97 protein-coding genes and 2 pseudogenes (2 of these 99 running past the window's edge) are annotated in these 115,343 nt (G+C 68.4%); 56 read left to right on the top strand and 43 right to left on the bottom strand.

Going from position 1 to position 115,343, the window contains the following annotated elements; all coding sequences use genetic code 11:
* Both leuS and BLT27_RS00265 read right to left on the bottom strand, forming a co-directional pair.
* On the bottom strand, nt 1–1,369 hold the 5' end (the start) of the coding sequence (gene leuS / locus BLT27_RS00260; protein ID WP_089731026.1) for a leucine--tRNA ligase. Its footprint begins 1,514 nt before the window's first position; only the first 1,369 of its 2,883 coding nucleotides appear in the window; the start codon lies at nt 1,367–1,369; its stop codon lies off the left edge, out of view.
* A gap of 83 nt (nt 1,370–1,452) precedes the next feature.
* On the bottom strand, nt 1,453–1,977 hold the full coding sequence (locus tag BLT27_RS00265; protein ID WP_089731027.1) for a DUF8108 domain-containing protein: 525 nt from the start codon (nt 1,975–1,977) through the stop codon (nt 1,453–1,455).
* A 243-nt stretch (nt 1,978–2,220) separates the two neighbouring features.
* On the opposite strand from BLT27_RS00265, the gene BLT27_RS00270 reads away from it, so the two are divergent.
* Nucleotides 2,221–2,601, top strand: a complete 381-nt coding sequence (locus BLT27_RS00270) for a hypothetical protein (RefSeq protein ID WP_139172220.1) — start codon at nt 2,221–2,223, stop codon at nt 2,599–2,601.
* A 25-nt stretch (nt 2,602–2,626) separates the two neighbouring features.
* Here the strand turns inward: BLT27_RS00270 and BLT27_RS00275 are convergent, their stop codons facing one another.
* The 8 genes from BLT27_RS00275 to pdhA all read right to left on the bottom strand — a co-directional run bounded on the left by BLT27_RS00275 (nt 2,627) and on the right by pdhA (nt 12,872).
* On the bottom strand, nt 2,627–3,031 hold the full coding sequence (locus tag BLT27_RS00275; protein WP_089731029.1) for an Hsp20/alpha crystallin family protein: 405 nt from the start codon (nt 3,029–3,031) through the stop codon (nt 2,627–2,629).
* 189 nt (nt 3,032–3,220) lie between these two features.
* Entirely contained in the window at nt 3,221–4,927 is a 1,707-nt protein-coding gene (locus BLT27_RS00280) for a Na+/H+ antiporter (protein ID WP_089731030.1), read from the bottom strand.
* Between the two features lie 133 nt (nt 4,928–5,060).
* Nucleotides 5,061–5,867, bottom strand: a complete 807-nt coding sequence (gene pheA / locus BLT27_RS00285) for a prephenate dehydratase (RefSeq protein WP_089731031.1) — start codon at nt 5,865–5,867, stop codon at nt 5,061–5,063.
* A gap of 402 nt (nt 5,868–6,269) precedes the next feature.
* Entirely contained in the window at nt 6,270–7,727 is a 1,458-nt protein-coding gene (gene lpdA, locus BLT27_RS00290) for a dihydrolipoyl dehydrogenase (RefSeq protein ID WP_089731032.1), read from the bottom strand.
* Between the two features lie 117 nt (nt 7,728–7,844).
* Nucleotides 7,845–8,612, bottom strand: coding sequence for a helix-turn-helix transcriptional regulator (locus tag BLT27_RS00295; RefSeq protein WP_089731033.1), 768 nt, complete (start codon nt 8,610–8,612; stop codon nt 7,845–7,847).
* Nucleotides 8,613–9,187: 575 nt separating this feature from the next.
* On the bottom strand, nt 9,188–10,753 hold the full coding sequence (locus tag BLT27_RS00300; protein WP_089731034.1) for a 2-oxo acid dehydrogenase subunit E2: 1,566 nt from the start codon (nt 10,751–10,753) through the stop codon (nt 9,188–9,190).
* A gap of 1 nt (nt 10,754) precedes the next feature.
* Complete coding sequence (locus BLT27_RS00305) at nt 10,755–11,762, bottom strand: alpha-ketoacid dehydrogenase subunit beta (RefSeq protein WP_089731035.1); 1,008 nt, start codon at nt 11,760–11,762, stop codon at nt 10,755–10,757.
* 3 nt (nt 11,763–11,765) lie between these two features.
* On the bottom strand, nt 11,766–12,872 hold the full coding sequence (pdhA, locus tag BLT27_RS00310; protein ID WP_089731036.1) for a pyruvate dehydrogenase (acetyl-transferring) E1 component subunit alpha: 1,107 nt from the start codon (nt 12,870–12,872) through the stop codon (nt 11,766–11,768).
* 391 nt (nt 12,873–13,263) lie between these two features.
* Here pdhA and BLT27_RS18970 point away from each other — a divergent pair, with 391 nt between their 5' ends.
* Nucleotides 13,264–15,129: a sensor histidine kinase gene (locus BLT27_RS18970; RefSeq protein WP_139172221.1), complete on the top strand. Its 1,866-nt coding sequence runs from the start codon at nt 13,264–13,266 to the stop codon at nt 15,127–15,129.
* A gap of 216 nt (nt 15,130–15,345) precedes the next feature.
* On the opposite strand, the gene lipA is transcribed toward BLT27_RS18970, so the two are convergent.
* Nucleotides 15,346–16,290, bottom strand: a complete 945-nt coding sequence (gene lipA, locus BLT27_RS00325) for a lipoyl synthase (protein WP_089731037.1) — start codon at nt 16,288–16,290, stop codon at nt 15,346–15,348.
* Between the two features lie 154 nt (nt 16,291–16,444).
* On the opposite strand from lipA, the gene BLT27_RS00330 reads away from it, so the two are divergent.
* Nucleotides 16,445–17,872, top strand: coding sequence for an MATE family efflux transporter (locus BLT27_RS00330; protein WP_089731038.1), 1,428 nt, complete (start codon nt 16,445–16,447; stop codon nt 17,870–17,872).
* A 583-nt stretch (nt 17,873–18,455) separates the two neighbouring features.
* Nucleotides 18,456–20,801: a DEAD/DEAH box helicase gene (locus BLT27_RS00335; protein WP_089731039.1), complete on the top strand. Its 2,346-nt coding sequence runs from the start codon at nt 18,456–18,458 to the stop codon at nt 20,799–20,801.
* A 328-nt stretch (nt 20,802–21,129) separates the two neighbouring features.
* Here the strand turns inward: BLT27_RS00335 and BLT27_RS00340 are convergent, their stop codons facing one another.
* Entirely contained in the window at nt 21,130–21,786 is a 657-nt protein-coding gene (locus BLT27_RS00340; RefSeq protein ID WP_089731040.1) for an HAD family hydrolase, read from the bottom strand.
* Nucleotides 21,787–21,933: 147 nt separating this feature from the next.
* On the opposite strand from BLT27_RS00340, the gene BLT27_RS00345 reads away from it, so the two are divergent.
* The 3 genes from BLT27_RS00345 to endA all read left to right on the top strand — a co-directional run bounded on the left by BLT27_RS00345 (nt 21,934) and on the right by endA (nt 24,287).
* Nucleotides 21,934–22,383, top strand: coding sequence for an RDD family protein (locus BLT27_RS00345; protein WP_089731041.1), 450 nt, complete (start codon nt 21,934–21,936; stop codon nt 22,381–22,383).
* Nucleotides 22,384–22,430: 47 nt separating this feature from the next.
* Entirely contained in the window at nt 22,431–23,186 is a 756-nt protein-coding gene (locus BLT27_RS00350; RefSeq protein WP_089731042.1) for a PDDEXK family nuclease, read from the top strand.
* 66 nt (nt 23,187–23,252) lie between these two features.
* Nucleotides 23,253–24,287 (top strand): tRNA-intron lyase, encoded by a 1,035-nt coding sequence (gene endA / locus BLT27_RS00355; RefSeq protein ID WP_089731043.1) that lies wholly within the window; start codon nt 23,253–23,255, stop codon nt 24,285–24,287.
* 318 nt (nt 24,288–24,605) lie between these two features.
* On the opposite strand, the gene BLT27_RS00360 is transcribed toward endA, so the two are convergent.
* The gene (locus BLT27_RS00360) at nt 24,606–25,823 is read right to left on the bottom strand and encodes a tryptophan--tRNA ligase (protein WP_089731044.1); all 1,218 of its coding nucleotides are present in this window, start codon (nt 25,821–25,823) and stop codon (nt 24,606–24,608) included.
* Nucleotides 25,824–26,068: 245 nt separating this feature from the next.
* Between BLT27_RS00360 and BLT27_RS00365 the strand changes: the two genes are divergently transcribed.
* Nucleotides 26,069–28,465, top strand: coding sequence for a DUF7282 domain-containing protein (locus BLT27_RS00365; RefSeq protein WP_089731045.1), 2,397 nt, complete (start codon nt 26,069–26,071; stop codon nt 28,463–28,465).
* Here the strand turns inward: BLT27_RS00365 and rio1 are convergent, their stop codons facing one another.
* Nucleotides 28,466–29,350, bottom strand: coding sequence for a serine/threonine-protein kinase Rio1 (gene rio1, locus BLT27_RS00370; RefSeq protein WP_089731046.1), 885 nt, complete (start codon nt 29,348–29,350; stop codon nt 28,466–28,468). It abuts the gene before it with no gap.
* 58 nt (nt 29,351–29,408) lie between these two features.
* On the bottom strand, nt 29,409–29,696 hold the full coding sequence (gene eif1A / locus BLT27_RS00375) for a translation initiation factor eIF-1A (protein WP_089731047.1): 288 nt from the start codon (nt 29,694–29,696) through the stop codon (nt 29,409–29,411).
* Between the two features lie 150 nt (nt 29,697–29,846).
* On the opposite strand from eif1A, the gene BLT27_RS00380 reads away from it, so the two are divergent.
* Complete coding sequence (locus BLT27_RS00380) at nt 29,847–30,596, top strand: hypothetical protein (RefSeq protein ID WP_089731048.1); 750 nt, start codon at nt 29,847–29,849, stop codon at nt 30,594–30,596.
* A gap of 67 nt (nt 30,597–30,663) precedes the next feature.
* The gene (locus BLT27_RS00385; RefSeq protein WP_245707564.1) at nt 30,664–30,903 is read left to right on the top strand and encodes a DUF7470 family protein; all 240 of its coding nucleotides are present in this window, start codon (nt 30,664–30,666) and stop codon (nt 30,901–30,903) included.
* Between the two features lie 300 nt (nt 30,904–31,203).
* On the opposite strand, the gene BLT27_RS00390 is transcribed toward BLT27_RS00385, so the two are convergent.
* Nucleotides 31,204–33,186: a DUF460 domain-containing protein gene (locus tag BLT27_RS00390; protein ID WP_089731049.1), complete on the bottom strand. Its 1,983-nt coding sequence runs from the start codon at nt 33,184–33,186 to the stop codon at nt 31,204–31,206.
* 227 nt (nt 33,187–33,413) lie between these two features.
* Between BLT27_RS00390 and BLT27_RS20330 the strand changes: the two genes are divergently transcribed.
* The gene (locus BLT27_RS20330; RefSeq protein WP_281241440.1) at nt 33,414–33,539 is read left to right on the top strand and encodes a hypothetical protein; all 126 of its coding nucleotides are present in this window, start codon (nt 33,414–33,416) and stop codon (nt 33,537–33,539) included.
* Nucleotides 33,536–33,682: pseudogene (locus tag BLT27_RS20085) on the top strand (helix-turn-helix transcriptional regulator); the annotation flags it as partial. The gene BLT27_RS20330 and the pseudogene BLT27_RS20085, both read left to right, overlap by 4 nt.
* Nucleotides 33,683–33,701: 19 nt before the next feature.
* Here BLT27_RS20085 and BLT27_RS00400 read toward each other — a convergent pair.
* Together BLT27_RS00400 and rnz are read right to left on the bottom strand one after the other, a co-directional pair.
* Nucleotides 33,702–34,586 (bottom strand): PhzF family phenazine biosynthesis protein, encoded by an 885-nt coding sequence (locus BLT27_RS00400; protein WP_089731050.1) that lies wholly within the window; start codon nt 34,584–34,586, stop codon nt 33,702–33,704.
* Nucleotides 34,587–34,656: 70 nt separating this feature from the next.
* Entirely contained in the window at nt 34,657–35,586 is a 930-nt protein-coding gene (gene rnz / locus BLT27_RS00405; RefSeq protein ID WP_089731051.1) for a ribonuclease Z, read from the bottom strand.
* A gap of 162 nt (nt 35,587–35,748) precedes the next feature.
* Here rnz and BLT27_RS00410 point away from each other — a divergent pair, with 162 nt between their 5' ends.
* The 5 genes from BLT27_RS00410 to BLT27_RS00430 all read left to right on the top strand — a co-directional run bounded on the left by BLT27_RS00410 (nt 35,749) and on the right by BLT27_RS00430 (nt 43,202).
* Nucleotides 35,749–36,984 carry a DUF4382 domain-containing protein gene (locus tag BLT27_RS00410; RefSeq protein ID WP_089731052.1) on the top strand — a complete coding sequence of 412 codons (1,236 nt, stop codon included), beginning with the start codon at nt 35,749–35,751 and terminating at the stop codon, nt 36,982–36,984.
* A gap of 390 nt (nt 36,985–37,374) precedes the next feature.
* Nucleotides 37,375–40,665 (top strand): S8 family serine peptidase, encoded by a 3,291-nt coding sequence (locus tag BLT27_RS00415; RefSeq protein WP_175526324.1) that lies wholly within the window; start codon nt 37,375–37,377, stop codon nt 40,663–40,665.
* Nucleotides 40,666–40,818: 153 nt separating this feature from the next.
* Entirely contained in the window at nt 40,819–41,520 is a 702-nt protein-coding gene (locus tag BLT27_RS00420; RefSeq protein WP_089731054.1) for a cohesin domain-containing protein, read from the top strand.
* 42 nt (nt 41,521–41,562) lie between these two features.
* Nucleotides 41,563–42,570: an AAA family ATPase gene (locus tag BLT27_RS00425; protein ID WP_089731055.1), complete on the top strand. Its 1,008-nt coding sequence runs from the start codon at nt 41,563–41,565 to the stop codon at nt 42,568–42,570.
* Nucleotides 42,571–42,755: 185 nt separating this feature from the next.
* A complete protein-coding gene (locus BLT27_RS00430; RefSeq protein ID WP_089731056.1) occupies nt 42,756–43,202 on the top strand; it encodes an acyl-CoA thioesterase in 447 nt (148 codons plus the stop codon).
* Here the strand turns inward: BLT27_RS00430 and BLT27_RS00435 are convergent.
* A complete protein-coding gene (locus BLT27_RS00435; protein ID WP_089731241.1) occupies nt 43,199–44,251 on the bottom strand; it encodes a methyltransferase domain-containing protein in 1,053 nt (350 codons plus the stop codon). The genes BLT27_RS00430 and BLT27_RS00435 overlap by 4 nt on opposite strands.
* Nucleotides 44,252–44,478: 227 nt before the next feature.
* On the opposite strand from BLT27_RS00435, the gene BLT27_RS00440 reads away from it, so the two are divergent.
* The 4 genes from BLT27_RS00440 to BLT27_RS00455 all read left to right on the top strand — a co-directional run bounded on the left by BLT27_RS00440 (nt 44,479) and on the right by BLT27_RS00455 (nt 47,806).
* A complete protein-coding gene (locus BLT27_RS00440; protein ID WP_089731057.1) occupies nt 44,479–45,039 on the top strand; it encodes a TATA-box-binding protein in 561 nt (186 codons plus the stop codon).
* A gap of 81 nt (nt 45,040–45,120) precedes the next feature.
* Complete coding sequence (locus BLT27_RS00445) at nt 45,121–46,977, top strand: hybrid sensor histidine kinase/response regulator (RefSeq protein ID WP_089731058.1); 1,857 nt, start codon at nt 45,121–45,123, stop codon at nt 46,975–46,977.
* 76 nt (nt 46,978–47,053) lie between these two features.
* Nucleotides 47,054–47,431, top strand: coding sequence for a DUF7473 family protein (locus BLT27_RS00450; protein ID WP_089731059.1), 378 nt, complete (start codon nt 47,054–47,056; stop codon nt 47,429–47,431).
* 60 nt (nt 47,432–47,491) lie between these two features.
* Nucleotides 47,492–47,806 carry a hypothetical protein gene (locus BLT27_RS00455; protein ID WP_089731060.1) on the top strand — a complete coding sequence of 105 codons (315 nt, stop codon included), beginning with the start codon at nt 47,492–47,494 and terminating at the stop codon, nt 47,804–47,806.
* A 17-nt stretch (nt 47,807–47,823) separates the two neighbouring features.
* Here the strand turns inward: BLT27_RS00455 and hisG are convergent, their stop codons facing one another.
* The 3 genes from hisG to BLT27_RS00465 form a co-directional block, all read right to left on the bottom strand.
* Nucleotides 47,824–48,669, bottom strand: a complete 846-nt coding sequence (hisG, locus tag BLT27_RS00460; protein WP_089731061.1) for an ATP phosphoribosyltransferase — start codon at nt 48,667–48,669, stop codon at nt 47,824–47,826.
* Nucleotides 48,670–49,599: 930 nt separating this feature from the next.
* Nucleotides 49,600–50,097 (bottom strand): hypothetical protein, encoded by a 498-nt coding sequence (locus BLT27_RS18975; protein ID WP_139172222.1) that lies wholly within the window; start codon nt 50,095–50,097, stop codon nt 49,600–49,602.
* Between the two features lie 152 nt (nt 50,098–50,249).
* Nucleotides 50,250–50,996 carry a stage II sporulation protein M gene (locus tag BLT27_RS00465; protein WP_175526325.1) on the bottom strand — a complete coding sequence of 249 codons (747 nt, stop codon included), beginning with the start codon at nt 50,994–50,996 and terminating at the stop codon, nt 50,250–50,252.
* Nucleotides 50,997–51,447: 451 nt separating this feature from the next.
* On the opposite strand from BLT27_RS00465, the gene BLT27_RS00470 reads away from it, so the two are divergent.
* Nucleotides 51,448–52,731 carry an amidohydrolase gene (locus BLT27_RS00470; RefSeq protein ID WP_089731063.1) on the top strand — a complete coding sequence of 428 codons (1,284 nt, stop codon included), beginning with the start codon at nt 51,448–51,450 and terminating at the stop codon, nt 52,729–52,731.
* A gap of 770 nt (nt 52,732–53,501) precedes the next feature.
* Here the strand turns inward: BLT27_RS00470 and BLT27_RS20335 are convergent.
* A pseudogene (locus BLT27_RS20335) lies at nt 53,502–53,744 on the bottom strand (type IV pilin); the annotation flags it as partial.
* Between the two features lie 216 nt (nt 53,745–53,960).
* On the opposite strand from BLT27_RS20335, the gene BLT27_RS00480 reads away from it, so the two are divergent.
* On the top strand, nt 53,961–54,569 hold the full coding sequence (locus tag BLT27_RS00480; RefSeq protein WP_089731065.1) for a hypothetical protein: 609 nt from the start codon (nt 53,961–53,963) through the stop codon (nt 54,567–54,569).
* Nucleotides 54,570–54,666: 97 nt separating this feature from the next.
* On the opposite strand, the gene BLT27_RS00485 is transcribed toward BLT27_RS00480, so the two are convergent.
* The 3 genes from BLT27_RS00485 to BLT27_RS00495 form a co-directional block, all read right to left on the bottom strand.
* Nucleotides 54,667–55,398, bottom strand: coding sequence for an aspartate/glutamate racemase family protein (locus BLT27_RS00485; protein ID WP_089731066.1), 732 nt, complete (start codon nt 55,396–55,398; stop codon nt 54,667–54,669).
* Nucleotides 55,399–55,460: 62 nt separating this feature from the next.
* On the bottom strand, nt 55,461–56,180 hold the full coding sequence (locus BLT27_RS00490) for a helix-turn-helix domain-containing protein (protein ID WP_089731067.1): 720 nt from the start codon (nt 56,178–56,180) through the stop codon (nt 55,461–55,463).
* 46 nt (nt 56,181–56,226) lie between these two features.
* Nucleotides 56,227–58,212 (bottom strand): ATP-binding protein, encoded by a 1,986-nt coding sequence (locus BLT27_RS00495; RefSeq protein WP_089731068.1) that lies wholly within the window; start codon nt 58,210–58,212, stop codon nt 56,227–56,229.
* A gap of 163 nt (nt 58,213–58,375) precedes the next feature.
* Between BLT27_RS00495 and BLT27_RS00500 the strand changes: the two genes are divergently transcribed.
* The 3 genes from BLT27_RS00500 (at nt 58,376) to hjc (ending at nt 62,880) form a co-directional block, all read left to right on the top strand.
* Nucleotides 58,376–59,659 (top strand): adenosylhomocysteinase, encoded by a 1,284-nt coding sequence (locus tag BLT27_RS00500; protein WP_089731069.1) that lies wholly within the window; start codon nt 58,376–58,378, stop codon nt 59,657–59,659.
* 119 nt (nt 59,660–59,778) lie between these two features.
* Nucleotides 59,779–62,394 carry a hypothetical protein gene (locus BLT27_RS19510; protein WP_089731070.1) on the top strand — a complete coding sequence of 872 codons (2,616 nt, stop codon included), beginning with the start codon at nt 59,779–59,781 and terminating at the stop codon, nt 62,392–62,394.
* 60 nt (nt 62,395–62,454) lie between these two features.
* On the top strand, nt 62,455–62,880 hold the full coding sequence (gene hjc / locus BLT27_RS00510; protein WP_089731071.1) for a Holliday junction resolvase Hjc: 426 nt from the start codon (nt 62,455–62,457) through the stop codon (nt 62,878–62,880).
* A 151-nt stretch (nt 62,881–63,031) separates the two neighbouring features.
* Here the strand turns inward: hjc and BLT27_RS00515 are convergent, their stop codons facing one another.
* Complete coding sequence (locus BLT27_RS00515) at nt 63,032–63,649, bottom strand: SWIM zinc finger family protein (RefSeq protein ID WP_245707565.1); 618 nt, start codon at nt 63,647–63,649, stop codon at nt 63,032–63,034.
* 195 nt (nt 63,650–63,844) lie between these two features.
* Between BLT27_RS00515 and BLT27_RS00520 the strand changes: the two genes are divergently transcribed.
* From BLT27_RS00520 to BLT27_RS00540, 5 genes are all read left to right on the top strand, one after another.
* Nucleotides 63,845–64,189, top strand: a complete 345-nt coding sequence (locus BLT27_RS00520) for a DUF7471 family protein (RefSeq protein ID WP_089731073.1) — start codon at nt 63,845–63,847, stop codon at nt 64,187–64,189.
* Nucleotides 64,186–64,698, top strand: a complete 513-nt coding sequence (locus BLT27_RS00525) for a winged helix-turn-helix transcriptional regulator (protein ID WP_089731074.1) — start codon at nt 64,186–64,188, stop codon at nt 64,696–64,698. The genes BLT27_RS00520 and BLT27_RS00525 overlap by 4 nt, the downstream gene beginning before the upstream one ends.
* 165 nt (nt 64,699–64,863) lie before the next feature.
* Nucleotides 64,864–66,162: a DUF7405 family protein gene (locus tag BLT27_RS00530; RefSeq protein WP_089731075.1), complete on the top strand. Its 1,299-nt coding sequence runs from the start codon at nt 64,864–64,866 to the stop codon at nt 66,160–66,162.
* A gap of 67 nt (nt 66,163–66,229) precedes the next feature.
* Nucleotides 66,230–67,285 carry a DUF7350 domain-containing protein gene (locus tag BLT27_RS00535; protein WP_089731076.1) on the top strand — a complete coding sequence of 352 codons (1,056 nt, stop codon included), beginning with the start codon at nt 66,230–66,232 and terminating at the stop codon, nt 67,283–67,285.
* Between the two features lie 43 nt (nt 67,286–67,328).
* Nucleotides 67,329–67,550 (top strand): DUF7472 family protein, encoded by a 222-nt coding sequence (locus BLT27_RS00540; protein ID WP_089731077.1) that lies wholly within the window; start codon nt 67,329–67,331, stop codon nt 67,548–67,550.
* Here the strand turns inward: BLT27_RS00540 and BLT27_RS00545 are convergent, their stop codons facing one another.
* Both BLT27_RS00545 and BLT27_RS00550 read right to left on the bottom strand, forming a co-directional pair.
* On the bottom strand, nt 67,551–68,579 hold the full coding sequence (locus BLT27_RS00545) for a DNA primase large subunit PriL (protein ID WP_089731078.1): 1,029 nt from the start codon (nt 68,577–68,579) through the stop codon (nt 67,551–67,553). It lies immediately after the preceding gene.
* 503 nt (nt 68,580–69,082) lie between these two features.
* Nucleotides 69,083–69,517 carry a MaoC family dehydratase gene (locus BLT27_RS00550; RefSeq protein ID WP_089731079.1) on the bottom strand — a complete coding sequence of 145 codons (435 nt, stop codon included), beginning with the start codon at nt 69,515–69,517 and terminating at the stop codon, nt 69,083–69,085.
* 88 nt (nt 69,518–69,605) lie between these two features.
* On the opposite strand from BLT27_RS00550, the gene BLT27_RS00555 reads away from it, so the two are divergent.
* From BLT27_RS00555 to BLT27_RS00600, 10 genes are all read left to right on the top strand, one after another.
* Nucleotides 69,606–70,451: an alpha/beta fold hydrolase gene (locus BLT27_RS00555; RefSeq protein WP_089731080.1), complete on the top strand. Its 846-nt coding sequence runs from the start codon at nt 69,606–69,608 to the stop codon at nt 70,449–70,451.
* Nucleotides 70,444–72,123, top strand: a complete 1,680-nt coding sequence (locus BLT27_RS00560; RefSeq protein WP_089731081.1) for an AMP-binding protein — start codon at nt 70,444–70,446, stop codon at nt 72,121–72,123. The genes BLT27_RS00555 and BLT27_RS00560 overlap by 8 nt, the downstream gene beginning before the upstream one ends.
* 243 nt (nt 72,124–72,366) lie before the next feature.
* A complete protein-coding gene (locus BLT27_RS00565; RefSeq protein ID WP_089731082.1) occupies nt 72,367–74,301 on the top strand; it encodes a PKD domain-containing protein in 1,935 nt (644 codons plus the stop codon).
* Nucleotides 74,302–74,405: 104 nt separating this feature from the next.
* The gene (locus tag BLT27_RS00570) at nt 74,406–75,110 is read left to right on the top strand and encodes a helix-turn-helix domain-containing protein (protein ID WP_089731083.1); all 705 of its coding nucleotides are present in this window, start codon (nt 74,406–74,408) and stop codon (nt 75,108–75,110) included.
* Between the two features lie 86 nt (nt 75,111–75,196).
* A complete protein-coding gene (locus tag BLT27_RS00575; RefSeq protein WP_245707567.1) occupies nt 75,197–76,603 on the top strand; it encodes an ABC transporter substrate-binding protein in 1,407 nt (468 codons plus the stop codon).
* Between the two features lie 3 nt (nt 76,604–76,606).
* Nucleotides 76,607–77,443 carry an ABC transporter ATP-binding protein gene (locus BLT27_RS00580; RefSeq protein WP_089731085.1) on the top strand — a complete coding sequence of 279 codons (837 nt, stop codon included), beginning with the start codon at nt 76,607–76,609 and terminating at the stop codon, nt 77,441–77,443.
* Complete coding sequence (locus BLT27_RS00585; protein ID WP_089731086.1) at nt 77,440–78,138, top strand: ABC transporter ATP-binding protein; 699 nt, start codon at nt 77,440–77,442, stop codon at nt 78,136–78,138. Before BLT27_RS00580 ends, BLT27_RS00585 begins: the two co-directional genes overlap by 4 nt.
* Nucleotides 78,135–79,142: a branched-chain amino acid ABC transporter permease gene (locus BLT27_RS00590; RefSeq protein WP_089731087.1), complete on the top strand. Its 1,008-nt coding sequence runs from the start codon at nt 78,135–78,137 to the stop codon at nt 79,140–79,142. The genes BLT27_RS00585 and BLT27_RS00590 overlap by 4 nt, the downstream gene beginning before the upstream one ends.
* Before the next feature lie 214 nt (nt 79,143–79,356).
* Nucleotides 79,357–80,535 carry a branched-chain amino acid ABC transporter permease gene (locus tag BLT27_RS00595; protein WP_089731242.1) on the top strand — a complete coding sequence of 393 codons (1,179 nt, stop codon included), beginning with the start codon at nt 79,357–79,359 and terminating at the stop codon, nt 80,533–80,535.
* Nucleotides 80,532–81,641 (top strand): 3-oxoacyl-ACP synthase, encoded by a 1,110-nt coding sequence (locus BLT27_RS00600; protein ID WP_089731088.1) that lies wholly within the window; start codon nt 80,532–80,534, stop codon nt 81,639–81,641. Before BLT27_RS00595 ends, BLT27_RS00600 begins: the two co-directional genes overlap by 4 nt.
* 67 nt (nt 81,642–81,708) lie before the next feature.
* Here BLT27_RS00600 and BLT27_RS00605 read toward each other — a convergent pair whose 3' ends face one another.
* Complete coding sequence (locus BLT27_RS00605) at nt 81,709–81,900, bottom strand: hypothetical protein (RefSeq protein WP_089731089.1); 192 nt, start codon at nt 81,898–81,900, stop codon at nt 81,709–81,711.
* 185 nt (nt 81,901–82,085) lie between these two features.
* Between BLT27_RS00605 and BLT27_RS00610 the strand changes: the two genes are divergently transcribed.
* The 4 genes from BLT27_RS00610 to BLT27_RS00625 all read left to right on the top strand — a co-directional run bounded on the left by BLT27_RS00610 (nt 82,086) and on the right by BLT27_RS00625 (nt 87,266).
* Nucleotides 82,086–83,171 (top strand): sulfite exporter TauE/SafE family protein, encoded by a 1,086-nt coding sequence (locus tag BLT27_RS00610; RefSeq protein WP_089731090.1) that lies wholly within the window; start codon nt 82,086–82,088, stop codon nt 83,169–83,171.
* Nucleotides 83,172–83,222: 51 nt separating this feature from the next.
* Nucleotides 83,223–83,660, top strand: coding sequence for a universal stress protein (locus BLT27_RS00615; protein ID WP_089731091.1), 438 nt, complete (start codon nt 83,223–83,225; stop codon nt 83,658–83,660).
* A gap of 78 nt (nt 83,661–83,738) precedes the next feature.
* Nucleotides 83,739–85,355, top strand: a complete 1,617-nt coding sequence (locus tag BLT27_RS00620) for a tryptophan--tRNA ligase (RefSeq protein ID WP_089731092.1) — start codon at nt 83,739–83,741, stop codon at nt 85,353–85,355.
* Nucleotides 85,356–85,424: 69 nt separating this feature from the next.
* Nucleotides 85,425–87,266, top strand: coding sequence for a hypothetical protein (locus BLT27_RS00625; protein WP_139172223.1), 1,842 nt, complete (start codon nt 85,425–85,427; stop codon nt 87,264–87,266).
* A 3-nt stretch (nt 87,267–87,269) separates the two neighbouring features.
* On the opposite strand, the gene BLT27_RS00630 is transcribed toward BLT27_RS00625, so the two are convergent.
* Nucleotides 87,270–87,917 (bottom strand): class I SAM-dependent methyltransferase, encoded by a 648-nt coding sequence (locus tag BLT27_RS00630; protein ID WP_089731094.1) that lies wholly within the window; start codon nt 87,915–87,917, stop codon nt 87,270–87,272.
* Nucleotides 87,918–88,046: 129 nt separating this feature from the next.
* On the opposite strand from BLT27_RS00630, the gene BLT27_RS00635 reads away from it, so the two are divergent.
* Nucleotides 88,047–88,799: a hypothetical protein gene (locus BLT27_RS00635; protein ID WP_089731095.1), complete on the top strand. Its 753-nt coding sequence runs from the start codon at nt 88,047–88,049 to the stop codon at nt 88,797–88,799.
* 7 nt (nt 88,800–88,806) lie between these two features.
* Here BLT27_RS00635 and BLT27_RS00640 read toward each other — a convergent pair whose 3' ends face one another.
* Nucleotides 88,807–91,161, bottom strand: coding sequence for an ATP-dependent DNA helicase (locus BLT27_RS00640; protein WP_089731096.1), 2,355 nt, complete (start codon nt 91,159–91,161; stop codon nt 88,807–88,809).
* 426 nt (nt 91,162–91,587) lie between these two features.
* Here BLT27_RS00640 and BLT27_RS00645 point away from each other — a divergent pair, with 426 nt between their 5' ends.
* Together BLT27_RS00645 and BLT27_RS00650 are read left to right on the top strand one after the other, a co-directional pair.
* Nucleotides 91,588–93,828, top strand: a complete 2,241-nt coding sequence (locus BLT27_RS00645; protein ID WP_089731097.1) for a LamG-like jellyroll fold domain-containing protein — start codon at nt 91,588–91,590, stop codon at nt 93,826–93,828.
* A gap of 68 nt (nt 93,829–93,896) precedes the next feature.
* The gene (locus tag BLT27_RS00650; RefSeq protein ID WP_089731098.1) at nt 93,897–94,502 is read left to right on the top strand and encodes a DUF1684 domain-containing protein; all 606 of its coding nucleotides are present in this window, start codon (nt 93,897–93,899) and stop codon (nt 94,500–94,502) included.
* Nucleotides 94,503–94,537: 35 nt separating this feature from the next.
* Here the strand turns inward: BLT27_RS00650 and BLT27_RS00655 are convergent, their stop codons facing one another.
* Complete coding sequence (locus BLT27_RS00655; protein WP_089731099.1) at nt 94,538–95,218, bottom strand: class I SAM-dependent methyltransferase; 681 nt, start codon at nt 95,216–95,218, stop codon at nt 94,538–94,540.
* 83 nt (nt 95,219–95,301) lie between these two features.
* Here BLT27_RS00655 and BLT27_RS00660 point away from each other — a divergent pair, with 83 nt between their 5' ends.
* From BLT27_RS00660 to BLT27_RS00670, 3 genes are all read left to right on the top strand, one after another.
* Nucleotides 95,302–95,745 carry a DUF2391 family protein gene (locus tag BLT27_RS00660; RefSeq protein WP_089731100.1) on the top strand — a complete coding sequence of 148 codons (444 nt, stop codon included), beginning with the start codon at nt 95,302–95,304 and terminating at the stop codon, nt 95,743–95,745.
* A 143-nt stretch (nt 95,746–95,888) separates the two neighbouring features.
* Nucleotides 95,889–96,467, top strand: a complete 579-nt coding sequence (locus tag BLT27_RS00665; protein ID WP_089731101.1) for a DUF7090 family protein — start codon at nt 95,889–95,891, stop codon at nt 96,465–96,467.
* Between the two features lie 21 nt (nt 96,468–96,488).
* Nucleotides 96,489–96,800, top strand: coding sequence for a nucleoside triphosphate pyrophosphohydrolase (locus BLT27_RS00670; RefSeq protein WP_089731102.1), 312 nt, complete (start codon nt 96,489–96,491; stop codon nt 96,798–96,800).
* 22 nt (nt 96,801–96,822) lie between these two features.
* Here BLT27_RS00670 and BLT27_RS00675 read toward each other — a convergent pair whose 3' ends face one another.
* The 4 genes from BLT27_RS00675 to BLT27_RS00690 all read right to left on the bottom strand — a co-directional run bounded on the left by BLT27_RS00675 (nt 96,823) and on the right by BLT27_RS00690 (nt 99,953).
* Nucleotides 96,823–97,608 (bottom strand): DUF7089 family protein, encoded by a 786-nt coding sequence (locus BLT27_RS00675; protein ID WP_089731103.1) that lies wholly within the window; start codon nt 97,606–97,608, stop codon nt 96,823–96,825.
* Between the two features lie 382 nt (nt 97,609–97,990).
* The gene (locus BLT27_RS00680) at nt 97,991–98,917 is read right to left on the bottom strand and encodes an OapC/ArvC family zinc-ribbon domain-containing protein (RefSeq protein WP_089731104.1); all 927 of its coding nucleotides are present in this window, start codon (nt 98,915–98,917) and stop codon (nt 97,991–97,993) included.
* A complete protein-coding gene (locus tag BLT27_RS00685; protein ID WP_089731105.1) occupies nt 98,917–99,303 on the bottom strand; it encodes a DUF2073 domain-containing protein in 387 nt (128 codons plus the stop codon). The genes BLT27_RS00680 and BLT27_RS00685 overlap by 1 nt, the downstream gene beginning before the upstream one ends.
* A 5-nt stretch (nt 99,304–99,308) precedes the next feature.
* Complete coding sequence (locus BLT27_RS00690) at nt 99,309–99,953, bottom strand: Era-like GTP-binding protein (RefSeq protein WP_089731106.1); 645 nt, start codon at nt 99,951–99,953, stop codon at nt 99,309–99,311.
* Between the two features lie 2,042 nt (nt 99,954–101,995).
* Here BLT27_RS00690 and BLT27_RS00695 point away from each other — a divergent pair.
* Nucleotides 101,996–103,516 (top strand): Cdc6/Cdc18 family protein, encoded by a 1,521-nt coding sequence (locus BLT27_RS00695; RefSeq protein ID WP_089731107.1) that lies wholly within the window; start codon nt 101,996–101,998, stop codon nt 103,514–103,516.
* Nucleotides 103,517–103,661: 145 nt separating this feature from the next.
* Here BLT27_RS00695 and BLT27_RS00700 read toward each other — a convergent pair whose 3' ends face one another.
* Nucleotides 103,662–104,900, bottom strand: coding sequence for a S26 family signal peptidase (locus tag BLT27_RS00700; RefSeq protein ID WP_217639068.1), 1,239 nt, complete (start codon nt 104,898–104,900; stop codon nt 103,662–103,664).
* A gap of 141 nt (nt 104,901–105,041) precedes the next feature.
* Between BLT27_RS00700 and BLT27_RS00705 the strand changes: the two genes are divergently transcribed.
* Nucleotides 105,042–106,817, top strand: coding sequence for a DNA-directed DNA polymerase II small subunit (locus BLT27_RS00705; RefSeq protein ID WP_245707571.1), 1,776 nt, complete (start codon nt 105,042–105,044; stop codon nt 106,815–106,817).
* 29 nt (nt 106,818–106,846) lie between these two features.
* On the opposite strand, the gene BLT27_RS00710 is transcribed toward BLT27_RS00705, so the two are convergent.
* A complete protein-coding gene (locus BLT27_RS00710) occupies nt 106,847–107,284 on the bottom strand; it encodes a hypothetical protein (protein ID WP_089731244.1) in 438 nt (145 codons plus the stop codon).
* A gap of 214 nt (nt 107,285–107,498) precedes the next feature.
* Here BLT27_RS00710 and BLT27_RS00715 point away from each other — a divergent pair, with 214 nt between their 5' ends.
* The 3 genes from BLT27_RS00715 to BLT27_RS00725 all read left to right on the top strand — a co-directional run bounded on the left by BLT27_RS00715 (nt 107,499) and on the right by BLT27_RS00725 (nt 110,503).
* On the top strand, nt 107,499–108,677 hold the full coding sequence (locus BLT27_RS00715) for an aspartate kinase (protein WP_089731109.1): 1,179 nt from the start codon (nt 107,499–107,501) through the stop codon (nt 108,675–108,677).
* Between the two features lie 67 nt (nt 108,678–108,744).
* Nucleotides 108,745–108,960 carry a hypothetical protein gene (locus tag BLT27_RS00720; RefSeq protein WP_089731110.1) on the top strand — a complete coding sequence of 72 codons (216 nt, stop codon included), beginning with the start codon at nt 108,745–108,747 and terminating at the stop codon, nt 108,958–108,960.
* A gap of 193 nt (nt 108,961–109,153) precedes the next feature.
* Nucleotides 109,154–110,503: a tryptophanase gene (locus tag BLT27_RS00725; RefSeq protein WP_089731111.1), complete on the top strand. Its 1,350-nt coding sequence runs from the start codon at nt 109,154–109,156 to the stop codon at nt 110,501–110,503.
* A gap of 606 nt (nt 110,504–111,109) precedes the next feature.
* Here BLT27_RS00725 and BLT27_RS00730 read toward each other — a convergent pair.
* The 4 genes from BLT27_RS00730 to BLT27_RS00745 all read right to left on the bottom strand — a co-directional run.
* On the bottom strand, nt 111,110–111,769 hold the full coding sequence (locus BLT27_RS00730) for a metallophosphoesterase family protein (protein ID WP_089731112.1): 660 nt from the start codon (nt 111,767–111,769) through the stop codon (nt 111,110–111,112).
* A gap of 49 nt (nt 111,770–111,818) precedes the next feature.
* Nucleotides 111,819–112,394: an IMP cyclohydrolase gene (locus BLT27_RS00735; RefSeq protein WP_089731113.1), complete on the bottom strand. Its 576-nt coding sequence runs from the start codon at nt 112,392–112,394 to the stop codon at nt 111,819–111,821.
* Between the two features lie 276 nt (nt 112,395–112,670).
* Nucleotides 112,671–113,558, bottom strand: coding sequence for an ArsR/SmtB family transcription factor (locus BLT27_RS00740; RefSeq protein WP_089731114.1), 888 nt, complete (start codon nt 113,556–113,558; stop codon nt 112,671–112,673).
* A gap of 77 nt (nt 113,559–113,635) precedes the next feature.
* Nucleotides 113,636–115,343, bottom strand: partial view of a heterodisulfide reductase-related iron-sulfur binding cluster gene (locus tag BLT27_RS00745; protein ID WP_089731115.1) — the 3' portion only. It continues 443 nt past the right edge of the window; the window shows 1,708 of its 2,151 coding nt (coding positions 444–2,151); its start codon lies beyond the right edge, outside the window; the stop codon is at nt 113,636–113,638.

Genomic DNA, 115,343 nt, shown 5'->3' on the forward strand with positions numbered 1-115,343 from the left:
ACGTGTCCTGCTTGGCGACCTCGACATCGCCGCCACAGCGACAGACGACCTCCTCGGAGAACTCCTGCATCGTGCCGAATGCAGTGCCCAGGTACGACTGCTTGAACTCGTCGCGCACGTCCTCGACGACGCCACCGGCGAACTCGCCGTACGCCTCGAGCAGCTCGCCGGAGTGGAACTCGGCGTTGTAGAGGTCCTGTGTCACCTGCTTCAGCTCGGGGTCCTCCGAGGAGTCGATGCCCGCCGACTCGACGGCGTCCTTCGCGGGGACGTCGCCGTAGCCCTCGATGGTGAGGATGGGGACCGGCTCGAGCCCACGGACCTCGTCGGGGTCGATGCCGTACTCGGCCATCTCGTCGGCCGCTTCCTTCGCCTCCTGCAGCGCGAGGTAGTCGTCGGGCGAGTGCGCCGGGACGGACATGACGACGCCAGTCGCGTTGTCCGCGTCGACGAACCCGGCGGGGAGGACGAGCACGTCGTCGCCGGTGACGGGGTTCGTCACCCGCTTGCCGACGAGGTCACGTCCCTCGTACTCGTAGCGAACGTCGACCTCGTGACCCTGGAGTCGGAGCTTCTCGGCCGCGCTCGCGGAGACGAACCAGAACTCGCCGTCGACCTCCGCGACCACGTAGTCCGCCGCGGGGTCGACGAAGGCGTTCGTCACCCCGCGAACCGTCTCCGGGCGCAGGGTCGCCATCGGCGCGGTCACGTCCGCGCCGTCGATCTCCGTCTCGAACTTGACGAGCGTGTACTCCTGGAACTCCGCCTCCTCGCCCTCCAGGATGTCGTGGGTCGTCACCGGCTGGTCCTCGTTCGTGCAGTACTTCACCGGGTGCAGCCCCTTCTCCAGCAGGCCGCGCTCCTTCAGCGTCTCGTACTGCCAGGTGATGAACTTCGAGTAGCGCTCGTCGTTCGTGGTGAACTCGCGACGCCAGTCGACGGAGATGCCCAGCCGCTTCATCCCCTTCTTGTAGTGCTCCTCGATGAAGTGCCGGGCGAAGCCCATCGGCGTCTCCATCTCCGAGAGCGTCTCCTCGGGGACGTTGTACGTGTTCTGCAGGACGTCCATCTGCTCGGGTTCGCGCTTCTTCAGGCGCTCGACCGCGCCGATGATGGGCGTCCCGGTGACGTGCCACGCGATGGGGAACAGGACGTTGTCACCCTGCTGGCGTCGGTACCTGGCGTACACGTCCGGCACGGTGTACGTCCGGGCGTGGCCGATGTGCATCCCGCCGCTGGGGTACGGGTAGGGAACCGTGACGAACGTGGGGTCCTCGTCCGCGCCGGCGTCGGGGTCCGCCTCGTAGCGACCCTCGCTCCGCCAGCGGTCCCGCCACTCCGACTCGAGTGTCTGCGGGTCGTAGGTCATGGGGAACCGTTCACTCGGAGTCGTTAAAAGGACTATCAATCCCGTCTGGCGGGACGTGACGGAGGCGTCCGCACGGGTCCCACCTACTCCAGCACGAACTCGGACGGGTCCACGTCGCGAGCCGCCTCGACCGCGTCGTCACCCGAGAGCTCCGCCGTCGCGCAGTCCAGACAGTAGTGGGTGAACCGCTCCGAGCGCGTGACCAGCGGCACGCCGAACAGTACGTACTCCTCGCGCCGGCGACGGACCAGTCCCGCCTCGACGCGGTCCCCGCAGGCCGTACAGCGCTCGGTGCACCGCTCCTCGGGGCGGACGACACGCTCGTCGACGGTTCTGGCGCGGCCGACGGTCGACGGGGCGTGGAGTCGGTCCAGCCGGCGCTTCGTCCACGGGTTGACGAGGATGCCCGTGCCGACGAGGACGAACGAGACGACCGCGGCGAACAGGGTCAGCAGCGACGCGCCGACGCTCGGGTACCGGAGCAGGTTGTCGAAGGCGGCCCAGATGAACAGCAGTCCGAGCACCATCAGCCCCGTCCCGAGGAAGGCGTAGATGACGTCGCCGATGAGGTCCGCGAGGACAGCGGAGTTCGGTCTGTCGTTCGACATCTATTCGGTCTGTTGTGTTCCACGAGGTATCAAAGTTGACCACTCCGGCCTCGGACCCGATGGCTGTACGTCACCGCGACACGCCAGCGCCAATTGTTGCCGCAACCAGACACACCGGAATGTCAGATGGATACGACTTGGAGGACGGTCCGTCTACCGTGAGCCAAGAGCCCCCACGATGTCGAGACAGACACGGGAACCAGCGTTCGAGCAGACACGAATCGAACCACGATGGCAGGACCGGTGGGACGGCGCCGACGTCTTCCGCGCCCCGGACGACGCGACCTGCTCGTGCTCGTCGAACTGGAGATGCGCCGTGCCGACCCGGCGAACAACACCGTGAAGCTGCTCCGTTCGCTGGAGACGGGCGGCCTCGACGAGGACGACACGGTCGTCGTCTGCCAGGCGTTCAGCGCGTACTACGACCTCGCCACCGGCGGGGTGAGCACGAAACGCGAGAACGCGGCGTTCGTCGGGCGACTCGCGGCCGACGCGTTCGACCGCGTGACGTTCCACGCCGTCGAGTTCCCGGTCGAACCGCCGAAACGCGGGGCGTCGTGGCCGGACGCCTGGCCCGACGCGCTCGCGACGACCGTCGACGCGGTCATCGAGGCGACGCCGTAGCGACGGGTACCGATTTGGGTCCCGGTCAGTCGATGTCGATCCGGTGGCCCTCCTCGACGTCGGCCTTCGGCGCGGTGACGGTGAGCGTCCCGTTCGTGTAGCTCGCGCTGATGGCGTCCTCGTCGACGGCCTCGGGGAGACGGATGCTGCGGCTGACCGACGTCTGGCGCTCGCGGTGGACGTAGTGGTCGTCGCCCTCTTCCTCGGTCTCCTCCTCGCGGCTCGCGTCGATGGTGATGGTCCCATCTGCGAAGGTGAGCTCGATGTCCCCGGTGTCGTAGCCCGGGACGTCCGCGACGATCTCGTACTCGTCGCCGTGGTCCTGCATGTCGACCGGCACCGATTCGACCGTCGGCATGCCGCGGTGCTCGAACTGCCGGCCCATACGGTCGAACATCTCCTCGAGTTCTTCGAACGGATTTCGTCGCATTGTATCCGACAGATACGGCGGGTGGACACTTAAACTCCTCGCGTAAGCGGGTCGCTCGGTGGGGGGCGAACAGGCGGACGGTCAGCCGGACGGCGCGTGTCCGCACACCCGCGAGACGCCGCCCGTCGGTACTCAGCGCACGGCGGGACTGGCCCCGGCTTCGGGTAAAAGAGGACGGGTGGGTCGCGGCTACTCGTCGGTCTCGTCCTCGTCGAGAGCGGCGGCGGCGATGCCGAACGCCGCCGCACGGGTCCGCCAGAACTCCTCGTACCCCTCCTCGTGCTCGCTGACGGTGGTCTCGCCGGAGTGGACGCGGTCGAGCTTGAGGTCGACCTCCTCCATCAGCCGGTTGCCGACGTCGTCCGAGATGACGCCCGACCGCGTGGCGTCCATGATGGCGCTCTTCTCCCGCTGGAGCACCTGCCGCTCGCCGGCGAGGACCTCCTGCTGCCGTATCTCGGGGTGTTCGTCCAACAGCTCTCGGATGGCGCTGTTGAGGTCCGCCTTCTCGCGCTCGTACTCCGTGGTGAAGCCCTCGTACGTCGCGGTCGAGACCTCGCCGGCCGCTTCGAGCTCCTCGGCCGCCTCGAGCGCGCTGTCGACCGCCCGTGCACGGCCGACCAGCAGTTCGTACAGTTCGGCGGCCGGGGAGCGCGTGACGATGCCGAGCCCGTTCAGCAGCCGCCCCATCGAGAGCCCCTGCGCGATGAGGCTGAACGCGGCGACGCCGAACACCATCGCCCGGAGCTCCTCGCGGAAGGGAAACGGCGCGCCTGACGGCAGCGTCGACGGCAGCCCGAGCACCAGCGCGATGGGGATTGAGCCGTGCAGCCCGCCCCAGACCATCACGTGCTGGTAGTCGAGACTCACCGGGTTCGACTGGAACTGGTTCACGAGCGCCGTGATGGGGTAGACGACGACGCCCCGGACGACCACCACGAGCACGATGGCGACGAGGATGAGCCGACCGTGTTCGAGCAGCTGGTGCACCGGCGTCGCCGTGCCGATGGCGACGAAGATGAACGTGTTGACGATGAACGCCGCTGTCTCCCACGTATTGAAGATGGAGATCTTCGTCTGCGGGCTCATCGCGTACTCCGCGCCCTTGTTGCCGATGAACAGCCCGGCCACGACGGTCGCGATGACACCGGAGACGCCGACGTAGTGCTCGGCCAGCAGGAAGCTCCCGTACGCGAGGATGGCCGTGAGCACGATCTCGGTCATGTGCTCGTCGAGGTTGACCATCACGCGGTAGACGAGGTAACCCGCCACCAGCCCGACGACGGTGCCGCCGACGCTGGAGACGACGATGCCGAGGCCCACGTCGACGACGAGGTCGGTCGTGAAGGCGATGTCCCCGCTCTGTCCCGCCTCGTTCACCAGCGCGAGCAGCGCGGAGAAGACGACGACGCCGACCCCGTCGTTCAGCAGGCTCTCGCCCTCGACGAGGGTCGCGAGGCGCTCCGGCGCACCGAGCTCCTCGAACAGCGCGAGCACCGAGACCGGGTCGGTCGGCAGTATCATCGACGCAAAGAGCAGCGCGATGAGCAGGGGGAAGCCGAAGGCTGCCTGTCCGACGACGCCCAGAATCAGCACCGAGATGACCAGTCCGGGGACCGCCAGCGCGAGGATCGAGGGAAGGTTCCGCCGGAACTGTTCGAGGTCCGTCGTCGCGGCACCCTCGAACAGCAGCGGCGGGAGCAGGACGAGCAGGATGATGTCGTGCGAGAGCTCGATGCCGAACTGCACCCCGAGGACGGACGCCGCCAGCCCGGCGAGCAGCAGCGCGATGGTGTAGGGGAAGTTCCCGACCTTGGCGACGACGATGCCGACGCCGGCAGCGAGGATGAAGACGCTGAGGAGGTTCAGCAGTTCCGTCTCGATACCGGTAGCCATGGTTGCGGTACCGAGGGGGTGGCAATTAAGTGTGGTGTGTCGGGTGTGGTCGGTGGTCGATCAGGTTTTGCTCACTTCGCAGACTGGCTCAACTGGATAGCGCCTTCCCGACCGATCTCCGAATCCCTCTGTATTAGTCCAGCACGTGCTCTACGTCGTACGACCCGAGCACGCGCACCCAGCCCGCACTCGCCAGTTCCTTCACATCTTCGACGGCGGCCTGCGTGCGCTCCTCGAACAGCCCGGCGTCCACGTCGACGTGGAAGGCGTAGTCCCCGAGACGCTCCCCCGAGGGCCGGGATTCGAGCCGGCTGAGGTTGATGTCGCGGTCGGCGAACGGTTCGAGCAGTTCGAGCAGGAGCCCGGGGTAGTTCGCGCCGGGGTAGACGACGAGCGTCGTCTTGCCGCCGGCGTCGGACCGGTCGGCGGGCGGCGCGACGACGAAGAACCGGGTCGCGTTCGACGTGCGGTCCTGGATGTCCTCCGCGAGCAGCGAGACGGTGTCGTCGGCGGTTCCGGGGTGGGCGATGGCCGCGACGGCCTCGTCTTCGCGGGCCTGCTCGACGCCTCGGGCCGTACTCGCGACGGCTTCGCGGTCGACCGCGGGGTAGTGGTCGTCGAGGAATCCCCGGCACTGCGCGAGCGCCTGCGGGTGGCTCGCGACGGTGTCGAACGCGTCACCCTGGGCGAGCAGCGCGTGCCGGATCGGCGTGACGACCTCACCCGTGACGGCCACGTCGAACTCGGCGAGGGCGTCAAGCGTCTCGGTGACGCTGCCCTCGATGCTGTTCTCGATGGGGACGACGCCGCGCGCTGCGTCACCGTCGGCGACGGCCTCGACGATGCTCGTCACGGACTCGCGGAACTCGACCCCGTCGGCGACGGCGCTGGCGGCGCGGTGCGAGTACGTCCCGGCGGGCCCGAGCGTGACGACTGTCATGGCTCCCCGTACATCGGTGGCGGGCAAAAGGGCGTCGGGGCGACAGTCGGCGTCGCTGGTCCGCCTCCGCGTCGACGCTGCCGTGAGACGTGCCGGTGGCTCGGCTGGCACTGGAGTGTCGTGGACCAGGGAGACACTGCACAGGATGGACGACGACCCAGCGCCCGGGACCCGCCGCGTGGAGCGGTGGCCGGCCGCCGGGTCGGTCCCCCATCGCGAGCAGTCGACCCGTCGGCTCCGAGCCGCCGCGGCCCGGACAGCCGCCGGGCGACCGCTACAGCATCCTGCTGTCGCTCTCCCCCGGCTACACCCGACACGCCGCTGGTACATTGTTAGAAGCCGCCTACCGGACCGACCGGACACCCGGCCACGGGAAGTGTCCGTCGGAGCCGTCTGTCGGTCCTACCGGTTCAGCGTGTGGATGGCGTGGCCGAGCGCGTTCTCGGCGGCCTCCATCGTCGACTCGGCGAGCGTCGGGTGCGTGTGGACCGTCGAGGCGATGTCCTCCAGGGTCGCACCCATCTCGATTGCCAGCCCGAGCTCGGCGACGAGTTCGCTGGCCTCCGGCCCGACGATCTGTGCGCCCAGCACGAAGCCGCTGGGTTCGTCGGCGACGATGCGGACGAAGCCGTCGGTCTCGTTGGCGGTCATCGCGCGACCGCTGGCGTTGAACGGGAACTTGCCGGTGACCGGCTCGAAGCCCTGTTCTGCGGCCTCGTCCTCGGTCAGGCCGACGGTGCCGATCTCGGGCGAGGTGAAGACGGCGGCGGGCATCGCCTGGTAGTCGACGGCCGACGGCTCGCCGGCGATGACCTCGGCGGCGACCTGTCCCTCCGTGCTGGCCTTGTGCGCGAGCATCGGCTCGCCGGCAACGTCGCCGACCGCGAAGATGTGGTCCTTCTCGGTGCGGGCGCGGTCGTCCGTCTGGATGAAGCCGTTCTCGTCGGTCTCGATGCCGGCCGCTTCGAGGCTCATCGTGTCGGTGACGGGCTGGCGGCCGACCGCGACGAGCACCTTGTCGGCCGGGAGCTCGAGGACCTCCTGCTCCTCGGCCTCGGCGGCCTCGCCACCGTCGGCGGCGGCGGGCGTGGCGGTGACGACGACGCCGTCGCCCGACTGCTCCCAGCCCTCGGCGGTGTAGCCGAAGTGGAACTCGACGCCGAGCTCCTCGACGTGTTTGCGGACGACCCGACTCACGTCGTCCTCGTACGGCGGCAGCACGTCGTCGAGCATCTCGATGACGGTCACGTCGGTGCCGAGACGGGCGTAGACGCCCGCGAGCTCCATGCCGATGTAGCCCGCACCGACGACCACGAGCTCGTCCGGGACGGTCTGGAGGTCCAGCGCCCCCTCGGCGGAGATGACGTGCTCGCCGTCGAACTCGAAGCCCGGCACCTGGATGGGCCGCGAGCCGGTGGCGATGATCGCGTGCTCGAAGTCGATTGACTCGCTGCCCTGCCCCTCGCCACCGTGGACGACGCGGACCGAGTTCTCGCCGGCGAACTCCGCGGTCCCCTCGACGAGGTTGACGCCGTTGGCCTTGCAGAGCTTCTCGACGCCGCCGGTCAGCCCGTCGACCACGTCGTCCTTCCAGTTCATCATCTGCGAGAGGTCCACGGCGGGGTTCGCGTGGATGCCGAGGTCCTCCGCGTTGCCCGCGTCGTGGGCGAGCTTCGAGCCCGTGATGAGCGCCTTCGACGGGATGCAGCCCCGGTTGAGGCAGGCCCCGCCGTAGGCGTCGCGCTCGACGAGCGTCACGTCGAGGTCGAGCTGTCCGGCGCGGATGGCGGCCACGTAGCCCCCCGGACCCGCGCCGATGACCAGTACGTCCGTGCCAGTAGTGACGTCTCCGACGACCATACTACACATCCCGACCAGCAGCCATAAAAAGCCGCAGGAATTGCCAGTGCGAGCAGAACCCGGGGACGCAGCGCCGATGGGGCCCGTCGCGTGTGGGCACGTGACAGGAAAAATCCGTCAGTCGAGCGGCTCGGCCCGCTCCCGGCAGGCATCGAACACACCCCGGGCCCACGCGAGCGCGTCCGGGTCCTCGGTCGTCGCCACCGCCGTGACCGCGCCGCTCTCGTCGTCGTAGCCGGGAATCACGAGCGTGTCGTCGTAGATGGCGATGTCGAGCGGCGGGTCCTCGACGAGGTAGGTCGCGGTCGTCTCCATCGCCATGAGCTCGTCGTGTCCATCGGGATGCTGGGTTCGGACGCCCTCGAACGCCGCCGGCGTGAGCACCCACTCGACGGGGACCCCGCGCTGGAGGACCTCGTAGGTCCGCTCCATCACCGTCGGCGACCCGAAGGAGGCCGTGACGCCGACCATCGCCTCGCTGGTATCCCCGACGATGGTCGCGAGCGCCTGGTCGATGCGGTACGGTGTCGACGGGTCGGCGGTGAGGACCGTCGCGTCGGTGAAGAGGTGGGTGTTCGCGACGAGTTCCGGGGCGTCGACGCGTGCAAGCACGGGGGCCAGCGTGCGTGTGCCGGTCAGCCCCTCGTCCAAGGACTCGACGTGTGCGAGAACGGCACGCCCGAGGCCGGTGAGCCGGTACCCCTCTGGTTCGCGTTCCAGGAGCCCACGCTCCGTCAGCGCGTTCGTCGCCCGGTATGCCGTCGCCCGGGAGACGCCGGCACGCTCCGCGAGGGTGGTCCGGTCGGTGGGGCCGTCCCGACAAGCCGCGAGGACGGGTGCACGCTGCAACAGGGCGACGGCGTCGTCGACAGCGTCCCGGTCCATGTGGCCGTATTCTGGGGAGGCGAGTTAACCGTTGGCAAACTGAGACGGTGTCTCACGGGTGAGACGGCGTCTCAGCGGTGCCTATAAGCTGTGTTCGTGCGTCCCGGTAATCGGGCAGACCGAATCACGTCGACGGCCCGGGGGGACCGTCGCGGCGCTGCCGAGTGTGCGACCGTCGGGGGGCGGTTGCCACGGGGGACCGGGGCGGCTCGCCCTGTCGGGGCTGCCGCCCCACTGCGACAGCGACGAGACATTTCTTACCGTGTCCGCGGCCACCACCGCACGCCGACAGAGCGAGCGGGAGGTCACCAGCACTCCGACAGAGCGTGTCGTTGACGACCACCGAGAGGACGGAGAGTGGGGACGCCCGCGCCGCCCCGTCCGCGACGACCTGCGGGGTCACGAACCGACCCGGGACCGGCTCGACAGGCTCGTCGGTGACTGGGGCGACATCGACTGTTACGGGCTTCGTCGGACCGGACGCTGTCGGGTCGTCGATACACGCCGACAGCGTGCCCTGTCCGTAGCGAGGCACGACTCCGGCGTCGCACGAAAGCAAAAAAGGCGCGGCCTGCCTACTCCAGCAGGAGCAGCTGCGGGTTCTCGAGGTACTTCATGACCTCGTTGGTGAACTGTGCGCCCTCCGCGCCGTCGATGATGCGGTGGTCGAACGAGAGCGACAGCGTCAGCACGTGGCGGATCTCGATGCTGTCCTCGCCGTTCTCGTCGGTGACGACGCGTGGCTTCTTCTTGATTTCGCCGAGCGCCAGGATGGCGGTCTCGGGGTAGTTGATGATCGGCGTGGCGTACTCGCCGCCGATGCCGCCGATGTTCGTGATGGTGAACGTGCCGCCGCGCATCTCCTCCAGCGCGATCGAGCGCTCCCGGGCCTTCGAGACCAGCTCGTTCATCTCGGAGGAGAGCTGGAGCAGGCCCTTCCGGTCGGCCTGCTTGACGACGGGGACCATCAGGCCCACGTCGGTCGCGGTCGCGACGCCGATGTTGTAGTAGTGCTTCTTGACGATCTCCTCGTTCTCCTCGTCGAGCGAGGAGTTGACGATGGGGTACTCCTTCAGCGCCGCCACACACGCCTTCATCACGAACGGCATGTAGGTCAGCTTGATGTCCTTCTCGGCGGCGTGGGGCTTGAGCTCCTTCCGGGCCTCGACGAGCGCGGTCACGTCGACCTCGTCGTGGTGGGTGACGTGCGGGGCGGTGTACTTCGACTCCGCCATCGCGTCGGCGATGGTCTGGCGGACGCCGCTGAACGGCTCCCGCTCCTCGCGCTGCTGCGGCTCACCCATCGGCTCGCCGGCGGCCATCGCCTTCGCGTCGGCCTCCTGAGCCTCCTGCTGGGCCTGCGCGTACTCGTGGACGGCCTCGGGCGTGACGAACGGCTCGCCGTCTTTCGTCTCGTCCGTCGGGACGGCGTTCAGGTCGACGCCCTCCTCCTCGGCGAGCTTGCGCGTCGCCGGCGCGGCCAGCGTCTGCTCGCGGTCCGCAGCCTCGACCTGCTGGGGTGCGGTCGTCGTCGTGCTCGCGGCCGCCTGGCCGCCAGCGGAGCCCGCGTCGGCGGACTCGGTCGCGGCCGCGGTGTCGTCGCCGCCTTCCGCGGTCGCGGGCTCGGGTTCGGCCTCGTCGCCGCCCTCGGCGTGGGCGCGCACGTCCTGGTCGGTGACGCGACCCGAGGGCCCGGTGCCCTCGACCTCGGCGATGTCGACGCCGAGCTCGCGGGCCAGCTTCCGGGCGCTCGGCGGGGCGAACACGCGACCCGAGGGTGTCTCGACCTCCTCGGTGTCGCCGGCGGGTTCGGTGTCCGCCGCTGCCTCGTCGGCGTCGGCCGCCGCGGGCTCCTCGCTCTCGGCTGCGCCCGACTGCGTCGTGTCCTCGAGGTCGTCCTCGCCCTCGACGTTGTACACCATGATGACGTCGCCGACGGGCACCATCTCGCCCTCCTCGGCGAGCAGTTCCTTCACCGTGCCGTTGTACGGCGAGGGCACGTCGACGGCGGCTTTGTCCGTCTCGACCTTCGCGACCGGCTGGTCCTCGGTGACGGTGTCGCCGGGCTCGACGAGCCACTCGAGCAGCTCGCCCTCGGCGACGCCCTCGCCGACGTCTGGAAGCTTGAATTCCTGGGGCATATCAGAAGCTCACCGCGTCGCGGATACCCTTCTTGATGCGTGCGGGCTCCGGCAGGTAGTAGTCCTCGAGCGCGTACAGCGGGAACGGCGTGTCGAAGCCGGTGATGCGCTCGACCGGTGCCTCCTGGTACAGCAGCGCCTCCTCCTGGATGATGGAGGCGATCTCGCCGCCGAGGCCGCCGGACTTCGGGGCCTCGTGGACGACCGCGGCGCGGCCGGTCTTCTTGAACGACTCGACGATGGTCTCCTCGTCGAGCGGCGAGATGGAGCGGATGTCGACGACCTCGACGTCGATGCCGTCCTCCTCCGCGAGTTCCTCGGCGGCCTCGATGGTCGGCCGGGACATCGCACCCCACGTGTACACCGAGATGTCGGTGCCCTCGCGGCGCACGGCGGCCTCACCGAGCGGGACCTCGTAGTCGTCCGTCGGGACCTCGTTGCGGAACGCGCGGTAGATGAGCTTCGGCTCGAGGAACACGACCGGGTCCGGGTCGCGGATGGCCGAGATGAGCATCCCCTTCGCGTCGTACGGGGTGCTCGGGATCTGTACCTTGAGGCCGGGCTGGTGGGCGAACATCGCCTCCGTCGACTCGGAGTGGTGCTCGGGCGCGCGGATGCCACCGCCGTACGGCGCGCGGATGACCATCGGACACGTGAACCGGCCGCGGGAGCGGGTGCGGATGCGCGCCGCGTGGCTCACGATCTGGTCGAACGCGGGGTAGATGAAGCCCATGAACTGTATCTCGGGGACGGGCTTCAGGCCGTAGGCGGCCATCCCGATGGCCGTGCCCACGATGCCGGACTCGGCCAGCGGCGTGTCGATGACGCGGTCCCCGCCGAACTCCTCGTAGAGTCCCTCGGTCGCACGGAACACGCCGCCGTTCTTCCCGACGTCCTCGCCCATGACGAGCACGTCTTCGTCGTTCTTCATCTCGGTGTACAGCCCGTCGCGGACGGACTGCACGAGCGTCAGGTTCTCCGTCTCGGATGCAGTGTCTTGCGTAGCCATGTGTTAGTCCTCCAGGAGTGCGTCGTCGCCGAACTCTTCGCGGACGCTGTTGAACCACTCCAACTGTTCGTCCAACTTCTTCGGCATGCCCGCATAAACGTGTTTGAATATCTCTTCGGGGTCGGGGCGCTCGACGGCCTCCGCGGCGGCGATGGCGTCGGCGACCTCGTCCTCGACCTCGGCCTCGATGGCGTCGACCCGCTCGTCGTCGAGCAGGCCGTGCTGGCGCAGGAACGTCTCCATGCGCGGGATGGGGTCCTTCTGCTTCCAGCGCTCGACCTCCTCGTCGTCCCGGTAGACGGAGGGGTCGTCGGCGGTGGTGTGTGCGCCGAAGCGGTACTGGACCGCCTCGATGAGCGTCGGTCGCAGGTCGTCGTCGGGGTCCTTCGCCTTCTCGACGGCGTCGCGCGTGACCTTGTACACCGCCAGCGGGTCCATCCCGTCGACCTGCACGCCCTCGAAGCCGTAGGCGGTGGCCTTCTGGGCGATGGTCTCGCTCGCGGTCTGCTTCTCGCGCGGAACCGAGATGGCCCACTGGTTGTTGTTGCAGAAGAACACGTTCGGCGTGTCGAAGACGCCGGCGAAGTTCAGCCCCTCGTGGAAGTCACCTTCCGAGGTCGCGCCGTCGCCGAAGTAGCAGAGGAACGCCCTGTTCTCGCCCTTGAGCTTCGACGCCCAGGCCGCGCCGGTCGCGTGGGGAATCTGGGTCGCGATGGGCACCGCTGTGGTGAACATGTTCACGTCGTCCGGGATGTCGTTGCCGGACTCGTGGCCCATCCAGGTCAGCAGCGTCTTCTCCAGCGAGACGCCTTGGACGAGCGCCGCGCCGTGCTCGCGGTAGGACGGGAACAGCCAGTCCTCCTCGTCCAGCGCGTGGGCGCTCCCGATCTGGGCGCCTTCCTGACCGGAGAGCGGCGGGTAGGTCCCCATACGCCCCTGGCGCTGGAGCGAGACGGCCCGCTGGTCGAAGTGGCGGGCCAGCCGCATCTGTTTGTACATTTCGACGAGTTCGTCGTCGTCGACATCCGGCACCTCCGCGTCGTCGAGCACCCGGCCCGCATCGTCGAGCACCTGTACGCGCTCGCGGGGGTCGTGCTGAATCGTGCTCACGGTAGAACCCACCTTGACATGTATCGAATGTCTCCCGCTCGCGTTATATGGTTTTCGTAAAAACGTTACTATCAACCTTATTCTTGCCATACAGTCGCACAGATTTGCGATTTTCGCCTCGAAGCTGCACGCATTTCCAGTTTCGTCCTGCAATAGCCGGGGGACCTGGGTTCCTCACGGTCTTCTATCGTCAATTCTGGACGAATGGGCGGGAGTTTATTTCGAAGGTTGCGTGCGAGTCTGTATCGATGGTGTTCCCTGGTACCGTGAGACAACCTGGCCTCGGCACCGCGGACACCGGCTCGTCGTTCCCGCAGCCGTGCTGTCGGCGGGGTCGCTCGGTAGGACTGCCAGAACGGTTAATCCACCCCGAGCCCTCCGAAGCAGTACAGTGCTCGCACTCCTGTACGGAGCCGTGCTCCTGCCCGTCGTCCTGGGACTGGGTTGGCTCGCCGTGCGACTCCGTCGCGACTACCCCGACCAGCCTGGTGCGACAGCGCTCGCCGTCGCACTCGTCGGCTGCGGCGGGTACGCGGCGATCGACGCAGCCGAGGCCCTCGCGACCACGACGACGTGGAAGTACGTCTTCGTCGTCGCACAGACGGTCCCGTACGAACTAATCGGGCCGGCGATACTGGTGTTCTCGCTCGAGTACACCGGCGTGAACCGGTACGTCAACCGGTACCTCGTCGCGGCACTCGCGGTGGTCCCGACGGTCACCATACTGACGCTCGTCGGGCACCCGCTCGCCGGCGTCGACCTCTACTTCAGCAACCTCACCGTCGAACCGTACGCCTACAGCCTGGAGACGCTCGACTACGACCCCGGACTGTGGTTCTTCGTGGACGGATTCAACACGGTCCTCCTCGCCACGCTCGGGGCCGGCCAGTTCCTGCTCCTCTCCATCCGGTCGACGGGGATGTACCGGCGCCAGGGCCGGCTCCTCTTCGTCGGCCTGCTCGTGCCTCTCGTCGCCGGGTTCGCGAACATCGTGCTGTTCCCGGACGCGCCCATGGACCTCGCACCGCCGACGTTCGCCGTCACCTGGCTCGCCATCGGGTTCGCCCTGTTCCGGTCGGAGCTCCTCGCGGTCGTCCCGGTCGACTGGCACTCGCTCATCGACCAGCTCGCCGAGGCCGTGTTCGTCGTCGACCCCCAGGGTCGAATCGTGCAGGCGAACGCGGCCGCCGCCACGCTCCTCGCCGGGAGCGGTCCCGGCACCGGAATCGCCAGCGCCGCCGGGACGCGCGTGGCGACCAGGAGCGGCGGCGCACTCGTCGGCGCGTCCGCGGCGACCACGCTGTCGGAGACGTTCGAGGTCGACCTGGCCACCGTGGACGATGGCGACGTCCTGGCCGTCGACGACCCTCACGTCGCCGACGACACCGGGACGTCCGACGGCCCCGTGAGCCGACGGTTCGAGACCCGAATCCGCACCGTCGAGGACGCACGCGGTCGCCAGCGCGGCCGGCTGTTCCTCCTATACGATGTCACCGAACGGGTCGCGCTCGAGCGCCGCATCCGGACCCAGTACGAGCAGCTCGACGTCCTCAACCGGCTGCTCCGCCACGACATCCGGAACGACGTCTCCGTGGCCATCGGCTGGGGCGAGCGGCTCCAGACCGACCTCGGCCGCGACGTTCCGGGCGACAGCGGGGGAACGGCCCCCGCCGACGGCGAGGCGGACGGCCTGACCGCCGCGGAGCGCCTCGACCACGTGGACGCGGTACTGACCGCGAACCGCCACATCGAGGAGCTCACGCTGGTCGCGCGTGACATCTCGCGGAGCGTCGCGAGCGACGACGACGTCGAACTGGAGCCGGTCGACGTCGGCGCCCGCCTCCGCGACGCGGTAGCCACCGCGACCACCTCCTACGAGGACGCCGTGTTCGACGAGCCGGCGACGTATCCGACCGTCCACGTCGAGGCGAACGAGACGCTCGGCTCCGTGTTCACGAACCTCCTCAACAACGCCGTCCAGCACAACGACAGCGACGTGCCACACGTCGCAGTGACCATCAGCGTCGACGAGGATACCGTCACGGTCGTCGTCGCCGACGACGGACCAGGCATCCCCGATTCGCGGCGGGAGGCCATCTTCGGCCGTGGCGAGAAGGGTGCGGAGAGCAGCGGGACGGGCGTCGGGCTCTACCTCGTCGACCAGCTCGTCGACGACTTCGGGGGGACCGTCCGCGTCGAGGACGCCGCCCTCGGTGGTGCCGCCTTCGTCGTCGAACTTCCGCTCGCCGACGACTGAGACGCGCTCCACGGCTCGCACCGCTCGCTGGTCAGAGGCGACACTCCGCGCCGCCTCCCTTGCCTCACGGGTCACTGCGTTCCCCGTTCGGCTAATCCGAGGCCACGCTTCGCGCGGCCCGCGCGGCTCGCGGGTCGCAGGCTCCCCGCTCGCTAATCGGAGGCGACACTCCGTGCCGCCTCCCTTGCCTCACGGGTCACTGCGTTCCCCGTTCGGCTAATCCGAGGCCACGCTTCGCGCGGCCTCGCGTGCCTCCTCCACGCTCTTGCCGTCCCGCAGCACGGCGTCGACGAACAGCTCGCCGGCCTTGTACGACGAGCGGACCATCGGCCCGGAGGCGCAGTAGAGGAACTCGAACTCCTCCTCGGCCACGTCGCGCCAGGTGTCGAACTCGTCGGGGTGGACGTACCGTTCGACGTCGAGGTGGGTGCGCGAGGGCTGGAGGTACTGGCCGAGGGTGACGATGTCGAGGTCGATCTCCGCGAGGTCCGAGAGCGTCTGCCAGATCTCGTGGTGGTACTCGCCGACGCCGAGCATCAGGCTGGTCTTCGTGTAGATGTCGGACTCGCGAGCGACCTGTTCGAGCACCGAGAGCGACTGCTCGTAGCCCGCGCGGCGGTCCCGGACCGGCCACTGGAGGCGCTCGACCGTCTCGACGTTGTGCGCGATGACGTCCGGTTCGGCGTCGATTATCTTCCGGACGAGGTCGGGCTCCCCCTGGAAGTCGGGGATGAGCACCTCCACCAGGATGCCGGGGTGACGCTGCTTGATCTCGCGGATGGTCTCGGCGAAGTGTCCCGCGCCCTGGTCGGGGAGGTCGTCGCGGTCGACCGACGTGAGGACGACGTAGTCGAGGCCGATCTCGGCGATGGCCTCGGCGACGTTCGCGGGCTCGTCGGGGTCCAGCGGCTCCATCCCGCCGGTCTCGACGTCACAGAAGTTACAGCCGCGCGAGCAGCGGTGGCCCATCAGCATGAACGTCGCCGTGCCGCCGTCTGTGCTCCCGTTGCGGCCGCTCCAGCACTCCCCGAGGTTCGGGCAGTTCGCCTCCTCGCAGACCGTGTTCAGGTCGTGGTCCCGCAGCGTCTGCTTGATGTCGGTGAACTCCCGGCCCGCCGGCGGTCGCATCTTCAGCCAGTCGGGCTTCCGCGAACGGCTCATACCGGGAACTCCGGTCCCGGGGCAGAAAAAGCGTCGGGGTTCCGGTGACGGCCGACACGTCTGACAGCTCGACCACATTATACGCCAACACTTGTCTATCGGTAATAGTCGACAGAGTTTTGTGCCCGTCGCGTTCCAGTGCACTAACGAGCAGATGTTCGATGTGTCACCGGACGACATACGAACGGGGTCCATACCGAAGGTGCTCGTCGCGCTCGCGGCACCGCTCGTGGTCCAGAACCTCGTGCAGGTCGTCCAGCAGGTGGTCGATGCCTTCTGGCTCGGTCGCATCGGCGAGGCCGAGCTCGGAGCCGTCGGTCTCGTGACGCCGCTGACCTCCGTCCTCGTCGCGCTCGCCATCGTCGGCCCGATGGTCGGCGCGCACGTCGTCGTCTCCCAGCGCGTCGGCGCGGACGAGGAGCGACCCGCTCGACGCGCCGCGTTCAACGGCGTCGTCCTCACGTTCCTGTTCGGCACCGCGGCCGCCCTCCTCGCGTTCTTCTTCGCCGACCCGCTCGTCCGCGCCATCGCGACGGTCGACCCCGACGCACGCGCGGTCGAACCCGCCATCACGTACTTCTCGGCCTACGCGCCCGTCTTCCTGTTCATGGGCCTCTCGGACTCGCTGGAGGCCGGCTTCCTCGGCTGGGGCGACACCCGGGCGACGCTGTACGTCAACGTCACCGCCGTCGCCGTCAACGTCCTCCTCGACCCCGTGCTCATCTTCGGCTACGGCGTCCCCGGCTTCGACGGGCTGGCGGTCACGGGCGCTGCACTCGCGACCGCCGCCGGCTACGCCGCCAGCTTCCTGCTGGTGCTCGCGCTCGCGCTCGGACTCCGGGACAGCTTCAGGCTCACCCGGGCCGACGCCCGGCTCTCGCTGTCCGACTGCCGGGAGCTCCTCGCGGTCGGCTGGCCCAACGCCGGCCAGCGCGTCGCCCAGGACGCCGTCCGCATCGTCGTCGTCGTCCTCGTGTTCGTCGCCGGCGGCACCGCCGGCCTCGCCGCCTACGTCATCGGTGCCCGGGTCGCCAGCGTCGCGTTCATCCCCGCCAGCGGCCTCCAGCAGGCCGCCCAGTCGATGATCGGCCAGAACCTCGGCGCGGGCCACACCGAGCGCGCCCGCTCGACCACCTGGACCGGCGTCGGTATCGCCGTCGTCGCACTCACCCTCGCCGGTGCCGTCCAGTGGGTCGTGCCCGAGGCCCTCGCGACCGTCTTCGTCCCCGACATCGCGCCGCAGGCGCTCGCGTACACCGTCGACTACCTCCAGATCCTCGCGCTCGGCTACTGGGCCATCGGCGCGGGCTACCTCCTCCGGGGCGGCTTCAACGCCGCCCGGCGGACCAAGACCAGCATGGTCGCCTCTCTCCTGCAGTACTGGGGCGTCCGCCTCCCCATCGCCGCCGCCAGTGTCTACGTGCTCGACGGCGGCGTCCAGTCCGTCTTCTGGGCGGTCACGCTGTCGAACGTCGCCGTCGCGCTCGGACTGGCGGCGTACTACTGGTACGAGACCAGCGACGGGATGCTGGAGCGCGCCGCCGCGAAGGCCTCCGACGCTGCTGCCGAATCGGCCGGGTGAAGGCCGTCGGTTCGTGTCAGTTCGCACCATCCGACCAATCAGCCGGCCGGCGCGAGCCAATCCGCACGAGGGACGAGGAGCGTGGTTCGAGAGAGCGGAGCTCTCTCGTCATTGCCGGACTACGTCCGGCAGGCAGCCAGAAATCATGGATTTCTGGCTACATCACGAAAATCTCCGATTTTCGAACGACAGCGCAGCGAGCACCGCAGGACTGGGGACGTCTGAGGTGCGGTGCGATTGCGGTCGGGTGTCCCCGTGAGCGAGCCTGCGAGCGAACGGGGGCTCGTCGGACCGCCGGTCCGACGGTGGGGCTGAAAGGGGCGAGCTTCTCGGCGAACCCCGGCGAAGCAAGGACCGGAACGGAGTGAGGACCGCAGCGAGTCGCGGGAGCCGAGAAGCTCGGGGCTTTCTGGCTGTTCGTGATACCAGCTATTCTCGTCGATGAAGGGGCTTTCTGGCCGTTCGTCACCGGACCAGAGAAACAGGAATCGAGCCGTCCACGACACGAGATAACACACACCAGTACCACTTCCGGTCCGCTACGGAAACGCCTTTGACCACCCGGCCCCCGGACACACACAGAATGGAGGTCGCCGAGGTCGTCCCCGATTTCGCAGACGCCTTCGCCTTCGACGAGTTCAACCGCATGCAGCGGGAGGCCCTGCCCGCGCTGCTGGACTCGGAGGCGAACGTCGTCGCCAGCGCGCCGACCGCGAGCGGGAAGACGGCGCTCGCCGAACTCGCCATCTGCAAGACGCTGGACGCCGGCGGCACCGCGCTGTTCATCGCGCCGCTACGGGCGCTGACCAACGAGAAGGAGGCAGACTGGGACCGCTTCGAGGAGCTGGGCTACTCGGTGTACGTCGTCACGGGCGAGCGGGACCTGAACCCCCGGCGCGCCCGCCACGCGGACATCCTCGTGATGACGCCCGAAAAGCTGGACTCGGCGACGCGCAAGCACGACACGGCCCGGTACGACTTCATCACGGACGTCGACGTCTGCATCATCGACGAGGTGCACCTGCTGGATTCGGACCGACGGGGGGCGACGCTGGAGGTGACGGTGTCGCGGCTCCGCCGGCTCTGTGACCCCCGTGTCGTCGCGCTGTCGGCGACGATGCCCAACGTCGACGACGTGGCGGCGTGGCTGGACGCCCCGCCGGAGGCGACGTTCGAGTTCGGCGACGAGTACCGGCCGGTCGACCTGAACGCGGGCGTGAAGACGTACACCCACGGCGAGAACTCCTTCGCGGACAAGTACCGCCGGCTGTACCGGGCGCTGGACCTCGCGGAGCCCCACCTGAACGAGGACGGGCAGGCGCTCGTGTTCGTCTCGTCCCGCCAGGACACGGTGCAGGCGGCGAAGAAGGCCCGCGACGAGGTCGCGGAACGCGACGTCGACATGGGCGCACGCGGCGACTACGACTTCCACACGGAGACCCAGCAGCTCGACAACGACACGCTGCGGAACTCCTGCATCGACGGCGTGGCGTTCCACCACGCCGGCCTCTCGAAGAACGACAAGGACCTCGTCGAGGAGTGGTTCAAGCAGGGCAAGCTCCAGTTGCTCTTCTCGACGTCGACGCTCGCCTGGGGCGTGAACATGCCCGCACGCTGTGTCGTCATCCGCGACACCAAGATACACGACCCACTCGAGGGCGAGGTGGATATGAGCCCGCTCGACGTGCTCCAGATGCTCGGGCGCGCGGGGCGGCCGGGATACGACGACGTGGGCTACGGCTGGGTGGTCTGTGACGGTTCGGACGCCGGGAAGTACCGTCGACTGCTGCGGGAGGGCAAGGAGATCGAGAGCAGACTGGCCGAGAACCTCGACGCGCATCTCAACGCCGAGATCGCGATGGGGACGGTGCAGGACCTGGACGACGTGATGAGCTGGCTGGAGACGACGTTCTACTTCCAGCGTGCCCGGTCGAACCCGGAGGCGTACGGCTTCGAGGACCGCCGGGAGCGCGTCCGGACGGTGCTCGAATCCCTCGTGGAGCGCGGCTTCGTCGAGACGGGCGACGACCTCGGTATCGAGGCGACGGGACTGGGCGTGCTCGCCTCGAAGTTCTACCTCAGACTCGACACCGCGGAGCGGTTCCACGGCCTCGCGACGAGCGAGGGCATCGACGAGAAGGCGGTGCTCGGCGCGGTCGCGACGGCGGCCGAGTTCGACAGCGTGAGCGCGCGCCAGTCCGAGAAGGACGCCGTCGACGACGTGCTCGCCGGTAACGACACCGGCGACATGGACGCCGGCGCGCGGAAGGTGCTCGCAATCCTCGTCGGCTCGATGAACGGGACGACGCCGAGCGACCTCCGCAGCGACGCCTGGGTCATCAAGCAGAACGCGCTGCGGCTGCTCGCGGCGTTGCAGGCGTTCCTCGACCGCTTCGCGGCCCCGCACGCAGCGAACTGCGCGCGTCGCGCCGAGGCCCGCGTCGAGAACGGCGTCGCCCCCGACGCGGTCGGCCTGACGGCCATCGATGGCGTCGGCTCCGGGCGCGCCTCGAAGCTGGCCAAGGAGGGGTTCAAGACGCCCGGCGACGTCGCCGACGCCGGCCCCGAGGCGCTCGAGGCTGCCGGGCTCTCGGCCGGCGTCGCCGAGCAGGTCCACGAGGGCGCGACGGGGCTGCCGAACGTCGTCGTCGCGTGGGGCGACTTCCCGGACACCGTCGCCCGCGGCGAGAACGAGATGTGCGAGGTGACCGTGCGCAACAGCGGGCGCGGCGCGAACGCCGGACTGCGCGTGACCGTCAACGGCGTCGAGATGACCGCGACGGAGACGTACCTCGACGGCGAGGCGACGGTGCCGGTGGGCGTCTTCGGCGCGACCGACGACCTGCTCTCCTACGAGGTGTCCGTCGCCTTCCCCGACCATCCGCTGGTACCGGTGACGGCGACGCGGACGGTCCAGGTCGAGGACTGACCGACGACCGCGGGCCCGGCTCGTCGGGCGCCATCCGAGCAACCGTTAGTATGCTCTCTCGGTGACAGCCGGGTGTGGACCCGGACGAGCCCGTCGACGTGCTGCGGTACCCGCCGGAGAGCGACTGCGACCCCGTACAGCCGGTTCCGGCCCGCGAGGGGCCGACGGTCGTCGGTGCTCGACCAATGTGAGGCCGACGAGTCGGCGGCTGCGGCAGGGTCGAGCGAGGACCGTTCGTCTCCAACGTGGACAGCGCGGGTGCTCGATCGCGAGGCGGAACGTGCCACCGAGACCCCGAACAGGGGTGAGGCCGGGCGGGGCGGTGTCGTCAGTCGACCCGCCCGAGCAGCTCGTCGACCGTCGCGAGCAGTTCCTCGGGGGAGTCGACGACGTGGTCGGCCGCGGAGTGGTCGAGGCTGTCGTCCGCGCCGGAGACGTAGCCGACGCAGGTGCAGCCGGCGGCGACGGCCGACGCGATGCCGTGCTCGGAGTCCTCGACGGCGACGCAGCGGTCGGGGGCGACATCGACGACGTCGGCGGCGTACTCGTAGATGTCGGGCGCTGGCTTGCCCGGGCCGTCGATGTCCTCGGCGCTCACGCGGGCGTCGAACGCGAGGTCGAAGCGCTCGCGGACCAGGTCTATCCAGTGGTGCGGCGACGAGGAGACGACGGCGACCGGCACGTCTCCGCGCGCAGCCGGCAGCCAGCCGTCGAAACCGGGGAGCAGGGCGGCGTGCTCGGCGTATATCTCTGCTGCCGTCTCGTCGAAGCGGGCGACCCACTCCGCCTTCGTCACGGCCACGTCGTAGTGTTCGACGAGGTAGTCGTGTATCTCGCGGTAGTTCATCCCGGTTATCTCGCTGGGTTCGACGGTCGCGTCCGGGACCGCCCACGGGAGGATGTCGCGCTCCTCGCACTCGACCCAGTAGTGTTCGGAGTCGACGAGTACACCGTCCATGTCGAAGAGGACCGCCTCGTGGTGCATGGGCACGCTCGGTCGGCGAGCCCCATCGGTCCGTCGGTCCCGCTCGGGAGCCCAACAGACACCAACGGCCAGCACCGTCCGCCCTTGTTTTGTTGCCAACAGCTTCGAGCCGATAATTTTTATAGTCGGTAGGCGGGACGACCGTGTATGGCAGCTCAACACAGGCAGACCCGCAGAGTCGGGAACACCGACACTCTGGGAGCGCGAATCGTCGCGTACTTCATCGACAGCTTCATCGCCAGCACCATCGGCGGCGTACTGGCTCTCTTCGGACTCTTCGTGGGCGGCCTCGTCGGGTCGGCGTCGGAGGGCCTCGGTGCGCTCGTCCTGTTCCTCTTCTTCGCCCTCGCGTTCGTCGGCGCGGTCGGCTACAAGGTCTACTTCGAGGCGAACGGGGGCCAGCCGTTCGGCAAGCAGATGATGGACATCAAGGTCGTCATGGACGACGGCCGCGAGTGCACGTGGGGTGCCTCCATCATCCGGAACCTGTTGCTCGGCTTCGAGGGTGGCCTCATCGCCGTCATCGTCATCGCCGTCACCGACGACAGCCAGCGCATCGGCGACCTCCTCGGCAGCACCGTCGTCGTCAAGGCGTAGGCGTCCCTGTCTCAGGGTTCAAGTACCGGAGCGCGGCCAGTGGGGGTATGTCCGATACCCTCCGCCTCTTCGTGGGCGACTGTACGGCGACGTTCGAGAACGGCGACCGCACCGAGCACCGCGGCCAAGTCGCCGTCGTCGTCAAACCCGACGACACCGTCCTCGTCCACGACGCCGACGGCTACCAGCCGGTCGCGTGGCTCACCCGCGCCGACGCGGTCGCGATCACGACCGACGACGGGCTCGACCTGACCGCCCACGACGGCGACCGGACGCTCCGAGTCCGGTCGCACCGTCTCCACCTCGTCGGCTCGTATCCCACCTCCGACGCCGGCGAGCCGGTCGGCCACTGTCCCGACTGCGACGGCGTCCTCGTCAGGACCACCCGTGCCGTCACCTGCGTCGACTGCGACCGCGAGCACGTCGTGCCCGCCGACGCGACCTGCCACGGTGGCCGCTGTGACTGCGGCCTCCCCCGCATCCGCGTCGAGCGGGGGACGCCCATCGACTGCTGTGTCGACTACACCTGCGAGTCGCTCTACGAGGCCGTCATCGACCGGTTCGACCGCGAGTGGGACTGCCCGCACTGCGGCGACGACCTCCGCGTGTTCCGCAAGGGCGGCCTGCTCGTGGGCTGCGACGACTACCCGGACTGCGACACGAGCTACAGCTTCCCGTCGGGCAGTGTCGTCGGCGACTGCGACTGCGGCCTGCCCGTCTTCGCGACGGGGGGCGGCCGACGCTGCCTCGACACCGCGTGTGGCCGGCACCACGAGCCGGTGAGCCAGGACGCCGTGTCATGAACTGGCGGGCCGTCCCCACCGGGACAGACCGTCACCGCTTTGCGGCGGGGAAGCACAGAATCCCCCATGAACGGACATATCGACGGCGACGTCGTCCGCGTGGGGGGCGACGCCCGTCAGCGGTTCCACGACTCGCGGGGGTACGGCTACCCGACCGACGGGAACGCCATCGCCCTCGCACCGGTCGAGGCCGCCCACCTGCTCTACCGGGGGGACCTCGACGAGGTGGACGGGATGGACTTCCGCGCGTTCGTCCGCGACGCCACCGGCGACGGCTTCGTCCCGCGGTTCCTCGTCTACGCGGACCTCCGGGAGCGCGGGTTCTACGTCTCGCCAGCCCGCGAGGACTGGCTCCAGCACGTCAGCGCCGGGAACGCCGACCTGATCGTCTACCCGCGGGGCAAGGGCCCGGGCGACGGCGAGGTCGCCTACCACGTCCGGGTCGTCGGCGAACGACAGTCCGTCCCGGCGGCCGCCCTCGGCGACTGCGTGCTCGCCGTCGTCGACGAGGAGAGCGAGATCACGTACTTCGAAACCGCCCGAACCGACCCCAGCGGGACGGCCGACATCGACCTGCCGTCCGGCGTGGACGCCGACCTCCTCGCCGACCGCGTGGTCTGCTGGGAACCGCCGGCGCGCCTCTACGAGTCGGGGTTCTACGGCACGCCGCTGGCTGGCCGGGACGCCGACCACGACGCGCTCCAGCTGTCGCTCGTCGAGGCGGCGTATCTGGCCGAGCGGGGGGCCATCGAACTCGCCGGGGCCACGATCCGCGACCGGGGCCGCACGGTCGAGGGCGACCGGTTCGGACGCCGGCTCCGCACGTACAGCGAGCTCCGCGAACGCGGGGTCGTCCCCAAGACCGGATTCAAGTTCGGCGCCGACTTCCGCACCTACGCGGAGTTCGAGGACATCGACGAGTTCGGCCACTCCGAACTGCTCGTGCGCGTGCTCCCGGCGGGCCACGTGTTCTCGCCGCGTGACCTCTCGCTGGACGTGCGACTCGCCAACGGCGTCCGCAAGCAGATGGTGTTCGCGGTGGCCGACGAGGACAGCGGCGAGCCGCCGACGTGGCTCCGGGTCGAGCGACTGACGCCCTGACCCAGGCCGAGAGCGTCCCGATGTCGCCGACCGGTGCGAGCCGCCGGAGCCGCCGTCGGTTGCCATCGCGGCCCCGTCGTCGTCGGCCGTGGACCTCTCAGGGGGGGACGAGTTCCTCGTCGTCGGCCGCCCAAGCGGCCGCCAGTCGTCGTCCACAGCTCGCGCAGGACGGCCATCCGTGTCTCGTTGCCCAGCGTGGCGAACGCCTCCCCGGGGGCCGGCCAGTTCGCATCGTCCCGTTCGTTCGTGTCGAACCTGACGTACCGGGAGGGCATCGCGGTATCGCTGCCGCCCGCCGTACCCGCGGGTTTCGGAGGGCTACCGGCGCAGCCCGACCGCCTGCCGGGCCCGCTCGCGCTCCGCGTCGGTCAGCCGGTATGGCGCGAGCGCCGATTCGAGGTCCCCCAGTGCCGCCCGCCGGCGCTGGTGGGCGGTCAGGAACTCGCCGATGCGGTCGGCCGCGAGCTCCTTCAGCTCGCCGCTGAGCAGTTCGCCCTCGCGGTAGGCGGTCTCGATGCGGGCCAGGTCGTCGTCGCCGCGCTCGAAGAAGAACCGGAGGTACTGGAACGGCACGTCGACAGACGGGTCGCCACCGTGCTCGCGGTGCTCGGCGACGCTCGCCCGACCGCCGGTGAACGCGTGCTTGCGGATGGTCTCGCGGACGTCGTCGGGGTCGTCGGTGAGTGCGATGGCCGGCACGTCGTCGCTGGCGGACATCTTCCCCGGCCCGTCGAGCGTCGGGAGGAACCGCCCGAGCAGCGCCCCCGGCTTCGACACCGGAAATCGCTCCTTCGCGGCCACGTCCCGGCAGACCCGGACGTGCGGGTCCTGGTCGACCGCGACGGGCACGAGCGTCGGGTGCTCGCCGTGGACGAGCTGGGGCAGGAGCAGGTGGGCCGCCTGCATCGCCGGGTAGAACGAGAGTCCGACGTTCTCCGGTTCGCCGTAGGTCGCGTCGACCGTCGACTGCGTGAGGTGCCGGGCGAAGGCGCTCGCGACCGGGTACATCACCTCAGCATCCTCGGTGTCGACGACGATGGTCGTCTTCTCCGGGTCGAAGCCGACCGCGAGCAGGTCACGCAGGTTCTCGTCGCGGTAGGTCGAGATCTCCTCGTAGGTGAGGTCCTTCGCGTAGTACTTCTCGTCGTCCGAGAGCGGGATGAGCACCTCGGCACCGGTCGCGTCCTGCAGCTCCTTCGCGAGGTAGAACACGAGCGCGTGGCCGAGGTGCATCGGTCCCGACGGGCCGACGCCGGTGACGATGGAGTGCGTCTCCCCCGCCTCGGCCGCGTCGAGGAAGCGGTCGACGCTGCGGCCGGCGTAGTAGATCCGTCGCCGAAGCATCGGGTGGTCGGGGAACCGGGCCACCTGCTCGTCGGTGAGCCGGTCCGCGCCGAAGCGTTCGAGCAATCGGTCGTAGTCGACCGTCCCCGACACGTCGTAGGGGGTGACCGTGAAGTCGTCGCCGGCGTCGTCGGCTACGTTCGTGTCGTCGGTCGTGTGCTGTGCCGCTGTCGTGGTATCGTCTGTCGTCATCTGTTGCTGGATAGCGCGCTGGCTGGCGAGCGATGCGCGAGAGAACGAGTGAGCACCGCACCGCCGGCGACCCGGTTACGCCGCGTCGACGACGAGCGCGATACTGTCCGCTCCCGAGAACTCGTGCCAGCGCCAGGCGGGAGCGGACTGCATACCAGTCCGTAGTCGGTCATCGGGTTTCATCGTTTCGGAGTTCTCGGAACGCTGCACGAGACTTATGCCGACCGGGCGAGCAGTCGTGTGATATGTCACGCCCTCCGCAGTTCGTGGCGGCCATCACCGTGCTGGTCGTCACCGCAGTCCTCCTCCCCGCCGTCAGCGTGGGTGCGCCGCCGGGCGGGTCCGGTGACTCGGTCGGCCCCACGACATCGACGGCGGCTGTCGACTCCAACGCCACACAGACGGTCGAGAACGAGACGGCGGTCAGCCTCTGGGCCGGGCCACCGGGGCTCGCAGAGCGGGTCGACGACGCCGACGAACTGCCGGACCACATCGGGGATCTCTCCCGTCAGTCGAACGTCGTTCCGCCCAACGGGTCGCTAGTCATCCGGGTCCAGCTCCCGGGACTCGATGCGCAGGTCCGGAACGCCACCGGCACGAACCGCACCGAACGGTTCCTCTCCGTCGCGGACGACCCCGCTCTGAACCTCAGGCTCTGGGTCCTTCAGGACGGGCCGATGGAGACACGGTTCGCCGCGCTGTCCCCGGCGAACGCGACGGTCGTCCGCGGCGACTCCCCGGACACGTACCACCTCGTCGTCGAGCCGCGCGACCTCCCCGCGGTCCCAGCCACCGGCGACACCGAGTTGCAGTACGTGGGCAATGACACCGGCGGGCCGCTCGCGTTCGCCCCCTCGCCCGCCGAACTGGACCACGAACCCTACGAATCCGGCTCCGGTCGGCTCTACTTCACGGCGGACTTCGCACACCACGACGGCCCGCCCGAGCACACCCGGCTCGCCCGGGCACCTCCCACGCTGACCGTCGCCCGGCCAGCGCCCGGCATCGCCCTCGTCGACCGCGAGGACGCGACCATTCACGGGACGACCTCGCTCCCGCCCGGCACCAGCGTCGACGTTCGCGTCGAGACTGCAGACGGCGACGTCGTCGCCGCGACGACCGCGACGGTCCACGCGAACAGCTCAGGACCCGACGTCTGGCCGGGGCGGCCGAACGGCTGGTCCACGGCCGTCGACGCCACCTCGCTCCCGGCTGACGCCGACCTCTCGGTCGTCGCGACCGTGGATTGGCGCGAGAACGCGGTCACCGAACGGGTCGACGCCGCGGTCGTGCCTGACGAGTCGCTCCTCGAACCGCGGCTCCGGATCCAGCGCGTCTCGAACGACACCGACCCGGCGAACCTCCCGGACTACGTCGGGCTCGACGGCCCGAGTACGCCGACGGTGCTGCTGGGCGACGACCTCGTCGTCACCGTCCAGTCGGCCGTCATCGCCGCCGAGGTCGAGGATGCACCGGGCGACAACCTGACCGAACGGTTCGCGGCGGCGTGGGACGGTGACACGCGGCTCCTGGTGGGCCACGACCACCGACCTGACCACGCGCCACCGCGGGTGTTCGACCTCGCAGATGCGGGGAACGTCACCGTCGTCGCGGGCGATGCACCGGCGACGTACCACGTGGTTCCGGACAGCTCGACGGCCGCCATCTTCCGAGGGGAACCCAGCCCCGACTCCAGGGAGCCACGGCTGGAGTACGTCTACGAGCGGTCGACGTTCCTCGTCGGGTTCAACCTGTTCGACGAGTTCGCCCCGCGCCCGTACGATCTCCCGCCGAACCAGACTGCCCAGGTCGAAACGCCCAGGGCCGCCATCGAGTACGACACCGATGGGGCCGTCCTGGGCCGGCCGTCGGGGAACGTCACCATCGACGGCGGGACATCCCTCCCGGCAGCCGCCGAGTTGACCATCGAGCTCCTCGACGCGAACTCGATGTCGGTGCTCGAACGCGTGCGGACGAATCCGGTCCCGGCCCGGGAGACAGGGACCGACTTCGACGGCCGGTTCTCCGCGACGTTCGAGCACGACACCCGGCAGGGAGTCGACTACGCCGTCCGGGCCACGTGGAACGGGCGGAACCTCACCGACCCGGTTCCACTCGAAGTCGTCCCCCGCGAGGCGAGCCTTGGGCTGGAGAACGAGACCGCCCGGTGGGGAATGTTCGTGAACGAGACCGTCCTCACCCACGGCGGCTTCGTCGTCCTCCGCGAGGGGAGCGTCGACGGGCCAGTCTTCGCCACAGAGTACGTCTACCCGGACGACACTCGCTCCGGCGTGCGGTTCGAAGAGGCCATCGAGGAGCCGACGACCGTGGTCGCGGTCGCCTACCGTGACGTGAACGACAACTACGAGTTCGACACGAGCGACGAACCCTACCGCGAGGACGGCGAGCCCGTGACTGCGACAGCAGTCATCCGACCGCCCGAGGAGACGGCGACGCCCACGGCGACCACGGCGCCGGGGTCCATCGTCGACACGCCGGCGACGACCGATCCCACGACGCCGACGCTCGGGATGTCCGACCCGAACGACACCGACGACGGCGGCTCGGTCCCCGGCTTCGGCGTCTCAGGAACTCTCGCGGCGCTCCTCGCACTCTGTGCACTGGTCGTCCGTCGCCGATAATCAGAACCGCTCGTCGTCCTCGACGACGAACTCGTAGAGCTCGTCCCCGGTCACGTCGATGCCCTGCCGCGAGAAGAACGCGGCGACGTTCCGGCAGTCGCGTTCGAGGAAGTCCCGTGCGTTGGGGTGGTGGACCGTCACCGCCTGCCCGAGGTCGATGACCACCAGCTCGCCGTCGTGGATGACCATGTTGTACTCGGAGAGGTCGCCGTGGACCAGCCCCGCAGTGTGGAGCCGCCGCATGTACTCCCGGACGACCTCGTAGGCGGTCTGGGGGTTCTCGACGTTCACCTCGGCGAGTCGCTTCGCGCGACCCTCCTCCGCGCCGATGTACTCCATGACGAGCACGTTCCGCTCGACCGCGAGCGGGTAGGGAACGCGGACGCCGGCGCGGCGGGCGCGCTGGAGGTTCGCGTACTCCTTGCGGACCCACGCGATGACGACCTGGGACTTCTTCGAGCCGATGCCCTCGAACCGGGGGTCGCCGACGAGGTAGTCGCGCATGTCCCGGAAGTCCGAGGCGTTGATGCGGTACACCTTGATGGCGACCTCGGGGGCGTCGGCACCGAGCACGTCGGCCGCGCCGTCGCCGCCGAGGGCGGTGTAGACGTTGGCCTCCTTCCCGGTCGAGATGGGGCCACCCAGCGCGTCGACCCACCCGTCCTGCACGAGCTTGTAGAGCGCGGCGTAGGTGGCGTCGTCGAACACCGACGCCTCGACCTTCAGCGACTCGTTGTCCTTGATGCGCTTTCTGAACTGGTCGAACTTGCGGTCGCGCTTGCGGGCGATGCGGTCGGCCTCGGTGTCGGTCACGTCGATGGCTTCCCACTCGTCGCCCGGCTCGTCGACGGCCTCCGGCTCCACCAGTCCGTACTCGTCGCTCATCTACGGCACGGTAACGTGACGAACGCGTAAAAGGCTGGGTATCGCGGAGCGAGACGGCTCAGATGTGTCCCTCCTCGCGGAGCTGGTCGGCGTCCTGCTTGTCGTAGCGCCAGGTGATGTCGGCCTTCTCGTCCTGCCAGTCCCACGGCTCGACGAGCACCACGTCGTCCTCCCGAATCCAGACCCGTTTCTGCATCTTGCCCGGAATCCGGGCTGTGCGCTCGACGCCGTCGGAACAGCGGACACGGACCCGGTTCGCACCGAGCATGTTCGTCACCGTCGCGAACACCTCGTCGTCCTCCGGCATGCGCAGGTTGCGTCGGCCACCGTCGTCGTTGTCACTCATGTGTCCCCGTATGGATGCCGCTACTTTTAATTCTTGTAGGATGGGCTGGAGCCCCAGTGTCGCAGCGTGGCGGGGGTCCCGGCTCGCCCGAGCGCCACCCGACGTGCGGAACGTACGCAGTGTTTTATATCCGACAGTCGAAGCGACCGTATGGAACGACGGGAAGCACTCCGGTCGCTCGCCGGCGCCGGCGTGCTCGCCGCCAGCGGTTGTCTCGGAATCGTCGGCCTCGGTTCGGAGCCCCCAGCCGCCGGTGACGTGTTCGAGGCTGACAGATACGAGGGTCGGGACCTGGTCGTCGAGCTGGCTGACGACGTGCCTGTCCAGGAGAGCACTCTCTACGACAGTGCGACGGGTACCGAGCACGAGACTGTCGACCGCCCCGGGAAGCGGGTCCGGTTCCCGGTCGTCTTCCCGGACCGGCTGGAGAGCTACGTCGACCGGGGACTGTCCGTGAAAGCGAAGGTGTCTGGCGGCTGGGTTCGTCGGTGGGTCTGGAGGCCGGTTCACGGGTCCGTCGAGAGCCTCGAGGTGCTGGCGGACGGCCGTGCGAAGCTCGACATCGAGAGCCAGGCCGAAGCACCGCTCCTCGTCAGATACGTCGGCTTCACGGGCGCCGTGGCGACCCCGACCGCCGATGCACGCGAGGGGTCGTTCGACGCCACACAGCTCGACGCTGGACCGGGCGTCGTCGGTGTCGACGAGGACCGGCCACCGTCACCGAGACGGTCCGACCTCGTCGTCCCCGGTGGGGAGACGAAGACGTTCGAGACGCTCTACGCACCGTTCGCTCCCGACGCGGCCAGGGGTGAGAGGACCAGCGGAGGTGGCGACCGGACGGTGTGGGTGTCCCTCGTCCACGGGTCGGGTGGGGTCACGTCGTACAGTTTCCCGCGCTGACACGCGTCGCTGCCGGTCCGGCGGCGAAACCACCACGTTCATTCGGCTCGGGGGTGGACTGCGTGACATGGCTGCCGACATGAGTCCGGGCGGAGGCTCGTCCGGTCCGATGAAGTACGCGAAGATGCTCGGGATCTCCGGCGCTCTCGGGTTCCTCTTCGTCCTCGCAGGTATCGGAATCATCGCAATCGAGGGGTCGCTCATCCTCGCCGCCGGCTTCGCGCTCGTCGTCGCGGGGCTCGGCCTGCTGCTCAAGGCGCTCGTGAGCAACGCGCTCGGGATGCTCGGGATGGGCGGGATGTTCTAGCGGTTTTCGAGCGGTTCTGCGACGACTACTGGACTGCCGACAACACCTCGAAAGCCCCCGCCGTCTCGGCTCCCGCGACTGGCGAGACTCCGCCGTGGTCTCGCTGCGCTCGCTCCGAACCACGCACCGCGCCCCTCCCGGCTGGTCCGGGAACGTCGCGACCGGTTCCTCGGCCGCGGTGTTTACACTGTATGTAAACTTTCGGTGCGAGGAGCGGGGCTATCGAGGTGGATTCGAGTCCCCGGCGGACACCGGAGCGGGGACAGCCACTGACAGCACGATTCCCGCCACCCAGACGGGTTAGAACGCGTTGCTGCCGGCCTCGTCGGCGCGGTGCTCGCTGATGAGGCGGTCGACCATCTCCGATTTCTGGTCCTTCTTGCGCTCCGCGGCGCGGTCCGCCCAGTCGTCGATGACGGCCTCGACGTCGTCTTCGCGGGCGACGGCGAGCTCGTCGACCTCCTGCATCGCCACGTCGTCGGCGGGGCCGACGGGAACCTCGTGCTCGAACAGCACCTCGTCGGCGACGTCCGAGAGCCCGCCCTCCTTGAGGACGACGCGGGGGTCGTGGTCGACGAGCTTCTCGGCGGTCGACCGACCCGCGCCGGAGGCGTCGCGCAGGTAGACCACGTCGTCGGGTGCGAGCCCGTAGTTGTCGTGGGCGTCGTCGATGGCGTCCCTGGTGAACTTGTCGACGGGTTTGACCGGGACGAGCCCGCGTTTCTTCTCCTCGACGTCGGCGAAGTTGGAGTGGTCGAGCTTCCAGAGCTCCTTCAGCCGGGCGAGCTTGCCCTCCAGCGCCTCGATTGTCTCCTCGCGGTCCGCGACGTCGCGTTCGAGCGCGTCGTTCCGGCGCTCCAGCCGGGTGACCGTGCGGCGTTCGCGGGCCTCGCGACGTTCCTCGCGGCGGGCATCGGAGAGCTCCGACTCCAGGTCGTCGATGCGCTCGTCCTTCTCGTCGACGGTGTCCTGCAGGTCGTCGACGTGGTCCTGCAGGCGCTCGACCTGCCGTTCGAGGTCGCGGATGCGCTTCTCCTCGGCGGTCAGCTCGCGCGGGTCGTGCTCGTGCTCCTCGGGGTCCTCCTCGTCCTCCTCCACGAGGTCGTCGACGACGGCCTCGACGCTCCCGTCACCGCCGAGCACGCGCTCGATGACGACGCCCCGGTCGAGCGTCGGCGGCGTCTTCCGGGCGATGCGCTCGAACTGGTCCGCGTGGTCGTCGAAGGCAAAGAGCGCGGCGGCGAGGGCGTCGCGCTCGTGGTCGTTGTCGTAGCCCTCCTCGCGGGTCCGGTGTTGCTTCTCGTCGACGGGGAGGTCGGAAGCGGGGACCCACGGCGCGGCGTCGAAGCTCCGGCGGACCTTCTCGACGGTCTCCGGCATCGGCTCCACGTCGGCCGCGACGATGACGGGCCGCCCGCGCTCGATTATCCACTCGATGACCGCGGCGGTGTCGGCGGTGCGCGTCGAGAGCACGTCGTGGACCTGTCCGTCGAGCGAGACGACCGCGACCGCCGTGGTGGTGCCGGGGTCCATCCCGACGATGACGTGGTCGCGGCGCTTGGCCAGCGGCTCGAACTCGATGCCGTCGCGGCGCTCCCGTTCGATCTCGACCCGCGTGTCGCCCGAGCGGCCGCGGGAGACGGGGATGTCGGCCGGGTGGGCGTCGACGGTGAAGACGGCGTTGGCGTAGCCGCCGTACTTCTCGGTCGGGTCCATCTCGTAGTCGAGCCCGGCGTCGTCGAGCGCCGAGGCGACCTCCCGGGCGCGGGCCCTGACGTTGCCGTGGATGCGCCGGGTGTAGCGGTCCTGGCTCCAGCCGCCGCTACCGGTCGAGCGGCCTCGGGACACCTTCACGGTCGTCGTGTCGGTGAAGGCGCTCACCTCGTAGCCGACGTTGGCGGCGGCGAGGCGGGCGGCGGCCTCGGCCTCCTGCATGGGGTCCTTGCCGTACGGGACGCCGTGGCGGGAGGCGACGCGGGAGAGGGGTTCGGGCTGTTCGTCGCCCGTGACCTGTACGAGCCGTGTCTCGTCCGGCAGGCTGCCGAGGAAGTGGACGAGGGCGTCCTTGTCCTCGGCGAGTTCGTACATGTTGTCCGTGGCGACGATGGTCGGCGCCTCGTCGTCGATGCGGCGGCGGAGCTTCCGGTAGGTGACGACGTCGCGCTCGAGGGATTCGCCGTCGAACACGACGAGCGCGTAGGAGGGGGCGTCCCCCCGGACGTCCCCGCTCTGGATGTCGACGCCGAACACCACCGCGTCGAGGGCCGTGGTACGGGCGCTCACAGGCAGTCGTTGGGGAGGTATCTGTATAAATTCCGCGGGGAACCGCAACGTTGCAGTCGGGATGTAACGGACGCGTTACGGTAAAGGGGAGTTTACAGGCCGATGCCAGAGACCGACACCGTCGGTCCCGCCGCCGAGACTGCGTTCCGACACCTGCACGCCGCCCTCTGGCTCTGCTCTGGGGTCGGGCTCGGGGTGTCATCGTCGCCGGCTACCCGCTGGTCGGCGTGGAGGCGTTCGCCGCCTGTGCCGTCGGCGCAGTCGTCGGCTACGGCCGGTACAGCGGCCCGCTGTTCGACGAACGCGACCAGCGGCTCCACGAGGCCGCGAGCGCCGTGAGGAACGAGGGCTGACACGGGGAGCCGCGGCGGCGCCCGACGTGACGCGACAGAGCAGCAACGCCATCGAGCGCGGCCGCTCCGACCCGAGCCTCGAACTCGCGCTCGAGCTCGCCGACGAGTTCGACTGTTCGGTCGAGGAGCTGTTCCGGCTGGAGGAGTGGCCCGACGGCGAGGTCAGTACAGGTCGCCGCGTGCGACCGGGACGACCCGACCGCCGACCTGTACCTCGATGTCGCCGTCTCCGCCGTCGCCGTCGTCCTGCTCCGCGGCCACGAGGTGGAGCAGCGACGGCCGCCCCATCTCGTAGCCCTGCTCGACGACCGCGTCGAGGGGCTCGCCCCGGTGCCGGACCAGGTAGCCGGCGAGACAGCCGTTCGAGGAACCCGTCGCCGGGTCCTCCGTCACGTCGTAATAGGGTGCGAACACGCGGTCGGCGTAGTCGTGGCCCGGGTCGCGGGGCTCCGGGCAGAACGCGAGGACGTTCTTGCCCTCGTGGTCGTCGGTCAGTTCCGCGTAGCCGGCGAGGTCGACCTCGGCGCGTTCGAGTGCGTCCCGGTGGCGGAGCGGGACGACGACGGTCGGGAGCCCGGTCGACACCCACCTGACCGGGAGGTCGTCGCGGATGTCGTCGACCGCGAGTCCGAGCGCGGCGGCAGCCGTCTCGCGGTCGAACGTCTCGCCGAACTCGGGCGGCTGCTGTGTCATCCAGTACAGCGGGTCGCCGCCGTCGCCCTCGACGCGGACCGGCACGTCGCCGACTTCGAGGTGGAGCGTGATCGGGTCCGGGTCACCCGGGGCGAGGTGCTCCCGGACGACCGCCGCCGTCCCGAGCGTCGGGTGGCCCGCGAACGGTATCTCGCTGTTGGGCGTGAAGATGCGCACGTCCCAGCCGTCGTCGTCGCGACCCGTGACGAACGTCGACTCGGAGTAGTTCATCTCGTTCGCGACCGCCTGCATCTCGTCGGTCGAGAGGTCGCCCGCGTCCGTCACCACCGCGAGCTGGTTCCCGGCGTACCGTTCCGTGGCGAACACGTCGCAGATGTGGAACTCGTGGGACACGACCGTCGATGCGACCGCGAGCGTGAAAAGCGAACCCCTCGCATGCGACCGCCCCGCACGGTCTCGGCGGTCACTCGCCGTCCGGATACGGGATCTCGACCGTGTCACCGTCGTCGGGAATCAGCACCTCGCCGTCGAACGCCTCCCGAGCCTCGGTCCGGTGCATCTTCACGTCGTTCGCGTACCGCGACGAGACGTGCGTGAGCGCCAGCCGCTTCGCCCCGGCACGCTGGGCGACTTCTCCGGCCTGCTTGGCCGTCGAGTGGCCGGTCTGACCGGCCCGGTCGCGGCGGTCCTCCGCGAACGTCGCGTCGTGGACCAGCAGGTCGGCCTGCTCGGCGGCCTCGACGGTCGCGTCGACGGGCCGGCTATCGCCGGTGAAGACGAACCGGCGACCCGGACGGGGGTCGCCGACGACCTGGTCGGGACTGATGACGGTGCCGTCGTCGAGTTCGACCGCGTTCCCCTCGTGGAGTTCGGAGAACTTCGGGCCGACTGGGACGCCCAGTTCCTCCGCGCGCTCGCGGTCGAACCGGCCCTTCCGGTCGTCCTCGACGAGCGCGTAGCCGACCGCGGTCGTCCGGTGCTCGACCTCGAACGCCCGAACCTCGTACTCCTCGCGGCGGAGCGCCACGTCGCCGGCACTGACCTCGTGGACCCGGACCGGGAACGACGGGCGCGCACCGGTCGCGTTGATGAGTCGCTCGACGAGGGGTTTCTCGCCCGGCGGACAGTGGATGGCCAGGGCGGCGTCGCGCTCGTTGAAGTCCATCGTCTGGACCAGGCCCGGGATGCCCAGCACGTGGTCGCCGTGGGTGTGCGTGACGAAGATGTGGTCCACCGAGAACCCCGTCCCGAAGCGCATCATCTGGCGCTGGGTCCCCTCGCCGCAGTCGAAGAGGAAGGCGTCACCCTCGCGCTGGCAGTAGAGAGAGGTTGGGTTGCGCTGGGTGGTCGGCACGGCCCCGCTGGTCCCGAGGAAGGTCACGCGCATCGACATGGTACACCGTCCAGCGGGGACCGGTAAACCGGTGTCGAATCGGTCGACCCACAGCTGGAACCGTTCACGACCGTTCAGAACCGCCGATTCGGTTGAATTCGGCCAAATCGTTCGTAACCGAGTTCCCGGTTTATACCCTCCGAACCCCCAGGGGTAGCTACGATGTCACGATCCACTGCACTGCTCGCAATCGCACTGGCCGCCCTCCTCGTGACCGCCGGCTGTCTCGGCGGCGTCGCCGGGACAGGGGACGGCGCGAACACCGGTGACGATGCGGACACCGGCTCCGACGACACCAGCGTGTCGTTCTACGTGAGCGACCGCCCGGGCGCTATCGACCAGTTCGAACACCTCAACGTCACCATCACGTCCGTCGGCTTCCACCAGGCCGACGAGAGCGGTGACGAGACGGACGAAGCTGACGAGGACGCCGACGAGAACGAGACCACCGCCGAACCGGAGGACGTGAACGAGACGGCCACCGAGGACGTGAACGAGACGATCAGCCAGACTGAGACGAACACGACCACGGACGCGCCGGAGACGGACTCCGAGGACTCGAGCGACGGCACCGACACCGAGAGCGACGACGAGTCCGACAGCGACGACGCCGAATCCGACGGCGACGGAGAGGCGACCGAGCCCGGCAGCGAATCCGAGGGCTGGGTCACCCACGAGGTGGACAACCGCACCGTCGACCTGACCGAGCTGCAGGGTGCGAACGCCTCCCGGCTCGCCGACTTCAACGTCAGCGCGGGCGAGTACGACAGAGTGTTCGTCCACGTCAGCGAGGTCCAGGGCACACTGGAGAACGGCGAGCAGGTCGACGTCAAGCTCCCGAGCGACAAGCTCCAGATCAACAAGCAGTTCACCGCCGAGTCCGGCTCGAACCTGAGCTTCGTGTTCGACATCATGGTCCACGAGGCCGGCAACTCCGGACAGTACATCCTTCGTCCGGTCGTGAGCGAGTCCGGCACCGGCGACCAGGTCGAGATCGACGACGTCGACGCGGACGAGCGTGAGGGCGAACGCGGCCCGCCCGAGAACGCAGGCCCCGGGAACGACGGGGAGAGCGACGATGGTGAATCGAGCGACGACGACAGCGACTCGGCCGGCACCGAGACCGAACTCGAACTCGCCGTCGACGGCCAGGTCAGAGCCGGTGAGACGGTGACGCTGACTGTCACCGGAAACGACGACGCCGCCGTCGCCAATGCGACCGTCTCCGTCGACGGCGAGACGGTCGGCACCACCGACGCCGACGGCACCATCGAACTCACTGTGCCGGACGACGCCGAGGAGCTCGAAGTGACAGCCACGAAGGACGACGCCGAGGCAGAACAGTCGTGGCCGGTCCGCGGTAACGGCGGACAGGGCCGCGTGGCAGTCACTGCGTGACCACCTGACCGCTCGGCCTCTATCTTCGTCCCGTAACGAGCCTCGTGAACCTGATTTTTCGAGCCCGTTAACGGGCTGATTAACACGGTCGAGAGCCGTTCATCCGTCGGTTCCCCCGTTTCTCAACTGATGGAAATCACTATTAGATAGTTCATGAGTGCGATTACCGGACGTTCCGTGTGACCACCACACGTGAAACCGAGGTCAGAATGGACAGAAACGGGCATCAATGAGTTAATATGATGTCCATCATCCGCGCCTTCAATTGATTACCAGTTATCTGGAAATTAACTTTGGACACGTAGAAATGAGGGAGAGGTACTGCGGGAGCGGTTCTCGCAGGGGGAAAGGATGAATCGGAAACTCCTAGCACTACTGCTCGCCAGTCTGATGGTATTCGGTTTCACGACTCCGTACGTTGCGGCCGGAGCTCCAACCGACCAGCAGGCAGGCACTTCGACAGAGATCGTACAGGCAGGCGTCAGCGGTGAGGACGTCGCATCAATCTCCGAGGACGCGTCCGCGCCCGAAACGGCGTGGGTCCAGCCTGCACTCGAACAGCAGTTCGAGCAGCAGGACGTCACACAGGTAGTCGTCCGGCTCGGAACGCCGGACCTACGGTCGTCGCTCGGCCGTGAGGCTACCATCCAGGGCCTCCAGTCCCACGCAGAGCGGACCCAGGAACCGATTCTCGACTGGGCCAGCGAGCGTGACGGCGTCGCAGTCGAGAACACGTTCTGGTTGGCCAACGCCGTCGTGCTCTCGGTCCGGTCCAGCGGCGACAGCAGCGTGACCCTCGACCGGCTCGCACAGCTCGACGGTGTCGAGGAGCTCCACGCCAACTTCGAGGTCTCGGCACCCGAGCCGGTGGACAGTCAGGAGGTACGCAGCTCCTCCGACCACCCCGCGACCTACGGGCTGAACCAGATCAACGCGACCGAGGTCTGGGACCAGTTCGGCACCATGGGTGAAGGCACGAAGGTCGCCATCCTCGACACCGGTGTCGACCCGAGCCACCCGGACATCGACCTCTACACCGAGAACGCTTCGGACCCGACCTACCCCGGCGGGTGGGCCGAGTTCGACGGTAGCGGTAACCAGGTCCCGGACAGCGAGCCCTACGACTCCGACGGCCACGGCACGCACACCTCCGGAACGGCGACCGGTGGCAACGCCAGCGGTGAGTACATCGGCGTCGCGCCGGAGTCCAACCTAATCCACGGTGGCGTCCTCACGCCCGAGGGCGGTACCTTCGCCGCCATCATCGGCGGCATGGAGTGGGCCGTCCAGGAGGACGCCGACGTCATGTCGATGAGTCTCGGCTGCACCAACGCACCGTGTTACGAAGAAGGGATGATCGAACCGACGCTGAACGCGGAGGCTGCGGGCACCGTCGTCGTCGCGTCCTCCGGGAACGACGGCGAGGGTGCGAGCAGCTCACCCGGTAACGTCTGGGACGCCGTCGCGGTCGGCGCGTCCAACGAGGGCGCCGACATCGCCGACTTCTCCAGCGGCATGGAAGTCGACACGGACAGTGCCTGGGGCGACGCCGCACCCTCGCACTGGCCCGACACCTACATCGTGCCCGACGTATCCGCGCCCGGGGTGGACGTGAAGAGCTCCGTCCCCGGCGGTGGCTACGCCGAGTACTCCGGCACGTCCATGTCCTCGCCGCACACGGCGGGCGCAGTCGCGCTGATGCGCTCCGCCTCCGGTGGCGATGCCAGCGTCTCGATGGTCAAGGACGCGCTCCGTGAGACCGCGTGGAAGCCGGACGGCGAACCGTCCGGCAACGACACGCGCTACGGTGCCGGTATCATCAACGCCCTCGAGGCGACCCAGATGGTCGCACTCGAACAGGGCGTCGAGGGAACCGTCACCGACGCTGACGGCAACGCCATCGAAGACGCTGAAGTCAACATCGCCGGCGGTGGTTCCGGAACGACCAACGCCTCTGGGTACTACAGCATCATCGCCCAGAACGGCACCTACGACGTGACCGCCAGCGCGTTCGGCTACGAGTCCGCCACGGAGACCGTCACCGTCGACGGTGACTACGTCACCCAGGACTTCTCGCTGAGCCCGACGCTGGATGTCCGGCTGCTGAGCGGACAGCCGTCCGCCATCGAGGCCGGTGAGAACGCCACCGCGGTCGCAGAGGCCGCGAACCTCGAAGCCTACACGGCCGAACTCGGCGACGGCTACAGCGAGGCGAACGCCACGCTGTACGTCAACGGCCAGGAGGTGCCGTGGGGCCAGACGGTCACCTTCGACGAGCCGACCGACGTCACCGCCACGGTGACCGTCGAGACGACCGCGGACACCAGTGGGACGGTCTCGGTCATCCACACCTTCGAGGGGCTCAACGATTCCATCGAGGTCACGACCGGTCCGACTGACGTGTTCGAGGAGTTCACCCAGGTCGGCGTCGTCGACGACGGCGGTGACTACGGGCAGGCTGTCAAGGGCACCCTCCAGGAGTACCTGCCCGCCAACTACCAGGTGTCGGTCATGACCTCCGACGAGGCCATGAACAACGTCGATACGTACGACAGCTTCGTCGTGCAGAACATCGACGATTCCAACGGCGAGGCGTTCGCCTCCGCCACGAGCGCGGTCACGACAGGCGTGGTCTGGCTCGACAACTGGGGCAGCAGCAGTAACGGTGTCCCGGTCCGCTCCTCGGCCATCGGCGACCCCGCCAACACCGACGATGCGTTCGGTGACGGTGTGGTCTCCTACGAGGTGACCAGCGACCACCCGATCTTCGAGGGTGTCGCCGAACCCGGTGAGAGCGTCCAGCTCCACACCGCCACCCTGTTCAACGACCACTCCTGGTTCACCGACACCAACGCGGCCGTCATCGGGAACCTCCACACCGCAGATGCCGGTGTGAAGGGCCCGGGCATCGCGGTCGATGCGGACCGCTGGGGCGTCATGGCGTCCACGCTCGGCCGTGAGACGTTCGTCGAGGACGGCGACTTCACCGAGGAGGCCGACCAGATCCTCGCGAACTCGGTGCTGTTCGCGTCCGACACGCCCGAACCCGTCGGGACGGTCGACGTCACGGAGACGACGGTCCAGCCCGGCGAGGACGCGACCGTCACCGTCTGGACCGGCGACATCGACAACGTCTCCGGCTACCAGGCCGAGCTGAACTTCGACCCGACCAAGCTCCAGGTCGCGGACATCAACGGCGTCGACTTCGCCGACCCCGTGACGAACATCGACAACGAGAACGGCACCATCTCCATGGCCCAGGCCGGTGCGGCCGGCGTGGACAACCCCGAGATGGCCGAGATCGAGTTCGACGTGCTCATGGACGACTTCAACCAGTCGGCTGAAGTCTCCTGGAACGTCGGCGGCTCGATGATCACCCACCCGAACGGTACCGCGCCGCTCGTTGACTGGACCGGTGGGATGGTCCAGACCGCCGACTGTACGGCTGGCGACGTCAACTCCGACGGTTCGATCACCGTCCAGGACGCGACGCTCACCCAGCAGTACATCGTCGGTGACGACCCGGCCAACTTCAACCCGAGCTGTGCCGACATGAACGGTGACGGCCAGATCACCTCCGCCGACGTGACCCTCATCCTCGAGGAGATCGTCGGGAGCAGCATCTCGGCACCGCAGCCGATGACGGCCTCCGAACTCGTCGGCCTGCAGGCCGAAGCCTGACCGGGGCAGCACATCCAGCCGTACCGTTCGCCGACCACCTCGCCTCCGTGCGGGGCTGTTTCGAAGACGACGCACGCGGCTTTGCGTACTGCCCGCTCGGCGGGCACCAGGGGCGGCCGGGGACACCCGGTCGCCGGTTTCACCACACGACCCATGACCACGAACCGCCTTCCCGACGGAACGACACTGCTGCTGGTAGCCCTCTGTCTCGCACTCGTGGCCGTCCCGATCGCGGCCACGCAGGACTCCGCGACCCTCTCGCTGTCCTCGGCCGAGGCAGAGTCGGCCAGCGACACGGTTACCGTCACGCTCGCGGCGGACGGCTCGGACGTCGCCGGCTACCAGGCCAACGTCACGTTCGACCCGTCGGTCGTCCAGGTGCAACGCGTCTCCGGAGCGGACTACTCCGACCCGGTGCAGAACGTCGACAACGAGGCGGGCTGGGTGTTCCTCACCCAGTCCCAGGCGAACGGCGTCGACGACCCGCAGCTCGCGACCATCACGTTCGAGGTCGTCGGGAGCGCGGGCGAGCGCTCGACGCTCTCGTTCGTCGAGTCCGACACCCGTGTCAACGACGCCGCCGGCGCCCACGTCGACGTGAGCCTCGACAGCGGCACCGTCAGCGTCGCCGACGGTGCCGGCGTGACGGCCCACGGCGATGGCTCGCAAGCAACGGCTGACGGCGGTGGCGAGGACCCTGCAGCCGGCACGGCGAACCAGCAGGTCGGCTCCGGCACCGCCACCCCGGGCGGTGCGGCGGGCGGGAACGGAACGGGTCTCTCGACGCCGATGCTCGTCGGCGGTGCGGCCGCACTGCTCGCCGGTGGCGTGTTGCTCGGTCGGCGCGCGTCCTGAGAACCGACCGATTCTTACCGGGCGCTCGCTTACCGGCGCGTGATGGACGCGCCGCTGTGGACCGACGCCCACGCCCCGTCGCTCGAGGAGCTACCACAGCCGGACGCACGGGAGTACCTGCAGAAGGCGGTCGACGAGCCGCTGAACCTCCTGCTGCACGGGCCGGCCGGCGTCGGCAAGACGGCTGGCGTCCGGGCGCTCGGCCGCGAGGCACACGACGACCCCGACAACGACCTCGTGGAGATCAACGTCGCCGACTTCTTCGGGCGGACGAAGACGGAGATCAAGAACGACCCCCGGTTCGCCTCGTTCCTCGACGGGAAGTCCCGGCTCTCGAAGCGGGACATGATAAACCACGTGCTGAAGGAGTCCGCGAGCTACGCGCCGGTGTCGGGGAGCTACAAGACGGTCCTGCTGGACAACGCCGAGGACGTGCGCGTGGACTTCCAGCAGGCGCTCCGCCGGGTGATGGAGCGCTACCACCGGACGACCCAGTTCGTCATCTGCACCCGCCAGCCGACGAAGCTCATCCCGCCGATCCGCTCGCGCTGTTTCCAGGTGCCGCTGCGGGCGGCGACGAACGACGAGCTGGTGACGGTGCTCCAACGCATCGTCGAGGCGGAGGACGTGGACTACGACGACGACGGGCTGGAGTACGTCGCCGGCTACGCCGACGGCGACGTCCGCGAGGCCATCCTCGCCGCACAGACCACGGTCTCGCGAGCGGACGAGCTGACGATGCAGACCGCCTACGAGACGCTCGGCGACGTCGGCACGCTCGACGAGGTCGGCGAGATGCTCGACGACGCCGAGGCTGGCGATTTCACCGACGCCCGCTCGACGCTCGACGACCTGCTCGTCGACGAGGGGTACAGCGGTGCCGAGGTACTGGCGGAGATACTCACGGTGGGGCGTAAGCGCTACGACGGCGACCGGCTGGCCCGGCTCCACCGGCTCGCGGGCGAAGTCGACCACGACATGAGCGAGGGCACGAGCGACCGTGTCCACCTCGGACACCTGCTGGCGGAGCTGGGTCGGTCGACGGCGTAGCGGCTGTCTGGCTCGGTGGGGGCCGCGAACAGGCGACGCGTGAGCTGCCGGTCCGGGGCGCGTCGCGCTCCCGCCTCGACCGCCGGACCGCGTGGGTCAGACCACGCCCCGGTTGCGGCGGCATCACTGAACAACCCTCGGCCGGTGGGGAACCCTCTTTCTCCGTGGCGTACGACTGTGCCGGTATGCAGACGCTCTCGGAGACGCGGATCACGAACCGCCAGCGGGTCCAGCCGAACCACGCGAACAACTACGAGGCGGTCCACGGCGGCAACCTGATGAAGTGGATGGACGAGGTCGGCGCGATGGCGGCGATGCGCTTCGCGGGCGAGACCTGCGTCACTGCCGCGGTCGACGAGTTCTCCTTCGAGCGGCCAATCCCGGTCGGCGAGACGGCGCTCATCGACGCGTACGTCTTCGACGCGGGCCGGACGAGCGTCCGGGTGTTCCTGCGGGCGTACCGCGAGGAGCCGCGGTCGGGCGACACCGAGCAGACGACTGCGGCGTGTTTCACCTTCGTCGCGGTCGGGGACGACGGGAAGCCGGTTCCGGTGCCGTCGGTCCGGATCGAGACCGACGCGGACGAGCGGTTGCAGGCGACGGCACGGGCTGCCGTCGACGGTGGCGACTAGTCGAGCACGAGCACGTAGCGGGTCAGCGACCGGTGCACGCGGCGCTCGAAGGCGTGCTCGACCGTCCAGCCCGCGCGTCTGGCGGCACCGGTCCAGTCGCGGTCCGCGACGACGACGGCGCGGCCGGCGACGCGGCGGGACTCCGTGAGGGCGCCGGCGACGAGGTCGTCGAGCGCGTGGGTCTCGATCTTCGACTGGCGGCCGTACGGGGCGTCGAAGACGACGGCGTCGACCGCGTCGTCGACGAGCGGGAGCCGGGTGGCGTCGCCGCGGCAGACGTGCCAGTCACCTGGGTCTGTAATCGGGTGGTTCCCCTCGCCGTCGAGGAAGTGACCGAGGTTCTCCGTCGCTCCACGGACCATCTTCGACTGGGCGTCGACGCCGACGACGTCCGCGCCGACGAGTCCCGCCTCCACGAGCACGCCGCCGGTGCCACACATCGGGTCGAGGACGCGACGGCCGGCGGCCGCACCGGCGACGTTGGCGACGGCGCGGGCGAGCAGGGGGTCCATGCTGCCGGGCTGGAAGAACGGCTTGTCCGTGGGCTTGCGGTCGCCGAAGTCGCGGGCCGACTCGGCGGTGAGCCAGCCGACGGCGCAGACCCCGGCCTCGCCGGCCGCACCGTCGCTCCCCACGTGGGGGTCGTCCTCGTCGTCGACGGTCGGGGCGAACAGCGCCCGCAGTTCGTGGTCGGGGTCGTCGAGGTCCACCGCGAACCCGCGGTCGACGAGCACCTGGCCGAGCGCGCGCTCGGCGTCACTCGTCGAGACCCCGGTGTCGCCGCGCACGTCCCGGGAACGGACGGCGACGGTTCCCTGGCGGTCGATTGGCGCGGCCTCCAGCAGGGCGACCGCGCTGTCGACGGTCGCGTCGGTCCGGCCGACGAGTTCGCTCGCGCGGTGGGTGTAGGCCAGTCCGCGGACGCGTTCGGGGAGGACGCTGTGTGCGACGGCGAGACCGTCGCCGATGCGCTCGACGCCGGTCGCCGCGCTGGCGGCCTCACAGGCGGCGAAGGCGTCGTCCTCGCCGCCGAGTTCCAGCAGGTACACGTCCAACCGTGTGCGAGGGCGGGCAATCAGCGTGTCGACTGGCGGACGCGGCGCGTGCTTACGTCGGAGCCGCCACCGGCGGGCGAGGAGCGTTCAAGCCGGCCTTTTATCGGCAGTATTGACCGATTCCGTCGCACGGGAACGACCGTCCCGTCGTTCGGTCTGTCGCCGTGCGGGCACGTGGCACCAACCTTTATAAACCTTAAATACGACTTTTAAGTCGAGTTATGACCGACCCCAAGGAGACTATAAATATCGAGAACGTCGTCGCCTCGACCGGTATCGGCCAGGAGCTCGACCTGCAGAGCGTCGCCATGGACCTCGAGGGGGCCGACTACGACCCCGAGCAGTTCCCCGGCCTCGTCTACCGCACGCAGGAGCCCAAGTCCGCCGCGCTCATCTTCCGGTCCGGGAAGATCGTCTGCACCGGCGCGAAGAGCACAGACGACGTCCACGAGAGCCTCCGTATCGTCTTCGACAAGCTCCGCGACCTCAACATCCAGGTGAACGAGGACCCGGAGATCGTCGTCCAGAACATCGTCACCTCTGCCGACCTCGGCCGCAATCTCAACCTCAACGCCATCGCCATCGGTCTCGGACTGGAGAACATCGAGTACGAGCCCGAGCAGTTCCCCGGCCTCGTCTACCGCCTCGACGAGCCGGAGGTCGTCGCACTCCTGTTCGGCTCCGGGAAGCTCGTCATCACCGGCGGGAAGAAGCCCGAGGACGCCGAACACGCCGTCGACAAGATCGTCTCGCGCCTCGAAGACCTCGGCCTGCTGGAGTAGCTCGACGGTTCTTTCCACTCCTCTTTCGCGGTGATACGCATCCCCAGAAGAGACATTGCTGTCGAACGCAAGGTGACGGGTATGTCCGCGGAGCCAGCGGCGATGACGGTCCTCCACGTCGACGACGACGGGGAGTTCATCGCCCTCACGGCCGAGTTGCTCGGGCGGCAGAGCGACCGCATCACCGTCATCTCCGCCACGAACGCCGCCGAGGCGCTCGACCTGCTCGAACGGGAGGACGTCGACTGCGTCGTCTCCGACTACGAGATGTCGGAGACCGACGGGCTGGAACTGCTCGCCGCCGTCCGCGAGCGCAACGAGGAGCTCCCGTTCATCCTCTTTACCGGCCGGGGGAGCGAGGAGATCGCCAGCGAGGCCATCTCGGCCGGTGTCACCGACTACCTCCGCAAGGGCGGTGGCAGCGACCAGTTCGCACTGCTCGCGAACCGTATCGAGAACGCCGTCGAGCAGGCCCGCTCGCGCGTGAGCTACCGGGCGGTGTTCGAGAACACCGACGTGGGGCTCACCGTTCGCGACGTCGAGACCGGGACCGTGGTCGACGTGAACCAGGAGTACTGCGACATGCTCGGCTACGACCGGGAGACGCTGAGCGACATCACGTTGGACGAGCTGACCGCCGACGTCCCGGGGTACGACGCCGAACGCGGCGTCGAACTCCTCGAACGGGCGGTCGCGGACCCCGAGTTCTCCTTCGAGTGGCCCGACGAACGCAGCGACGGGACGACCCGCTGGGTCGAGGTCGACGCCACGCAGGTCCAGATCGAAGGACGGGAACGGTCGCTCGTCACGGTCACCGACGTCCACGAGCGCCACGAGCGGGAGGCGGCGCTGGCGACCCTCCACCAGGTCGCGACGGAGATACAGGAGTGCGAGACCGTCGAAGCCGCCTGCGAACGGACCATCGACGCCGCCGAGTCCATCCTGGAGTTCGAGATGTGCAGCATCCTGGTCGCCGGCGACGGCTGGCTCGTCCCGAAGGCGCTCTCCGCCGGTGCGCCCGACGACGGAGCGCGCCGGATGCGTCCCGATCAGGGTCTGGCCGGGGAGACGTACCAGACCGGCGAGCCCACGCTCGTCGAGGACGTGCTGGACGACGAGACCGCCGAGCCCGCCAAGGCGAGCTACCGGTCCGGTATCAGCGTCCCCGTCGGCGAGAGCGCGGTGTTCCAGGCCGTCGCGACGGAGTCGAACGCCTTCTCGCAGGAGGACCTCGAACTCGCGGAGCTGCTCGTCTCGCACACCGCGCGGGCGCTCGACCGTCTCCGGTTCGAGGGCGAGCTCCGGCGACAGAACGAGCGCCTGGAGGAGTTCGCGAGCGTCGTCAGCCACGACCTCCGTAACCCCCTGACCGTCGCCCAGGGCAACCTCGAACTGCTTGCCGAGGAGTGCGACGGCAAGCACCTCGACCACGTCCGGGAAGCACTCGACCGCATGGCGAGCATCACCGAGGACACCCTGCGGCTCGCCCGACACGGCGACGCCGTGGAGGAGACCAGTCCGGTCGACATCGCGGCGTTCGCCGACCGCTGCTGGAACGTCGTCCAGACCGACGAGGCGACCCTGACCGTCACGGACTCGCCCACCATCAGCGCCGACCGTACACGGCTCCAGCACATCTTCGAGAACCTGTTCCGGAACAGTGTCGACCACGCCACACCCGCGGACGGTGCCGCCGTCGCCATCACCGTCGGCGTGCTCCCCGGCGGCTTCTACGTCGAAGACGACGGCGTGGGTATCCCCGACACCGAGCGGGACCGGGTGTTCGACCCCGGACACACGACAACCGAGCAGGGCACGGGCTTCGGGCTGGCCATCGTCGAGGAGTTCGCCACCGCCCACGGCTGGACCGTCCACGTCACCGAGGGGAGCGACGGCGGGGCGCGGTTCGAGTTCACCGGGGTCGAGGTGCTCGACTGAGGCGACGGGGCGCCTCGGACCGCGGGTGACACCGAAAAGCGGCAGGCACATGACACCGTGGCCGCTAGCCACGGCCATGGTCGGTCTCACGCCGCTGCAACTGGACCCGTCGGCCGGGGCACCCGCCGCCTACGTCGGGACGTTCGTCGTCGCCACCCTCTTCTACTCGGTGACGCTGCACATCGCGGCACGGAACGTCCTCGGCGACGTGCCGGTCAAGCTCGCATTCGTCGTCGGCCCGATGCTCGCGCTCGTCTCCCTGCTGCTCCAGCAGTACGGTCCCGCCGTCGTCCTCCCGGTGACGCTGGTGGCCGACGGGGTCGCCATCAGCCTCGTCTACCGCCTCGACGCGAAGCTCACCGCGTTCGTCTCGGTCATCCACTACACCGTCGCGGTCATCCTCGGGTTCACGCTGTTCAACCTCGTCGCCCTGCTGTCGACCGCGCCGGCCTGACGGTGGCCGGTCGGGCTCACGCATGGCCGCCTTTTTGTCGTGGCTCCGCCGAGATGGCGTATGGACGCATCGAGCCGCACCCAGGTCGCCCGGGGCGGACTGTCGCTGTTGCTCGCCGGCGCCATCGTCGGTCTCGTCGCCGCGAGCGGTATCCAGAACGCGACCGGGCTCGCCGTCACGCTCGTGGTCGTCGGGGCCCTCGCGCTGGTCGTCGGGAAGGCCGCCGAGCAGCAGGTGCTGCTCGGTGTCTGGCTCGCGCCGGTCGTCGCCGGCGTCATCGTCTACGTGTTCGAGCCGGACGCGCTGCTGACGCAGGCGTTCCTGCTCGGCGTCGTCGGGATCGCACAGCTGCTGTTCTCCCAGACAGGGACGTAACCGAACGCCGGAGGCGACTACTCGACCAGCCGCTCGATCTCGGTGACGAGGATGTCGCTCGCGCCCTCGCGCTTGACCTCGTTGATCGTCTCGAAGACGTCGCGTTCGTCGACGACGGCGTGGACCGCCAGCTTGTCCGAGCCCGCGATGTCCATCACCGTCGGGCCGCCCATGCCGGGGATGACCTCGCGGACGGCGTCGAGGTTCGACTCGGGGACGTTCATCATCAGGTAGCGCTTGCCCTCGGCCGCGATGACGGAGTCGAACGCCATGCGGATCTGCTCGGTCTTCCCGTCGTCGGCCACGTCCGGGCGGGCGACGAGCCGGACCGACGACTTGAGCACCTCGTCGATGATGGCCAGCCGGTTCACCTTCAGCGTCGTCCCCGTCGAGGTGATGTCGACGATTGCGTCCGCCATGTCCACGTGGGGCGTCAGCTCGGTCGCGCCGGTCACCTCGACGATGTCGGCGTCGATGTTGCGTTCCTCGAAGTAGTTCCGCGTGATGGTCGGGAACTCGGTGGCGACGGTCCGTCCGTCGAGGTCGAACGGCGTCTCGATGTCGCCCTCCTCCGGCGCGGCCAGCACGAGCCGGCACTGGCCGTAGCCGAGGTCGAGCAGGTCGGTCACGTCGACGTCGGCCTCGCAGACCTGGTCGTAGCCGGTGACGCCGAGGTCGGCCGCGCCGTCGGCGACGTACTCGGGGATGTCGGCGGCCCGGGCGAACAGCACGCTGACGTCGGGGTCGACGGTGTCCGCGTACAGCTTCCGGTCGGCCCCGTCGACGACGTGGAGTCCGGCCCGCTCCAGCAGGTCGATGGTCGGCTCGTGCAGTCGGCCCTTGTTCGGTACCGCGATGCGCATTTGCCGTTCCTTCGCGTCCGGACGGGAACTGCCTTTCCATCCACCCGGTGCTTGCCGGTTTGAACCGGCACCATATGCAAAATATTATCAATAAAATATGATGTGTGGGCAGAAAGCCGATGGAGGGAAAACGTATATCAATGGACGAAATATATCGAATATTGATATGGGGGTTTGAAATAATAGTTCTTATAAACGGTAAACTGTATTCTCTCACATGGTTAGACACTCACGACGAAAGTTTCTATCGATAGCGATGTCTTGTGGTATAGTAACTACGAGTGGTTGCTCTATTTTATTTGACAACGCTATTGCCCCTGGTACACTATTCTTGGAAAATCGCGATTCTATACCCCATGGAGTACAGTTTCATGCGACAAATGCTCCGACAGAAGTCCCTAACCCTGAGACAAGGCTAAGTGGTAGTTATTCAATTGCCCCGGGAAAGAAACAAAAATACACAGAGTACATAGAGTTTCCTGGGGAGTATGCATTCCAAGCTGAGTTAAGCAATGGTGATACAGCCGAGATACGGAAGTGTACATTTAACAAAAATGAAGCAGGACGATTGGACGGACCAGCAATCCAGTTTACTATTGATATCGATGGGACAGTCGGTTGGAACCTATTAACTGTTAGTTGATTTTATTTAGGCCTGCGGATCGTAGTTCACATTGTCTTCTGCCCGATACGTATCGACCCTTCCAGTCGGTCCACTTAATGTGAGGACTCCCGCGCCAGAAAGAGACCAACTGGCTCCCCAACCAGACGGAATTCCCCAGGGATACCACGTGTGAACATAGTCAGAGTACACAGTTGTCGGGTGGTTTTCTTTTCCTGGCCGAGGTTCGATGTCAAGTTCTAACCAGCACTGCTGATTATCCATTCCAACAAAGACATCATCGTATTTTACTCTATATCCATGTTGACCTATGTCATCACCGAACAACGGTCAGAGCTGCCTTCACTCTCTTCGATTGGCCTATACATACTTTCACTAAACGAAATTGCAACTCCGTCTTTTGGTCCCGGGGAGTCGTCATCGAATCCATAGGCTAAGTCTAATAACAAAAACGTGTACCGATGAGCACCTTCACCACTTTCGTAGACTCCTAAGCTCATTGTCGAATTCCCTGTTTCGGGGTTCTCTAGGAAGTCGTTGGTGCCGACGTCCCCGGAATTATCATTTCCAATGATAGACTGACTGCTATTATAATTGACGCCGTATTCGTCAGCAATATTATGTGCCTCATCTATCTTCCCTTCCTTTAATAAATTCTTTATCTCGTCTTCAGAACCAGTTTCTATCAAACCAATTCCATCTGAACCTTTTACTATTCTTGAGAATGTTGATGTACTATCCACAAGGCCACATGTAATGGCGGACTTCTTTAACACAGCTCTTCTTGAAGTCTGTTTTCTAGACATTGTTTTCTTTAAATAATCACAGAGTGGTAAACATTTCTATATTTTTATTTAAGCAATATTTTTTGTTATGCATTGCGATATAATGTCTCCCGGCAATGAAGATTATATATTTTTATTTTCCGGACGCCGTTGGTGGTTTCTAAGGATTGTGACTATCCATACACCAGGTCCAGCAGCCACGTCGTCACGTGCATCTCGACGACGGCCGCGATGGCGAGTGCGACCACCGAGACGGCGACGAGCAGCCCGGTCCGTTTCAGCTCGCCGCGGGTGTAGAAGTGGTCGCGCCGGTCGAAGACGAGCAGCACGATGTTCGCCAGGAAGCGGTACGCGATGGCGGCCCCGACGAACAGCGCCGGCAGCTCGAGGACGCCGTGGGGGAGCAGCGCGAGCAGCACGAAGCCGTAGCCCTCCTGTGCTGCCGCGGGGGTGACGACGTAGCCGACGAGCACGCCGTTGAACACCAGTCCGATGGTCGTCAGGATGCCGCCCGTCAACGCCCCGAGGACGAACACGAAGAAGGCGCGGGTGTTGTTCAGGAAGATGAACAGCGCGGTGATGTCGTCGGGGAACATCTCGCTCGGCGAGTCGAACCCCATCGCGCCGAACAGGTCGAAGCCGACCTCCCAGAGCGCGACGCCGAGCGGGATGCTCAGCAGGAACAGCGCCGCCGCGAACGCGGTGTAGCGGCTGTGCTCCCGCCAGGCGAGCGCGAACCCGTCCCACGAGAGCGTCGGCGGGTCGTCGTGCCCGGGTGGCTCCGTCTCGGTCGGGTCGGCGGGCTCGGCCGGCGACTCGGTGGACTCCTCGCGGTCGAAGGACCAGCCGACGTCGTCGTCGGTGTCGGCCAGCTCCGTCGCTGACTCCCCGTCTGGAGGGTCGTCGGGGCGGTCGGTCATGGGTTGCGCTACGGTCGCCACCGGAAAAAAGAGTCCGTCGGGCGTCGGAACTCGGCGGACAACCTCGGCTCCAGAGTTTACAACGATTGTAACCTTTGGCCCGCGATGATGGCCATCCAGCCGGGTGGCGCGCGGCTGGCGAGACGGGCGAGCGCAGTGAGCCCGTCGAGCCATCCGCGCGAGGGATGAGCGAGGGAGCCTGCGACCGAGCGAAGAGGCTGGGGAGGGGTGAGGTGCGGTGCGGTTGCTGGGTGGGACTGAAAGGGGCGAGTCGAAGGAGTCGAGCGACTCGGGGCTTTCTGGCTGTTCTCAGTACCAGCTACTCACGTCGATGAAGGGGCTTTCTGGCTGTCGTCGTCACCAGAGAGTTCCACGACCGCCCCAGTCACTCCTCACGAAACGACCCGTACCCGATGGAGTCTTGACGCACCCTGCGAAAAACACGCCCAACATGGAACTCGCAGTCACCGGTGGACGGGTGCTTCTGCCGGACCTCACAGTAGAGCGCGCCGACGTACTCGTCGACGCCGACGAGGGCGTCGTCCGCGCGGTCGGTCAGGACCTCGCCGGCGACGAGGAACTGGACGCCAGCGGCGGGCTCGTCATGCCCGGGCTGGTGAACGCCCACACGCACGTCGCGATGACGCTGCTGCGGGGCTACGCGGACGACAAGCCGCTTGACGCGTGGCTGCAGGAGGACATCTGGCCGGCGGAGGGCGAGCTGACCCCCGAGGACGTACGCGTCGGCGCGGAGCTCGGCATGCTGGAGATGATCAAGTCCGGGACGACCGCGTTCGCGGACATGTACTTCCACGTGCCCGAAATCGTGGACGCGGTGGCGGACGCCGGCCTCAGAGCTCGGCTCGGCCACGGCGTGGTCACCATCGCGAAGGAAGCCGAGACGGCCCACGACGACGCCGAAGAGAGCATCGCAGTGGCGCGGGAGTTCGACGGCGCCGCCGACGGCCGCGTCAGCACGGCGTTCATGCCGCACTCGCTGACGACCGTCGGGAGCGACTTCCTCGACGAGTACGTCCCGCAGGCCCGCGAGGCGGGCGTCCCGGTACATATCCACGCGAACGAGACGGCCGACGAGGTCGACCCAATCGTCGAGGAGCACGGGATGCGGCCGCTCGAGTACGCCCGCGAGCACGGGCTGCTCGAACCGGAGGACTTCGTGGCCCACGGCGTCCACACCACGCCCGAGGAGCACGAGCTGCTCGCGGAGACGGGCGCGGGCGTCGTCCACTGCCCGGCGTCGAACATGAAGCTCGCGAGCGGGATGGCCCCCGTACAGGTGATGCACGACGCGGGCGTCTCGGTCGGCCTGGGCACGGACGGCGCGGCCTCGAACAACGACCTCTCGCTGTTCGACGAGATGCGCGACGCGGCGATGCTCGGGAAGCTCGCGGCCGACGACGCGAGCGCGGTGCCCGCCGAAGCCGCCGTCGAGATGGCGACGCAGGGCGGTGCCGAGGTGACCGGACTCCCCGGCGGGCGCATCGAACCCGGCGCGGCGGCGGACCTCGTCGTCGTCGACCTCGACGCGCCGCACCTGACGCCGGGCCACGACCTCGTGAGCCACCTCGCCTACGCCGTGACTGGCAGCGACGTGCGCCACACGCTCTGTGACGGCGCGGTGCTCATGCGCGACCGCGAGGTGCTGACGATGGACGAGGACGCGGTGCTGGAGCGAGCGGAGAGGGCGGCGGCGGACCTGGTCCAACGTGTGTAAGACGACCCGACCACCGGCGACGCGAGCGACGCCGTACTGTCGTTCTCGTAGATGCGGACGTTGCGGAACCGCGAGTTCGCGGGCTTCTCGTCGTCGATGTTCGACGGACAGTTGGTGCTCGACGGGTCGACGTTGCCGTCGCAGTCGGTGATGAACACGAGATACCGCGTTGAAGCGTTGAACCCGTTCGAGGTGTAGTGTTCCCCGATGGGCACCTCGTAGCGAGCCCAGCCGTCTCCGGCCTGGTACCGCTCCAGTCCGTCGAAGTTGGTGACGTTGTGTCCCCAGCCCTGCGCACCGTACACCTCGACGATGCGGCCGCCCGTCTGTTGCTGGTCGTCCTCCAGCCCGATGCCGTGAATCTCGCCCCGGCTGGTGCTGTTGAACTCGAAGACGAGCGTCGTGTTCTCCGTCACGGTGTAGTTCCGCTCGACGTACTTCCACTGGTTGCCCGACTGCCGGACGGTCGCGCCACCGTCCTCGACCGTCGTCGAGCCGCTCCCGTCCTGATTGCTCTCGAACGACTGCGTGGGTGCGCTGCTCTCGAAGTCGACGACCGACGTGGCATCGTCGGACGGCAGCGTGACCCGCTGCCGGCTGACGACGCTGTCGGTCGGCCGGTGAATCAACTGGACTGTCACCGGTCCCGAGAGCAGTTGCGTCGCCCGGAGGCTGTCGCCGGCGTCGGCCACGCCGTCGCTGACACCGGACCTGTTCCGGAACGACGAGAGCGACAGCCGCGACGACGAGCCGCCGTCGCGGACGACCACGTCGAACTCGTCGATCCGGAGGTCGTCACCCCCCTGATGGCTGATGACGAGCGTCTGTGCGTTCGGGCCGTTGCTCTCGACGCCGACGTCGATGCTCGCTGACGGCGCGTTGCCGAGCAGGTCCGGCGACAGGTCGAAGATGACGACTCCGGCCGCCCCCGCCGCGACGAGCACCAGCGCGACCATCAGCAGGGTCCCGACCGGCGCTGACTGTCCACCGTCCCCACCCGTTCCCCTTCGCATGCTCGGCTGTCGGTGGGCGACGACTATCAAATCATCGGCCTGTTGACAGTGTCCATCGGCGATGGTATCGGGGTGTGTCTTCGAGAATTGAACGCCGAGAGAAATTTGTAAACGTTGAAACGGTATCTGCGCCGGTTTCACGGTTTGGTCGAACGGAATGAACCGGATGAACGTGCTCACGGGTTTATCCCCCTCTCTGTCACAGCATGGAGCGTGATGAGCACGAAGACGACGTTCGCGCTGTTCGGTGCACTGCTGCTCGTGGTCGGTGCCGCCGCTCCGGCGGCGGCGGCCGCGGGCGCGACGCCAGCACAGCCCGCAGACAGCACAGCCACGGACCTGACCCCGGACGACAACGAGACGGACGACAACGAGACCGAACTGCCCGACAACGAGTCCGACGACCAAGACGACAACGAGACCAACCAGAGCTCCGCGGACGCCCACAACGAGTTCGCCCGGATGCTCACCGACTACGTCCAGAACGTGACGAACGACTCGAACGTCTCGGCACCCGGCCTCCACATCGCGGAGTGGGTCATCGAGCACAACCCCGGTAACGCGCCGGAGCACGCCGGGCCGCCCGCCCACGCGGGCCCCGGCGGTGACAACACGACCGCCAACGAGACGAACGGCGGCCAGGGCCCCCCGGACCACGCCGGGAACGGTGACGACACCGACAACGAGACGAACGGCGGCCAGGGTCCCCCGGACCACGCCGGGAACGACGACGGCGACGACGACGATGACGAGGAAGAAGACGGCGGGAACGGAGCTGGCAACGGTCAGAACGCAAGCATCCTCGCCGCCCTCCCCTTCTTCTGACTGACGAAGCCCACACCGCGAGCTGATTTCCCCAACGCATCGGTGCGGACGGCCACGGTTCCTCGGTCGGGTCGGGGCCGCCGACCGCCACTTCCACTTACTGCGACGCCGCGACGCCGAGACAGCGGTCCACGGCGTCTGCGACGTGCAACGCGGTCGTGTCGAACAGCGGTGTCCCGGGCACGTCCGCCTGGGCGACGAGCATCTCGATCTCGGTGCACCCCAGGACGACGCCCTCGGCACCCGCGTCGACGAGCTCCTCGATGGCGGCGACGTAGCCCTCGCGGGACTCCTCGGTCACGATGCCCTTCGTCAGCTCGTCGAAGATGATGTCGTGGATCTGCTGGCGACGGCCGGCTTCGGGCACGATCACGTCGATACCGTGGTCGGCGAAGCGGTCGGCGTAGAACTCACCCTCCATCACCGGCCGGGTGCCGAGCACGCCGACCGTCTCGAGCCCGGCGTCGGCGATGGCCCCGGCGGTCGGGTCGACGATGTGGACGAACGGGACCGAGAGTGCGTCCTCGATGGCGGGGGCGACACGGTGCATCGTGTTCGTCGCCATGACCACGAAGTTCGCGCCGCCGGCTTCGAGGTCCTCCGCGGCCGCGGCGAGGTAGTCGCCGGCGGCGTCCCACCGCTCGTCCGCGATGAACCCCTCGATGTCCGCGAAGTTCACGCTCCTGACGAGCACCTGCCCGGCGGCGTGGCCGCCCCGCGCCTCGTTGATGCCCGCGTCGACGCCGCGGTAGTACTCGACCGTCGATTCGCTGCTCATACCCCCCAGGATACCGACCGTCGCGAGCGTGCCGTCGTGTGCTGTGTCCATACCGACACGTCTCGCGAACGGACCATCAACGTCTCCCTCTCATGGGAGGGTCGCCCGACCAGTCAGTGGCCGCCGCCGAGCAGCTTCGACTCGGCCGTCCGGAGGTGCTCGAGGAGCGTCGTCTTCGACACGTCCAGCTCGGCGGCCAGCTCCCGGGCGGACACCTCGCGGGGCCACTCGTAGTACCCGCGACGGCGAGCGAGGGCGAACACCTCCCGCTGGCGCGTCGTCAGCGTCCGGTCGTCGCCGCCGGTCGGCCCCGCCCGCGTCGCATCAGCTGCCGGCGAGAGGCGCTCGAGCGTGATGTCGGCGTCGCGCTCGTCGCGGATCTCGTCGAGCGAGCGCTCGAACGCCTCGCGGCTCGCGTGGACGAGAAGGTCCCACGTCTCGATGCCGTCCTCGACGCGGTACTGCCCGTCGAGGACGTAGCCACGCGAGACGAACGCCGCCCCGATGCCGTCGGTCGCGGGGTACTCGATGAACACGTCGCGGGCCCGACGGCCGACGGCCGCCGGGAGCGCCGCGCCCGTCGGGCCGTCGTCGAGGGGGTGGATGCTCCTGATGAACGGCGAGTCGTGGGCCACGGCGACCGCCTGGTCCAGGTGCTCGACCGACCCCCCGTAGATGGTGCAGCGTTCGTAGGCCGAGTCCCCGGAGACCGCCGCCCCGTGGCCGACGAGGCTGCTGCCGGTCTCCGCCGTCGAGCAGATGCCCCAGCACTCGGGGTGCCAGATGTCGAGGGTCGCCCGGAGCAACTCCCCATCCGGCTCTGTCCGGGTCATGCGTCGAGCAATTCGCCGCACCCCGATAAAACGTGCCGGCTGCTGCTCAGGCCTGCTCCCCGTCCCCCAGCCGGGGGAGCGTGACGGTGAACTTCGCCCCGCCGACCGCCCGGTTGGTCGCCTCGACGTGGCCGCCGTAGGAGTCGACTATCTCCTGGACGAGGTAGAGCCCGAAGCCGGTGCCGGGGCTCTCGAACCCCTTCTGGCCCTTCTCGAAGACGTGCGCCATCACCGACTCGTCGATACCCGGGCCGTCGTCGAGCACGCTGACGACGACCTCGTCGTCACTCACCTCGGTCTCGACCTGGACCCGGGCGGCCGGGCCGTCGTTGTGCTGGACCGCGTTCGTCAGCAGGTTCTCGAACACCTCGGGAAGCAGGTCGTCGGCGAGCACCGGCACGTCGGGGAGTTCGTCGTGTTCGAACGTCGCGTCGTCGTAGGCGCGGTTCGCCTTCGACACCTCGGCGGCCAGCACGTCGCCCAGCGGGGTCGGCTCGGGCTCGTGCTCCTCGCCCTCGACGATGGCCTTCATGAACGTCCGCATCGTCTCGATGAGGTCTGTCATGTCCTCGACGCGGTCCTGGATGGTAGCGAGGTGTGGTGCGACCTCGTCGTCGACGTGGCCCTCGACGATGTTCGCCCGTGCCTCGACCACGTTCATCCCGTTGAGGAGGTTGTGGCGGATGATGCGGTTGACGAACTCAAGCCGCTCGCGCTCGTGTTCGAGCTGTTGCTCGCGCTCGCGGCGCTCGGTCATGTCGCGGGTGACTTTCAGGAACCCCTGTAACTCGCCGTCGTCGTCGCGCAGGGCCGTGATGACGGCGTTCACCCAGATGCGCGAGCCGTCCGCCTGAACCCGCCAGCCCGTGTCGAGCGCCCGGCCTCGCTCCCGGGCCCGCTCGAGCAGCTCCTCGGCGTACCCCGTCTCACGGTCGGCCTCGGTGTGGAACGTGCGGACGTGCTCGCCGACGATCTCCTCGCGCTCGTAGCCCTTGATCGCCTCCGCGCCGCGGTTCCAGCTCTCGACGTGCCCGTCGACGTCCAGCCGGAAGATGGCGTAGTCCTCGACGTCCTGCACCAGCGACTCGAACTCGCGTCGGGCCTGCTGGAGCTGCTCCTCGGCGCGGTCCTCCCTGATGCTGTTGCCGATCTCGTGCCCGAGCGAGTTCACCGTGATGTCGAGCAGGGTGAGCTCCCAGTCGAGCCCCGCCTCCTTCGGGCTGGTCCCGGCGAACGACAGCACGCCGTACTGTTCGCCCTCGACGGCGACCGGGACGCCGACGTAGTAGTCGAGCGCCACGTCCCCGGCGACGCCGACCGGCCGGCGGCCCGGCCACCGTTCGGTCGCCCCGTCGGCCTGGACCAGCGCGTCCCGCTCGGCGACGACGCCCGCGACAGTCTCGCCCGTGTCGATCGCGTGGCCCGGCTCGACGGCCGCATCGAGGCTCGAGGTGACGTTCTCGACGAGCACGCGACCGTCGCCGAGCCGGGCGAACGCAGCGTGCTCCGCGCCCAGCATCCGGCCGGCCACGCCGAGCAGCTCGTCGAGCCGGTCGTCGAGGGGGCGCGACCGGTCGAGCAGGACATCGTGGACGGCACGGAGCGTCCGTTCCCGCCGGTCGAGCCGGTCGAGCGCGTGCTTCTGGTCGCTGACGTCCACGTAGCACTCGACCCGGCCGCCCGCGTACTCCCCGTCCTCTATCGGGTGCGTGCGACGTTCGAGCCACCGCTCCGCCGGGCCCTCGACGATGTGGAGCGCTCGGTCCGGGCCGTCGATGCCCCCCTCGGTCACCGCTTCGATGAACGCGTCGCCGTCGGCGAGCCGGGTGGCGACCCGTTCGGCGAACGCCGCCGCGGACAGCCCCTCGACAGTTGCAGCGTCGACATCGAGGTACCGCGTCGCCGCCTCGTTCGACCAGACCACGCGCGCGTCGGCGTCGAAGACGACGACACCGGTGTCCGCAGCGGCGAGCAACGCCGCACCGGTCGGCGGCTCCGTCGCTCGGACGGAGGCGTCGCCCTCGCCGCTCACTCCGAGGACACCCCGTCCGGTCCGTCACGTTCAGTCATGGGCGGGGCTAGCAGACCCGGGCCTAAAATCGTGCGCCCTACACACGTCGTCGAAGGCCGTGCGAGCGGCAGCTTCGCCAGCCGACTCCGGTAGGGTTTTCCACCAGCTACCCCTCCCAGACGGTATGAGTCAGTACCCGCCGATCAGCGAGCAACTCGACGACATCGAGGCCGCTCGCGACGAGGGACGACGGAAGATGGACTGGGCACGCCAGCACATGCCCATCCTGAACGCACTGCGCGAGGAGTTCGAGCGCGACCAGCCGTTCGCCGACCAGCGCATCGGCATGGCGATGCACGTCGAGGCGAAGACCGCGAACCTCGTCGAGCTGCTCGCCGACGGCGGGGCGGAGGTCGCAATCACCGGCTGCAACCCGCTGTCGACACACGACGACGTGAGCGCGGCGCTCGACACCCACGAGAACATCACGAGCTACGCGAAGCGCGGCGTCGGTGACGAGGAGTACTACGATGCCATCGAGGCCGTCATCGACATCGAGCCGACCATCACCGTCGACGACGGGATGGACATGGTCGCCGCCATCCACGAGGACCACCCGGAGCTCATTGACTCCATCGTCGGCGGCGCCGAGGAGACGACGACCGGCGTCCACCGCCTCCGCGCGATGGACGACGACGACGCGCTCGACTACCCAGTCTTCGCAGTCAACGACACGCCGATGAAGCGACTGTTCGACAACGTCCACGGCACCGGCGAGTCCTCGCTGGCCACCATCGCGATGACGACGAACCTCTCCTACGCCGGCAAGAACGTCGTCGTCGCGGGCTACGGGGACTGCGGCCGCGGCGTCGCGAAGAAGGCCAGCGGCCAGAACGCGGACGTCATCGTCACCGAGGTCGAGCCCCGTCGCGCCCTGGAGGCGCACATGGAGGGCTACGACGTGATGCCGATGAGCGAGGCCGCCGAGGTCGGCGACGTGTTCCTCACCGTCACCGGCAACCGCGACGTCATCACCGCCGAGCACTTCGAGCGGATGAAAGACGGCGTCCTGCTCGCGAACGCCGGCCACTTCGACATCGAGGTCGACCTCGACGCGCTCTCGGACATGGCGGTCGACCAGTACGAGGCTCGCGACGGCGTCGAGGCCTACGAGATGGACGACGGCCGACGGCTGAACGTGCTCGCCGAGGGCCGCCTCGTCAACCTCGCCTCGCCCATCGCGCTCGGCCACCCCGTCGAGGTCATGGACCAGTCCTTCGGCGTCCAGGCCGTCTGCGTGCGGGAACTCGTCGAGAACGGCGGCGCCTACGACGCCGGGGTCCACGAGGTCCCCGACGAACTCGACCGGGAGGTCGCCGAGATCAAGCTCGCGGCCGAGGGCGTCGACTACGACTCGCTGACCGATGCCCAGACAGAGTACATGGGCTCCTGGCAGCACGGAACCTAGGTCGGTACGGGCTTTTCCGGCCGCACACCTCGGTTTGCATCAATTTACCCCGTTGAACTCTTAATTTCCATGAAACCTTCCGATAGGATGAAATGGGGAGAGGATGTTGATGTACCAACGTGAGCGAGGAACACGAACTATCGGCGGACGAGGAATCAGTCGACTGGCCACCAGCGGACGGTGATGCCGTGGTGGTCGCCGAGGGGGGCGTCCGGGTTCGGAAGTGGGTGACTGACCGGGGGGCTGCAGTGCCAGTCGTGACGTACGATGTCGCGTCGATGCGCGACGAACCGGTGACACTGGCGCTTCGCGACTCGACACCGCCGTCGCTGGAGCCGGACGAGTTCGGCTTCCACGACGACTACGAGGCCGAGAACTGGCGACGGACCGGGCCACACGACATCGCGTATCGCCGCCGTCTCGACCCCGACGAGTCGGTGACGACGGTGTACGGCGTCCGACGCTCGTCGCTCGACGACCCCGAGCCGTTCCTCAACGAGCCGTCGATAGCGGTGACGGTGGACGGCGACGACGCCGGCGCCGCCGACGGCGAAGCGGTCTCCACCCTGAACGTCGACGGCGAGGAGATGAGCGTGAACGAGCCCGAGGCTGGCGACGCGGACGACGGCCCCGGGGCCGACGAAGCCGACGACGACGCAGCGGACGAGACGGTCGAGACGCTCTCGCTGGACGACCCGAACGGGGCGGCCGAGCCGGCACCCGGCGAAGCGGAGACATCGTCGGTGTTCGACGACGACGACGTCGGCGACGACTCCGAGGAGACAGAGACGCCGTCGGAGCCGGCGGCGTCCGAACCGGCTCCGGCAGCACGCGATGGCGAGCCGGTCGGCTCCGTCCTCGCCGCCGAGCTGCGCGAGGGGCGACTCCCGGAGGGTGACCGGGACGCCATCGCGTCGGCGCTGAACCTCGAGCTGTCCGAATCGACCGCGGCCTTCCTGGACCGCCTCCGCGACCGCGTCCAGCAGCGCCGCGACCAGCTCGAGGACGAGATCGAGGAGCTCGACGAGAGCATCGCCGAGCTGTACGGACTCAAGGCCGACGCGGCAGACGTCCAGCAGGCCCGCGCGGACCTGGCCGACCTGGACGAGCGGGCCGCCGCCCAGAGCGACCTCGAGACCGTCCGGGACGCCGTCGAGACGCTCGACCAGGCCAAGGCCGAGGTCGACAGACTCGCGGCGCTGGAGTCGCGACTCGACGACCTCGCGACCGATGCCGCCCGGTCCGAGACGGTCGAGCAGCTCGAGGGCCGTGTCGACGAACTCGACGAGGCCGCCGCCCGTGCCGGCGACCTCGACGCGCTCGCGGACGACGTCGACGATGTCGAGGCCCGGATGGCCACCGCAGAGTCGCTGACCGAGACCGACGAGCATCTCGCCGAACTCGACGACGAGGCGGCTCGCGCCGACGCCCTCGACGCGCTCCGCGACCGCGTCGGCGAGCACGAGGCGTCGACCAGCGACGAGTTCGAGACGGTCCGGAGCGAACTCGACAGCGCCGTCGACGCCGCCCGCTCGGACCTCGGCGACGAGGTCGAGGCGGCACGCTCCGAACTCGGGGCCGAGATAGAGTCGGTCCGAACGGACCTCGTGGCCGACGTGGAGGCGCTCCGGGCCGAACGCGAGGCCGCGACCGACACGGTGCGGGACGACCTGACCGGGCGCGTCACCGACCTCCGTACCGATACGGAGACCGATGTCGCTGCTATCGAGCAGACGCTGCAGGCGGAGTACGTCACGCAGGCCGACGTCGACGCCGTCATCGAAGAGCGCATCGAGACGAACCTCCGGGCCGTGATGCTGCTGGCGCTTGGCGCCGGCGGAATCCTCCTCTCGCTGGTGCTCGCCGCGACCGGCGCGGCGTCCATCGCGCTCAGCGCCTTCCTCCTCGGGGCGCTGCTGCTCGGCGGCTGGTGGTACCTCCAGCCCGGCGACATCCTGCCGGTCGGTGACAGCCAAGCCGACACCGGCGTTCCGGGTGCGGATGCGGTCGCCTCCGGCGGCGGCGGCGAACCCGGTGAGGGCGACGAGGGCGACGCCGTCGAGGCGCCGGACACGGACGCGGCCGCGGACGAGTCGACGGCTGACGAGCCCGAACCGTCCCCGGCTGCCGAGACGGTCGACGGGGCACCCGGTGCCGCTGCGGAGGCAGACGACACCCCCGCTGAGACTGTCACCGACGACGAAGCCGCAGCCGAGGACGAGGGCGAACCCGACGCCCCTGGGGAAGCGGGCGACGATGTCGTCTCCGAGGCCGCCACCGACGACCGGGACAGTGAAGGCGACGAGTTCGGTGCCGAGGCGGACCTCGGAGCCGGCGACATCGACCTGGGCGTGGACGAGCCAGGAGACGAGTCCGGCGACGAGACGGACGTCACAGAGATGGCGGACGACGCCAGCGCGGAGCCAGCACCCGTCGACGCGGGCGAGCGGGACGACGAGGACTCCGGGCTGTCCCGGGACGGCGAGCCGCCGGACGGCGACGACTCGGACGGCGACGAGGAAACAGCCGACGCTGCAGATGACGACATCGACGAGGCCGACGAGGCAGCTGACGCTCCCGGCGAGGATGGCGTCGCGGGCGATGCGGACACCGAGGACGTGGCCGCCGCTGCTGCTGCAGCTATCGAGGCCGTGGAGAACGACGACGGGGACCCCGAGGAACAGCGGATGGACGCGGACAGAGGCACCGAGCCGGTCGAGGACGACGCGGTGTAGTCCGACGCACCCGCAGCCGACGACGGGTCATTTTTATTCGCCGCTCGCCGAGGAATCCTCATGAGTTCCAACCGCAAGGGCGACAGGCGGGAGCGCGAGCTCGTCAACCGCCTCGACGAGTCCGGCTTCGCGGTGATGCGAGCGCCGGCGAGCGGGAGCGCGACGGAGCGGGAGCTACCGGACGTCCTCGCGGGCGACGGCGAGCGGTTCTACGCCATCGAGGCGAAGTCCTCCTCGGGGCGGCCAATCTACCTCGACGGGGAGGAGGTCGAGGCGCTGCTCTACTTCTCGCAGAACTTCGGCGCGAAGGCCAGGATCGGGGTCCGCTTCGACCGCGAGGACTGGTACTTCTTCCACCCGGCGGACCTGCACACGACCGACGGGGGGAACTACCGGGTGAAGAAGGAGACGGCGCTCGCCGACGGGACCGACTTCGAGGAGTTCGTCGGCGGGTCGCGGAAACGCGACCTCGGGGAGTACGAGTAGGCGGACAGGCGGTGCTGTGGCGCAGCGGGTGCCGGCGGCGCTCGGGGACGTCCGGCGACACACCGCGCGACCGCGTCGCGCCGGACGGAAAATCGTCAGGGCACGCCCGTGTTGGCCCCGCCTTGCTACTTGAACCCGGGCCCGGTCGGCCTCACTCGTTCCCGGTGTCGAGCCGCCGGAGCCGCGACACCGGGAACGAGTAGAGCCGGAGCGAGTCCGGCGTCGTGCCGTCGTCGAACTCGGCCCCCGCCGGGAACACGGCGGTCACGACCGGGTCGTCCCCGGGATACGAGCGGTTCGTCTCGTACTCGGCGACGGTGCAGTCGTGGCTCTCGATGCGGACCTCGTCGGCCCGGCGCGGCGAGACGCCGACGACGAGGACGGTCGCGCCCGTCTCGCGGTCCGTGGCGAGGTCGCCGCGGGAGAGCGCGTGTCGGTCGCAGAGGTGCGGTCTCGGCGCGTCCCGGTGGACGAACGTCGTCGTGCTACAGACCGCACAGCCGGCGGCGACGTGACTCGGCGGCGGCACTGCGCCCTCGGTGATCTCGATGGCGACCCGCCGGAGGTGCTTGCAGCGCTCGCCGCGGAACGCGTGGTCGGGGCAGGTACAGCGGTGCTCGGGGACATCGACGAGGTACGCACCGTGCTCGGTCGCGACGGCGTAGCGGCCGCTCCCGAGCGGGGCGACGGCCATCGGTTCGGTTCGTGCCCGCCGCGACCGTGGGTCGAGGTGGGCGTCGACGGGTACGGGACGCGTGTACCGTGACATGGTGTCTGCCGTCGGTGGGGGCGACGAGTCGGGCCGCACCGACTCGGGTGTGCTTCTGGTGTGCGCCATGGGTTTCCTTTATCGAACCGTCCGATTCAGCACGGTTCGGTTTCGAGTAGAAATAGGGGTCGTGGGTACGTAAGTCTTCCACCCGAATCGAACGATTGAGGTGTCCTGGACACCTACAGCGGTCAAATGGGCTTCCCACCGGGGGCCACACCGCTCCACGCACAGACAACCATCGTCGACCCGGTACTGCTCGCGGTCGTCGGTCTGGCCGCGCTCGGGTCGGCTATCCTGCTCGGACTCGGGCTGGCCGCCTACGTCCGCCGACGCTCGCGGCCGTATCTGCTCGTGGTGCTCGCGCTGGCCGCCATCGCGGCGCGCTCGGCCGTGGCGTGGGTCACGATGCTGGGGATGCTTCCGGACGCGACCCACCACCTCGTCGAGCACGGTCTCGACGTGGCGATGACGGCGCTCGTCGTCGGTGCGGTGTGGTACGCGCGGTCGCTCCGGCAGGGAACGGGACTGAACCAATGACAGAGACGAGAGTACTCATCGCGACCGAGATCGAGGGGACGCCGGGAATACATTTCAACGAACTCGTCCGGGAACTGCCCGTCGCGCCGGGGCAGGTCCAGTACCACGTGCGCGACCTCGTGGACACCGGGCGGGTCGTCCGCGAGGAGCTGTTCGGACGGACGCACTACTACCCACCGGGGTACGACGCCTTCGACCGCGCGGCCGTCGCGCTCATCCGCCGGGAGACGACCAGCGAGGTGCTGGTGACGCTCATCGAGGACGGACCGCTGGGGCCGGCGACGGTCGCCGAGGAGGTCGGCATCGCCCGCTCGACGCTCGAGCACCACGTGGACAACCTCGTCGAGGCGGGCCTCGTCGAGAAGCGGCGTGACGCACACAACCGCGTCACGCTGGTCCTCGCCGCCCCGGAACGCACCGGCGAACTGCTCTCGGACGTGACACCAACGATGCCCGCGCGCCTCGTGGACCGGTTCACGCTGCTGGTCGACGAGCTGCTCGCCGAGTAGTTTATAGCCGAACACGCGGCCAGTCCCGGCGTGTCCTGACCGACGCGCGCCGGCGGCCTGGACGGGTGTGCGACGACCCCCGGCGCGAGCGCTGCTCGTCGCCTGTTCGCCCTTTCGACTCGCGCACCACGCCGTTTTTTGCTGGAGAGTTCCAAATGTATCGCAATGACCCCCAGCGAGAGCCGCGGAATCGACCGCCGCGAGTTCGTCAAGGCGGCGGTCGCCATCGGCGGCATGAGTGCCCTCTCTGCCTGTCTCGGTCGGTTCGGCGACGGCGCCGAGTCCATCCCGACCGGGACGGACGACCCGACCAGCCTGCCCGACCGACAGCACGCCTGGAACGGCGCCCTCCCGAGCGACGACCACGGCAACCACGTGCTCGCCAGTCACCACGTCCTGCTGTACGCGGACTACGCCGGCGACGGGACACCCACGGCCGACGAGCGTGAGACGGTCGAATCCGCGCTCCAGAGCCTCGAACGCGCCTTCGAGTGGTCGAACGAGGGGCTGCTGTTCACCGTCGGCTACTCGCCGCGCTACTTCGACCGGTTCGACGAGTCCCTCCCCGACTCCGTGGACCTGCCCGAGCCGGCGGCGCTCACCTCGTTCGAGGACCCCGACCTCGACACGAACGACGTCGTCGTCCACCTCGCCAGCGACAGCGGCGCGGCCCTGCTCGAGGCCGAGGAGGCCCTGAAGGGCCACAGCGACACCGCCAACGGGGTCGAGATGGACGCTCACCTCGGCGACGTGCTCGACCTTCCCGACGAGTTCCCCGGCCGCCGGACCGGTTTCGTCGGGGGCGGGCTGCCGGCGGAGAACAGCGACGTGTCGGGCATCCCCGACGAGGCCGACGTGCCGGAGGAGTCCCCGCTCTACATGGGGTTCAAGTCCGGCTTCGACAAGAACCAGGCGACGGAGGAGGACGTCACCATCTCCGAGGGACCGTTCGCTGGCGCGACCACCCAACACGTCTCGCGCATCCGGCTCCGGCTCGACGACTGGTACGTCGAGCAGGACCAGGACGAACGCGTCGCGGAGATGTTCTGCCCCGCCCACGCCGACGAGGGAACCGTCGAGGGCGTCGGCGAGAACCTCGGCGACGACTCCGGCGCCGGCGACTGTGCGGAGACGGTCAGGGAGGACGCCCGCTCGGCCGGGCGCGTCGGCCACGCACAGAAGACGGCCCGGGCACGCCGTGACGGCCGGCCGATCATCCTCCGACGCGACTTCGACTCGACCGACAAGGGCGAGGCCGGCCTGCACTTCCTCGCAGTTCAGGAGGGAATCAGCGACTTCGTCGCGACGAAGACATCGATGGCGGGGGAGGACCTGACCGACACCCCGACCATCCGCCAGCGCGTCAACAACGGCATCCAGGAGTACACGTTCGTCAAGCGACGCGGGAACTTCCTCCTGCCGCCCCGCACGCACCGTGCACTCCCGACCCCGCGCCCCGAGTAGCCGCCGGAACCGCCGTTTCGACGGGTAAACCAGAAGCCGTTTTTCCGTCAGTCACCGAGACACGGGCATGAACAGACGCACGTTCCTCGCCGCCGCGGCGGGGACGACGAGCGCCGGGCTGGCCGGCTGTTTCGGGCTGCTGGAGACACGGACAGCCGGACAGCCGCCGGTCCTCTCGGACCGCCCGGACGCCGTCTACCATCCCACGCACGTCGAGGGGATGCAGATGGAGGAGATGGGACAGTCGGGCGACTTCGCCGCCGCCGTGATGTACAGCTATCCACACCGGTTCTGGACGGTCTCCGGCTCGGCGGTCACGAAGCACTCCATCCGGTCCGACGACGCGGCCCACGTCATGGTGGCGGTCTGGGACCCCGAGACCGGGGTCGTCGTGCCCGACGCCGGCGTCAGCATCGCCGTCACGAAGGATGAAGAGGTCGTCTCCGAGGAGGTCATCTACCCGATGCTCTCCCAGCCGATGGGCTTTCACTACGGTGCGAACTTCGCGCTCGACGGCACCGCGAACTACACCGTCGAGGTCGACATCGGAGGCCTGAGCGGCGTCGAGACGACCGGCTCGTTCGACGGTCGGTTCACGGAGTCGACGAGCATCGACCTCGACCTCTCCTACAGCGAGGCCGAGAAGCAAAACATCTCCTACGAGAACACGCCCGACCGGGCCGGTGACCGGACCGCCGTCGACGCGATGACGATGATGGACATGCCGCTGGGAATCGCCCCGTCGCCCGACGAGCTGCCGGGAGCGACCGTCGGTACCGCCAGCGCCGGCGACGCACAGTTCGTCGTGCAGGCGGTCGAGGCGGACCGGTTCGGCGGTGGCACCCACGTCGCCGTCTCGCCGCGGACGCCACACAACGGGATGTTGATTCCCCGGCTCGGTCTCGAGATGACCGTCGTCCGCGACGGCGAGTCCCTCTTCGACGGGGAGCTCGGCGCAGTCCTCGACCCCGAACTCGGCTACCACTACGCCGGCGGCCTCGACGCCCTGAAGTCCGGCGACGAGATCGAGCTCCGGGTGACCATCCCGCCGCAGGTGGCCCGCCACGAGGGCTACGAGACGGCGTTCCTGTCGTTCGAGCCGATGACGCTGCCGGTAGCGTGAGTACGACACGCTTTTGTCCCGGCCACTGAAACGCCGACACGAGATGGACGCTGATACCGTCAAGGAGGTCGTGGTCGCCGGCGCCTCTGTCCTGGCAGTCATCGCCGCCATGGCCTACGTCGGGATGGCCTACGGGAACGACACGGGTGTGCTGAGTACCCAGGGAGGCCAGATGCTCGCCTACGCTATCGCCGGCTTCGTCGTCCTGATGGCCATCGTCGGCTACACGCGCCAGTACTGGCTCAACCCGGACGACGAGGAGTAATCAGTCGTCGGCCGCGAGTCGCGTCTCGTAGTACGACAGCGGGTGCGCGATTGTCTCGCAGGTCTCGTCCTTGTTCACACAGTCGCCGTACGTCTGCATGGTCGCACACGATACCGGCGGGTACGCGATCTCTCCCTCCGACGTCGCGACGCGCTCGACACCGTAGCGGATGCGCTCGGCGACCGTCTCGTCGCCCGGGTCGACGATGGCGACGACCTCCTCGGCGTGCATGCCGACCGTCGCACAGAACGACAGGAGGACGAACCAGGAGTGGTCGGGGAGCTCCTCGCCGGCGCGGGCTCGCTCGAGCAACGCGTCCATGCACGGTGGGAACGCCGCCGGGTCGACATCGGCGAACTCGGTCGGAATCGCGGGGTCCGAGAGCACGTCCTCGACGGCGGCGACGGCGTGGTCGAGCTCCGCGGCGATGGCGTCCGGCACGGCGAACGGTAGCCCGGCGGCGACCCGCTCCTCGATGGCCGCCCGGAGCAGTTCGAGCAGCTCGTCGCGTGTGACCGGCACGTCGCCGGCGGCGAGACTCCGTCGCGGGAGCCGCCAGTCCGGGTCGTCGAGGTCGGCCGCGAGCTGCAGGTACCGCGTGACGGCGACCTCGTAGCCGTCCTCGGTCGGCACCACCTCGTCCTCGAGGTCGAACTCGGCGAGGAGTCGTTCGACGGTGAGGTCGGTGTCGTTGGTGGTGAACTTGAGGTCGTCCCCGCCGTCGAGGTCGGCGAGCACGCGCTCGTGGGCGGTCGCCGCCTCGGCCTTCGCGTACGTCCGGGTGACGACGGGGTCGTCGACGAGCGAGACGACCACGCGGGCGACCGGATACGAGAGGAGTTCGATGCGGTCGTCCCCGTGTGGCTCGCCGATGGTGTGGTCGGTGAGCGCCGACACCACCCGGTCGACCGCGCGGTCGACCGCCGGCTCGTCGGGCCGGGTTACCAGCTCGCCGAGGTCGACCGCCGCCGCGTCGACCGCCTCGCGGGCGGCCGCGAAGAACGGGTACCGGGCGTGGAGACGCTCCATCGGCGTCACGTTCCCGCTGTGCCCGGATAAACGCGACGGTCGGTCTTACGGACGTGTACTGGGGCGAGTGCGGCAGGGTTGAGGCCGCTGTCAATCCCCGGGACGAGCCGGCGTCGGCGAGAACAGCTGCTACCGCAAACAACCAGAAAGCCCCTGCTCGCTCGACAGGCGAAACGACGCAAGCGACGCGAGAGCGAAGCTCTCGCTAGTTGAGCGCGTCGCGCTCAGGCACCGCAGGAACGAGGAGCGCAGCGAGTTGCAGCCGTCGAGCGAGCAGCCCCTTTCAGCCCCACCCACCGCACCCGCACCTCACGCCTCCCCAGCCGATTCGCTCACCTCCGCTGCGCGCCGGTTCGCTCATCCCTCGCGCGGATGGCTCGACGTGCTCCCTGCGGTCGCACCATCTCACCAGCCGCGCGCCGGTCGGCTGGTCAGGTGTCGAGGAAACTCGGGAGTTTACGATTTTTGTGAACTTCCTCGGGTCGAGCGTCGTCAGAAGTCGTTCAGTCCGCGCCGGCCTCGGCCTCGCAGCTGCCCTCGGCGGGCTCGTGGGCGAGCGAGAGGACGACGGCCTCGCCGCAGAGGACGGTCGTGCCGTCGACGTCCGCGGTGGTCTGGACCCGGAGCTGGCCCTCCCCGAGGTCCTCGACGACCTCGACGGTGGCTGCGACGGTGTCGCCGGGGCGGACCGGCGCGCGGAACTCGAGGTCCTGCGAGACGTACACCACGTCGCCGGGGAGGTCGGCGAGTGCGGCGCTGACGAGGCCGGCGGGGAGCATCCCGTGGGCGATGCGGCCCTCGAACATCGTCTCGGCGGCGTAGCCGTCGTCCACGTGGAGCGGGTTGTCGTCGCCGACGAGCGCGGCGTAGTCCTCGATCTCGTCCGTCGATACCGTCATGCGTGCCGTGGCGGAGTCCCCGACCGTCGCAACTGTCATGTCCGAAGGGGAACGTCGTATCCGGTTCAAGCTAGGGGTTAACATGTAAAACGGGGTCTTTTCTATCCCGACAATCGTTGCCACGAACATGCCGACCGTTGACAACGACGGGGTGACTATCTCCTACGAGGTGGACGGACCGGAGGACGCGCCGGTCGTCGCCTTCTGCGAGGGGCTTGGCTACGCACGCTGGATGTGGCGGTTCCAGCGCGAACGACTCGAGGACTACCGGACCGTCGTCTTCGACAACCGGGGAACCGGTGAGTCCGAGGTCCCAGAGGAGCCGGAGGCGTACAGCATCGAGGCGTTCGCGAGCGACCTCGAGGCCGTGCTCGAAGCGGAAGACATCGACGAGGCGCACGTCGTCGGGGCGAGCATGGGCGGGATGACCGCACAGCAGTACGCCCATGACTACGACCGGGCCATCTCGCTGACGCTGCTCTGTACCTCCCACGGCGGCGAGGACGCCGTCGAGACCCCGCCGGAGACACAGGAGTACATGTTCGACGTGCCCGAGGGGTACGACGAGCGCGAGGCCATCCGCTACAAGATGACGCCCGCGATGACCGAGTCGTTCGCCGCGGAGAACGAGGAACTCGTCGAGCAGATCGTCGGCTGGCGGCTCGACTCCGACGCACCGGAGGCCGCGCGGAACGCCCAAGCCGGCGCGGTCGCGGCCTTCGACAGCACGCCGTGGCTCGACGAGCTGACGCTGCCGGCGCTGGTGCTCCACGGCACCGACGACCGCGTGCTCCCGGTCGAGAACGGCGAGCGGCTGGGCGCGGCGCTTCCCAACGCCGAACTCGAGCTGTACGAGGGGGGGTCGCACCTGTTCTTCATCGAGTCCGCGGACGAGGTGACGGCGAACATCCGGGGGCACGCGATGGTCCACGCAGGTGGCTCGCACGCGGGCGCGGAGGCACACGATGGGTAGTTCACGCGGTGACGGAACGGCCGACCGGCCGGACGGCCGAGAGGGGGTCGGTTCGGCGGCCGGGACACGAGCCGGTGGCTGGGTCGGCGCCTGGTCCGAGCGCCGGGCCGAGCTCTCGCCGGACCGCGTCGGGCTCCGGGACGCGACGACCGGCGAGTCGTACACCTACGCCGGGCTGGACCGGCGTGCGAACCGGGTCGCCCGGCTGCTCGGGCAGCACGGGGTCGACGCGAACGACCCCTCGACGATGCCGAACGTCGGCGGGGCCGGGTGCGCGACCCCGAGCGACGGCGACCCGGGGGACGTGACGGTCGGCGGGCGGGTCGCCGTCGTCTCGCGGAACCGGCCCGAGCTGGTCGACCTGTTCTTCGCGACGGGGAAGACCGGGGGCGTGCTCGCGCCGCTGTCGCACCGGCTCGCACCGCGCGAGCTGGGGGAGCTGCTCTCGGACGTCGCACCGTCGCTGCTCGTCGTCGAGGAGCCGTTCGCCGACCTGCTGGAGGAGGCGCTGGCCCACGACGCCTGCGACTACGACGGCCCGGTGCTCGGGCTCGGCGAGACGGAGCACGAGTCGTTCGCGGCGGCCGTGCCCGAGGACGGGTCGCCGGTCGAGCCCGCGGCCGTCGACGAGGACCACGCCCACCTGTTCCTGCACACCGGCGGCTCGACGGGCACGCCGAAGGAGACGGTGCTCACGCACGGCACCATCGCCTGGAACTCGGTCAACACCATCACTGCGTGGGGGCTGCGGCCCGAGGACGTGACACCGATGGTGTTCCCGATGTTCCACACGGGCGGCTGGAACGTGCTCACCGTGCCCCTGTTCCACCTCGGCGCGGAGGTCGTCATCGCGCGCGAGTTCGACCCGACCGAGGTGCTCTCCATCGTCGACGAGCGGGACGCCACGCTGCTCGTGGCGGTGCCGGCCGTCCTCCGGATGATGACGCAGGCCGACGGCTGGGACGACGCCGACCTCTCGACGCTCCGGTTCGTGAAGTCGGGTGGCGGCCCCTGCCGGGCGTCGGTGATGCAGGCGTGGTGGGACCGCGGCGTCGACCTCTCGCAGGGCTACGGGCTCACCGAGTGCGGGCCGAACAACTTCACGATGCCGACTGACTGGCCCCACGAGAAGGCCGACAGCGTCGGTCTCCCCGCGATGCACGTCGACGTGCGCATCGTCGACGACGACGGACGCCACGTCGACCCGGGCACCGTCGGCGAGCTCGAACTGGCCAGTCCACACGCCGCGGCCGGCTACTGGCGCGCCCCCGAGGAGACCGAAGCCACGTTCGGCCAGGGGTGGGTGTCGACCGGCGACCTCGCCCGCCGCGACGACGCCGGCTACGTCTACGTCGAGGGCCGCAAGAAGAACATGTACGTCTCCGGTGGGGAGAACGTCTACCCCGCCGCGGTCGAGGACGTCGTCTCCGGTCACCCGAAGGTCGAGGAGGTCGTCGTCGTCCCGGTCCCGGACGAGCAGTGGGGCCAGGTCGGGAAGGCCGTCGTCGAGGGCGACGAGTCGCTCACGCTCGACGAGCTGACCGCCTTCCTCGACGGCACGCTCGCCCGGTTCAAACGTCCGCGCCACCTCGCGTTCGTCGACGAGATGCCCACGTCGGGACCGTCGAAGATCGACCGCGAGGCCATCGCACGGGAGTTCGGTGGGGAGTAGCCGACGAGGACTACGCGGCACGATTTTCGACGAGGTGGACCGACACCCGAGACGCTCGTCGCAGAACCTGCCAGCAGACCCCCGTCATGCGACACAAGTTGTAAGTTTACTGTGTGTAAAGCAGGGAAAGATATTTTTATACAGAGTATATTCGTAGTAACTATACCGCGAATCCCGTGAATCGAACCGCTGTCGGTGGTCTGGGGGCCGTCGACGGTGCGGGGGGCGCGGTGGGGATCACGAATGACAGTACGATACCGAAAGAGCGGGGGGAGCGTCGGGCAATCGAAACTGTGGCTCGTCTGCGTCGTCGTCCTGGCGGTGCTCGCTGCACCGCTCGCTGGCGCGGCGATGGAGGGCGGGGGACACAGCACCACCCCCCAGGACAGCGCCGGCGGCGGCGCGTCGCTCGACCCGGCGGGCACCGGGACGGGCGGGGACACCGCACTGGCCGGGAACGGCTCCGCCGCGGCGGCGATGGCCATAGCGGACGTGGAAGCCGGGGCCAACGAGACTGTAACGGTGAACATCACGACGACGGGCGACAGCATCGCGGGCTACCAGGCGAACCTCTCCTGGGACCCGTCGGTGCTCCAGTTCGACTCCGTCTCCGGCGTCGACTTCGACGACCCGGTGCAGAACGTCAACGAGAGCGCCGGCTGGGTGTTCGTGACCCAGTCCCGCGCGAACGGCACCGCGTCCCCGACGGCCGCCGCGGTGACGTTCACACTCACCGGCGACCTCGGTTCGGCGTCGGCGCTGCGGTTCGAGTCCGAGGACAGTTCGGTCAACAACGAGTCGGCCCAGCTGACGACGGCCCTCGAGAACGGGTCTGTGGCCGTGACCGACACCACCGCGCCGGTGGCCGACGCGGGCGACGACCGCACCGTCGATGCGGGCACCACCGTCGCCTTCGACGCGAACGGCTCGTCGGACAACGTCGGTATCGCGGCGTACACCTGGTCGTTCGGCGATGGCACGAACGCCACCGGTGCGAACGCGACGCACACGTTCGAGGAGCCCGGCACGTACGCGGTCACGCTCACCGCGACCGACGCGGCCGGCAACGTCGGCACCGACACCACGAACGTCACGGTCGAGGAGACCGAGGGTGGTGGCGGCGGCGGTGGCGGCGGCGGTGGCGGCGGCGGCGGCGGCGGCGGCGGCGGTGGCGGTGGCGGCGGTGGCGGCGGCGACGACGGCGACGACGGCGACGACTCCGACGACGGCGACGACTCCGACGACGGCGACGACTCCGACGACGGCGACGACTCCGACGACGGCGACGATGGCGGCGAACACCCCGGCGACACGACGCCACCCGTTGCCGACGCCGGGGCGGGCTACGTCGCGAACGTGAGCGAGGCGGTCGCGTTCGACGCGACGAACTCCAGCGACGACCAGGGCATCGCGAACGTCACCTGGTCGTTCACCGACGGGGGGACCGCGAACGGAACGACGCCGACGCACGTCTTCGACGAGCCGGGCACCTACAACGCGACCGTGACCGTCACCGACCTGGCCGGCAACACCGACACCGACACGGCGACCGTGACCGTCACCGAGGTCAACGTCGTCACGACGACAGGCACGCCCGCCGACGGGCTGACGGTTCGGGTCGAGCGGGCGCAGGCGGGCGCGACGGTCGAGGTCCCGGTTCCCGCGGAGAACCGCTCGGTCTCACTGTCGAACCTGACCGTCGCCGTGGACCGCGCCGGGAGCTTCGAGCTGACGGTCCGGACCCACACCGACGACGAGCTGAACCTCTCCGCTGGCCACCGGGGGCTGGGCGGGCTCTCCGTCGGCGGTGCGATGGCCCACGTCGAGTCCGTCGACGCCGAGCTCACCGTCGACGGCGGGGCCGCGGCGGACAACATCTCGCTGCTCACCCGGACCGACGACGGCTGGGAGCGGCTGAACCGGTCCGTCCCGACGGGTGCGGCCAACGCCACCACGGCCGACGTCTCGATGGCCGAGAACGGCACCGTCGCGGTCGCCGCCCCAGCCTCGCCCGCCCCGGCAACGACGGCGGCCGACCCGGCACAACCACAGGAGCCGGGCACGCAGGCACCGGCGAACGATGGCGACGAGCCGCGAGCCCCCCTCCTGGCAATCTTCGGGACGGCGGCCCTGCTGGTCGCCTGTCTCGCGGTCGTGTCCCGGTTCGTCCGAGAGTGACGGCTGACGGGTTCGATTCTCTCGTTTCGGCGTGAAAGCCGGCTATGGGAAAGAAACGCTTATGAACGGACGTACCGATGTGTGAACACTAGGCACGAACGATTATGATAGATCTCTCGATGGACATGCAGCAGTACGACTGCCCGTTCATCGACACCACCACCGACCACGACGTGGCGTTCGCGGCGGCGCACTGGGAGTTCCACCCGGTCGCGGAGGAGCTCGAATGCCGCATGGTCGTCGAAGGGGCAGACAGAGGGGCGCTCGACAACGGGCTGCACGCCTTGCAGGAGCACGACCACATGCACGACATCGACCTGCTGGCAAAGCGTGACGACGTGGCGCACCTGAAGACCGTGATGGGCCAGACCGACGCCATGGAGACGATTCGCCGCAACGACGGCTACATCACGGGCCCGTTCTACATCGAGGACGGCAGCGAGATGTGGCACGTCGGCTTCGACGACGAGGGGCGGGCCGACGGCACGCTCTCGGAGCTGGAGAAGGCCAACGAGTTCGACGTCGTCGAGCGCGAGACGGTCACGCTGCCGTCGATGAACGACATCGTGCAGAACGCGGGCGCGGCGATGACGCTCATCGGGGGCTGTCGCGACCTCTCGGACGTGGAGCGCCAGACACTCGAGACCGCGGCGACCGAGGGCTACTTCGAGAGCCCGCGGGAGACGACGCTCGGCGACCTCGCCGACGAGTTCGGTGTCTCGAAACCGGCCGTCTCGAAGAACCTCCGCCGCGGCCAGCAGAAGATGGTCGAGCGGGTCGTCGACGCGCTGTCCGAGCTCGACGACTGAGTATTTAACATGTTAACCTCGCAATTCTTGCCCGTCTTGATTCGATAGTATCGAGTATGTCGCGCGTGAGCATTTCACGAAGACGAATGATGGCCACGTTGGGTGCACTCAGTTCCGGCGCGCTCGCCGGTTGCACGAGTGGTGGTGACGGCGAAGGTACGGATACGCAAACGAACACAGCCACTGACGGGGGCACGACCAACGCCGGTGGACAGCAGACCACGACCCAGGCGGACGTGTCGGCCTCGGGGACGGTCAAGGTCGGCATCATGCAGCCGATGTCCGGCGACCTCCAGTACTACGGGATGCAGGCCATCTGGGGCTTCCTCTCGGGGCTGGCCTACCGCACCGACTCGGACCCGCTGACGGACGTCCAGACCGGAACGCGGACCGTCGAGGACGACGACGTGACCTGGGAGCTCGTCTTCAAGGACACGCAGTTCTCGGCCGACGTGGCACAGACGGCCGCGACCGACCTCGTCCAGCAGGACGACGTCGACGTGCTCTTTGGCTGCTCCTCGTCCGGGTCGGCGACCCGGGTCGCACAGACCGTCGTGAACACGTCCGGGGTCGACGTGCCGTTCATCGCGGGGCCGGCGGCCTCGGCCGACGTCACCGCGAACGGCGATACCTGTTCGGACCAGGTGTTCCGCGCCAACGAGAACACCGCGATGGACGCCCGGTCCGGCGGCACCTACGCCGCACAGGAGACGGACATCCAGCGCGTGTTCCTGATGGGCGCGGACTACTCGTTCGGCCGCGCCGTCGTGAACAACTACCGGACGGTGCTCGAGGCGAACGGCATCGAGATCGTCGGCGAGCGGTTCGTCCCGCAGGGCTACTCCGAGTTCGAGGGGCTGTTCGAGCAGGCGGTCAGCGCGAACGCCGACGCGGTCGTCGGCGGGTTCACGGTCGCGACGCTCCCGAACTTCATGACGACGGCGGCGAACTACGACCTGCGCATCTTCGGCGGCTTCGCCACGGAGATCACGAACGCGGTCGTCGGCCAGGTCCTGACGAACCTGCTGGGCGAGCCGCTGACCGCCCAGAAGATTCGCGACGCCGAGATCGGCCCGTTCACGACCAGATACCACTGGAACCAGTACAGCAACGACATCAACACCGCGTTCGTCGACATGTACACGAACGCCTACGGGAAGGTGCCCGACCTGTTCACGTCGGGGACCTTCACGGCGGCCTCCTCGGTCCATCAGGCCGTGCAGGCGTCCGGCTCGACCGAGGGCGTCGATATCGCGAGCTCGATGAAGGGGATGACGGTCGCGGACACGCCGAAGGGCACGGACGCGTACACCTACCAGGAGTACAACAACCAGGCGCGCTCCGAGATGACCGTCGCCTACCCGGTCCCGACGACCGACGAGTTCGCGGACAGCTGGGGCGCGAGCATCATGCCGGGTGAGCCCGTCGCCCGCGTCAGCAAGGACCAGACGACCATCCCGGCTGACGACCCCGGGATGGGCTGCGACCTGTAGGCGATGGGGGACCAGGTGTTACGCACCGACGGGCTGACGAAGCACTTCGGCGGCATCACCGCCGTCGACGGTGTCTCGTTCGCCCTCGACAGCGAGGAGTGCTGCGCGCTCATCGGCCCGAACGGGGCGGGGAAGACGACGTTCTTCAACCTGCTCACCGGCGAGCTCGAGCCGAGCGAAGGCAGCGTCGAGTTCCACGACGACGACGGCTGGCACGACCTGACCGGGCTTGCGCCGCACGAGACGGCGAGCGCCGGCCTCCACCGCTCGTACCAGATAACCAACCTGTTTCCGACGACGACGGTCCGGGAGAACGTCCGCGTCGCGGCACAGGCCCACGGGAACGCGACGTCGCGCTTCTGGCGCAACGTCGACGCGTTCCCGGAGTACGTCGACGAGGCCGAATCCATCCTCGAACGGGTGGGGCTGTCCGCGAAAGCCGACGACGTCGCTCGGAACCTCAGCCACGGCGAGAAGCGCCAGCTGGAGCTCGGCGTCGCGCTCGCGGGCGATCCCGACGTGCTGCTGCTCGACGAGCCGGCGGCGGGCGTCTCCTCCGAGAGCGTCGACGAGGTCGTCGACCTCATCCGGAACGTGGCGAGGGACCACGCCGTCCTGCTCGTTGAGCACAACATGGACGTCGTGATGGACCTCGCGGACCGTATCGCGGTGCTGCATCAGGGCGAACTCATCGCCGACGGCCCGCCGACCGAGGTGCGCGACGACGACGCGGTCCAGGAGGCGTACCTCGGCGGCTACGACCCCGACGCGCCGACCGCCAGCGACGACGGCGGCGACGGCAGCGGGACGACCGGCGAGGACGGGGGTGGCGTCGCGTGAGCCACCTGCTCGAACTCGCGGACGTCCACACGTACTACGGCGAGAGCCACATCCTCGAAGGGGTCTCGCTGCACGTCGACCCCGGCGAGACCGTCGCGCTCGTCGGCCGCAACGGCGTCGGGAAGACGACGACCCTGCGGACCGCGCTCCAGCTGACACCGCCGCGGAACGGGACCGTCACCTACGACGGCGAGGACGTGACCGGCAGCGAGACCCACGAGGTCGCCCAGGCCGGCATGGGCTGGATTCCCGAGGACAGACGCATGTTCTCCCAGCTCACCGTCGATGAGAACATCCAGGTCGCGGTGAAGGACAGCGAGCGGGTCGACGCACACCTCGACCGCGCGTTCGAGGCGTTCCCCGACCTCCGCGAGTTCCGGAACCGCAAGGCCGGCAACCTCTCGGGCGGCCAGCAGCAGATGGTCGCCATCGCGCGCGGTCTCGTCGGCGAGAACGACCTCCTGCTCGTCGACGAACCCAGCGAGGGGCTCGCGCCACAGATCGTCGAGGACGTGGCGAACGCGCTGCGCGCGGTCTCCGAGGATGCCTCGCTGTTGCTCGTCGAGCAGAACTTCCCGCTCGCGATGGACCTCGCGGACCGGTTCTACCTGATGGACCACGGCGAGGTCGTCCACTCCGACACGACCGAGGGCGTCAGCGCCGACGACGAGGAGATACGGAGGTACCTGACGTGATTCCGCTCGTCTCCCTCGTCGACGCCGCCCTGCACTTTCTCGACCCGGCGGTGCTCGCACGGGTGCTGTTCGACGGCCTGGCGAAGGCCTCCATCTACGTGATGATAGCGGCGGGGCTGACGCTCATCTTCGGCCTGATGGGCGTGCTCAACTTCGCGCACGGCTCGCTGACCGCCATCGGGGCGTACCTCGGCGGCCTCGTGATGGTGACGTTCGCCGCGAGCGCGTCCGGCAACGTCGGCCGCATCGCGCTGTTCTTCGTCGCCATCGTCGTCGTGTTCGCGCTGCTGACGGCCTTCGGCGGCGCGATGGAGGTGTCGCTCATCCGGCCGCTGTACGACCGACCGCCGCTGTACCAGATACTGCTCACCTTCGGCATCACGCTCGTGTTGGAGGAGCTGTTGCGGATGATACTGCTGTTCTACGACATCCAGCCCTCGACGGACTGGCTGGCGGCCCAGGGCACCCGTCCGGAAGTCATCTCGAAGACCCACGACGTGTTCGGCCTTGGTGTCGAAGGGCTGGAGGTGTTCCAGATACTGCTCGGCGTCGCCATCACCGCCGGCGTCTGGCTCTTCCTCACGCGTACCCGGTACGGCCTCTACATCCGCGCCGGCAGCGAGGACGGCGAGATGGCACAGGCCCTCGGCGTGAACGTCCACCAGGCGTTCACCGTCGTCTTCGGCGTCGGCGTCGGTATCACCGGTGTCGCCGGGGCGCTGCTGATGTGGGACAGCGCGTGGGCGGCGAGCATCAACCTCGGTGCTGAGGTGCTCCTGCCCGCGTTCGTCGTCGTCATCGTCGGCGGCCTCGGCACGTTCCGGGGGACCGTCGTCGCCGGCGTGCTGGTCGGGTTCGTGGACGCGTTCACCACCGAGCTGTTCACCAGCGACATCGTCGGCTTCTCCGCGCTGCCGGAGCTGTTCATCTTCCTCATCCTCGTGGGGACGCTCGTCCTGCGGCCCCAAGGGCTGTTCGGCGTCGAGGAGGTGGGTGGCCATTAGCGAGCCCACCGACGCGCCCGACGACGGCGCGACCGACGCCGACGGCGGCACCGCGACCGCGGACTCGGCCGACGTGGCGAGCGAGACGGCCACCGGCGAGCACTACCTCGTCGAGTACCTCCGCGGACACGTCGCCCACGCGTTCGTCGTCGCCTTCTTCGGCCTCTACCCGTTCGCCCACACGTTCCTCACCGGCTCGCTCGTCGGTGCGGAGATGGCGATGTTCCTGCCGCGCGTGCAGACGATGATTACGGTGTTCTACTTCGGCCTGTTCGCGATGAGCTTCGACTTCATCAGCGGCTACACGGGCTACCTCTCCTTCGGCCACTCGGCGTTCTACGGTCTCGGCGCGTACTTCGTCATCCTGGTCGCGAACGGGAAGGTGCCGCTGCTCGGGAGCGGGACCCCGTTCATGGTGCTGTTGCTCCTCGCCGGCATCCTCGCCGTGGTGCTGGCGCTGCTGATGGGGAGCGTGGCGTTCCGGCTCACCGGCGTCTACTTCGCGATGATCACCCTCGGGTTCGCCCAGATACTCTACGTGTTCTTCTCGAACTGGGACTACCTCGGCTCGAACCCGCGGGACGGCATCGCCGTCCTCGGCAGACAGGACGGCTTCTCCATCGGCGTGCCGTACGTCGACTCGCTGAACATGAGCATCGGCCAGCTCCAGGGCGACACGTTCACCTGGGGGATGGACTTCGCGGCGATGACCGGCATCGACGCGCTCGCCCCCATCAGCCACACCATCGTCCTCGGGCCCGGCGAGGTGTCGTACTACATGGTCGGGCTGGTCGTGCTGGTCTGTTACTTCATGCTGCAGCGCATCGTCCACTCGCCGTTCGGGCGGGCGATGATCGCCATCCGCGAGAACGAGGAGCGCGCCCGGGCTGTCGGCTACGACACCTTCCGCGTGAAGATGGGCGCGTTCGCCATCTCTGGGTTCTTCGGGGCGGTCGCCGGCGGCCTGTTCACGGGCTACCGGACCTCCGTCGCGCCCGAGAACTCGTTCTACTTCCTCACCGCCGGCGACGCGCTGCTGGCCTCCATCATCGGCGGCTTCGGCACCGTCGCGGGCCCGCTGTTCGGCCGGCTCTTCCACGAAGGGCTCCACGAGTTCCTCACGAAGGAGGGCGGCGGGCTGCTGCCGTACCTCCGCAGCCAGCTCGGCGAGGGGACGCTGAACACGGTCATCGTCGACGGCTTCACCGTCGCCGAGGCCATCGAGGTGTTCCTCAACGGTCGCGCCGGCCTCTACATCGGCCTGCTGTTCGTCCTGTTCGTGCTGTACGTTCCCAACGGGCTGCTCGGAACGCTCCGGGGCTACCTCGGTGGGACCGTCGCCGGACAGGTCGCCGCGGCCGTGAAGCGCCGCGTCCGGGGGTGGAAACTGTGACCGGGTCCGGGCCCGACCGCGGCGGGCCCGACTCCGACGGCGGCGACGCGACCGCCACGACCGACGGCGGCGGGCCCGTCGAGGGCGATACGACCGTCGCGCTCACCGGCTACGGGACGTACGTCCCCGACGAGACGGTCTCCGGCGAAGCCATCGCCGCGGAGAGCGGCATCCCCGAGGACGTCGTCGTCGAGAAGATGGGCCTGCGCGAGAAGCACGTCTGCCCGCCCGACGGCGACCACGCCACGGAGATGTCCGTGGCCGCCGGCCGCGAGGCGCTCGCCGACGCGGGCCTTGACGCCGCCGACCTCGACCTCGTGCTGTACCACGGCAGCGAGTACAAGGACCACGTCGTCTGGTCCGCCGCGGCCGCCATCGCCGAGGCGCTCGGGGCCGAGAACGCCTACGCGAACGAGTCCTACGCGCTCTGTGCGGGGGCGCCGCTGGCCGTCCGGGGGACGAAGGCGCAGCTGCTCGCCGACCACGTCGACCGCGCGCTGCTCGTGGCCGCCAGCCGCGAGGAGGACCTCGTCGACTACGAGAACGAGCGCTCCTCGTTCATGTTCAACTTCGGCTCCGGCGCGAGCGCGATGGTGCTCGAATCGGCCCCCGACGGCGACCGCGTCCGCGCGACCGTCGGCGAGAGCGCGGCCGTCACGGACGGCTCGTTCGCCGACGACGTGGTGATGCCGGCCGGCGGCTCGAAGCGCCCGCCGAGCCACGACACGGTCGATTCGGGCCTGCACACGCTCGACGTGCCGAACCAGGAGTCGATGAAGGAGCGGCTCGCCGAGGTGAGCCTGCCGAACTTCCGCGAGGTCGCCGAGACAGCCATGGAGCGCTCCGGCGTCGAGTCGGTCGACTTCATCGCCGTGACGCACATGAAGCGGTCGTTCCACGAGGACCTCTGCGACGACCTCGGCTGTGACCCCGAGTCCGACGCCTACTACCTCGACGACTACGGCCACGTCCAGTCCGCCGACCAGATTCTGGCGCTGGACGAGGGTCTGGCTCGGGGGCGCGTCGAACCGGGCGACGACGTGCTCTTTCTCGCCGCCGGCACTGGCTACACCTGGGCCGCGACCTGCCTGACCTGGCGGGGGTAGCGGCCGGCGGTCACGGTCGACGTGGCAGATGCTGCCCGCTCCGAGAACCGCGAGAAGCGAGTGGGTGCTACTCCCGACGACCGGTCCGCGCTTCGACGCGCATCTCCACGTAGCGACCCGCCCACGTGCGGAGGTGGCGTCGAAGCGGTTCGAACGGTGCCGAGAACGGTCCGTCCGTCGGGGCAGGGTCGACCGTGTCACCACTGTCGTCTACCGGCGTCCGCTCGCTCGGGTCGGGTTGCCCCTCTGGAAAACTCATACGTTACTGTATACCACGACCCGTACAATAAATATTAGGAATTCTAGTACGTGACGGCGGCGGTGCCGCACCTCTCGTTACAGTCGCTCTCCGCCGAGTCCTTCGAAATTCGCATTCCATCCACCGGAGCCGGTCGAGAGAAAAATGCACTTATACCCCACCTCCCAACGGTGCCGGTACCCCCAATGACCGAATCGCCGTCGTCGTCCGGAAGCATCCAGAAGACCTTCCTCAAGTACCAGCACGTCTTCGTGTTCCTCGCCCCGTTGCTGTTCGTCGTCGGTGTGTACTTCTTCGCACCGACCGAGGGCTCCGGGCTGGGCTACTGGCTCAACTACTGGTGGATGTTCCTCGTGTTCGTCACGGGAGCGACCATCGTCAACACGGTCGGTATCAGCGGCTCCGCGCTGTTCGTCCCCTTCCTCATCTTCATCTACCCGCTCATCACGGGAGACGTGCTCAAATCCCAGACGCTCGTGAAGATCGGCCTCATCAGCGAGTCGTTCGGCCTGTCCAGCTCCGCGCTCGCGTTCATCCAGTACGGGCTGGTCGACCGCCGGCTGGCGACCTCGCTCGTGCTCGGGGCCGTCCCGTTCGTCGTCGCCGGCGCCTTGCTCTCCTTCGTCATCCCGGCCTGGCTGTTCCACACCCTCCTCGGTGTCGCGCTGCTCGCCGCCTCCTACCTCCTGTTCCGGGCCAACCTCGGCCACGAGGAGCCCAGCGGGAGCCCCGACGAGACCGGGCAGGTGTCCGCCGACGGTGGCGAGCTCCCGAACGACGCCGACAAGCTCGGCCCGGCCGGCGTCGCCATCGACGACGAGGGCACCGTCACCCGCGTCGACCGCGACGGCAACGACTACGAGTACTCCCGGGGCGGCTACGTCGAGCGGTTCCTCAACTACAGCATCGGCGGCGTTTTCCAGGGCCTCGCCGGCTTCGGTATCGGCGAACTCGGCATCATCTCGATGCTCCGGACGAAGGTGCCCGTGCGCGTCGCCATCGGCACGAACCACATCGTCGTCGCGACGACCGCCGTCCTCGCCTCCCTCGTCCACGTCTTCGGCGGCGGCCTCGTCGGCGGCCACACGATGGACCTCGCGTCGACCCCGTGGGACATCGTCGTCTGGACCGTCCCCGCGACGACGCTGGGCGGCCAGATCGCGCCCTACGTCTCGGCCGCGCTCGACACCAGCATCATCAAGAAAGGCGTCGGCGTGCTGTTCGCCATCATCGCCCTCGCACTGTTCATCATGGCGACCGGCGGGCTCTGAACCGGCGCTCGCAATCCCGGCTTTCAAGACGCTCCCGGCGCGCCATCCGGTATGTACGACGACATCCTCCTGCCGACGGACGGGAGCGACGGCATCGACGCCGCAGCGGAGCACGCGACCACGCTCGCCGAGCGGTTCGACGCGACCGTCCGCGTCCTCTCGGTCGTGGACACGCGCAACCGGTTCGAGAGCCCGACGAGCGGCCTCTCGCCGGAGGCGTGGACGCAGGCCGAGCGCGAGCGGGCCGACGCGGCGGTCGAGACCACGGTCGCCGCGTTGCCCGACGAACTGGCCGTGGAGACGCACCGACGCGAGGGCGTCCCCCGGAAGGAGATACTCGGCTTCGTCGAGGACGAAGCGGTCGACATGATCGTGATGGGCACCCACGGCCGGACCGGGCTCGACCACTACTTCATCGGGAGCGTCGCCGAGCAGGTGGTCCGGAAGTCGCCGGTGCCGGTCGTCACGGTCCGACTCTCCGCGGACTGAGCGGCGGGCGGGCGCTGGCGCGGGACGACCCACAAGCGAAGCTTTTTGCGCGCGCCACCGCCACCTACCGGTATCAGAATGACGCGCGATACGGATGCTCCGGCCGACGACGACGTGTTGCCCGACGGGGGCGACGCCGTCGCGGAGGGGGCCGACGACGTGGCGCTGGACCCGTGGGGCTCCTCGACCGTCGCGGACTACCGGAAGCTGTTCGAGGAGTTCGGCATCGAGGAGTTCGACCAGCTGCTGCCCGAGGTGCCGAAGCCGCACTACCTGATGCGACGCGGGGTCATCTTCGGCCATCGCGACTACCGGCCCGTGGCGGCGGCGATGCGGAACGACGAGCCGTTCGCCGTCCTGTCGGGGTTCATGCCGACGGGCGACCCCCACATCGGCCACAAGCTGGTGTTCGACGAAATCATCTGGCACCAGGAGCGCGGCGGCGACGCCTACGGCCTCATCGCCGACCTGGAGGCCCACTCGGCTCGGGGACTAACCTGGGACGAGATCGACGAGCACTCGCGGGACTACCTCCTGAGCCTGCTCGCGCTCGGGTTCGACCCGGACGAGGGCGAGCTCTACCGCCAGTCCGACAACCGCGAGCTGCAGGACCTCGCGTTCGAGCTCGGCATCGAGGCGAACTACTCCGAGCTGCAGGCCATCTACGGCTTCGACGGCGAGACGGACGTGAGCCACATGCAGAGCGTCGTCACCCAGATGGCGGACATCCTCTACCCGCAGCTCGACGAGCCGAAGCCGACGGTCATCCCGGTCGGGCCGGACCAGGACCCGCACATGCGGCTGGCCCGGGACCTGGCGACCCGGATGCGCTTCTTCAAGGTGACCGAGGCGTACGCGAGCTTCGAGGCCGACGACGCAGAGCGCGCACTCCTCCGCGAGGCGTGGGACGCGCTGGACGACCTCGCGGACGGCGGCGAGACGACGGTCCGCTGTGTCCACGCCGCACAGTACCTCGCCCACGGTGCCGACACGGTCGACTTCGAGGCCGACCGGCCGACCGTCGAGGTGCCCGAACTCGATGAGTCGGCGCGCGCGAGCGTCGTGACGAAGCTCCAGTCCGCGGGCATGGAGCCGTTCCGGCCCCGCACCCGCTTCTTCGACCGACAGGCGACCGACGAGGCGTTCGAGGGACTCATCGACGCCGTCGAGGGCGAGAAGCGCGTCTACGAGGGGCACGTCGACTCGTTCGACCTCGAGGTGGCGGCCGCCGAGGAGCTCGCCAGGCAGGTCGAGGTCGACCACGGCGGCTACGGCTTCATCCCGCCGTCGTCCATCTACCACCGCTTCATGACCGGGCTGACGGGCGGGAAGATGTCCTCCTCGGTGCCGGCGAGCCACATCAGCCTGCTCGACGACCCCGAGGACGGCTACGACAAGGTGAAGGCCGCGACCACGGGCGGCCGCGAGACCGCCGAGGAGCAGCGCGAACTCGGCGGCGAGGCCGACGACTGCCCCGTCTACGAGCTGTACGCCTACCTGCTGGCGAACGACGACGACGACCTCGCGACCGAGGTGTACGAGGAGTGCGTCGGCGGCGAGCGGCTCTGTGGCGGCTGCAAGGAGCAGGCGGCCGAGCTGATGCGGGAGTTCCTCGCGGACCACCAGGAGAAACGCGAGGAGGCGAAGACGCTGCTCGCCGAGCTGGACATCGACCTCGACACCGACCGCGCCTGACTGCGTCGAGCCGTTTTCTTCAATAGCTAGCAAGAAATATTTAACCGCGTGGTCGGCCAACTCGGGACGATGACCTCCCGGCCCGGACGCGACGGCGAGCACGATGCGATGGTCTGTGCCGACGTGCTCGGCTCGTTCGGCGTCTCCGTCACGGACGTGCGCGCCCAGACGGGCACGCCTGGTGCGTCGCTCGAGACCGCACTCGCGAGCGCGCTCGAGGCGGCCGGTCACCCGGCGGAGTTCCTGCGGGACGTGGTCGTGGCGTCGGACCGCGGTCTCGACGCGCCGGCCCGCTACTGGAGCCACGCCCCGGCGGCCCACCTCGCCGACGTCTTCGACGCGATCGACTGGGAGTTCTCGATGCGGGACGCCCACGGACGGCCGGTCTCCGCCGACGGCGAGTCGCCCGGGCCGTACACCCTCTCCGTGACCGACGCGAACGACATCACCCGCGAGGCACCGTTCGAGTACCCGGACACCCCCCTCGGCGACTACAACCTGCCAGCGCTCGTCGACGCGGTGAACGTCCGGCTGCTGTACGGGCTCGGCTGTGAGTTCGTCCAGCTCTCCGACGGCACCGACCGCTGGCGGTTCGCCCTCGTCGAGACCGAGGAACGCGCACGCCTCGACGAGTCCTACGGCCCGCGCGTCGAGGTGTTCGACAGGCCGCTCCTCGCGAAGTACCAGCCCGGGGCGTACGTCCCCGACGACGGCGAGGACGTCCCGCTCCCGGAGTGGGTCACCAGCACCGAGGGCTCCTCCCTCGCGGAGCGTGCCCCCGACCGGGCGACCGGCGTCGCGGATCTCGACGACCCGGTCGAGGCGGACCCCGACGCAGTCCTCGAAGGCGAGGACGGGGTCGTGGCGGGCGAACCGGAGGGGGACGATGGCACGGCCGACATCATCGACTTCGTCGGCGACGACTCCCCGCGCACCGAATCGGTCGACACCGTCGATGTCGTCGAGGACGGTGACCCCGTCTGGGAGGGCGGTGACGGTGAGGAGACCGACGACGATGGCGGCGTGAGTACCTGGCGGGACGACGAGGTAGAAGGCGGCGAGGCGGAAGGCGGGGCGGCGGACCGCGAGGATGCTGACGACGACCAGGCCGGACCCGTCGACGCGACGCCGTTCTGGGACGAGGACGACTGGGTACTCGACCCCGGCGGCGACGACGAGCGCACGGCCGATGCTGCGGACGGCGACGGCGACGACCACGACGGCGTCGACGACGTGGGCTGGAGCGACGGCTTCGTGCTGGACAGCGGCGTGGACGAGCCCAGCGGGGAGCCCGGCGACGCGTCCGTTTCGGCGGGCGAGCGGGCGGTAACCGCGACGGTCGACACCGCGACCGTGGACGGCCAGCGCTCCGACGAGGCCGTCGACACGGCGACCGGAAGTTCGAGTCCAGGCGAGTCGGACGACACCGGCACCGACGGCTTCGAGCTCCGCGGGGGCGGTCCCGCCGTCTCGCGGGCCGACGACGACGCGCTCGACGACGTGTTCGACGAGCTGGAGGCAGACGCTGCGACCGAGTCCGTCGGCGACCCGGCCGACGAGGGACGCGACGACGACGACGCCTTCGACGTGGGCGGCCTCGCCGGGGGCGGCGCGAACCGGAAAGCGGCCCGTATCGAGGACGACGACTTCGGCGTCGACGTCGAGTCCACCGAGGACGACCGACTCGCGGCCTACGGCGCGGCGATCCACGTCGGCGGTGGCATCTCGGTGAGAGGGTTGCTCGACGACGACGAGTTCGTACCGGAGTTCCCGGCCGCCGAGCGCAACGAGGTCCGGATCGAGTTCGAGGAGTCGTTCGACCCGGCGACGCCCTCGCCGGCGGAGCGTCGCGAGACCGACGACGGCTTCGTCTGGGTCAACGAGGGGGCGCTGGCCGAGAACCGGCAGTGAGGGCTACACCGGCTTGCGGACGTACACCGCGGGACTCGACCGGCGGGCGTAGTCGGCGTCACCCGCACCGACGGCCGACCAGTAACTCCGTGGCGTGTGCCCCAGGAGTTCACCGATGCGGTCGTACGACAGCAGGTTCTCGCCGCGCCCGACGAGTTCGAACGCCTCGCGTCGCTGGTCGTCCGTGTCCTCGGTGACCCACGCCTTCGTGTAGCGGTTCGGGTAGTTGCAGACGAGTGTCCCGCCCGGCGCGACCATGTCGTAGAGCTCGACCAGGGCACGTTCGGCGTCTGCGACGAAGTACAGCGTCGCCATGCAGTAGACGAGGTCGAACCGGCGCTCGACGCCGAGGTCGGGGAGGCCCGCGACGGCGAACTCGAGGTTGTCGAGGCCCGCTTCGGCTGCGCGCTCGCGGTTCGCCTCGACGACCGAGGGAGCCACGTCGTAGCAGTGGAACGCCGTCTCCGGATACTCCGGGGCCAGCTCGAACGGCACGAGCGCGGGGCCGCAGCCGACGTCGGCGACCGACTCGGGGACGCCGACGCGTTCGAAGAACGTCGCCAGATGGTCGGGCATCGCCTCCCCGCCGAGGTACGCACCGCGGTCCCAGTCCGTGGTCGCGTAGAAGTCCCGCTCCCAGTCGAACGACATACCCGCGAGTGGCCACCGTCGGCGGAAGTGCGTTCCGGTCGTTGCCGTGGCACGAGTTGACTAACCAACAGATTTCTGTTCGGGTCCTGTTGGGAAAGAATTAACTTGAACTGTTCCAGTATGAGACGTATGACCGTGGGCAGGTCCGATGGGCAGTCGACCGGCATCGGCGTCGTCAGTGCCGGACTCTCCGCCGTCTACGACGCGCTCGGGGTGGGCAGCGACGAGGGCGACGAGGAGGAAGCCGACGACGTCACGTTCATCGACGAGACCATCACCGACACCGACGACGAACAGACCGACGACTCGGCCGAGGACCCGTTCTCGGAGCTCGACCCGGACGCGCTCTCGCTCCCGGACGAGACAGAGGCGGACCCGAGCGAGGAGCCGGTCGCGGGCGACAGCGACGGCGTCTCCTGGGCCGACGCCGCCGACAGCGATGAGCTGGCGTGGTCCGGGGACGATGACGACGACTGGGGGTTCGACGAGAGCGACACCGAGGCGTCGTTCAGCTTCGGCGGCGAGAGCGAACCGGAGACCGTCCGCGTCGAGAACGACACGTTCGGCCTCGACGACGTGCGCTGTGACGACCCCGACGAGCACTACGAGACCGCCCACGACGAGTTCAAGGCCGTCTCCGAGGAGCTGGAGTTCTCCGGCACCGTCGACGACCTCGAGCTGGACGCGCTCACGCTCGGCGACTCGGCCGACATCGACGAGCTGGACGACGACATGGAGACGGTCGACCTCGATGACCTCACCCGCGAGGAGTCCGCGGGACCGACCCACGACGACCCGGACTGGGACCCGGGCTTCGACGGCGACGGCCCGGACATGGACGGGTTCAACTTCGGCGTCGAGGAGACCGACGGCTGGAGCTGAGCGCGTTCTATCCCCGCGTCGACCAGAACCGGTCCAGCCCCAGGTCCAGCATGTCCGGGCTGACCGGCTGGAACTCCTCGCGCTCCGTCTCGGGGAAGTACTCGCGCACCGAGTCCCACGAGCCACGGGCGTAGCGCGCGTCGACGAACACCCGGACCCCGACCTCCTCCGGGCCCCTGATGACTCGCCCGATGGCCTGTCTGGCCTTCCGGACCGCCGGCACCGTCAGCGCGTACTCGAAGCCGTCGCCGAACGTCTCGTCGTAGGCGCGCTTCAGGGCCCGCGTCCTGGGCGAGGCCGTGTTGATGAGCGGGACGCCACAGACGACCGCCGCCGAGAGCCGGTCGCCACGGTAGTCCACGCCCTCGGTGAGCGTGCCCCGCAGACTCGTCACGAGCACCTTGCCGTCGCCCGCGAAGAACTCGTCCTTCAGCGACTCCGTGGTGCTGTCGGCGCTGGACTCGTCCAGCAGCACCGGCTTGTCGAGGCGTTCGTCGCAGACGCCGGCGATCCACTCCGCCTCGCGGTAGTTCGGCATCCCGACGAGCACGTTGCCCGGCCGGCTGGCGACCGCACAGACCGCGTCGGCGTGCATCCGCCGGGTCCGGTTCTCGTCGCCCGGGTCCCCCCGGTTGTCGTAGGTGAACTTCGGCGCGTCGACCGCGAAGGATTCGCGGTTCTCCCCGGGGAAGTGCAGGCCGTAGGTTCTGGTCTCGACCGGCCGACCCTCCTCCTGGAGGTGTTTCAGCCCCGTCACCTCCGCGAAGGCGTCGAGCGGTTCGAGCGTCGCGCTCATCAGCACGCCGCCGCCGAACTCGGCGAGGTGCTCGCCGATGACGCCGGAGGGGACGCAGTTCTGGATGGCCAGCCGGGCGTTGTACGCGCGGCGCCAGGAGTCCGCGGGCTCGGTGTCGTCCCAGGTGCGTTCCAGCTCTATCTCGCGGAAGTACTCGGTGTGCCCGCGGTGGAACCACGACGCGAGCGTGCGGGCCATCCCCTCGACCGCGCGCGATTTCTCCTCGTCCTCGGCGTCGTTGAGCACCCTTGCGACGACCGCGGCCACGCTCGGGAGGTTCGTCCAGTCCGCCGGGCCGTAGCCCGCCCGTTCGGCCCACTCGGTGAGCTCGTCGGGCTGTGGCGTGTCCGGGTCGCGAAGCGGTATCTCGTCGTCGTTCAGCTCGGTGAGGTCCGCGCGCCAGGAGCGGTGCTCGCGGTCGAGGCGTGCAACGACGCGGCGGTCCAGTTCCTCGCGGAGGTCCGTGACGAACGAGCGTGCGGCCTTCAGATCGGAGAGGCCGACGTCGGCGTCCGCGAGCTGGGCCCGGACGAGCTCTGCGTCGGCGGTGGTATGTCGGCTCGCCTCCCCGCCCCCCTCGTCGAACTCGACGGGCTGGATGACCCGGGTCAGCTCGGCCTCGGCGTCGCGCAGCGTCGTGTCCGCCACCCGGTCGCTGACGAGGTCACGCACGCGGGGTTCGAGCATGTGCGCCTCGTCGCAGACGACGAACGTGGAGTCGTCGAGCAGCGCGCCGGTGAACGAGCTGGTCGTCCGCGGGTCGAACGCGTGGTAGTAGTTGCCGACGACGACCTCGGCGTGGCCGAGCAGCACGCCCATCAGCGAGTGCGGGCAGGAGCCGTACTCCATCCCCTTCGCGACGAGGTCGTCGGGGCGCAACAGCCCGGTCTCGGTCAGGTCGAACGGCACCGCCTCGGCCGGGTCGCCGTCGTCGGGCAGGTCGGCGAGGAACCGCGCGTAGAACGGGCAGAACTCCACGTCCGCGCCGCCGGTGTCGTACTCGGGCATCGTCGGCGGGTACGGCGACATCTCGCCCGCGCTCTCGAGGTACGAGGCCGACGCGCCGCCCGCCCCAGAGCCCGCGAGGTCTATCTGCTGGCTGCGGGCTTCGGCGGCGAGCGCTTCAGCCGTCGTTGCACCGCCCTCCCCGGCGAGGTCGCGGGTGCGCTCGCGGAGCGAGTCACAGCGGTCGTAGACGTTCTCGTCGTCGATGCCACCCGCGTTCTCGCGGTTGTACGGGCAGACATCGGCCTTCCCGACGAGCGTCAGCGCCGACACCGGGTCCCAGTCGTCGGGCAGGTTCGCGTTGATCGTCTCGAGGTCCGCCTCGAACTGGCGGAGCTGCTGCTTGACGCTCGTCAGCACCAGCACGCGCTCGTAGTCGCTGTCGGGGTCCCTGACCAGGTTGATGCCCGCCGTCAGCGCGAGCATCGTCTTGCCAGTCCCGCAGGCCCCCTCGACCACCGTGAACCCGCCGTCCTCGGCGGTGTCGATGGCCGTCTCGATGCCGTCGACCTGCTCGTCGTACGGCTCGGCGTGTCCGAACACGTCCCGCCAGTCGTCCATCTGGATTGCGCTCATCGTCCCCCGTGCATAGAGTTGTCGGAGCCTGGGTCGGCATCGGATAAGAAGGGTGAGATTCGGGGGTCCGAGCTTCGTCGATTTGCCGACGTTTCACCACCGGCGCGCGCTGACGAGACGCGCGACCGCAAGGGAGCGTGTCTCGTCGTGGACGCGCGAGGGATGAGCGAGGGAGCCTGCGACCGAGCGAAGAGGCTGGGGAGGTGTGAGGCGCGGTGCGGTCGCGCTCGGGCGTCCTCGTGAGCGAGCCGGCGAGCGAACCGGGGCTTTCCAGCTATCGGCGACTCCGGATAGTCCCACGAAACCCGAACCGCCGCCTCACGACCCACCAACAGCAGGAGAACACGCGAATAAGACGTTCAGCAATCGGCCCGCAGCCTCTTTTACCCCGGTTCCGTACCTGTCGACAGAATGAGGGGGGTTGCCGACCGAGTCTCCGACCGCGCAGCGACGAGCCCGATAGCGATTCTGCTCATCGTGGCGCTGACGCTGGTCGTCGCCGGGGCAGGGTTCGTCTTCCTCGGCGACGTGGTGGATATCGGCGCGACGACGCCGCAGGCACGGATGAGCGCTGACTTCGACGCGGACCGGGGCATCGTCCGCATCCAGCACGACGGCGGGGACACGCTGACGCGGGCGAACACCGAGTCGCTGACCGTCCGAGTGCGCGACGCGAGCGACGGGAGCACGGAGGAGTTCGAGTGGCTCTCGGGGACGACGGGGCGCATCTCGGCGGGCGACGGCTTCGTCCTCGACGACGCGGGTGGGCTGCCAGTCGGGGACGCGGCGTTCTCCGGCCGGTTCGAGCCGGGAGACCGGGTGCAGGTCATCTGGGAGACCGACGACCAGTCGACGGTCCTGGCCGAGTACACGGTCGACCAGGCCGCCAGACCGTATCTGGCGTGGACGCTGGAGCCGCGGCGGGGGCTGCTCGCGCACTTCCCGCTTGACGAGCGCGACCTGGTGGCCCGGGACAGCGTCGGGAACGCCGACGGCGAGCTGATGGGCGCGACCCCGGGCGCGAGCGGGCAGGTGGGGACGGCGTACAGCTTCGACGACAGCAACGACGAGTACGTCGCGCTCGACCGGCGCTTCGACACGGACGGGGCGCTGCCGCAGGTGAGCGCCTGCGCCTGGTTCAACACGGCCGAGTCGGGGACCGGGAACTTCGACAACTGGGCGCTGCTCGACTTCGACCGGTCGGAGTACTTCAACCTCTACGTGCGTGGGGACGACGGCCGCGTTGGCTTCTCCACGTCCGCCGAGGGCGGCACGGGCTCGCTGCACGACCAGTACTCGAGCGGGAGCTACAACGACGGAAACTGGCACCTCGCCTGTGGGGTGTACAACCAGAGCGAGAACGAGAAGCGCCTCTACGTCGACGGGAACCTCGAATCGAACGTCTCGGACCCCCACGACGGCAAGGCGCTCGGCAGCGGGGCGACCCGGTACGGCTTCATCGGCGACGGCAGCGAGGCCACCAGCTTCGACGGCAACCGGAACGGCTTCCACTACGACGGCCGCATCGACGACGTGCGGCTGTACGACGCCGCGCTCTCTGCCAGCCGGGTGCAGGACCTCTACGACAACGCGACCGGCGGCGCGGCGGCCGCGCCGACGAGCGACCTGGTCAACCACTGGCGGCTCGACGAGGAACCCGCCGGCGACAGCGACACCGTGCTCGGCGAGCGCGCGGACGGGAGCACCGTCGCCGCGGAGAACAACGGTGCGTTCGGCAACGCGAGCGGGGTAGACGGGACCGCCTTCGAGTTCCGCGACGGCGGCTACGTCGCCATCGACGACAGCTTCGACACCGCCGGCGAACTCCCACAGATGACCGCGTGCTCGTGGTTCCGGACGAGCGAGACCGGCACCACCGAGTTCGACAACTGGGCGCTGCTGGACTACGACCGGTCGGAGTACTTCAACCTCTACGTCCGGGGCGACACCGGCGGCGTCGGCTTCTCCACGTCGAGCCAGAGCGCCTCGATGCAGGACCTCTCGACGACCACGGACTTCGCCGACGGGAACTGGCACTTCGCCTGCGGAGTCTACGACGGGACGGAGAAGCGCATCTACGTCGACGGTACGCTCGAGGCGAATGCGAGCCAGCACGGCGGCGCCCCGCTCGGCACCGGTACGACCCGCTACGGCTTCATCGGCGACGGCAGCGAGGCCGGCAGCTTCGACGGGAACCGCAACGACGAGTACTACGACGGCCGGGTCGACGAGGTCCGGCTGTACGACCGCGCGCTCGACCAGGCGGAGATAGAGGCGCTGTACACCGCCGACGGCGGTGGCTCGGGCAACCGCACGGTGACGACGGAGGCCCGGGGCTACCCGGCGACGTTCGACGCGAGCGACCTCGTACTCACCAACGTCGACGCCACCGTGCCGTCGGGGACGAGCATCACCGTCACCGTCGAGTCGGACCCCGACGGCGACGGAACGTTCGAGGAGTCGAGCGACGCCATCGACCTGACCGGGGTGACCGACACCGTCGACGTGACTGGCCTGAGCACCGACAGCGACACGTTCCGGCTCCGTATCGAACTCGGTACCTCGACGGGCACCCTCCCGCGGTTCGGCGGGGCGGAGCTGACGACCGGCAACACGACCGCGAGCGTGCTCGCGACCCCAGCGGCGGCCTGAGTCGGCGGGACACGACTGCCGGTCCCCGGAGCGCAACATCTACCCATTTCCACACGAAATCGAGGGGCATGACCGACAGCGACGCCGACGACACAGGGACAGCCGCCGACTTCGACGTCGACGCCTGGCGCGAGGAGCTCGCGGCAAAGCGCGCGGAGAAAGACGAGTTCTTCGCGAGCCACCCCCACTCGCCCGTGCCGGAGCCGGAGCGCGACGAGTTCGACGGGCTGGCCTACTTCGAGCCCGACCCGGACTACCGCGTGACGGCGACGCTGCACCTCGTCGACGACGACGACGAGGCGATCGCCCGGATGGAGACGACGACCGGCGGCGAGCAGCGCTACCGCAAGGTCGGCGAGCTGACGTTCGAACTCGACGGCGAGACGCACGCGCTGGCCGCGTACCGCCCGACCGGCGAGGACCGCGAGACGCTGTTCGTCCCGTTCCGCGACAAGACGACCGGACAGCAGAGCTACGACGCCGGCCGGTACATGGACCTGGAGGCCGAGCAGGAGCTGTCGGACGGTGAGACCGTCGTCGTGGACTTCAACCTCGCGTACACGCCGTTCTGTGGGTTCAGCGACGCCTACGCCTGCCCGCTGCCGCCCGAGGAGAACTGGCTGGAGACCGTCGTCGAAGCCGGCGAACAGAAGCCGGAGCTGGGCGAGCACTGAGTCGACAACACGTCCCTCGCGCCGGACCGGGGGCGCTACGGGGCCACACCGACCGTCAGCAGCGTCCCGTAGGTGCGGTAGCGCTCGACCATGGCCTCGCGGCTCTCCCAGTCGTCGGTCGGGAACGCGTCGGCGTCCGGAATCTCGATGTCCCGGTCCGGGATGGTGTCCTGCTCGGCGACGTGGAGGCCCGCGTCCCGGAACTGGCTGCGGTACTCCGGCGCGCTCCAGCGGGTCATCTCGATATCGATGAACTCCTGCCACTCGTGGGAGTGGACGTTCTCCTCGTAGTAGTTCACCGCGCAGAATAGCGTGCCGCCCGGGCGAAGGATGCGTGCGACCTCCTCGAGCGTGTGTGCGGGGTCCGCGGCGTAGTAGAACGCCTCCATCGACCAGACGTGGTCGACGGAGTCGGTCGCGAACGGCAGCGAGTCGAAGTCGCCGACGAGATAGTTGACCGCGTCGTCGTCGGTGTACGACCGGGCGTTGTCGGCCATCTCCGGCGAGCCGTCGAGCCCCCAGACACGGCCCGCATCCTTGGTGTCCCGGAGCGCTCGCCCGGCGTAGCCGGAGCCACAGCCCAGGTCGACGACCGTGTCCCCGGCCTCGACCGGCATCCGTGCCAGCGCGTGCTTCGCGGTGTGCCAGTGGCGCTCCTCCATGCCGCGGTCGCGGCCGTCCTTCGCCCACGCGTCGAACTCTGCTCTGACGCTCATGGCTTCGGGTTCGGTCGCCCCGACCAAAACGGGTTCGACACGGAGCGCAACCGTTTACTCGGACGGCCGACTCAAGGGTGGGTATGGTCGGGACCCGGCGACGCTACCAGTTCGCGGACAGCGCCCAGCAGGTCGTCGGCGGCTTCCTGCTCGCTGGCCCGTTCGTCGTCACCGAGGAGGTCTGGGTGCTCGCGGCGAGCATGCGGACCCTCAACGGCGTCGCCATCGTCGCCATCGTCTTCGCCATCGGCTACGGCGCGCTGTACAAGGCCGACGACGACCGCAACCCGGAACGGGAGGCCGAGGTCGGCGGCGTCCCCCTCCGGTTCGTCTCGCTGATGATCGTCTCTTTCGGCTCCGTCCTCATCCTCGCACTGGCGTTCGACGCGCCGACCACGTTCCTGGTCGAGGGTGAGGTACTGACCGACCCAACGACCCTGGACGTGGCCGAGACGACGCTCAAGGCCACCGCCGTCGGGGCCATCTTCAGCGTCGTCGGTGCCGCGACGGCCGACTCGCTCCTGTAGCGGGGCGACGCCGGCGAGCCGGGGCCTCCGAGCGTCGTCCGGTCGGCGGCGAACTGCTCCCCCGAGACGGCCGAGTGCGCCCCGCTACCGTACCGCAATCGACCACCCGCACGCTTAAGTTTACGCCCCCGGTTCCCGCGTGTATGGACTACACGCTCGGTATCGATGGGAGCGACCGAACCGCCGCGGGTGGAACGAGCATCCTGCTGGTCCATCCCTCGACAGGGGAGACCGACCGAATCGACACCAACTTCCTCCGCGACGACACCGACCACTTTCTCGTCATCTCGACACGAACCACGGCTCGCGAGGTACGCCAGAAGCTCGACTACTACGACGTCGACGACTCCAAGGCCGTCATCCTCGACACCCTGAGCGTCGAACGCGGCTACTCCCGCCGGTCGAGCGACCGCGTCCACTACGTCTCCGCTCCCGATGATGTCGCCGGCATCGTCGAACAGGCCGAGCGCTTCTTCGACGAGCACGACGGCAAGCTCCGGGTCAGCTTCGACTCCATCACCGAACTCGCCTACTACGCCGGCGAGGACGAGGCCCGCGAGGCCGTCGAAAGTCTCGTCGACCTCGTGGCCGAACACGACGCCATCGGACTGTTCCACCTCTCCGACGAGGTTCACGACGACGACACCGAGACCGGCTACCGCGACCGCTTCGACGTGGTGGTCGACCTCGACGTCGACGGCAACGTCGATATCGTCGAGTGACTCCCCGGAGAGACAGCTCGCATGAGGGAGTACGACAAGCTCGTCCGCGACCGCATCCCCGAGGTGATTCGCGAGAACGACGAGACGCCAGTCACTCACACTGTCGAGGGCGCGGCGTACCGCGACCGACTCCGTGAGAAGCTCGTCGAGGAGGCCACGGAGTTCCGCAACGAGCCGACCGTCGAGGAGCTGGCCGACGTGCTCGACGTGGTCGCGGCGATACGCGACGCAGAGGAGTTCGACGCGGACGACCTCCAGCGGAAACGACGGGCGAAGCAGGAGGCACGTGGTGGGTTCGAAGACGGTACCGTGCTCGACCGCGTCGAGGAGTGAGTCCGGCGGAGCGGTCGCGGCGTCAGTTCTCGTCCAGTTTCTCGAACGTCTTCTCCGCCCAGCGAACCGCGTACGCTGCGCCGCGGTCACGGTAGGCGTCGGCGTCGAGCGCGCCGAACGGGGCCGGGAGTTCGAGGGCGTGCTTGATCGCGCTGCAGGCGAGTTCCGCGGCGTCCGCGAAGTCTGTCTCACCGAGCGCGACCTCGCGAGACAGTCCGTCGAGTCGACCCTCCAGCCGGCTCCCGGCGTCCTGCCACGCGTCGCCGAGCGCCGGGTCGGTCTCCAGCCAGTCCGCGAAGGTGTCCCGGGTGTGCAGCCCGACCCAGCCGTCGTACAGCGCGGCCGCGACCTGGTAGGTGGCGTTCGGGTCGAGCGAGACCGCGGCGTCGAGGTCGGCGTAGCCGTCCTGGAAGAAGCCGAGGAAGTGCTCTGTCACGTCGAGGCCGACCTCGACGAGCGCCTCGGCGACGAGGAAGTCGACGAACTCGGCCGGCGACCCCTGGACCCGCGGTTTGACGATGACGACCGGCGGGTCGGTCTGGTGGGTCCAGGCGACGCTGCCGTCACCCGGTGCACCGATGGTGAACGTGGACCCGGCCAGCCGGTCGAGTACCGCCGGCGCGTCCCCGGGGAGCCACTCGCGGGGGTACGTCTTCGGGTCGAGCGCGTCCACCAGCAGGCCGAGGTCCTCCGCCTGGGCCGGTGGGAGCGTCTCGAAATCGTTCGCGGCATCGAGGACGACCGCGTCCGGAGCGTGCTCCGCCCGGACGGCGGCGACCTGCGGAGAAAGCTCCCGTTCCTGGAACATCAGATGCCGAGGCTGGTAGCGACCAGCGCGACAGACAGTGCTCCGGCGATTCCGACCGTCGCGAGTACGATCTTCGTGGCTTCGCTCATGTTCGTCACGAACGGGTCGGAGTGCTTAAAACTATCAGTTCCGGCGTCCAGGATATTCCTTCATTTCTACTGCAACGCTTAGTTCGTCTCGACACGATTCTCAAGAGTTAATGAGCCAGGTTAGAGTGGAAGCGATGGGGTGTGGCATCCGTCCCAGTAACGGACTTCGGATCGACGGCGTCCGTCGACGTCGAGGATGAACGTGTGGGACTGGACTCGGCCGCGAGTTTGACTGCACTCGGCGGGAATGGGACTCGGCCGTGGGTCGGACGCTGGTCGGTCGTGGGAAGGACTCAGTCGTCGCCACGCCAGGAGTCCGGCACGTCGATGACGTACCGACCGTCCTCGCGCAGCGAGATGATGTACTCCTCCCGGTCGTACAGCTCCATCAGGTTCAGTTCGTACTGCCCCGGGTTGAGTATCTTGATGCTCTCGAACTGCTGGTTCAGCTCGTCGCGGAGCTCGTCGAGGTCCGGCCGGTCTTCGATCTGGGTGTCGGCCGGGTCGGCGGCCTCGTGGCGGTCGTCCGTGACATCGGGGGACGGACCTGCGACGCCGGGCGCCTCGGGGTCGGTCGCTGCACCAGACTCCGCCGCGTTGGCGTCGTCCGCCTCCGATGCGTCCGCCGGCGGCGTCGCGGTGCCCTCCGGTAGCTCGTCCGGGGAGACGACGTCCGAGCGCGCGCTCGCCTGCGCGTTGTCCTCGTCACCGGCAGTCCGCGCCTGGATGGTCCCGTCCTCGCTGTCCGGGTCGGCGTGCGTCGTCGACGCCGCCTCCGACTGGGCGTCCGCGGTCGCGGTGTCGGTCGTCGATGCGTCGGCGGTCGTGTCGGCCGTCGCCGACGCGTTGGCCCCCGCTGCGGGCTCGTCGCCGGTCCGTGCTGCCGCCTTCTCGGCGGGCGTGTCGTAGTCCTCGGTGGCCGACTTCGGCCACTCGCCGGGCGGTGACTCGCCGGACGACCGGTCGCGGTTCGACGGTCGGTCCGGCTCGTCGCTGCCACCGCCCACCCAGTCGCGGACCGTGGTGGCCGCCTTGCTCACCGCGCCAGCCGAGGAACTCCGGCCTGGGGGGTCCCCCGGCGAGTTCGCCTCGACCGATTCGTCGACGGCGTCCGCCGGGATGAACTGGAACTTGTTGCCGCCACAGTCCGGACAGCCCGACAGCATCTCCTTCGAGCCGTCCTCGAACGTGCGCCCGCAGTCAGTACACTGGTGGGGCATTATTTCCGGGAGACGAGCGCGCTGATGAGCGTTTCGTCCTTGTGCAACGTCTCGATCTGGTTCGCCGGCCCGATGACGGTGAGCTTCGCCGTCTCCTCCTTGCCCATGATGCGGTCGAGGATGCTGGCGTCGTTCGTCTGGGAGCGTGGGTAGGTCTCGATCTCGATGCCGTTGAACTCGTCGGGGCTGATCTCCGTCATCGTCACCTCGATGAGTTTCGACTCCTCGTCGGGCGAGAGCCCCTCCTCGAGGATGACGATGTTCCCATCGCGAACCCCGTCGAGGATGACGCGGATCTTCTCCATGCTCGCGAGGTTCTCCATGCGCTGCCCGCTGATGAGGTCGATCTGGACACCGCCGTCGTCTGAGGCTTTTGCTTCCGGCATCTGTATCACCCAAAGTACTCCGCTATCTTGTCGTACACTTCGTCCATGTTGTCGCCCTCGAGCGCCGAGAGCGGCACCGTCTCGTGCTGGGGGAACGCGTCCTCGATGCGCTTGATGCTCGCGTCGTCGAGGTCGATCTTGTTGGCGAAGATGAGCACCGGCAGGTCCCGCGACTCGATGATGCCGATGAGCATCGTGTTCACCTGCGTGAAGGGGTCCGTCGTGCTGTCGAGCACGTAGATGACGCCGTCGACGTCCTCCCGGAGCCAGTGCATGGCCTCGGCGACGCCCTCGGTGGCTTCGCGCGAGCGACGAACGGCTTCGTCCTGGTCGAACTCCTCGTAGTCGAGGAACTCCTCGTAGTCGACCTTCGTCGTCACGCCGGGCGTGTCGACGATGTCGATGTTGACCGAGCTGCCGTTGCGCTCGATCTCGACGTTCTCCTTCCGGCGTGCCCGTCGTGTCTCGTGTGGCACGTGGCTCTCTGGGCCGACGGCGTCGCCGGTCCAGTCCCGTGCGATCCGGTTCGCCAGCGTCGTCTTTCCTGCGTTGGGTGGGCCGTAGATTCCGATCCGTTTCTGTTCCTCTTCCGTGAACAGGCTCTCTCGTACCTGCTGTAAACTGCTTTTGAGTCCTGAAATGAGTCCCATCCTATTCTGTCCTCCCACACGCGTCTCGAACCGATGGTCCGCGTGCGTCTGGCAGTAGTACCGCACTCGATTCACTTAAGCGTACGTCAGACATGGGGTTTTGGACCCCTCACGCTGTTCGATTTCCAGTCGAAATGCGGGGGTGTAGTCAGGATGGTTAGTGCGTGCTATTGTAGATTTCGGCCGCCGAGCGCCGTGATTCACCGTCTCCGACACGAAATCCGACCGTTTCACGTGGAGGTGGATTTCCGAAGGGAATCGACGACGGCAGGTCCGAACGACCCCCGTCGAGGAGACCTCCTCGTCCTCGGGGGAGCGAGCGACGGTCCGCCTAGTGGTCGTGATGGATCCGAGCTGGCTCAGAGGCCGATGCAGTCTGGACCGGGGTGCGGCGTCAGGTCGGACCGAGACTCGACCCAACAACCGGCGGCAGATGCACTATCACCACAGGGTCGACGCTCGAGTTGTCGGCACAGACCCGAACGTTCAAACCGCAGGTGGGGGCTACACGTCGAGGGACAGCCCCGTAACCATCCAGATGCAACCCCGGTACACCACCACCCGGAAGCACGGCCCCAGGAACACGCTCCGTTCCCCGGTGCGCTGCAGTCCGACTCGGCCCGAACTGTCCGTTCTCGTGTACAGGCTCGTGCCCAGTGCTGTCATGCGTCATCCTCCGTTCGGAGCCCCCCACCCCTTCGTTTCAACTGGAACGGGTGCCGAGGGTGGGTGGGGTGGTGGACGAATCGGCGGTTTCGTTCTAGGAGACGGACAGGAATGGACGAACGTCTAGTGTACAATATAGCTAGTAACTAGTAGAAATTGATTTTTCTCTAGTTCGCGGGTACTGTTTCAAGAGTAGTGGCTTAAAGATTGTCCATACTAGACGGCCCTCCCTCCCCCCACCCCACCCCAACAGCGTTCCACCTGAAACGAAGGGGTGGGGGGGTCGACCCTACCGCGCTAGCACACAACATGACATTCGGGTCTCCCGCCGGCTGGGTCCCTGCAACGACTGCTCGGCCGCCAGCCGTCGACCCACCCAGCCGACCACCCCCCTCTCGTTCAGGTCGAACGGGAACCCACCTCCGGATACACCCGTCGCCGTCGGGGAGTTCGGCCAGCTGCTACGAGCTACCGAACCCCACCGTTTCACCTCGAAACCCCACCGCAGATGAACTCTCTCCCGCGTTTCCAACCGGTGGTACCTCTCTCCACCCAATAGGTGGTACCTCTCTCCACCCAATAGGTGGTACCTCTCTCCACCCAATAGGTGGTACCTCTCTCCACCCAATAGGTGGTACCTCTCTCCACCCAGTACCTCTCTCCACCCAGTACCTCTCTCCACCCAATAGGTGGTACCTCCCTCGTCCCGATGCTGTCACCGGGTGGTTCCCGACGGGAGGGGGACACTCGACGACGCACCTCGGGGTCGGCATCCCGAGCCCGGCTCCGCTCTCTGGGGTGGGTGTCGTCGAGTTCGACGAGGAAGTCCAGCCGAACAGTAGTGCCACACCGATGCACGGAACCGGACGGGACTCACTCCGATAAAGCACCCACCGGGACGGCCCGGTCCGAATCTCACCCGACCGAACCCCGTGTAATCTCACCCGACTGAACCCCACGTACTTACTTTCACAGAGCGGTCGGCACTACCTTGCCGAGGCAGCCGCTCGTGGACGTGAAACGGGTGGGCCCCTGTGACGTGACACCTGGTGACGCGGTCCCGTGAGCACGACGCGAGTTCGGCCATCGAGATGAAACGGCCCTACTTGCAGACTCACGAGGCGGCTCTTTCCGGTCGAGATCCACCGAGAACGCCACAGACGGTCGTCTCACACTCTATCACGGGGTGTAGCACTACTGACTGCTATTACTGAAGGGCAACTATTATTACCCTCCTATTCATCTGGTTCGTTTGCATCAACTGGACGGCGTATCGACGAGTCGTTCGTCTCATATCCGGCGTACGACCGGTACACGTCCGCTTCCACGGGACCGCGTTTCGAGTTCCAATCGAAACGAGGGGGTGCACCAAAGGGATGACAGACAACGACAACGCGGATACGGACGTATCCGGAGGCACGGAGCGGACGCCTGCGGAGACTTCACGGGACTTCGAGGTCGACCTCGACGATGTCGTACTCGACGAGTCGGACGACGAGGGGGCATCACAGGGACTGTTCGACGACCTCCTGAGCGGAGAACCCATCTTCGAGAACAAGGAAGTCCTGCGGCCGTCCTACACACCGCACGAACTGCCGCACCGGAAGGAACAGATCAACAAGATGGCGACCATCCTGGTCGCAGCGTTGCGTGGCGAGACCCCGTCGAACATCCTCATCTACGGCAAGACGGGGACCGGGAAGACCGCGAGCGCGAAGTTCGTCTCGAACGAGCTGGAGAGCACCTCGAAGAAGTACGAGGTGCCCTGTTCGGTCGAGTACATCAACTGCGAGGTGACGGACACCCAGTACCGCGTGCTCGCCCAGCTCGCGAACAAGTTCATCGACGAGAACGAGGCGTACATCGAGGACCGGGTCGACGAACTGGAGGAACTCCTCGACCGAATCGACGACGACGGGGACGAAACCCAGCCCCTCGCCGACACGGAGTTCGACTCGCGCGGGGACGTCGCCGAACGCATCGACGAGCTCGAGGCCGACGCCGAGGAGTTCGAGGATGTCCCGATGACCGGCTGGCCCACCGACCGCGTCTACAGCGTCTTCTTCGACGCGGTCGACTACGAGGAGCGCGTCGTCGTCATCATGCTCGACGAGATCGACAAGCTCGTCGAGAAGTCGGGCGACGACACCCTGTACAACCTCTCGCGGATGAACTCCGAGCTGGAGAACTCCCGCGTGAGCATCATGGGTATCTCGAACGACCTGAAGTTCACCGACTTCCTCGACCCCCGCGTCAAGTCGAGCCTCGGCGAGGAGGAGATCGTCTTCCCGCCGTACGACGCGAACCAGCTCCGGGACATCCTCCAGCACCGCTCCGACGTGGCGTTCGAGCCCGGGGCGCTCACGGAGGACGTCATCCCGCTCTGTGCTGCGTTCGCCGCCCAGGAGCACGGCGACGCCCGACGTGCGCTCGACCTGCTCCGGACGGCCGGCGAGCTCGCGGAGCGCTCGCAGTCCGAGGTCGTCGACGAGGAGCACGTCCGGCAGGCCCAGGACAAGATCGAGCTCGACCGCGTCGTCGAGGTCGTCCGCACCCTACCCACGCAAAGCAAGCTCGTCCTCTTCGCCATCATCCTGCTCGAGAAGAACGGCGTCCACAACATCAACACCGGCGAGGTGTTCAACATCTACAAGCGCCTCTGCGAGGAGATCGACGCCGACGTGCTCACCCAGCGCCGCGTCACCGACCTCATCTCCGAGCTCGACATGCTCGGCATCGTCAACGCCGTCGTCGTCTCGAAGGGTCGCTACGGCCGGACGAAGGAGATATCGCTGTCGGTCCCCATCGAGGAGACCGAGGCGGTGCTCCTCAGCGACTCCAGACTCGGCGACATCGAGGAGGTCCAGCCGTTCGTGCAGGCGCGGTTCAACAACTGACCCGGCTGTTTCTCGCGGCCGATGGACTGCGGTACGGACGTTCTCCGGACGCCAATCGACGAGAGTTCGACCCGAAGCGATGGGCTCGAGTCTCACCGACAGCGCCCGGCGAACCGAGAACGACGTTCAGAACGCTTTTAGGCCGTCACAGCACGCCGCGCCGTCGTGCCACGACCGTCCCGGCGCCGGCGAACACGACGCCGAGTTGCAGTCGAAGCATCCCGAGTGCGGTGGGTCCGGTCCCGCCGAACGTGGTCGCCAGCTGTGCGAACTGGAGGCGTATCCAGCCCAGCAGGGGAACCCGGACCTTCGCCTTCCCGCGGACCCAGTCGGGTCTGACGACGTTGCTCTGGCCGCCGATCTGGTCGTACACGTCGTTCGCGTCGCCCTTCGTGATGAAGCCGCTGTGGTTGGGTCGACAGGCCGTAATCTCGGCGCAGTCGAAGTCCTGGTCCGCCGATTCGGAACGGCTGAGGTACTGGGGATTCGCCTTTCCGGTGCCGCCTTCTGCCTCGCTGTCGACCCAGTTCTCGCCTGCATCCACCCAGAAGCGGGCGCGGTGGATTATCGGGACCCGCCTGGGGTTGTCGTTGGGCTGGTAGACGATGACGTTGCCGTAGTTACCGAAACTCCAGTAGCCGTCGTTCTGCTGTGCGGCGCGGTGGGTCACGACGCCGGTCCCGGACTGGGCGGCGTCGCCGGTGAAGCGCCCCTCCTCGACGATGAACACGAGGTCGTTCTTGTGCATGTGCGGCTCCATGCTCCCGCTCTCGACGGCGACGAGCGGGGGCCAGATACCGCTGACCGCAAAGAGCACGAGACCCAGCACCGCGACGGTGAGGAGGCTGCTGCCGATGTCCCGCACCGTCATGACGAACGAGTCGTCGGTGTGGAGGAACCAGTCGACGGGGCCGTCGAACTGCTCGTCGCGCTGGTCGTTGCCGGGAATCGGTGGCCCGTCCGGTTCCGGTGCAGGTCCGTCCGGTTCCGGTGCGGAGTCGTCTGGTGCCGGCCCGCCCGGGGCCGCAGTAGTCGCGCCCGAACGCTCCGGTTCCAGGCCATGCGTCCCGTCGTCCGCTGTCCCGTCGTCCGCCGTGCCGTCGTCTTGTCCGCCGGGCGTGGCTTCGACTGGACCCATGGCGTCCGTCTCGGAGTCGCTCGGCTCCGTCGGTGCCGAACGCTCCGGGCTATCTCGACCCGAACCGTGGGGGTCGGTACCGCCGTCGTGACCGGTCGTCGGGTCGTCACTCACCTGCGTGTCATCGGTCGAGGCCGAACGGTCGTCATCGTCGGTCCCGGGCCGGGCACGGTCCGTGTCGTGTCGCGGAGTCTCCCCCTCCTCGGAGGGGTCGTCCGACTCGTCGTCCGTGCCGGGTCCGGTCATCTGCGCGTCGGTTAGACGCCCCCACCAATCAACTTTCTGATGCCGAGACCATGGTGGCTCCCGCTGCAGTCGGTCGGTTCTGGCGTTGCCACGGTGGTCCGTTCCGGCACGCTTTTGACAGGCCGAGTGCTGTGGAGTGATGTGCCACAGGAGGCGACCGCACGCATCGTCGGCGAACTCGCGAGCCGTGGCTACAACGCCGAGCGAGAGGCGGTGACGCTCATCGCGGGCGCCGAGGACCCGGACGCGACGCTCGCGGCTGTCGTCGACGCGACGGCCGCCGACGCGCTGAAGGTGACCGCCGAGGACGTGCGTGCGGTCCAGGACGACACTGCACCGCGCGGGGAGCGCTCCGTCGGTGGTGGAGAACCGCGGGACAGGCCGGGGACGGCGACGGACGGACACCCCTCCGTTTCGACTGGAGACGACCGTTCCCAGTCGCGGTCGACTGGCGCGGATTCGAACGGGAGTTCTCCAGTCGAAACAGGGGGGTATGCAGGTGGTGGCGAGGGGGCGACCGACGGGGCCGAAGGCGACGCCGGAACGACGGACACGGAGACGGCAGAAGCAGGGGTGCCGACGGCTCCGGAGACACCTGGTGACCTGGAGACGGACCGCCAGTCCGAGACGGGCGGGGCGTCCGACACCCCGGCGGCGACCAATGGCGGCGAACTCGCCCCCCGGGACCGGAGCGCGGACCGCTCAACCGACCAGCGCTCGGTGAGCGTCGAGAACGATATGACCGGCCATAGCACCGGGACCGGCGAGTACAGCGACTTCGTCTCGGTGTTCCGCGACCGCTACGACAAGCTCGCCTCGAAGCTCCGGGGGCGGGTGAACCATCGGCCGACCGACGCCATCGAGTCGATGGCGGGAGGCAGCGAGGTCGCGCTCGTCGGTATGGTCAACGACATCCGCTCGACGGCGTCGGGCCACTGGCTCGTCGAGCTCGAGGACACGAAGGGGACGTTCCCCTGTCTGGTGATGAAGGACCGGAACATCGCCGAGCTCGTCGACGAACTGCTGTACGACGAGGTCATCGCCATCGAGGGGACCCTCGCGGACGACGCGGGTATCGTCTTCGTCGACTCGATGTACTTCCCCGACGTGCCACGGACGCACGAGCCGAGCTACGCCGACCGCCACGTGCAAGCGGCCCTCATCTCCGACGTCCACGTCGGCAGCCAGGAGTTCATGCACGAGGAGTGGGACGCGTTCGCCGACTGGCTCTACACCGAAGAGGCGGAGGCCATCGAGTACCTGCTCATCGCGGGCGACATGGTCGAGGGCGTCGGCGTCTACCCGAACCAGGACGAGGAGCTCGACGTGGTCGACATCTACGACCAGTACGAGACGTTCAACGAGAAGCTCAAGCAGATCCCCGGCGACATCGACGTGACGATGATTCCGGGCAACCACGACGCGGTCCGCCTCGCCGAACCCCAGCCCGGCTTCGACGAGGAGCTGCGGAACATCATGACGGCACACGACCCGCGCATCGTGAGCAACCCCTCGACGGTCACCCTGGAGGGGGTCTCGGTGCTGATGTACCACGGGGTCTCGCTGGACGAGGTCATCGCGGAGACGCCCGAGCACACCGCGAGCTACGAAGAGCCCCACAAGGCGATGTACCAGCTGCTGAAGAAGCGCCACATCGCCCCGCAGTACGGCGGCCACACCCGGCTCGCGCCCGAGGAGAAGGACTACCTCGTCATCGAGGACGTGCCCGACATCTTCCATACGGGTCACGTCCACAAGCTCGGCTTCGGGAAGTACCACAACGTCCTCGCCATCAACTCCGGCTGCTGGCAGCGCCAGACCGACTTCCAGAAGTCGGTCAACATCCAGCCCGACGCCGGCTACGCGCCGGTCGTCGACCTCGACACGCTGGACGTGACCGTCAGAAAGTTCTCCTGAGCGGGCTTCCTGCTCCGCCGTCGACCGTCTCAGTCACTCGTCGCGTACCGGTATCTGACGGTCTGCTGGCGGTCGAACCGCGGGCCGTGCCCGGCCTGTTCGAAACCGACGCGTTCTGCGGCGACGCCGGCGGGTTCGCCGGGGTCGGTGACGAGCAGCTCCACGTCCATGGTCTCGTTCCGGGCGAACCGCAGCGGCTCGGCGAGCAGGCGCTCGCAGGCGTCGGGCGTCCCGTCGAGCTGTGTGACGTAGACGACGTCGGTCGCGGCGTCGAAGCTGACGAACCCGAGCAGTTCGGGCGTCTCCGGCTCCTCGACGTCGACGTTCGGGTCGTTGGTCGGGGCGTCGGCCGCCTCGGCGACGCGGACCGTCCGGTCGTGGATGAGGTTTCGCATCACGTCGACGTGGCCGTCGGCGATGGCGGCCATCGCTGTGGCGTCTGCTTCGACCGCCTCACGCACGTGCATCATCCAACCGTTGGCTCTCCGTGCGTATAAATCCAGCCCGCGAGACGGCTGCAGACGGTCGTGTTTGCCGTCACGACGACCGTGCCACGGACCCCGAAGCCCGGCAGGTATTTCCACTGGGGGACATAGTTATGGCCCCGACACGGTTACGAGGGGGTATGAGTGACGCCAGTATCGGCGCGACGAGCGAGTGCAGCAGCGACCCGGTGGTAGGATGCGCGTAGTCGCCAAGTTCGGGGGGACGAGCCTCGGCAGCGGCGACCGCATCAACCGGGCCGCGGACTCGGTCGCCAGCGCGGTACGCGAGGGCCACGAGATAGCCGTGGTCGCCAGTGCGATGGGGAACACGACCGACGAACTGCTGGACGACATCACGTTCGAGGCCGACGACGCCGACCGGGCGGAGATCGTCAGCATGGGCGAGCGCACCTCCGTGCGGATGCTGAAGGCGGCACTGACCGCCAGGGGCATCGACGCGCTGTTCCTCGAACCCGGCCACCCGGAATGGCCGGTCATCACGGACGAGCACGGGGAGGTCGACGTCGAGGAGACGACGAAGCGTGCGGCCGAACTGGCCGAACAGCTCGACGGCGTCGTCCCGGTCATCACTGGGTTCCTGGCGGAGACACCCGACGGCTCCATCGCGACGCTCGGACGCGGCGGCAGCGACACCACCGCGGTGATGCTCGGCAAGTACCTGGACGCCGACGAGGTCGTCATCGTCACCGACGTCGAGGGCGTCATGACCGGTGACCCGCACGTCGTCGAGGGGGCGCGAAACGTCGGCCAGATCTCCGTCGACGAGCTCCGCAACCTCTCGTTCCGGGGGGCCGAGGTCGTCGCACCGTCGGCGCTCTCGTACAAGGACGACGAGCTGGCGGTCCGCGTCGTCCACTACCAGCACGGCGACCTGCTCTCGGGCGGAACGAGCATCACGGGCGAGTTCAGACACCTGGTCGACCTCCGCGAGGAACCGCTGGCCTGTGTCACGGTGGCCGGGCGGGCCATCCGCAACCAGTCCGGCGTCTTCCACCAGCTCGCATCGTCGCTCGCCGAGTCGGGTATCAACGTCGACGCCGTCGCCAGCGGCATGGACACCGTGACGTTCTACGTCGACGAGGACGAGTCCGAGCGCGCCGAGAACATCCTGCATCGGGAGGTCATCGACGACGAGATGCTCTCCTCGGTCACCGTCGAGGACGGCCTCGCGGTCGTCCGGGTCACCGGCGGGGAGCTCCCGAACGAGCCCGGCGTCATCAACGATATCGTCTCCCCGATGGCGGAGAACGGCATCAACATCCACGAGCTCATCACCTCCGCGACGAGCGTCGCCATCGTCGTCGCCTGGGACGACCGCGAGGCGACACTGGAGATACTCCAGGAACTGTACTGACCGGCGGTGTCGTCCGATACCGGTCGGTCACGGAACACTTTTCACCCGTTAGTGGCAACTTGTTGCCATGAACGGAACCGAACGTCTCGGACCGTTCCGTCGTGGTACCGAGCGCTTCACCATGGTCCTCGTGCTCCTCGCCGTCGCCAGCGCGTCGGTCGCCTACGAGGTCGGCAGCGTTCTGGCCGGTGCCCCGCTGGACCTCGCGTGGGTCGTCCCCGTCGTCGGCTGCTGTCTCACCTGCATCGCCGGACTCGCGGCGACGGAACGCGACGAGGAGTAAGCGAGCCCCTCGGTTTCGCCGGCTGTCGAGGCCCACCAGCGGCGCGTCCGGGGTCTCGTGGGCCCGTCGTCGTCGGTCCAGCGGATACATCTGTCTCCCGGTGCCCGTCTCCGTACACTCACCCGTCGTTCTGTCGTTCGACTCGCAGACAGCGCCAACTAGGACTTTCACGCTCTCGCTCCTCTATGTGGCCATGACAACCTACAAGTCGAAGATGGTGGAGCCGATTCACCTGCCGGCACGCGAGGAGCGAGCGGCCAACCTCGAGGACGCGGGCTACAACCTGTTCAACCTCGACGCCGACGACGTGTTCGTCGACCTGCTCACCGACTCCGGGACGGGGACGATGTCGGCCGAGCAGTGGGCGGCCATGATCCGCGGCGACGAGGCCTACGCCGGCAGTTCGAGCTTCCGGAAGCTCGAAGACGCCGTAGCGGAGGTCATGGGCTTCGACCACGTCGTCCCTGCCCACCAGGGCCGCGGCGCGGAGAACGTGCTCTACGGCACCATCCTGGAGGAGGGCGACGTGGTGCTGAACAACACGCACTTCGACACGACCAGAGCGCACGTCGCGAACCAGGGCGCGGAGGCCGTGGACTGCCCCGTCCCGGAGGCGAGCGAGTTCGACAGCGAGGGCGAGTTCAAGGGCAACTTCTCCGTCGACGAGGCCCGGCGCGTGGTCGACGAGGTCGGTGCCGAGAACGTGCCGGCGGTCATCCTCACCATCACGAACAACTCCGCCGCCGGCCAGCCGGTCTCCGTCGAGAACACCCGCGCGGTCCGCGAGTTCTGCGACGAGATAGACGCCACGTTCGTCCTCGACGCCTGCCGGTTCGCCGAGAACGCCTACTTCGTCCGGAACCGCGAGCAGGAGTTCGCCGACGCGACCGTCGCCGAGGTCGCCCGGGAACAGCTCTCATACGCCGACGTCGCGGTCATGTCCGGCAAGAAGGACGGCCTCGTCAACATCGGCGGCTTCGTCGCCTGCCGCGACGAGACGCTGTACGAGCACGCCAAGCAGCGCGGCATCCTCTACGAGGGCTTCTCCACCTACGGCGGGATGTCCGGTCGGGACATCGAGGCGATGGCGGTCGGCCTGCGCGAGGCCGTCGAGGAGGACTACATCGCCGACCGCGTCGAGCAGGTCCGCTTCCTCGGCGAGCGCATGGCCGAGCAGGGTATCCCCGTCTTCCAGCCCGTCGGCGGCCACGCGGTCTACCTCGACGCCGGCGAGTTCCTTCCCCACATCCCGGCCGAGGAGTTCCCCGGCCAGGCGCTCGCCGTCGAGATATACCGGGAGGGCGGCGTCCGCTGCGTCGAACTCGGCAGCTTCGCCTTCCCCGACAGCGACCGGCCAGAACTCATCCGGATGGCGGTCCCGCGCCGGATGTACCACAAGGAGCACATCGAGCACGTCGTCGAGACAGTCGCCGCGGTCTGGGACCGTCGCGAGGAGATCGGCGGCTACGAGGTCGTCGACGAGCCGCCGATGAAGGAAATTCGGCACTTCTCGGCCGAGTTGGCTCCTTTGGGCCGTGTTTAGACGCTCCAAACCAGCCTCGTTAACGGCAAGACTGGGGGAATACTGTGTTCGAGACGATGAAAGGAGCCAATCCGTTCGGGCGACCTCGGTGTCTGAATTGTCCTACTGAGGGATTGTCCCTTCACGAACTCCGTATTCAGCGGAGACTGTCGGTACTTAGTCGATTCACCAGCTGAGATCGCGCTTTAGTGACCCGCTCTATCGCGTCTAAACACGCCCCCGTGAACTCGTCCTGAAATGCGCCGTCAGAAACATCGAACTTAGTGTCAGCGGCTCATACCTGTGAAATCACGCGTCTGAACAAGGCCCAGTAACAGTAAACAATTATGCAGGCATGAGGGTAGTTCCAGATCGGACTTCGGACCCATCTAATCGGGTCGTGTACGCTAACTACGTACACACTTGGGAAGGGATCGAAACAAGCGCAATCGCGTTTACTTCTGCTCCTCCATATTTCGAGGTTGGGGTAACGGATACAAACTACAAGTGGAAGACCCCTGCTGAAGCATCAATTTCGGAGGATGAAACGGAGACCATCGGCTGCTGTTAATTAACCAAACTCTCCGTAATCTTTGCTCAGGCTTGGATATCCAGCTTCAGAACTCCTCACCGCCCGTCCGCCAGTCGCGCCCCGATCCGCTCGGGCAGCCCGGCCTCGCGCACCTGCTCCTGAACCATCTCGATGTCGTACGCCACCCGTCGTTCCTCGATCTCACCAGCGTCCATGTCGAGAACAGCGTAGGCCGCACGGGGGTCGCCGTCCCGCGGCTGGCCGACGCTGCCGGGGTTCATCACGATGCCCTCGTCGTAGCGTTCGTGGTGCTGGACGTGGGTGTGGCCCATGACGAGGACGGCCTCGCCCCGCAGCAGGTTCGACGAGAACTCGTGGGTCCGGGTGTAGTGGTCGGGGTCGTCGGGGTGGCCGTGGACGAGCTTGACGTCGCCGTCGCAGGCGCGACGCTCGGTCGGGAGGTCGGCGAGCCAGTCCAGCTGGGCGTCGGTGAGCTGTTCGCGGGCGTACTCGACGCCGGCGCGGGCCATGTCGTTGAACCGGAACGCGGTGTCGGTGACGACCGCGCGGTCGTGGTTCCCCGAGACGGTGGGGACGTCGCGGCCCGCGAGCTCGTCGACGCACTCGCCGGGGGCGGGACCGTAGCCGACGACGTCGCCGGCACAGAGCAGGCCGTCGACGGGCGGCATGTCGTCGAGCACGGCACGGAGCGCCACCGCGTTGGCGTGCACGTCGGAGATGACGCCGAAGCGCATACCTCCAACCGAGTGGCTCCCGGCCGTTCAATCCACCGGTGGGACCGGTTCAGGCGTCCAGGCTCGCCAGTGCGAAGCCGTCGCCGTCGCGGACGAGGCCGGCGGCACAGACGGCGTGCTCGAACTCCGCGTCGAGCACCTCGCGGGCGGCCGCCTCGGCGTCGGTCGCGTCGAGCGTGTAGGCCTCCGGCGTGTCCATCTCGTAGGTCGCGACGAGCGTCGGCTCGTCGACCGCGCGGACGAGCAGCGCGTCCCGGCGCACGATGCCGACGAAGGCGTTCTCGTCGCCGATGACCCCGGCGATGCGGGGCGTGTCGTAGTCGTCCTTCTCGTAGTCCAGCGAGAGCAGCGCGGTCGCCAGCGCGTCGCGGGCCGGGTAGCCCATCGCCAGCTTCTCGGCGACGGGGTCGACGTGCGAGCCGTTGCCCAGCACCGCGCCGGCGTCGGTCACGCGGACGCAGTTGTACGCCACGTACGGGTTGTCCGTCTCCGGGGCGTCCGCCGTGGGGCCGACGGTCAGCGTGTCGTCGTCACGGCGCGAGATGGTCCGGTTCGGGAACGAGCGCGAGGAGACACGGTACGCGCCCACGTCGGGGCCGACCACGAGGAATCGTCCGATGTACATACACGGACGTGGGTAATTCGACGGTAAGAAGCCGTCGATATATGCACGTACCGTGCCACTTCGACCCGGTCCACGGCCGGTGGCCAGCGTCGAACGGGGACGCTTCAGAGCTCGACCGGCGTGGTCGGCTCGTCGCGGTCCGGGTCGGCCCCACTGTTGGGCAGTTGCGTTGGATGAACCGAGTGGATGGGACGCGGCTCGCGCCGGGGTCCGGCGGTCGCCAGGGTGCGTCCGGAGAGCCGGCGCTTCTGGACCGATGACCACCGGCTCGGCCGTTCAGTCCTCCGAGACGCCCTCGACGACCTCGGTGCGGACCACCGCGAGGTCGCCGTCGAGTTCGACCAGACAGCTGTCGCCGTCCGCGTGGAAGCGCACGTGGACGCACCACGGGTCCCGCGAGACGTACTCGACGTGCTCGTCGGTGACGTACTGGCTCACCTCCCAGTACGGCCGCTCGCGGAGCGAGATGCCGCGCTCCCTGTGGAACGCCTCGACATCAGGATGCCGGGACGCGAGCGCTCCGAAGGAGGTCATCGTCCGGCGGCCACAGACCGTGCAGTCGAACACCGCCAGGGCGTCGTACCGGATGGACTCGTGGACGTCCTCGGTGACGGAGGGCTCGACGACGCCGCCACAGTCCCCGCAGAGGCCCTGGGCGGCCTGCTCGGTTCCGAGCCGGGACCACCGGTCGAAGGCGTCGACGACCTCCTCGGGGTCGCGCTCTCGGACGACCGTCGGCGGCATCCGGACGGCGAGGACCGTCGCGTCGCAGCCGGCGCAGGTGACGGTGAACCGCTCGTCTTCGTAGGCCGCCGACAGCGCGCTCGCCCCGCAGTCGATGCACTCGCCCGCGATGTCGAACGGCTCGAGCCGCTGTTCGTCGGTGTATCGACCGGCGGTGACCGCGCGGGCGAGCCGTCGCCCCGCGGCCGTCAGCTCGTACCCGTCGTCCGCCTTCGCGACGAACCGAGGCCGGAGCTGTTTGAGGTGGTAGTTGAACTTCGCGCTGTCGCGCACGTCGACCCGGCGGTGCAGCTCGGCGAACGCGAGCGGCGTCCCCCGCGCCTCGTGGAGCGCGTCGAGGATCGCGAGGCGGCTCGCGTCCCCGAGCAGCGAGAACGCGTCGGCGGCGTCGCGTGCACTGTCCGGCTCGTCGGCTGCCATCGCCGGAGCTAGTCGCGGAACCCACAAAAAACTCCGCCAGCGCCGCCTGCGTCGGGGGAACGGGGTCCTGTGGGGTGCTACAGCCCCGCCGTCTCGCTCTCGCCGATGGCCTCGACCACGAGTTCGGCCACGTCGACGACCTCGATGTCGTCCTCGAAGCCGCCGGTCTTCCGGCCGTCCTCGTACATCGTCATGCACATCGGGCAGGCGACGACGAACTTCTCGACCGCCTGGCCGGCGTCGGTGTCCTCCAGGGCCTCGCGGAGGCGCTCCTCGCTGGGCTTTTCCTCCTCGTCCAGCTCCATCCAGAGGCCACCGCCGCCGCCACCGCAGCAGAACGAGTCGGACCGGTTGCGCGGCATCTCGTGGAGCTCGCAGCCCGTCGCCGTCACGAGCTTGCGCGGGGCCTCGTACTCGTCATTGTACCGGCCGAGGTGGCAGGGGTCGTGGTAGGTGACGGTGTAGTCCAGCTCGTTGCCCGAGAGCCCGAGCTGCGGGACGAGCTCCTCGACGACCTGCGTCCAGTGGTAGACGTCTATCTCGCCGTCCGCGTTCCAGGTGCCCTCGTAGTCGAACGGCATCACGGGGTCGTCCGCGAACTCCTCGAAGTCGACCTCCGGGTACTCGTTCTTGATGGTGTTGTACGAGTGCGGGTCCGTGCAGACGATCTTCTCGAACTCGCAGTCCTCGAAGGACTCGACGTGGTGGCCCGCCAGCTCGATGTAGAGGAACTCCTCGCCGACGCGGCGGATGTCGTTGCCGTCGTACTTCTCGTCGTCGAACAGGATACCGAAGCTCACGTCGGCCGCGTCGAGGATGGTCGCCAGCGAGCGGGCGACCTTCTTGTTGCGGTCGTCGAAGCTCGGGTAGTCGCCGACGTACCAGAGGTACTCGACCTCCTGGTCGCGGGCGTCGGGCACGTCGACCTCGACGTCGTCGGCCCAGTCGCCGCGCTTTCTGTTGGGGTCACCGAAGGTGTTGCCCTTCTGCATCACGTTCTGGAACACCTCCTGCATCGAGGGCTGTATCTCGCCGGCGTCGGTGAGCTCGCGGTTCATCCGGGTGAAGCTCTTGAGGTGCTCGATCTCGACCGGGCAGGCGTCCATGCAGGCCATGCAGGACATGCAGGACTCCATCGTCTCGGCCTGGATGACCGAGGAGCCGCCGTCGGCGACGATGGTCTTCTCGTCGCCGCCGGCTTCGAGGTTCTCCCGGTACTGCTTCAGGTCGAGGATGACGTCACGCGGGTCGAGGTTGCGGCCGGAGGCCTTGGCCGGACAGACCGAGGAACAGCGGCCGCACTTCGTGCAGGCGTCCTGGTCGAGCATCTCCTTCCACGAGAAGTGGTCGATGCTCGCCGCGCCCGTCTCGGCGTCGAGGTCCGCCGGCACCGAGGGGAGGCGCTTGCCGGCCTTCTCGTCGCGAGTGACGACGTTCGCGAAGCTCGATATCATGTGGAACGGCTTCGCGAACGGGATGAGCGCGATGAAGCCGAACGCGAGCAGGGCGTGGCTCCACCACAGTGCGGGGTAGAGGTCGGCGGCGAGACTCGGGGAGACGCCGACGGCCTGGAACGACCGCGCGCTGAACCAGCCGACGAAGCTCACGATCTCGTACTCCGGCATCGAGGTGCTGCCCGCGCCGTCGCCGAGGATGCGCAGGCCCTCGACGACGTAGCCGCCGACGCCGAGCAGGAAGAGGGTCCAGACGAACAGGGTGTCCTCGGTGCTGGTGTGCTTGCCCCAGAGCCGCTCGTTGCGCACCCAGTAGCGCCGGTAGATGGCC

This window comes from Haloarchaeobius iranensis, assembly GCF_900103505.1.
In the GTDB taxonomy this organism is placed as follows: Archaea; Halobacteriota; Halobacteria; order Halobacteriales; family Natrialbaceae; genus Haloarchaeobius; species Haloarchaeobius iranensis.

Excerpts from the sequence above, each read along its gene's own strand:
- BLT27_RS00610 (WP_089731090.1), top strand. The coding sequence starts at position 82,086 with ATGACCGAATCGCCGTCGTCGTCCGGAAGCATCCAGAAGACCTTCCTC.
- BLT27_RS00615 (WP_089731091.1), top strand. The coding sequence starts at position 83,223 with ATGTACGACGACATCCTCCTGCCGACGGACGGGAGCGACGGCATCGAC.
- rio1 (WP_089731046.1), bottom strand. The coding sequence starts at position 29,350 with ATGAGCGACGAGTACGGACTGGTGGAGCCGGAGGCCGTCGACGAGCCG.
- BLT27_RS00275 (WP_089731029.1), bottom strand. The coding sequence starts at position 3,031 with ATGCGACGAAATCCGTTCGAAGAACTCGAGGAGATGTTCGACCGTATG.
- BLT27_RS00530 (WP_089731075.1), top strand. The coding sequence starts at position 64,864 with ATGACCCCCAGCGAGAGCCGCGGAATCGACCGCCGCGAGTTCGTCAAG.
- BLT27_RS00410 (WP_089731052.1), top strand. The coding sequence starts at position 35,749 with ATGTCACGATCCACTGCACTGCTCGCAATCGCACTGGCCGCCCTCCTC.
- BLT27_RS00580 (WP_089731085.1), top strand. The coding sequence starts at position 76,607 with ATGGGGGACCAGGTGTTACGCACCGACGGGCTGACGAAGCACTTCGGC.
- BLT27_RS00440 (WP_089731057.1), top strand. The coding sequence starts at position 44,479 with ATGACCGACCCCAAGGAGACTATAAATATCGAGAACGTCGTCGCCTCG.
- lpdA (WP_089731032.1), bottom strand. The coding sequence starts at position 7,727 with ATGGTCGTCGGAGACGTCACTACTGGCACGGACGTACTGGTCATCGGC.
- BLT27_RS00540 (WP_089731077.1), top strand. The coding sequence starts at position 67,329 with ATGGACGCTGATACCGTCAAGGAGGTCGTGGTCGCCGGCGCCTCTGTC.
- BLT27_RS00640 (WP_089731096.1), bottom strand. The coding sequence starts at position 91,161 with ATGGACGACTGGCGGGACGTGTTCGGACACGCCGAGCCGTACGACGAG.
- BLT27_RS00305 (WP_089731035.1), bottom strand. The coding sequence starts at position 11,762 with ATGGCTACGCAAGACACTGCATCCGAGACGGAGAACCTGACGCTCGTG.
- BLT27_RS00535 (WP_089731076.1), top strand. The coding sequence starts at position 66,230 with ATGAACAGACGCACGTTCCTCGCCGCCGCGGCGGGGACGACGAGCGCC.
- hjc (WP_089731071.1), top strand. The coding sequence starts at position 62,455 with ATGAGTTCCAACCGCAAGGGCGACAGGCGGGAGCGCGAGCTCGTCAAC.
- BLT27_RS00660 (WP_089731100.1), top strand. The coding sequence starts at position 95,302 with ATGGTCGGGACCCGGCGACGCTACCAGTTCGCGGACAGCGCCCAGCAG.
- BLT27_RS00490 (WP_089731067.1), bottom strand. The coding sequence starts at position 56,180 with ATGACCCGGACAGAGCCGGATGGGGAGTTGCTCCGGGCGACCCTCGAC.
- BLT27_RS00680 (WP_089731104.1), bottom strand. The coding sequence starts at position 98,917 with ATGCCCCACCAGTGTACTGACTGCGGGCGCACGTTCGAGGACGGCTCG.
- BLT27_RS00665 (WP_089731101.1), top strand. The coding sequence starts at position 95,889 with ATGGACTACACGCTCGGTATCGATGGGAGCGACCGAACCGCCGCGGGT.
- BLT27_RS00385 (WP_245707564.1), top strand. The coding sequence starts at position 30,664 with ATGGCTGCCGACATGAGTCCGGGCGGAGGCTCGTCCGGTCCGATGAAG.
- BLT27_RS00545 (WP_089731078.1), bottom strand. The coding sequence starts at position 68,579 with ATGGAGCGTCTCCACGCCCGGTACCCGTTCTTCGCGGCCGCCCGCGAG.
- BLT27_RS00360 (WP_089731044.1), bottom strand. The coding sequence starts at position 25,823 with ATGACGACAGACGATACCACGACAGCGGCACAGCACACGACCGACGAC.
- BLT27_RS00470 (WP_089731063.1), top strand. The coding sequence starts at position 51,448 with ATGGAACTCGCAGTCACCGGTGGACGGGTGCTTCTGCCGGACCTCACA.
- BLT27_RS00335 (WP_089731039.1), top strand. The coding sequence starts at position 18,456 with ATGGAGGTCGCCGAGGTCGTCCCCGATTTCGCAGACGCCTTCGCCTTC.
- lipA (WP_089731037.1), bottom strand. The coding sequence starts at position 16,290 with ATGAGCCGTTCGCGGAAGCCCGACTGGCTGAAGATGCGACCGCCGGCG.
- BLT27_RS00520 (WP_089731073.1), top strand. The coding sequence starts at position 63,845 with ATGGGCTTCCCACCGGGGGCCACACCGCTCCACGCACAGACAACCATC.
- BLT27_RS00735 (WP_089731113.1), bottom strand. The coding sequence starts at position 112,394 with ATGTACATCGGACGATTCCTCGTGGTCGGCCCCGACGTGGGCGCGTAC.
- BLT27_RS00420 (WP_089731054.1), top strand. The coding sequence starts at position 40,819 with ATGACCACGAACCGCCTTCCCGACGGAACGACACTGCTGCTGGTAGCC.
- BLT27_RS00555 (WP_089731080.1), top strand. The coding sequence starts at position 69,606 with ATGCCGACCGTTGACAACGACGGGGTGACTATCTCCTACGAGGTGGAC.
- BLT27_RS00425 (WP_089731055.1), top strand. The coding sequence starts at position 41,563 with ATGGACGCGCCGCTGTGGACCGACGCCCACGCCCCGTCGCTCGAGGAG.
- BLT27_RS00650 (WP_089731098.1), top strand. The coding sequence starts at position 93,897 with ATGACCGACAGCGACGCCGACGACACAGGGACAGCCGCCGACTTCGAC.
- BLT27_RS00655 (WP_089731099.1), bottom strand. The coding sequence starts at position 95,218 with ATGAGCGTCAGAGCAGAGTTCGACGCGTGGGCGAAGGACGGCCGCGAC.
- BLT27_RS00690 (WP_089731106.1), bottom strand. The coding sequence starts at position 99,953 with ATGGGACTCATTTCAGGACTCAAAAGCAGTTTACAGCAGGTACGAGAG.
- BLT27_RS00350 (WP_089731042.1), top strand. The coding sequence starts at position 22,431 with ATGTCCGATACCCTCCGCCTCTTCGTGGGCGACTGTACGGCGACGTTC.
- BLT27_RS00330 (WP_089731038.1), top strand. The coding sequence starts at position 16,445 with ATGTTCGATGTGTCACCGGACGACATACGAACGGGGTCCATACCGAAG.
- BLT27_RS00740 (WP_089731114.1), bottom strand. The coding sequence starts at position 113,558 with ATGGCAGCCGACGAGCCGGACAGTGCACGCGACGCCGCCGACGCGTTC.
- BLT27_RS00630 (WP_089731094.1), bottom strand. The coding sequence starts at position 87,917 with ATGTCGTTCGACTGGGAGCGGGACTTCTACGCGACCACGGACTGGGAC.
- BLT27_RS00480 (WP_089731065.1), top strand. The coding sequence starts at position 53,961 with ATGAGCACGAAGACGACGTTCGCGCTGTTCGGTGCACTGCTGCTCGTG.
- BLT27_RS00265 (WP_089731027.1), bottom strand. The coding sequence starts at position 1,977 with ATGTCGAACGACAGACCGAACTCCGCTGTCCTCGCGGACCTCATCGGC.
- BLT27_RS00525 (WP_089731074.1), top strand. The coding sequence starts at position 64,186 with ATGACAGAGACGAGAGTACTCATCGCGACCGAGATCGAGGGGACGCCG.
- BLT27_RS00565 (WP_089731082.1), top strand. The coding sequence starts at position 72,367 with ATGACAGTACGATACCGAAAGAGCGGGGGGAGCGTCGGGCAATCGAAA.
- BLT27_RS00455 (WP_089731060.1), top strand. The coding sequence starts at position 47,492 with ATGGACGCATCGAGCCGCACCCAGGTCGCCCGGGGCGGACTGTCGCTG.
- pheA (WP_089731031.1), bottom strand. The coding sequence starts at position 5,867 with ATGACAGTCGTCACGCTCGGGCCCGCCGGGACGTACTCGCACCGCGCC.
- BLT27_RS00280 (WP_089731030.1), bottom strand. The coding sequence starts at position 4,927 with ATGGCTACCGGTATCGAGACGGAACTGCTGAACCTCCTCAGCGTCTTC.
- BLT27_RS00625 (WP_139172223.1), top strand. The coding sequence starts at position 85,425 with ATGACCTCCCGGCCCGGACGCGACGGCGAGCACGATGCGATGGTCTGT.
- BLT27_RS00485 (WP_089731066.1), bottom strand. The coding sequence starts at position 55,398 with ATGGACACAGCACACGACGGCACGCTCGCGACGGTCGGTATCCTGGGG.
- BLT27_RS00380 (WP_089731048.1), top strand. The coding sequence starts at position 29,847 with ATGGAACGACGGGAAGCACTCCGGTCGCTCGCCGGCGCCGGCGTGCTC.
- BLT27_RS00720 (WP_089731110.1), top strand. The coding sequence starts at position 108,745 with ATGAACGGAACCGAACGTCTCGGACCGTTCCGTCGTGGTACCGAGCGC.
- BLT27_RS00635 (WP_089731095.1), top strand. The coding sequence starts at position 88,047 with ATGACCGTGGGCAGGTCCGATGGGCAGTCGACCGGCATCGGCGTCGTC.
- BLT27_RS00550 (WP_089731079.1), bottom strand. The coding sequence starts at position 69,517 with ATGACAGTTGCGACGGTCGGGGACTCCGCCACGGCACGCATGACGGTA.
- BLT27_RS00730 (WP_089731112.1), bottom strand. The coding sequence starts at position 111,769 with ATGCGCTTCGGCGTCATCTCCGACGTGCACGCCAACGCGGTGGCGCTC.
- BLT27_RS00595 (WP_089731242.1), top strand. The coding sequence starts at position 79,357 with ATGGCGATGTTCCTGCCGCGCGTGCAGACGATGATTACGGTGTTCTAC.
- BLT27_RS00685 (WP_089731105.1), bottom strand. The coding sequence starts at position 99,303 with ATGCCGGAAGCAAAAGCCTCAGACGACGGCGGTGTCCAGATCGACCTC.
- BLT27_RS00715 (WP_089731109.1), top strand. The coding sequence starts at position 107,499 with ATGCGCGTAGTCGCCAAGTTCGGGGGGACGAGCCTCGGCAGCGGCGAC.
- BLT27_RS00620 (WP_089731092.1), top strand. The coding sequence starts at position 83,739 with ATGACGCGCGATACGGATGCTCCGGCCGACGACGACGTGTTGCCCGAC.
- BLT27_RS00430 (WP_089731056.1), top strand. The coding sequence starts at position 42,756 with ATGCAGACGCTCTCGGAGACGCGGATCACGAACCGCCAGCGGGTCCAG.
- BLT27_RS00500 (WP_089731069.1), top strand. The coding sequence starts at position 58,376 with ATGAGTCAGTACCCGCCGATCAGCGAGCAACTCGACGACATCGAGGCC.
- BLT27_RS00450 (WP_089731059.1), top strand. The coding sequence starts at position 47,054 with ATGGTCGGTCTCACGCCGCTGCAACTGGACCCGTCGGCCGGGGCACCC.
- BLT27_RS18975 (WP_139172222.1), bottom strand. The coding sequence starts at position 50,097 with ATGTCTAGAAAACAGACTTCAAGAAGAGCTGTGTTAAAGAAGTCCGCC.
- rnz (WP_089731051.1), bottom strand. The coding sequence starts at position 35,586 with ATGTCGATGCGCGTGACCTTCCTCGGGACCAGCGGGGCCGTGCCGACC.
- BLT27_RS00300 (WP_089731034.1), bottom strand. The coding sequence starts at position 10,753 with ATGCCCCAGGAATTCAAGCTTCCAGACGTCGGCGAGGGCGTCGCCGAG.
- BLT27_RS00445 (WP_089731058.1), top strand. The coding sequence starts at position 45,121 with ATGTCCGCGGAGCCAGCGGCGATGACGGTCCTCCACGTCGACGACGAC.
- BLT27_RS00670 (WP_089731102.1), top strand. The coding sequence starts at position 96,489 with ATGAGGGAGTACGACAAGCTCGTCCGCGACCGCATCCCCGAGGTGATT.
- BLT27_RS00345 (WP_089731041.1), top strand. The coding sequence starts at position 21,934 with ATGGCAGCTCAACACAGGCAGACCCGCAGAGTCGGGAACACCGACACT.
- BLT27_RS00340 (WP_089731040.1), bottom strand. The coding sequence starts at position 21,786 with ATGCACCACGAGGCGGTCCTCTTCGACATGGACGGTGTACTCGTCGAC.
- BLT27_RS00645 (WP_089731097.1), top strand. The coding sequence starts at position 91,588 with ATGAGGGGGGTTGCCGACCGAGTCTCCGACCGCGCAGCGACGAGCCCG.
- BLT27_RS00570 (WP_089731083.1), top strand. The coding sequence starts at position 74,406 with ATGATAGATCTCTCGATGGACATGCAGCAGTACGACTGCCCGTTCATC.
- BLT27_RS00560 (WP_089731081.1), top strand. The coding sequence starts at position 70,444 with ATGGGTAGTTCACGCGGTGACGGAACGGCCGACCGGCCGGACGGCCGA.
- BLT27_RS00465 (WP_175526325.1), bottom strand. The coding sequence starts at position 50,996 with ATGACCGACCGCCCCGACGACCCTCCAGACGGGGAGTCAGCGACGGAG.
- BLT27_RS00700 (WP_217639068.1), bottom strand. The coding sequence starts at position 104,900 with ATGACCGGACCCGGCACGGACGACGAGTCGGACGACCCCTCCGAGGAG.
- BLT27_RS00515 (WP_245707565.1), bottom strand. The coding sequence starts at position 63,649 with ATGTCACGGTACACGCGTCCCGTACCCGTCGACGCCCACCTCGACCCA.
- BLT27_RS00710 (WP_089731244.1), bottom strand. The coding sequence starts at position 107,284 with ATGCACGTGCGTGAGGCGGTCGAAGCAGACGCCACAGCGATGGCCGCC.
- BLT27_RS00575 (WP_245707567.1), top strand. The coding sequence starts at position 75,197 with ATGATGGCCACGTTGGGTGCACTCAGTTCCGGCGCGCTCGCCGGTTGC.
- BLT27_RS00365 (WP_089731045.1), top strand. The coding sequence starts at position 26,069 with ATGTCACGCCCTCCGCAGTTCGTGGCGGCCATCACCGTGCTGGTCGTC.
- BLT27_RS00605 (WP_089731089.1), bottom strand. The coding sequence starts at position 81,900 with ATGAGTTTTCCAGAGGGGCAACCCGACCCGAGCGAGCGGACGCCGGTA.
- BLT27_RS00675 (WP_089731103.1), bottom strand. The coding sequence starts at position 97,608 with ATGTTCCAGGAACGGGAGCTTTCTCCGCAGGTCGCCGCCGTCCGGGCG.
- endA (WP_089731043.1), top strand. The coding sequence starts at position 23,253 with ATGAACGGACATATCGACGGCGACGTCGTCCGCGTGGGGGGCGACGCC.
- eif1A (WP_089731047.1), bottom strand. The coding sequence starts at position 29,696 with ATGAGTGACAACGACGACGGTGGCCGACGCAACCTGCGCATGCCGGAG.
- BLT27_RS00295 (WP_089731033.1), bottom strand. The coding sequence starts at position 8,612 with ATGGACCGGGACGCTGTCGACGACGCCGTCGCCCTGTTGCAGCGTGCA.
- BLT27_RS00695 (WP_089731107.1), top strand. The coding sequence starts at position 101,996 with ATGACAGACAACGACAACGCGGATACGGACGTATCCGGAGGCACGGAG.
- hisG (WP_089731061.1), bottom strand. The coding sequence starts at position 48,669 with ATGCGCATCGCGGTACCGAACAAGGGCCGACTGCACGAGCCGACCATC.
- BLT27_RS00725 (WP_089731111.1), top strand. The coding sequence starts at position 109,154 with ATGACAACCTACAAGTCGAAGATGGTGGAGCCGATTCACCTGCCGGCA.
- BLT27_RS00415 (WP_175526324.1), top strand. The coding sequence starts at position 37,375 with ATGGTATTCGGTTTCACGACTCCGTACGTTGCGGCCGGAGCTCCAACC.